Here is a 115,343-nt window from a genome sequence, read left to right as displayed (position 1 = left end):
CGGGCAACAGGACATGACTGGACCTTTGCGCCAACAGTTGCGGTACCCCAAGATGATAGATGGGGGCGCACCTATGAAGGCTTTGGAGAACACCCTGAAATCGTTGCCTCTTACGCCGGTAAAATAGTAGAAGGCATTCAAGGCAATCTCCCACAAACTGGCGGAATTGACTCTTCGCACGTTATATCAACGGCCAAACATTTTCTGGCGGATGGGGGCACGGATATGGGTAAAGACCAAGGCGATGCCTTGGCCCCGATTGAAGAGCTCGTTCGGATTCATAATGCAGGATACCCCCCCGCACTTGATGCAGGCGCCTTGTCCGTCATGGCTTCTTTCTCCAGTTGGAAAGGCCAAAAGGTTCATGGTTCGAAATACCTTCTAACGGACGCACTGAAAGACAGAATGGACTTCCAAGGGTTTATCGTTGGGGATTGGAATGCTCATGGGCAAATTCCGGGATGCACAAATGAAAACTGTCCAGACGCATTAGAAGCAGGACTTGATATGTATATGGCGCCAGATAGCTGGAAAGGCCTATATATAAACCTTCTAGCGCAAGCCAAATCAGGAGAAGTCTCTATGGACCGCCTTGATGATGCTGTTCGCCGCATTTTACGCGCAAAGATACGATATGGCCTATTTGACATGGGCAAGCCTTCTGAACGCCCTCTTGCGGGCGATCGCTCTGTGCTGGGCGCGGCTGCGCATAAAGCCGTGGCTCGTCAAGCCGTACGAGAGTCCTTAGTCCTGTTGAAAAATGAGAACCAAACTCTCCCTCTCGCACCAAGCTTGAATATTCTTGTCACAGGTGAAGGGGCAAATGACATCTCTAAACAAGCTGGCGGATGGACACTCACATGGCAGGGCGGAGGGTTAGACAACGACCTCTTCCCTTCTGGTGAAAGCATTTTTAGCGGCATTAAAAAAGCTGTGACTAAAGGCGGCGGTTCTGCGGTGCTAAGCGAAGATGGAAGCTATTCACAAAAGCCAGACGTAGCCATCGTAGTCTTTGGCGAAGATCCATATGCCGAATTTCAAGGGGACGTTTCTCATGTCGGCTATGATCCTTTTGGCCAAAAGGAGGTTCAGCTTCTTAGAGACCTACAAAGCCAAGGCATCAAAACTGTTTCAGTTTTCCTTTCGGGCCGCCCTCTTTGGGTGAACCCAGAGCTAAATGCCTCTGACGCCTTTGTTGCAGCATGGCTGCCCGGTTCAGAAGGCGCAGGGATAGCCGATGTCCTCTTTAGTGATGAAAACGGTCATATCGCACATGACTTTAAAGGGAAACTCTCATTCTCTTGGCCTAAATCAGCCGGTCAAACGCCTTTAAATTATGGCGATGCAAATTATGACCCGCTCTTCGCTTATGGATTTGGTTTAAATTATGCGGACGCAAAATCCTTGCCGACCCTAGATGAAGCCCCTGGAATCGACCTCTCCGCAGCTGGGTTAAACCTTACCCTATTCAAAGATGGATTGGTCCAGCCTCCTTGGGCTCTTGACGTTACGGGCAATGCTAAAACCTCTGCCGTTGATCATTTGGCCCAAGAGGACGCGCTAAAGATAGAATTCACAGGAGCTGGCACAACCTCTATCAGCACGAGCGACCCGGTTGACCTGTCCCGTGAAACGACGGCAGCGCTTGAACTTTCATTTAACATAAAAAGAAATACAGAGCGACAAGGCATGCTCACGCTCTCAGCTAGCTGTCCAGACGATGATTGCAAAGGCAGTTTGGATATTTCTCAATCCGTAGATGGCCTTGGCACTGATTGGAAATCCGTTCGCATATCGCTTTCATGTTTCCGAAATGCTGGGGCAGATATGTCTTCTATTAAATCTCCCTTTACTCTCTCATCAACGGGGCCAGCCGCTGTTTCTATATCAAACCTTCACATTGCTGAAGATGATAACGGTCTGGCGAGTTGCGCATTTTAAAGGGCTACAACTTGAAAGGATAAGTCATGTCTAAATTTTTCTCAGGCAGTGCCGTGATAACGGCCGCCTTTGCCTTAGTGAGTTGTACAAATTCTTCTCCTGCAGAAAAGACAACCTTATCTCTATCAGAGACCGCACAATCACACAGCAACCAAACGGTCTGGGAAAAATTTGACATGCAACGCTGTGTGAATATGGGCAATTCTTTTGAAGTCCTTCGAAAACAGCGTCAAAATGGTGGCGGCTGGATTGATAAAGAAGACTTTGCTCTGATAAAAAGCAAAGGTTTTGATACTATCCGGCTACCTGTCAAATGGAGTGATTATACGGGGCCAGCGCCTGATTTCACGCTAGACCCCACCTTTTCAAATACCGTGAAGGCCTATGTTGATGAGGCACTCTCTCAAAACTTAAACGTCATCTTGAACATTCATCACTTTGATGAAATTAACGAGACACCAGCGGCCGAAATGGATCGGCTCGTCAGTATCTGGAAACAAGTCGGTGCCTTATTTAAAGGCTATCCAGACGACCTTTGGTTTGAAACACTGAATGAACCCAATAATCAGCTCAAAGGCGACATCATGCGCCAATCTCAAGCGCTCGCAATTGAGGCTATTCGCATACATCATCCGGATCGCATTGTTATTTTAGGGGGCGAGTTTTGGTCAAACTGGCGTCAACTCGATACCAATATGGTCGCCCCGGATTCCAATATTGTTTTCACTTTTCATTACTACGAACCATTTGATTTCACGCATTACAAAGCTGAATGGACCAAACCAGATATGCCAAACACATTACGAAGCTGGGGCAATCATACTGACAAAGCCGAACTGGCAGAAGCCATGTCCGGCATTAAACGCTATAAAGTCAAAACAGGGCAACCTTTATTCCTGGGTGAATTTGGCGTCTACACCTCTATTAAACATGAAGACCGAGTGAAATGGGTGAATGCCGTACGCCGCGAGATGGAAGCCGCGGAGATTCCATGGTGTCTCTGGGCCTATGCGAACACCTTTCCCATCTACAATTATGAAAGCGGTAAATGGGATAAGGATATGCTCGACGCTCTCGGCCTAGAATAAATCCAGCTCTGTACTCAGTGTGTACTGGCCTTCTTTGCGGCTTCTACTGCCGCAATCTTATCGACTTCACCAATGAACACAGGCGTTTTCTCGTGTAGGGTCGTTACGGTCGCTTCAAGGATTGACCTATCGCCATTCGTAGATGCACCGCCCATAGCTTTGATAATAAATGACATCGGTATAGCTTCATAGACCAAACGCAAATGTCCCTGCTCATACCCTTTTCTATTGGCACTTGGATAAGCAAAAATGCCGCCCTGTAAAACAAGGCGCTTTATGTCTGACACCATAGAAGCATACCAACGCATATTATGGGGTTTTACTGTGCCGCCATGCGTATCAAGCAGGCTGGCATAATGGGCTTGTAGCCATGAATCCCAGACAGTTTGATTGGCGCCATTTATCGCCAAAACATCTGCGGATGGAAGACCGCCTTCGATAGGCATGACTAACCATTCAGCTGTGTCTTGATTGAATATCCCCTTATAGACATCTGCGCCATCCGCGAAATAGGCCTCTAAATTCATACCGAAAACAAAGAAGCCGCCGCTGATTATGTTCTTACCTGAAAAATCCTTCGCCACTTCAGCATTTTCAAAAATACCAAAAATTGCGCCTGATGGTATACCCACTAAGGCTGACTTAGATCCATCCAAAGGATCCAAAGCGACGCTATAGGCTCCATCTGAAATCTTATTCAGCCCCGGTCTTTCCTCTGACACGACATAGCGAACATTTTCATCTTTTTTCAATGCGTGAAAGAAGGCTTCATCCGCAATAACGTCAAGTTCAATTTGATCGTCACCTGACTCATTACTCGACGTAGCGAATTTTAAACCCGCCCCTTTTTTCAATTCCGCATAAATAACTTCTGAAGCCGAAAAAAGAGCCGCATAAATACCATCAAGATTGGCAGTTTTGCTTTTGAAAGATAAGGTCATAAATTAGTCAATCTATTGAGAGTTAGAGCGTGATTTAATCTTTGCTGATTTCAAATTCTATATTTTGGCGGTTAATATACCACCACACTACGAATAGACTTCCCCTCATGCATGAGGTCAAAGGCTTTGTTGATATCGTCTAGTTTCAATTGGTGGGTAATCATCGAGTCAATTTCAATTTTCCCATTCATGTACCAATCTACAATCTTGGGCACGTCCGTACGCCCCTTGGCACCGCCAAAGGCTGTGCCCTTCCAAACACGCCCTGTCACCAGTTGAAAGGGTCGCGTAGAAATTTCTTTACCCGCTTCCGCGACACCAATTACGACTGAGACACCCCACCCACGGTGACACGCCTCCAGCGCTTGGCGCATAACAACCGTATTCCCTGTGCAATCAAAAGTGAAGTCAGCGCCGCCGTCGGTTAAGCGCACTAATTCCTCTACCACATCTCCATCTAGCTCACGCGGGTTGACGAAATCTGTCATGCCGAATTTACGGCCCCATTCTTCTTTGTCATTGTTAATATCAACGCCAATAATCTTATTGGCTCCGACCATGCGCGCAGCCTGAAGCACATTAAGCCCAATGCCTCCCAGTCCAAAGACAATAATATTATCACCAGCTTGAACCTTTGCAGTATTCGTCACAGCGCCCACACCCGTCGTCACGCCGCAACCAACATAGCAAGACGTATTGAACGGAGCATCTTCGCGAATTTTAGCGACCGCAATTTCAGGCAAGACTGTAAAATTGGAAAATGTAGAGCAGCCCATATAATGATATATGGGTTGGCCCTTATAAGAAAACCGCGACGTACCGTCCGGCATCACGCCTTTACCTTGTGTTGCGCGTATAGCTGTACACAAATTCGTCTTTCCAGACAGGCATGACTTACATTGGCGACATTCAGGCGTGTAAAGTGGAATCACATGATCACCGGGTTTGACCGACGTAACGCCCTTCCCGACTTCGCGAACCACGCCCGCACCCTCATGCCCAAGAACGGAGGGGAACAACCCTTCACTGTCCAATCCATCCAAAGTGTAAGCATCCGTATGGCAAATACCTGTCGCCATAATCTCAACAAGCACTTCGCCATCTTTAGGACCTTCAAGGTCCAGTTCAACGATCTCAAGTGGTTGTTTAGCTTCAAATGCTACGGCTGCCCGTGTTTTCATTATTCTCTCCGCGAATCTTACACAGTGTAAGTATAGAGAGACGGCCCCTTCTTCAACCGATGTTAGTCCGCGAGTTTAACGGCAAATTGAACGCTCGCCGTTTCTCCGCTTTGCAGCGTTCCAGAGTAAGGGAAGTTAATCAAGCCTCGGCTGCCGCCAGCAGGCAATGAAGGGACACCCGGCGTAAGCGCAGCATTGGTGACATAGGCCGCAGAACTATCAAGATAGGTTGTATAATGGGGAATACTATCCTTTACGATAGGGTCAGAAATATCCCCAAGACCGGGGTTTAACATGGTGATACGATATATCACACACTCTCCCGGCGACGCAGACACTGTTTCACTAAAGGTTCCGGCATCACTTTCGCCGTTACAGTCAGCATCCAATGACATTTGCTTTGTACCTGACAAGGCCCCAAGGCCACTTGCCAATATCCTTGTCGTATCTTGCACAGTCAGGGACGTTTCATTCGTTCCCCCCGGGTCAATGACGAGGGTTACATCGGCGACATCGATGGATCCCTCTAGGGCCCCGCAATCAATTTGCGCGATGACATAGACGAAATAATCCCCTGCCGCGGGTAGCGTCGTCAATGTAGTCAGCCTTTCACTATCCTCTGCTCCGTCACCATCTAGGTCTAGATAGACATCAAAATCCCAACCCAAACTTGAGCTAACGCTCGCTATTGCCGAGAGTCCGACATCATCGGCCGCTATTGATAGGTTATGTTTATATTCAACCCGAGTACACGCTGCGACCACAGAGTTCTGATCAGGCTGAAAGCGGGTTACACCTCTGTCAATTTGCGTCACGACCGTATCGGCTGTCGGAGTTGGCAATTCATCAGAGACGCCCTGCCCCGTATTCGTAATCGAGCCAGCAGCCACATCGGCTTCTGTGACAGTATAAGTTCCGATTAAAGTACAGGTGCGATCGGCAATAACAGAGGCGCAAACCTTACTATTCGGTGTGGTTAAGCTGTCCGTGATAGTCAGATTGTTAAGCGTCGTTTTCCCCGTATTCGTCGCGGTAATCATATAGGTGAGCGTATCCCCTAATGAAATTGTTCCACTTCCATCCTCGTCTGAATTCGTAGGCTGAGATTTTGAAACACTCATGGCCGGATCAGCCCCAGGAGGGACAACAACCGTCTTATTGATAATTGCACTGGCTGTTATAGATGTCGCCGTAGCCTCGTTATAAATTAGGCCCGCACTCTCATCAGCAGCCGTGACCTTATAGGTGCCTTCAAGAACACAAGGGTTAGAAAATATAAGTGTCCCGCAATATGTTGAACTAGGCGTCAGCATGTTATCTTGAACCGTAACCCCGAGGATATTCAAGACCCCGCCATTATTAGCCGTAATTCTATAGGTCAGCGTATCACCGACGGAAACCGTTCCTGAATTATCGGCATCATCATTCGCCGTAAACTCCTTGGTCATATAGAGATAATAGAGCGGCGCAGAAATGATTGAGAGAGTGACGGTCGCCCTGTCCGTCCCCCCTGCGACATTTGAAATTTCATATTCGAAACTATCAGTCCCTGTAAAATTTGTATCTGGCGTGTAAGAAAATGTCCCGTCGGAATTCAAAACAACAGAACCATTACTTGGTGAAGACACCAAGGTTGTGTTGACGATTAAAGGATATCCATTGGGGTCATAATCCGTGCCATTTCCATTATCTATCAATACGTCACCATTTCTGACTCTGTTACGAATACCTTCAACCGTGTCGTCATATGCCACCGGGGCAATCACAGGTGTGATAGAAATAGAATCTTGGTCATCTTCTGACGCGACTTGGTTATTCGGCGTAGAGTCATTATCAATAGCCGGAGAGTAGTAAATTTCGGCGGAATTCGTAATCGTTGCTACGCCGCTGACGATGGCAACAATGTCTAAGGAAACCGAGCTATTCGCAGCAACGCTACCCACATCCCACTCCCCTGATACAGGGTCATAGTTCACAGGCGAGCCCACCGTTCCGCCCGAACTGTCCGAAACGTAAGTCAATCCTTCTGGCAGGACATCCCGCACGATAACCTCTATAGCCGTGTCACCGCCGCTCGCCTCTTCATTTGTTACAGTTATTGTAAATGTAACATCTGACCCAGTTCCCGGCGTCGTTGTATTGGCTGTCTTGCTGAGGGAGAGATCCGCCGTGGGAGGCGGCAATACAGTGAGCGTGACAACGGCCGTTGCGGTTTGGTTCTCTTGATCTGCAACTTCATATGTAAAACTATCGACACCTGAAAAGCCGGGGTTTGGTGTATAAACAAAGCTACCATCTGCATTTAAAACGACGGAGCCACTACCGGGCCCTATGACGGGGCTTGTATTCACCGTTAACGGCGTGCCTTCAGGATCAAAATCGGCCCCTAAACCATTATCATCTAATACATTGCCAATAGAATCCTGATCTTGGAAAGCGCTCATGACATCATTATACGCCACAGGCGGAAAAGTAGGGACGAGCGCCAGCGCACAGGCCATACCGTCATTGCCGCCATTTGGACCAGCATTGCCCGCTAATATTGTTGTCGGCGTCGAAGAGGTTTCCCAATCATCGCTGTAATAGATATTCCCAGAGGCATTATTAAACATGAAAATACGTTCGCCGCTGCCGCCCCAAATAGCGCCAAAGGCCCCTGACTGGCCAACCATATCGCCGATATAGCTTTTATCGTCATAGGTGAGACTATCCAAATCAAGCACACGTATGATGCTGCCTTCAACACCGACAAGACTTCCCTCTAGCCCCGTATCGCGATGTACGAAATCTCCGCCCAATGCGGGGGAGCTTGCCATAACCAAACGCGAAACACCTGTCGTAACATTGACAGCCCAAAGGTTTGAACCTTCCCGATACACCAATTCATTTCGGCGGTTCATATCTCCTCGATAAGATATATGACCAAGATCTTTTAAGAGTTGCTGCGTTCCATCGCTGTTTATACGGACAAGCTGATTAGTCGCCGTTCCTCCTACACCAACGCCATAGATATAATTATCAATAATATTATATCCCGCTGCATTATAGTTGGGTTGTGACGACCCAATCGGGGAATAGCTCGTCGTCACAGGGTCTAGTACATTCAGAGCCCCTGACAGCACTTGATAAAAATTCGTGTTACAAAGAAAAGCTGGCCCTGTTGGCAGAGGGGTCGCGGTTAAGGCAATCGCTGGCGTGATAATGACGGTATCATCATCATCTTCGGGCAGTAAAATTTGAGGGCCATTAGCGGGGGTTGAGTCGGGGTCATCATTATCAGAAGCCCAAACCTCTGCTGTGGTGGTTATAGTAGATATACCCGACCCTGTTGCCGTGACGACAAGCTCTAGGATTTCGGTTGCATTAACCGCAATATTGCCGACATTCCACAACCCCGTGACAGGGTTATAATCAACATATTCTCCTGGTGCGCCTCCAGAACTGTCAGACGCATAAGTATGGTTTGTATCCAGTGGCAGGCTGATGACTACACCCGTTGCGTCATCATCGCCCGAGTTTGTCACTTCGACTGTATAGGTCACTTGCGTACCAGAAAGCGGAACCAAAGTGTCCGCCCATAAAAAGAGAGATAGATCAGATTCAGGGTCTCTAACTGTAATTTGCACTTGCTCCGAAGTCGTCAATTGCTGTCCAGAACTAAAATGTGTATCCGTACCCTCAACCGTGATAGTGCCTGATAAAGTCGTCGTGCCGAGAGGCGTTGACGCATCCCCCGCTGTAAAGGTTCGGACTGCAGACTTCACCGTCTGTGTCCCGCCAAGCTTTTTTGTATAAGCTCCCGAGAGTTCCGTCAGGTCTTGCCCGTGATTATTGACCTCTGACAATAAGGTAAAATTTTGCGTCGCTTCATTTGACGCCACATAACAAACGTGAATTTCGTCTCCGACAAAGAATGTGGCGTTATCTAATTTATCTGTGCAGGTTTCATCAGAACTCACCCACATATCATAGGTCACAGAGGCGAAATCCATATTAACGCAGACTTCCTCTAGAGTCCCGAAGTCTTGATTATAGGCATCGACCATTCTCAAATTCCAAGCCCCGCCCGCAGGGTCGTCGCCTATGAAATTTGATAGCAAATTTGAACTTAACCCCTCTGAATTATAGGTCTTTGCAGTCCCCTGTAGGGCTGGAGAGTCCCCAACGTCTGGAAAATTTGGCAAATATGGACGAGGATAATTTCCTTCTGTCGAACGATTATTTGTACCCACACAATAATTGCCTTGATCTCGGACTGAAAGGTCTGTCCCTGGATCATTATCAGAAAATGAAATGTCAAAATCGGCGCGACTACAATTAGAGGCCCCCTCCCCATAACGGCCATCCCCTAGCCTAAAGAGAATGACTTCAGTATTATCGGGACTAATCATCGAGGCCGCCAAATCACCCGCATATTGGTGTTTTCCTCGAATACTGACATCATCCAAGTTTAACACATTCGTCCACACATCACCGGTTTCAAATGTGAACGGTGTATCCGTGCTACCATTATCATTAATGTCCCAAGCCGTATCACCGGCTGGGTCTTGCGCTTGGCAATATTGATAAGCTGAGGCAGGCGTCGATATAGCAAGGCAGGCAAGTGCTGGATACACAGCCTTATGTAATAGGTTTTTATTTTGAAATATGGGCTTAGCTGCAAAGAAACTCATGAATCGTGTAATTCTTTGAATACAGGATTGAGACACAGGGTAAGACTCCACTAAACGAGGCTGCGCCCAAATATTCGATGCATCCTCTTTTTCATTACAGGGCCTTCGCTCCGCAACTAAATTGGCCACTTTCGGGTCGCCTTAAGGTCTATAAGAATGACCTGCGCTTGTTCAGTAAGCGAGGGGGCGCAAAGCGCAGGTCATATTATAGACCGATCGCGCTCCTTGCTGTGAGACTAATTGAACGCAATCGGTACATTATACATACAGCCAGTGCATCCCTGTCACAATTCACCACATCATCTAGTCGAATGGGGGTACCTCATATAGGTGACAAAAACGCAAGACTTTCAATAAAAAGAAAACCGCCTAAGACTAAACTTAGGCGGCTTATATCAAGCGTCGAAATATGGTTATATTTTAGAGCTTTAGCAAACCATTACTAATGCCATAGAGGCTGGCCGAGGTACGATCCGCCGTATTGGTTTTCAGAAAAATTCGGCGAGTATAAGTGCTGACGGTGTGGGTCGAAATATCCAAACAAATAGCAATTTCATTGTTAGTTTTTCCCAAAGCCATCCATGATAAAATTTCAATTTCGCGGGGGGTTAATTTTGGCATGTCCATGTTGTTTTCAATTAATATCTTGCAGTAGGTTTGATGCGCGCTCTGGCACAGCCACTTGACTTTACGCAGGTCAAAATTTTCGCATTCTGTTTGATGTGAAGGCAAAACTATAGAGAAACACCCATTTCGTCCCCCGGGTCCATGCACAGGCAATGTCACCCCAGAAACGGATTGCGTAGAAATTACTTCGCCTTGGTCACTCAATCGATCGACTGTGCAGCAGTTCTTCCAATGTTGAACTTTTTCCATTGATCGTGCGCTATCGCGAAAGTTTGATGTAAAGTAATCATGTACCAAATCACACAGTTGGCTTGGTGCTTCACCTATGGATTTCTTGACAAAAAACTGATCGTAATAATCGATAGCCCCCGGTGCCGGCAGATGGTGATACACATAAGCTGGGACAGATTGTGCCCCCATATAGTCTGCGACAAAATTCCAAAGACCTGCCGCGTCATGCGTTTCGTTGATTTTATCTAATGCGCCATATAAATTCATTTCCGCCCCATACCGATAAAATTACCAGCTTTCGTTTTACTCACAAAACAATTGGTACTTGAAATTTCAATTAAAAAAAGGGCGCGATTGACGTATATCATGGCATTTTGAGCCAAGTTACCACCCAAGGTTAACGATAACTTTATCAAAATGCTTGACTTTTCAATGAAACCTCAGAAGCCTACAATTCTATTAATCCATTATTAAGACCCGCCAAAGCGACAGTTGTGCGGTCTGAAATTCCCATCTTCAGGAATATTCGTCTCATATAAGTATTTACGGTATGGGGTGAGATTTCTAAAATTTGCGCAATGACACCATTGCTTTTACCGCGGGCAACCCACGTCAGTATTTCGACTTCTCTATCCGTCAATTTCGGTAGACTTCCATTCTTGTCGATCTGAATTTTACAGAATTTTTGGTGGGCATTTTGGCAAGCCCATTCGATAACGCGCAATTCGGGACAATCTTCAGCGGACACACCTGCCCCTAAAACGACAGAGAAACATCCGTTGCGACCACCGGGCCCATGAACAGGGAACGTCACCCCTTGGATAACTTTGCTCGGGAAAGGTAATTTTGCGTCGATCATTTTATCTTCGCCAAGAGCCTTAGCCTCTTGGGGGGTAAGAGACCAGAATTGATGATCATTTAAATCCCGCCCGCCCTTTCTGATATTTTTCTCAAAATATTGGTGCAAAATATCTTCGCGAATATCATCACCTGTCGCATTTAGACTGACAGTGCGTCTGAAGTTTTGAGAGTAATCAACAGCTCCTGGCGGTGGTAAATGATGATAAGCGACAACCGAGACGTTACATAATTTGAGAATTGAATATAATGTAGACCACAAATCCGCATCCGTGGCGGTTTGGTGCAATCCCTCGATAGATTCAATTAATTGTTTTTGAGCAACCACAGCAAAACTCCCTTTATTGAGCTCTGCACCAGATAGTCAAACGCGAGATATCACGATATTATGTGCCATGACGCGCGGTACAGAACCACAAATTCAATACACCCAATAAAGGCGTACACATAAGTCTCACAATTACAGGTTAGTACTGAAAAAGAAACTCTGCAACAAGTTTTTCTTTAAGGAAAGGTTAATGCACTCAATGACTTAGGGAAGAAAACAGAGCCAAAAATTGATTATGAAAGGTCAGAAGATAGACCAGATATATTATCCTGCAGCTTCATTAAAACTGAAAGAGCCGTCTGAATATCAGCTTCTGGTGTAGACTTTAGGGCTTTTGCTAAAAACAATTCTCGCTTTAGCAAAAGCTCAGAATTTAAAGCCTCGCCCTCTTTTGTCAGCTTATAACTGCCCAAAGAAGCGATATTAGAATTCTTCGTTGATTTCAGTAATCCCATTTCAAAAAGAGTATTTACGGCACGCTCAGCCTGTTTAATTGAGAGGTTAGCATAAGCGGAAAGTTCATGCAGAGTCAGTGACTGTTTCGACCAGTTGGCGACTAAAATATAATACGCATCACTCGTTAATTGCGTATCTTTTAATTTCTTTTTCAGAGCAGATTCTAACACAATATTTAAGGAGCGGACATGGTAGGCCAAATAGGCAGAAAAATCTGATGATTTCTGTTCCATTATTTTGCCTTCAACGAGCCAATTATAATTGCGCTCGGTCGTCCTAGATTTGCCACCGTTTAAAAAATGTGCACCAGAGCTCATTTTCTGGACGCGAAGCAAAATATTATAAATTTTCTCAGTGCCAAAACAAATTGTCCTATAATATTTTCAATTTGGCAACCATAAAATGGTTTTCATCGCCAAGCGCCGTATATTTAATAGCGATTATCTTTGATGAATTAATTCATCATATAATGACCGTAAACCCCTTAGCTAGCTTCACCTATTCTGATTACCACGATAACAGCTAGGATGCCGCGGTAAACTTGTATTACCAAACCCTAGCGAATGAATTTTAAAGAAAAACAACCTAACGCTGATAAATGCTTGATATTTTATAACATCTAATCTAAGATGAAATTGATAAGGATCATCAAGGCTGATTCATTTATGGACACGATATTGAGGGCAGAATCTCCAGGACACTTCTCTCACTTTCTGCTGCAAAAATTTAGAGAAACCCCTAGCGTGTTTGAAAAAATCACGCAAAACACGTCTCTTGATTACGCCTTTATCAACACCCCTCCACGCAAAATAACTGTCGCTGAACAGCGACAAGTTTTGCACAATCTTATCGATTTATATGGCCCAGATTGGTTCGTAAAAAATCCCGATTATTTCATGCGAGAGCAAACAGGCCCTCTTATTGATGCCGTCAGTTCAAGCCAGAATGTTAAAGACGCTATGATGACCATAGCAAAATATGTCCACAAACTCGCGGCTTCAATATTTATCGAAATTTTTGAAACCAAAAGCAAACTTTTACTCTCTTTTGAATTTATCAGCCCTCCGACTGCCCCAAACGCCCCCCCTGAAACTATAGAGAGGCTGAAAATTGAACAACGAACTTATGCCGAAGTCTTTGCTTTAATTATGACGCCTTTGGGGCGGAGTTTCATGGGACCATACTCAAACGAAGCTGAGCTTTGGCTGAAACATCCAGAGCCCAGCTATTCTGACGCCTATGCAAAAACGTTCCTATCCAAAGTAAAGTTTGGTCAAGATTATAACGCTTTTGCCATTCCTAATATTCATCTTGACCGACCCTCCCCTACGTCAGATCCAACGCGATACGCTCAGGCCATTATGGAATTGTCATCCGAAGACATTCCTGCCAACGCGTTTCCACAAAATACAAACACGCTCATTGAAAAAGTAGAGCGTTTTCTACGATCTTACCCGAGTGGCAGACCAACAGTAGATGATGTCAGTGAAGCCTTTCATACCTCTCGCCGCAGCTTAACACGAAAACTGAACCTAGCCGGAACCTCTTTCAGAGACCTCTCTGACACAGCCTTGTTTCATAGATCACAAGAACTAACTCAAACGAGCGATTTATCGCGCGCGGCCATTGCGGAAAAATTAGGGTATAATGATATTACGAGCTATAGCCGCGCCATAAGACGGTGGCGAAAAATGGGTCTTGGCTCTTAACATGCCACTCGCCCAATATTTCAATATTAATCCCAATTCAGACGAAAAATTCGTAGGCCTCCCCGTAGGAACAGAACAAAACTCTGTTGAACATTTTGGTTATAAGCACGGGTTAAAAGCCACACAAATTTTCAAGAGTACGACTTCCAAAGACGGACGTATTTGGTGCCTTATGTCTGTGGGTCTTGCTTGTTATGATGGCGTAATTATCGATACATTCGGATTAAATGGCGAGTTAAAGAACCATGTGCTCCACACTATAGGCGTGGATTATAAAAATCGGTTATGGCTCGGTTCAAATCTAGGCATCGAAGTTCTAGATATAAGTGAGAAAAGCCCTCGCTCTCTCTGTTTTGACGAGGTCGGCCGTATTGAATGCCTCACCATAAATGGTGACAGAGCTCTTTTTGGCGGAACAAATGGTCTATTTGAGAAAATTGGAGATAGCCCCACGCGTTTGTTTGACGACCCTCTTTTAAAGAACGAAGCAATAAAATCCGTTATTCAGCTGAGCAATGGTGTAATATGGGCGATTAGTGCCTCTAAGGGGCTTATCGACATTCCGCAAAATTCACCTGCGCGGCAATCCATCACTCTCCCCAAAACTGTCGGCCAGCCACTAAATTTATATCTGACGCAAAACCACAATATTTTAGTAAGCGGCAAAACAGGTTTCACCTTATTAAACGCACAAGGCTTCCCCTTATTTACGGCCTGCACAGGCGATGTCGTGACGGCCTTATGTCAAATTAGTTCTGCGATATGGGTTGGCTGCAATGGACGTTTGTTGAAATACGAACTTTCAAACTCGGAAGGTACGGCCCCAGAACTCATGGTTTCCGACCTTTATGTAAGATGCATAAATCATGATAAAGATGACAATATTTGGCTCTCAACCGATAATGCAGCGCTTTGCCGCATCAGCCGCTTAAGGCATGTTTATAAAACCAACATCGTGCCAGGGGTAAAAGATGGTTATTGCATTACAGAAACCCCAAAAGGCCCCTTAGTCGGCGGGACATTTGGCTTACGTTTACCAGACGGGAACTTTACGCTTGATGGCATTAAAACATGGGACTGCCTGGTTGATAATTTTGGGAAAATTTGGTCAGCAACACAAAGCGGCCTTTACTGTGTAGTAAACCCACAATTCAACATTCCTTATAAACATGAGTCATCCGAAATTTATGCTTCGCCTTGTCGATGTTTAGCACTCAATAATAACACTCTGTATGTTGGTTCTATTCTCGGCCTCGCCAGAAATACGGCCAGTGGAGCCGAAGAAATTCTTCAGCCAAATGGAGAGCGGCTCGGTTATATTTACTCACTATACAACCACCCCGATGGCAGCCTCTTCATCGCGACGCTCGGCAATGGTTTGTGGCAATTAACCGGTGATATACTCCATCAAATTCATGGTGGCAGTCTGTCTAAAAAAGAGAACGTCTATAGTATAACCTCAAATAATGAGGATACGCTCTTTATCGCTCATGATAATTTCATTTCCGCGAAACCTATCAATCAAGATGCAAAAATAATTGTTGAAACAGATGAGATCGTTGCGGCGTGGAGTTTAAATTTACTCGGCTCCAGCCAATTAATCGCGGGCACATCAAATGGCCTAGTTCTTTACGAAGCTGCAACTGGAAAATTTATTAGAAAATTGGTAGGCGCTTCAAGCCAAACGCCATGGGAGTTTTCAACAAGTCGGTCTGTTTTAGTGCTTGATGACAGCAATATTTTATGCGGCACGACAAATGGCGTGAACTCTATCGACACAAGAAGCTTACCGCCGCCGAGTTTCCAACCCACCGCAAAGTGCAAAAACGTAAAGTGGTACAGCGCAACACCCGAACTGAAAGATGACGTTTACTATGTTCCAACTGGAGATTGGCACCTCGTTGTATCCGTTAGCACACATTGGTATGCAGATGAATCAGAATGCCTCATGCGTATCAAGTTAAATGGATATGAGGATGATTGGTCTGTCTTTCGACAAATCTCAGATATATATTATACATCCCTTCCCAAAGGTTTTTACACCTTGGATGTCCAAATTTATTCTCCATTAGCCGGTCTAGGGCCGGAAAAAACATTAGTGTCCTTTCACGTCGTTTAGCGTTCCTTAAAATTAGCTTATATCAGCCTGCAAACACTCTATTGCAGCCAACCAAACCAGCTCTCGTCAAGCGCTACAGTCACATTCCAGTATAGGCCATGAGCATTATATCCCTTTGGATCAAGGTCACGATCATCAAAGCCTGTAAAATTATACCCAAGCTTAACCCGGACATTATCTTCTGGCTTAAACGCAGCAGCAATCCCAGCAGAAGTCTGAGTAACATCGCCCCAGTCCAAAGTTCTTAAGCCAGCATTCGCTTCAAAATCCCATTTTTCTGAGTGATTATATATCAAGCGCGAGCCAAGTAATTGCGTAGATCCCTTCTGCTCTCCGAAGGACTCCCATTTTGAAGCCGCCCGTCCAGACAAAGTCCAACGACTAGAAAACTCGCGATTAGCGTGAGCTGAAATAAGATGCAAATCACGCGAAGTACCGCGGCCATCTTCCGTCAAAAACTGATAAAGCGCGAACCAATCAGTACTGCGGCTTTCCGACGGGCGGCGTGCTAATCCTGCTGTCACTTTTACCCGTGTCAGATCCTCAGCATCCTTGGATTGGTCATAGGCACCATCCACTTTAATTGCGCCGGTTACGTTCTCATTTAACCTCTGAGCCCAAGCCGCCCGAGCGCCATAATATGTGGAATTTGTAGTATCTCGTAATTCCGCGCGAAGGGTTCTTCTGGCTGTCTCGCTTCTACGGTCCGCAATTGCCGCCGATAATGACCAAGATGTATCAACCTCTTCATCCGTCCCTGTATTTTGGGAATATTCAAATTGCGGCGCCACAGTAATACCGTCTGTGATTTCCCAACTCGATCGCAATCCATATCCGACCTCGCCCGTATGGCCGTCTAGACTATCTGCGACTCTCCATTCTCCATAAGCGGTCGTATTCTTCAAAATTGACGTTTCGGCACCTATCACGACGCGCGACTGTCCATTACGATCATTAAACTCGGTCAAACCATCAACAATCGTGCGATCATCAATTTCGTCAACAAGTGCATAGCTTGCATAAATACGGGTATCTTCGCGAACATTCATGTCACCGCCAATTTTTATTCTCGCATTAGACTCATCCAAATTTTGTTCACCCTCAATAAAAGTAGAGGCTTTACGTCCAAAGATATTCAAACCATGTTCGACACGCAAAACAGCACTTGTCTGAGTAGATATCTCCTGCTCCGTTTTTGACCGAACATATTTCGGCCCAGCGCTAATTGTCCAATTATCGAGACGGGTTTGCATTAAAGCCACAGCGGTCGAACGCGCATTTCCTGTTTCCAATGTTTCAGAATGTGTCGCTTTTGCATTCAGGCTAGTCTTCTTGCCAATAGAACGCGTAAAGTCCGTACGCCCTTCAACTCGGCCAGCTAAAATCGGGGCATCTGCATTTTCAAAGTCATCTTCTGCGAATGCACCCTCAGCCTTAAGTTCACCGCCTAAGACACTGGTTTCTATACCAAATCTAGCTGAATTACCGTTTGACTTTGTATCATCAATCAGTGTGGTTTCCATATGACCTACTTCGGCCCAAATACGGGTTTTTTCAGTTCTAACTTCTGCGCCCACAGAGGCTGTCAGGCGATTATCAACGATTTCGCCTTCTTCATCATAATTCAAGCCAGCCCAAACACGGCTAGACTCTGTTTCATGATTTAACCGAACACCCGCCGTCAAAGCCTCTTTACCATCGCCTAGCGTTTCATAACGAGCGCGCAGATAGACAGGGTTTCCAAATTCATCAAATGATGGCAATGGCGCCGTCAAAGACAATCGCCCTGTTTCATCATCAATCCGGTAGTCTTGATACAACCCCAAAACCGTTTCCGAAACAAACAGCCCTGGCACATCCTTGTCTCGGACTTCTATGGTCAAGGTTTCAGAGTGCCGAACAATCGGCGCATCTGGCAATTGATAGTCCAAAGCCGTACCTCGCCCTCGAAGACGGACAACACGAACCTGTTCCGATGTTTCTGCAGCAAAAACCTGTCCAACCCAATTCTCGTCTTTGGCGCGCGCATTAAATCCTGTCAAAGATCGGCGTGTCCGCGTCAATGACTCTTCGTTCTGAATATCTGTACGGAAATCACCCCACATTGCAGAGAGGCCGCCTTTGTTCACCCGCACATAGACTTTCGAGCGCGACTGGGCTTCGAAACCTTTTTCACTCGCATCACCATAAATAGGATAATAGGCCTCTGGGTTAATGTCCCGAAACAAACCTTCATCTTCTCTCTTTTGGCTATCATAAGCAAAGGTAAGCAAAGCATCACCTTTAATACGACCCTTTAAAAACAAAGAAGTCCGCCCATCTACGTCATGCTCTGTTGGGAATTCATCAGCTAATGCAGGTTCAGCAAGACCAGACAGGCTATATTTCTTGCCTGACAACTCAACTAAACCAACAGCCATTAAATCTCGCATAGGTTCAACAAAGGAAAGGGTCTGTTCTGTTTTAAGCTCGCCGCCATTGCTCGCCGTTACGCGATATTCGCCGGCCTTCTTTGGTCCTTTCAACGAAAGCCGTTTTACGCCGTTAACGACGCGCACCTGATGCCCTGGTGTCTTGGGCTGCACATCAGGCTCAAGAATAAGGGATTCCACACGCTCACCAAAAGCATCCATAGACAAAGTAACAAAATGCGTTCCCATTGCGGGCGTACCCTTCGCATCAAGAATATGTACTTCTACAGAGGTCATCGCATCTCCACCAGAAAAGGCCGGTGTGTCAGGCGTTATAATCTCTAATCTCTCAGGTTTTCCTGGTTTAAGCACTGACATTTTCGCCAGTACCCGCGTATTCCCAAAAAAGTCCTTGCCGCGCACTTCGATTTCATGGTGGCCCGCTTCTAAATTCAAACCATACCAAGCCACGAGTTGTGACTTAGCGGACTTATTTTCAATGAGCGTGCCTAAATTGCTTTTATCAACGGCTTCGCCATCAATATACAATGTCGGCGAAATACCCTTTCGCGTGGCAACAATAAACTTACCATCACGGCTAATAACATCATCAAGGCCTTCTTCGGCTTGTGGCCAGAACCACTTACCTGACTTTCCATCCTCTACAGTCAATGTCTTGGCCAGCGCTTCGGGAGTCATCTGCGCAGGTGTTTCAACATCATCAATTGGGGCGCGGGCTGTTTCCGCCTGAGCTTTCGGCGTAGCGCCTCCGATTGGCGCAGAAGCCCGCGCTCCACGGATAAGGCCCGCAGAAATATCCCCATCAACGCCGGCTTGTTCTCCGCGGCGCGAATTACGATTATCAACAGTTTCGCCGATCAAACCTTCATATGATAAGGCTGCATCCAATATAGCGTTTGGGTCAAGGGTTTCCGCACGCTCCGCAACGAGCGCACTCAGAGCTTCGCGTCCTAAACATGTGCTCACGTCTTTACATTCAAGAGCAAAATTTGCGCGATGAAGCTCACCAGCCGTTAGATCAACAATCCGTGACCAACCCTTTGATACATAACGAGAACCATGAGACTTTGGCGTCAAAAATTCAGGAATAGTAACATTGTCTAGACGAGCAATGTGTGTTCGCGGTTTGATGCCATATAGTGAATAATCGCCCCGCATATCGGTCTCGACCCACGTTCCGTCATCAAACCATATCCGTGCATGAGGTATGCCTAACTCTTCAGCCTCTTTCTCGCCATTACCATTTCGGTCAACATAGACAGAGCCGATAATATAAGCTCTATCGGAAAAGAGGCCTTCATCACGTATGGTGATTGTTGCGGTGGCTTGTTCCGAAACAGAGTCCAACAGACCAGAGGTGCGACCGGAAGCAATCGCTCTATTGGTCGACTCGCCGGGCCGCGCTTCTGGACCAACTCTTAGGTTATATTTGACAATGCCAGTCTCGGATATGCTCATTCGCCCTAAATTGAATTGCAGCAATCCGTTTTGACCACTCACAACGTCAAGAGGCTCACCATTTAATGTGGCCGATCCTGCGACATAGGTGAAGCCGCGAGGCATAACGTCATCCACACGGACATCAAAAAGCACGGCATCATTACGGTTTATGACGCGAAGCTCATATTCAACAAAATCCCCAAATACTGCTGTGTTTTGTGACGCTTGCTTTTGAAGTTGCAATTGCCCTTGCTTTAAATTCGGGTCCAGCGGTATATCAAAACTCGGCTCTTGCTTTGTGAATTCACCCGTAAATGTCCCGTCAGTACGGCTCAGATAACCGTTTAATCCATAGGAGCGGTTATCCACCACGCGCCGCGTCGCAAAAATAGACGGCGCAACCTGAGACGGAAAGGTAAAGTCCTGAGGCGGGGTCACAGAAACAGCATATTGTCCATCCTCTAATCGAGGCACTGTAAATAAACCTGTTTCGTTTGTTACTTGTGGCGGCACCGGGGTTCCGCTCAGACCGTCAATAGCGGGAGAGCCATCAACATTGATGAAGTTTACTTCAGCGCCCGAAACACTTGCCATACTAGCAGAATCAAAAACAACGCCTTGAGGATTTACTGAAGCCTTTGCTGTCAAAGTCGCGCGAATACCTTCGTCAAATATTGACGCGCCAATCACATCACCGACAGCGCTTTTAAGGACGCATTGATCCTCAGTTGTGGGGCCGCAGTCTCCGCCAGCCCCTAACTCAGTAAGGGAGAGACGAAATGGCGTTTCAACACGAAAGAGACCGCTATTCGGTTCTGTTTCCAACACACGCGTATATAACGTATCACCTGTTTTACTGGACTCTATTTTAATACGGATAAATTTGTCATCGTCGCGGCGGTCCGCCAAGGATGAAGATTTATTAAAACTGGAAGAACGAACCTGCAAATATACACCGTCACCAACAACCGTATAGTTCGGGTAGTTCTCTAAGCGATACAGACCTGTATTCTCATAATCAGAGTTTACATCATGTTTTGGCCCGAACTGCACTGTTTTTGTTTGAGAATTTGCCTGCGCCACGGCTCTGCGAATAGCTAAATTTGGTTCTAAAAACTCAATCGTTGCTTCTTCGCCCTCTCCGCTAGCCGCTAGCATATTACAGACAGGATTAGACTCAATATCCGTCTGGCCATCATGATCAAAATCCACAGCGACAACATTTGTCACAACCGTTTCAGGTGTAATATTCTCCGAAGGTTTGACCTTGAATGACAGATTACCCGATTGCCCTGACGTCATGGCACTCTCTGGAATAAAGATGCCAATTGATTCAACAAAATCGCTTTCGATAAAGTTCTCATAAGCGCTGAGGCGTCCAGAACTGGCATCTCTTACAACAATGATTGCACTTGATGGCGCGACTTGACTAACGGCATTTTCCAAAAGGACTGTGTTAGCTGGCACCTCATCTTCGATGATGAAACCTCTCTCAACAGCGCCGTCAATTGTGTATTCAATTACGGATGACTGTAATTTGTTAATGTTCAAAAACCGAAGGTTATATTCGATTGTCTCATTTTCCCCTACGGGTGTGGCGCAATTCGGCATCGCTGATTTTAAAACGCGAAAGGCGGCATCAGACGTTATGCGGGCAACATCCATACGGACCTGCACCAGATTAGGGTCTTGCTGAGAAATGGCGCGAATGGAGCCATAATACCCCTGTCCCGCAACGGCCGTTGTTGGCACCTCGCCAGACAATAATATTGAAATTGCGCTGCCTGGCACAAGGCTAGCCGTTTCGCTTATTTGCGGATCTTCTGGATCAACGGCGCCATTTTGGTTTATATCATGAAATAAACGAACCTCTTGAAGCTGTAGGTTCGATGGAATGGGCATAGCGTCAACAAAATAACGATCTGTCTGATTGCCTGTATTTTCAATAATATGAGAGAAAACAACGGTTTCACCAGCATTTGCCTGTAGTTCAACGTCGTTAAGTAAGGCGAAATTTGGTCTAGGCTTTACGCGTACTGAGGCTATTGTCGATAGGACAGAAAATCCTGAATCGAGTTCATTATCAAAATACGTCGCCGTGGCTTGGTTAAGAATAATAGAGCCTGCTGGCGTTGCAGCAAATGCGTTACAACCCAAAAACGTTCCTATAATAACCCATGCGGACAGAATGGCCTTAAAACCAGACATACATCACCTATCACCTAAAGTCGCTTCTCTGTTGGAAACGATCTATTTATTGCCGCAGCGTCTTAATCGCGCTGTCATGCACCAACCTTCATGCCGCAGCGTCTTAATCGCGCCGTCGTGCATATGTTCCCCAATGAAACGGTCTCGTTTCCGGAGAGTGTTGCGGCGAAAAATCCGCCGCAACGTGCATTAAGAGGTTTTTTTCGCTATTCGACGATGCTTGAGAAGCGAACGGTCACACTTTGACCAGATGCGAGTTCACCATTTGTGATGATCTCATTCGCGCCTTGGCCAAGCGTGTAACGGATGTCTTGATTGGCATATGTGCCTTCATCATCCGCTGCCGCGTCCGTTAACTGCGTAAAGGTACAGGCTTCTGTGACGCCCTGCCCAGCATTACCGGCACAGATACGTAAGGTTCCTGCCGCATATGTTGAGTAAGCCGGAATACTATCGGTGATATCAATCGTTGAAATTGTATCTACACCGGTATTCGTCGCAACAACTTGCCAGACAACACAATCTGCAGGCGCTGCTGTACCAGATGCCCCTGTAAAGCCTACATCAGGGCCAAGGTTATCGGTTGCAATATCCGCACAGCTGGCATCAACTGAGGCCGTTTTTGTCATTCTCAACTGAGAGTTCACGACTTCGGAACGGTCAACATTTGTGACGGTATCTGCGCCAAGGTTAAAGTCCGCTGTCACCGTAATAATGTCGAGTTGGCCATTTGGCGCGCTCGTCGGTGCAAAGGCTCGGACGATGAACGGCAAGCTTTCACCTGATTCAAGGGATAAATCACCATTCGCATCAAGTGTTCCGGCTACGAGATTGGATGACGCATCAAGATAGTAAAGCGTGTCACCTGTTGTTAGAGCCGCAAACGGTGTGTCTGGTCCATCAACACCATCAGTATCGATCAAGACATTATTCGACCAACCTGTCGTGCCGCTGACAGCCGCCAAAGAGACCGCTTCCACTGTGTTACCATCGTTACGGACAGTATGCGGATAATCAATTGAACCACCGGGTTGAATCTGACCCGAGTTATCTTGGAACAATGTGATATCTTCACGGGCACTCACATCAACAGCGTCTAGTTTGATGTCCGACGCCCCGGTATTCACAGATGCGACGCGGAAGAAGATCGCATAATCGCCATCACCATCACCATTTGTATCCACTGTGTCATTACCGTTATCATCAATAACAAACTCGCGGTCAGCTAAGGATTGTGTTGGTGTACTTGGAATACTGACAGTCGCTGTAAGCGTAAGTGTGGCTCCAGCTCCAATAGACGGTGTCGTCGTTACAATCGTGCCGCTTGGGTCACGGAATGTGACATTCCAACCCGCAGGTAGGCTTCCCAATGTTCCGCCTATAAAGCTCTGCCCAGCACCCAATTGGAAACTATCCGCAACTTGGCTATCATTCTGAATTACAAGAGTAAAATCAACAGAGTCACCTGGATTTGCAACCTCAGTGGTTACAGCCACTGCATCGTTATTATACACATCTTTGTTCAATAACGCGTTGTTATCGGCTGTGTCATTTGAAAGGTCGACCGTCGGTGCGACAATCTCTAATAGACGGCCCTGTGTAGCGTTAGATGACGGCGTACCTGAAGGATCTTCAGAAGACGTTGCAATCAAATCATAAGTGCTTGTCCCGGCTACGCTGCCGCTGCCTGAAGGCAATTGAACTTTCACAAGGACGGTCAAAGATGAACCAGATGCCATAGGCCCTGTATCAACGCCGTCTCGGCCATTCGTATTTAAGAGCTGAACCGTACCGGTTTCATTCCAAATCGTATAGCTCGTCCCGGCTGGGAAGTTCGTTTGATTGGCAATATCAAGCCCGAACGTATCCGTTCCGTTACCTGTGTTTGTAATAACGTGCTTGAACAAGACGAGTTCACCAGCTTGTGCCGTAGCAACCTCTTGAATATCATTCGCGGCGCCATCATCATCACCGCCATCATTGACTGTATCATCTTCGCCGACTCCCGTATCCGTCGCATCAACCGAATAATCCTGCGGGGAGATTGAAAGGGTCGTGTTAGAAGAGATGAAACCTTCATTGGTGAGGCCATCACCATCAAGATCAGCCGATACATGCGCTGTATTCTTGATTTCCGCCCCTGCGCCAAGCAAAGACTGGTCATATTCAACTGTAAAGCTCAAATTCACGCTGGAGCCAGGCGCCAAAGCGCTGTCAAAACCATAGACACCGTCTTTACCTGTTCCATCAAGAACGCCGTCGCCATCAAGGTCAATACCCAATTGCGCTTCGCTTGTATCAAGCAAATCATTATCGCCATTAATATCGATACCGAGGGCAACTTCGCCTAGCACATCATTATCGGCATCAAGGTCAAGCGGATCAATCGCTGTACCAAAACCAGAATAAAGAACGGAGCCAGCCTTCAAAGTTGTGCCAGCAGGAATACCGTCAAAGATAGAGACATCTGTCGCAGCGATATTACCTGTGTTTGAAACCGTAACCGTATAGGTAATTTCATTATTTTCTTCGTCGTGAACAGAAGACTTAATAACGCTTAGTACGGCATCGCCAGAGATTGTGACGGTATCTTCATTTGTACCATCCAGACCATCAAGGCCTTTACCTGTTGTGATATCCTCAATGGTTCCATTGGCAGAGGTTACCGTCAATGTTGAACCGAATGTCTGACCATCCGTCGCTGTTGGGATAAGACCGGCAACAACAACACTCACCTTCTCACCAGCGGCGAGCGTGACAGTCGACGCAAGGACTTCACCCGCATCAACCACACCATTATCATTAGAGTCTATATAGACATCGAGATTTGAGAAATCGCCGCTATCTGCCGTCGTGTTATCCTGAGCAACGGAGATCGTGAATGTATCAGGCCCGTTACCTGTATTGGTTAACACATGTGGGAAATAAGCCGTTTGATTAGAAGCCGCTACGCGAGTTTGGTCTCCGTCAAGCGTTGCAAAGTAAACTTGCTTTACAACGACTGAGGCCAAATTCGACTGAGCCGTATATGTATTGCCAAGCGAGTCATTATAGGTCGCCACGGCTTGGTTTTGAATTGATTGTCCAGCTTCTGTTAAAGCTGATACGGCTGGAGCGCCAAAGGCAGCAATAGTTGCGACACAGGCTGTAGACACAACGAGTTTCTGTCGCAGATTGCGACTTTGATTCTTAAAATTCATTACGAATTCTCCAAATTCGAAAGCGCCTGTGCTCTTACACTTTCATTGATGAACACCTCATTCATAGAGAAAAAGAATTAATACCGAGTTCAAAAGCAGAGTTAATTAAATTAATAACTTATATTTTTCAATAACTTAAGGTAGTTTCAAAGCAATTGTATCTAGAAACGCCTTTAGGGCCGCACCCTTAAGGTGAAACCCGTTTAATAAATTTTAAAACGTCTCTCGGCGAAGGCTATAAAATCAAAAACCTTCACCTAAGGATTATTCTTCGATAGTCATTTCAATGTTTCACATCGAGACTAACGTATAAGAGGAACCATAATTTAGCCCTGTCCTACTTGACTGTAACGCGGTATTTCATAGTGAATTTCCCGCCAGCAGGCATTTCGTCTTGTGAAATCCAGCGCACAAGGTCGTACTCGGAAATATCGACTTGAACGGGGCCTTCTGCTGTCTCTTTCCAAAGCGGCGGCGTGCCCCAGCTGGCGCCACCATCGGCGCTTACCTCAAAGGAGGCGTTAACCTTTGTGGCATTGCTATTCATTTCAAATTCTGTGGACCCGGGAATTGGCGCACTAACGACGAGGTTTTTAATCGGCTTTTTCCCCGTATTTTTATATTCAACACGGTATTCAATTAAATCACCTGGCGCTGTTTCCTTCACCGGTTTTGAGGCTTCGGAGCCATCGGATTTCAAAGTGATAAGATTGGTCGTCATTTGACCTTTCAACGCCTCATTGGCTTGGGCATTACCGCAAAGTGCGAGAAACAAAACGGAGTAAGTTAGAAATTTGATAGTACGCATAGTGGTTTTCCTTAGTTAATTTGAACAGCGAAGGTGACTTGGGCTGTCTCTCCGCTTCGAAGACAAAAATCCTCTGCGTTCCCGTCTCCATCGGAATCCGCAGAATTCCCGACCGAACACCCAATTTCGATACCAGAAATAGTGCAACCTCCCGTGCCAGGTGACGGCTGAACAAGGCTCGGTGGTGTCGGCGAAAATGACGTGAAATCAGGCGCAGTGTCTTTGATGTTCACATCACACACCATTTGTGATGATGCGTTTTTCAAAGAAATCTGCCAAAGAACACAATGCCCCGGCTCTGCTTGAACCTGTAGATCTGAGTAATTAGCATCCGCAATGAAATCACAATTGCTATCCAATGCCCCTAATTTTTCTAGATCTACACGCGCATCAGAAACCGTAGTTTTATCGGTCAATGTTGAAACAGCATCCCCATCTGACGTAGTGGCAGACAAGGTCAATATATCAACGGCGCCACTCGCCGCAGCACAAGGCGCTGTGATGTGCAATAGGGTTTTAGTCTGTTCTTTAGGTGCCAATGGAATAGCGATGCCGCCAGCTCCGTCCGACACCAACAGTTTTAATTGCCAATCACTACCAGAGAACACGGCAACAGAATCACCCACTGAAAGGCTAGACTGGCTAACATAACTTTCCGCTTCATTATCAATTACTTGAGTCGGAATTCTGATATCGCTTTGGAATAAAGTCTGACTGTCTACGGCCAGAATGATGTGCTCTTCTGTATTCCCTTCATTCCGAATGAAATGGATATTATCCCGAATTCCACAAGCCGAAATCTGTGTCGCTAAATCTGGGCCGATATAGATAGACGCGTCAGGCGTCTCTGCCTCAACGGTTACCGCATCCTGTTTAATATCGCTAAGGTTAGTAAGGGCCGATTCTACCTTAAAAAATATTGACTGCGTAATGTTAGTATCCGACGCCGCAGGTACACTGACATGTGCTTTGAATGAAAAGACGCTATTGGCCTGAATTAAACCTGTTGAAGCAATGGGTTCATCCGATAGCGACGTAAACGAGACCGTCCAGCCTTCAGGCAAGGCTGTACCCGACAAATCCGCCGCCGCGCTGAGTGAATAATTGTCCTGCCCTTCTCCTTCATTCGCCACGAACAAATCGAAAGTTGTCACACTGCCCGCTTGGGCAGAGTTTGTTGTCGTCACGCTGGAACGAGGATCGGCATCAACCGCCCCGCCATCATTGAGTCCAACTGCCCCGATAGTATTTGCGAGATCAACGGCGGGGGAAATCGAGTTTAAAACACGAATGCCTGCATCATCATTTATTGTCGCACGGCCGGCCGATGTCGCCTCTAATGTCAAATCATGCGGCCCTGCCGGGACGCCGTAGGCCATGGTCGCGGCCACAACAAAGGACAATGTTTCATTAGGCGCTAAAATACCGGTATCGGCGATGTTATCGCCATTTGTGTCTAATAATGGCGTAGCAAAATCAACATTAAGATAGCGCAGGCTCGCACTGCTTAACCACCCCGTAGAAGATTGTGGGATAAAATTGAATGTATCTGTGACATTACCTTGGTTCGTTACATCCAAGCGGAAATAGACCGTGTCACCTGGAGCCGCGACATCCACAAGCTGGAGGTCATTGACGGTTTCATCATCATCAGCACCGTCATTCACGCCCGCAGAAGCAACTCCGCCAATATCTGTTAAATTGACGGCATAGAGCGGCGCGGCCTCATCGCGTGTCGTATTTGACGTTAATTCAGGTTCAGCATTTCCATCACCGTCTAAGTCAGCTGTAACTTTTGCTGTATTTTCAATGAGGCGCGACTCACCGTTCAACCCTATAGTCGGGTCAACAGCCACAGAATACCGCAATATCAGGACCTCATCTGGTAATAAAGTCAACGCAGTGGCTGAAATGGTTCCAGATAAATGAGTTGGCCCGGCTGAAAAATCTCCATCATGGGTCCCGAAAGATTGAAATGATACAGTGCTCGCCAAGATGTCTTCGATGACGATGTCATCAGCAGATGTAAGGCCCGTATTTTTAATCGTAACCTGATAATCAATCGTGTCGTCACTCAGGGTTGAGATATCCCCCGCATTATAGGTCGATGCCTTTGAAATTTCTAAGACAGCATCGTCACTAATGGTGACAATATCGCGGTTGGTCCCATCCGTTGCGTCGCTATTTGTACCCGTATCGGTCACAACACCCGTGTTACAGATAGCAGTGCCTTCGGTTGAAGAGACAAGCAAGTCCAATGCATATTGTTCCAATGGAATAGCCGTAGCGGGTACATATCCACGAACGATGAGCTGCATTACCTCCCCGCTCTCCAACGTAATTTGCGTTGGTGTAGGAGCAGAGGCTAGATCCCATAAGAGCGGGTCACCGATAGATACAACGCCATCTCGGTCGATGTCGCGGTAAACCTCTAGATCGGCAAAGTCTCCAGAATCTGTTTCGGCTTGGCTCGCACTAATACAATAATTATCAGATCCATTACCCGTATTCGTTAGGGTATGAACAAATTCTGGCTCGGCATCCGGAATCGAAACTCGGGAAACATCATTCGTAAGTTCCGCAGAGAAGACCTGCTGTACGAACAGAATAACTTCATTTGTCGTTGTTGACTGCTCTGTGCCGTTTTCATCGATATAGACAATCGTGGCTTGATTCACGATTGTCGTACCCGCTCTAGGCGGCGCTGATTGTGCAGTATTTTGCAGTAAAATTGAGAAACACACGGCGCCGAGGCTCGTCCGTAGTGATTTTTTTTCAGAGAAAATTCGACATATGCGTGTCCATCCAATCGAGAGTCGATTGTTGGTATTTGTGACTTTTGTAAAAGCCTGCTTCACGCCAGAGTAGTCCCCTCGTCGAATTGGCAAGGCCAAAACATAAACGTGGTTGACCTCGTAAAATTGCAAAAGAGGAGGATGAGGGTGCCCTAAATGAGCCACAGTATGTGGAGCACCTGCACTCATCAGGGCACCCAATGCAAAACCTCTTTGCACCCTCAACATACAGTTTTGGCTAAGACGCGAAATCACATGGCGTAGCTACTCATATGCTTGTAGCTAAGATAAGTGACAGATTTTTCAGCGTTTTTTAACGTCTAGTTAAGACTTATTTCGAGCGCCTGGATGAAATGAAACGCAAAGTCGGGCCATATTTCATTGTTGTTCAGACGCAATGTGCCTAATAAACCCCATGCCTATTCTCAAACTTACGGCCGAAATTATTCGAAAGCCCCTTGTAAAGCCCTTCGCTATCGCCACAGGCTCAAGGGATTATCAGGATGTGCTGTATGTAACCTTGTCTGACGGGCAATATTTAGGGCGCGGCGCCGCTACCGGTGTGAAATATCTGGGATTAACACCCGACATTTGCCTGCAACAAGTCAAGGAGATACAGCACGCTCTAAAGACCACAATAACACGGCAAGAGCTTCTCACCCTCCTCCCGCCAACAGGCGCACGTTTCGCAATAGACTCCGCGCTTTGGGAGTTAGAAGCGGCGCGGCAAAATACAACTGTGGCCACCCTGCTCGGTATAAATCCAAAACCCGTCAAAACGGCTTTCACGATTGTGTTGGACACGCCAGAAGCTATGGCTGACCAAGCGAGAGCTGAGGCTTGGCGACCCCTTTTGAAAGTAAAACTCGGCGGATCAACTCAGCACGAAATCGAGAGAATACACGCCGTAAGAAATGCGGCTCCCAAAGCCCAATTAGTGATTGATGCAAATGCGGCTTGGACGGGCGAACAGTTCTCTGCCTATGCCCCGACCATAGCCGAGTTAGGCTATGATCTGTTGGAACAACCCTTCGCTATTGGACAGGATAATCAACTCGCCGATTACGCCCATAGTTTGCCGCTTTGTGCAGATGAGAGTTTTCAAGACCTCCACGATTTAGATCGCGCCGCAAAATACTATGATGCGGTGAATATCAAGCTGGATAAATGCGGCGGTTTAACAGCGGCATTGGACATAGAGAAAGCGGCGCGAGAGCGTGGTTTGAAAATATTCATCGGCTGTATGCTCGCCCCAACTCAGGCCATCGCCCCCGCCTTTCTGCTTGCTCAGAAAGCAGACTATGTCGATCTCGACGGCCCCTTTTGGTTTACCGATAAAGACAAACAAGTCCGCCTAACGGACCAAGGTTTATTCGACGTCATCCCGCAGGAGCTTTGGGGAACGGGCCAAAAACTTTGAGAGCTTTTTTTGTCTGTTTTGCCCGTTATAATTTGCGCCTCAGACCCACATGTTAGAGCTTAACTTAACAGGCTCACTCTAGCGCATTGATCGCATTCACTTTTTACAGAAGAATTTTGTACTTTCAGCCAGAAAGGGTTTTAACAGCTCAATCAATAAACTAGGTCTAGCTAACTGAAATCTTCGATGTTTATCAGATGACCTCACCCAAATTCTACCCCGTTTAGAATATACCTATCTAACCCTGCACAACATATTGAAGTTTAAGTATAAATTTAAGCGCCTTCACGCAGTTTAAAAGCAAAGTAGATTTCACTAAGGAAACTTTCCTTAGCACATTGAAATATATATAAATTTTACCAGCACAGGAAAATCAGTCAATATTCGCCCATTCCCGCAATAAATAAGGGCGAAAGCCTATAAAAAATAAGCCTTCCCCTTTTTAAAAGACGCTCAAGAAATTAGATTAAAAAAGACCTCTAAACCCCTGTAAGTAAAGAAACATTTCCTCCAGAAGCCGTCGTATCCACACAAATATGGCGCTCAATGATACAGCGCTCAATCATGTCACTTTTCGTTAAAATAGGAAGGATTGGCCCCTTACGCGCCGCCAAAGCTTTACGAGCCACCCGCATTTGGGCTTCAGTTCCCCATAAAGCTACGCCTTCAAAATTTTGCAATTCTGATAACTGCTCCAAATCAATGACCCCATCAACGGCGTAATCCATCACGGCGCCATGGCAAATAATCAAAGATGAACAGCCTTTTGATCGCGCGATGGATGCCTGTTTCAAAGCCTTTGGTAGGCCCGGCCCCAAGCATAAAATTCGTCCCCGAGGATAGGTAGAAAGCCGATTTGACTCCCCTGTCGGCCCCGGCAAATCAAGGGTCTCTAAAGGCATTCTTGACCTTGGGCTGAGCGTATCAATCGCAACCTGCAAAAGCTCTGTTGAAGGCCGAATTGCATCGGATGGAATTTTCGATTTCTTTTTCCGCTTTATCGGCTTTTGCGTGAAATGTTTCACATAGTGTGGGCCGCCCGCTTTGGGGCCTGTTCCAGACATTCCCTCTCCGCCAAAAGGCTGCGATCCGACAATCGCCCCAATTTGGTTTCGATTGATATACATGTTCCCAACATTCAAATTTTGTGTCAGTTTTTCAACGCGGTCATCAATACGTGTATGCAGGCCAAAAGTGAGCCCAAAACCACTATCGTTTATTTCGTCAATAATCGCATTTAGCTTGTTCGGTTTATATGTCGTCACATGCAAAACGGGTCCAAAAATTTCTTCGCCCATCTCTTTCAAACCCGAAACAGAAATCACTGATGGACCGACAAAATAACCGCCTTCGGGATCCTCTATTGTTTTGAGCAATCGGCCTTCTGATTTTGCCTTTTGGATATGATTAACAATTTTCTGCTTTGCGCCCTCATCAATAATCGGCCCTACATCTGTGCGTAGATCCCACGGCGCCCCCAAACGCAATTCATCCATCGCGCCATAAAGCATCTTTAAAAAGATGGGGGCAATATCTTCTTGGAGATAAAGCAAGCGAAGCGCGGAACAGCGTTGACCCGCCGATTGAAAAGAAGAAGCCACAATGTCTCTTACGGCCTGCTCTGGTAAAGCCGTCGAATCGACAATCATGGCATTTAGCCCGCCCGTTTCAGCAATCAGGGGCGCCTCTGGGTCAAGCCCCTCAGCCATAGCGCGGTTTATATGCTGCGCTGTTGCCGTAGAGCCCGTAAAACAAACACCATTGATACGCGGATCAGACGTAATTTTTGCGCCGACCACGCGCCCCGGCCCCGGCACGAGCTGTAAAGCCGTCTTAGGTACGCCAGCTTGATGAAGCAGCTTAACCGCCAATCCCGCAATCAAAGGCGTAGTTTCAGCGGGTTTGGCAATAACGCCGTTACCCGCAGCGAGCGCCGCCGCTATTTGCCCTGCGAAAATTGCCAGAGGAAAATTCCAAGGCGAGATGCAGGCAAATACACCACGTGGGCCATAATTGCCTTTTCTAATCTCTAGTTTTTCGATGTCCAACGCATAATACCGTAAAAAATCTACGGCCTCGCGCAGCTCTGCAATCGTGTCCGCAGGCGTTTTACCCGCTTCGCGCGTCAATAAGGCAAAAATTTCGCCAAAATTCTCTTCGAATAGATCGGCCGCTTTCATCAAAACATCACGTCGATGCTCTGGCGAACTGTCTATCCAAGGCTTTGCCGCAGACAGCGCCGCCTCTACATCGGCTTCGGTAGCGTCGATAACATGGCCCAGATCATCTGACATATCAGCAGGGTTAATCACGGCAACAGCTTGCGCGCCTTTAAATGTGGACGCCAATATGGGCTCAGCCGTCCATTTATGTGATTTAAATTGACTCCGCGCCGCATCCATTTGCGCAATATCGTGCAAACAATGCAAATCCCAGCCCTGTGAGTTTTTGCGGTTTGGCGCATAGAGGTCAGTCGGCTTTAGAATATGACGTTTCTCAGCCTTGCGATCCGCCATAAGCGTTTCAAATGGATCAGCCGCAATTTCCTCAGGCGTGACAGTTTCATCAACAATTTGATTGACGAAAGAGGAATTGGCTCCATTTTCCAATAAACGCCGTACTAAATAAGCCAATAAGTCACGATGCGCCCCTACGGGTGCATAAATTCGACAATTCGTCCCTTCATTTTCCAAAACAAGACGATGCAGGACTTCCCCCATCCCATGCAGAGCTTGGAACTCAAACAAGGTCTTGTCCTTGGCCATAGAGAGTATGGCAGAAACAGAATGGGCATTATGCGTTGCAAATTGCGGATAAATTCGGTCGGTCAATGACAAGAGCTTCTTGGCGCAACAAATATACGCCACATCCGTTCCTGATTTATCCGTATAAACAGGGAAGTCTTCAACGCCTTCGGCTTGGGCACGTTTAATTTCTGTATCCCAATACGCCCCTTTGACCAGACGAACCATTATTTTACGGCCTAATGACTCTGACAGGGCGTAAAGCCAATCAATAACGGCCGGGGCTCGTTTGCCATAAGCCTGCACAACAACACCGAACCCATCCCAGCCTGATAATCGTTCATCAGATAAAACCGCTTGAATCACATCAAGTGATAAATCCAAACGGTCAGCTTCTTCGGCGTCAATATTTAACCCCATATTAGCTTCGCGCGCCATCAATGCGAGCGTCAAGACGTCAGGAACAAGCTCAGCGAGAACGCGGTCCTTCTTACCAACTTCATAGCGGGGGTGAAGCGCAGAGAGTTTGATAGAAATACCGGGGTTTTGTCGAATATCGTCTGCCGTCGCCTTTTGGCTTAAAAACGTAATGGCCCGCTGATAGGCTGAAAAATATTTATGAGCATCTGCCGAAGTAAGCGCCGCCTCGCCCAACATATCGTATGAATAGGTGAACCCTTTTTTTTGCTTACTTAGCCCGCGTTTATAAGCGGTAACAATCGTCTGGCCCAAAACAAACTGATTGCCCATTTCTTTCATCGCACGTTTTACGGCTAATCGAATTACAGGTTCCCCAAGGCGTTTAATTGTCCCGTGAAGAACTTTGACGATCCCTTTACTCTCATCGTCATCCAGAACTTTACCCGTCAGCATCAGCCCCCAAGTGGACGCATTGACGAGAGGCGAAGACGATTGCCCTAGATGCAATCCCCAAGAAGATGGGGCAATTTTATCCTCAATAAGATCATCCATCGTCTGAGCATCTGGCACACGTAAAAGCGCCTCGGCGAGACACATCAGAGCAACGCCTTCATCCGTCGACAAACCATATTCAGCCAAGAAGACTTCCATCAAACCTGGTTCATCATCATTGCGAATATCTGAAATCAGATTCACAGCACGTTTTGTAAAATCGGCTCTCTCTTCGCGTGAAATTGCGGCATTAGACATGAGTTTGTCCAAAGCCTGACTTTCTTCGGTCAGGTGCGTCTCTCTGATTTTACGACGTAAAGAACTTAAATCGTGCATAGAAAACCCTTTTGGATTCAGTGAATCGTCTCATCCTCTATGTCATTCTTAAACGGTTCTGTCCGAAAAAATTTGCATAAATTTTTCGGCTTTTTTGACGTAAATCACCAAGAAAAAATATTCTCAGAATTCACCTCTTAAAAGGCATTTTATTTCGTGGAGACGTATTTTCCACCGTCTTTAGAATATTCCATTTTAATCGCGCGGCTCTCTCTTGACATAAAGCCGTGAAAGGTCAGCCTTACAAAGAATAAAGACGAGAGAGAAAGAGATTCGTGGCTAAAATATATTTCAGTTTTTCGGCCATGAATGCCGGTAAATCAGCGATTCTCCTGCAATCCGCTTATAATTATCAAGAACGCGGCATGAGCACGCTATTGATGAAGCCTGCTCTCGATACGCGCGACCCTAAGGCCGATCACATCGTCTCGCGCATCGGGTTGAATGCACAGGCCGACCTGTTTACCGCTGAAACAGACCTAGAAGCCCATATTTCTGCGGCCCACGCTAAAAAGCCGATAAACTGCGTACTCTTGGATGAAGCGCAGTTTTTAACCAAAGAACAAGTATGGCAACTCTCTCGAATAGCAGATTATCACCGCATTCCCGTCATGTGTTATGGACTACGCACAGATTTTCGAGGCGAGCTCTTCCCCGGCAGCGCCACTTTATTGGCCATCGCAGATGACATCAGAGAATTACGCACATTATGTTGGTGTGGACGCAAAGCCACAATGACTTTGCGCCTTGATGCCAGCGGCGACGCCGTTACAGAAGGCGAGCAAATTGAAGTCGGCGGCAATGAAAAATATATCAGCCTCTGCCGTAAACATTGGGCAGAAAAAAACCCCAACAACGCTTAGGCTTATTTATATTTGCTAAGTTGTTCGACTAAGAGGTCAAAGAACCCCGCACAATCTACGTCATACGCCCAGAGGCAGTTTTTCGGTAAGTCCGTTCCGTGCCAAAAATCAACGGCAGTATGTCCACGGGTCAAATCCGACTCTGTTTCTACGCGAATATTACAAGACTTCAGCGAAAATAGTTCAGGCCTTAGGATATAAGCCATCGTGCAAGGGTCGTGCAAAGGCGCGCCATCCGTCCCATATTTATCAGCGTCGAAACGACCGTAATATGTCAGCAAATTATAGGCAGCCTGCGCCACGGGGTTATTCAGCGCCTTCATGCGCTCCAGTTCTGTGGCGCTAGACAATACTTTGTGTGTGACGTCCAAACCGAAAATGACCAACGGACATCCACTTTCAAAAACGACTTTGGCGGCATGCGGGTCCACATATATATTGAACTCGGCAGAAGGCGTAATATTGCCGCCCTCTCTCAAAGCTCCGCCCATTAACACAATATCTTGTATTTTGGGCAAAATACGCACGTCCTTTTGAATAGCTGCCGCAATATTCGTCATTGGCCCCGTCACAACCAACCTTATGCTTGCTTCTTCTGCCTCAAGCAGCGTTTCCACGATAAAATCAACCGCATTTTGAGATTGCAACGCCATGGCAGGCTCATGGATATCAACCCCTTCTAAACCTTCACGGCCATGCACTTCTTCGGCTGTGGCCAATGGATAGACGAGCGGCGCGTCACAACCCGCATAAACAGGCATGTCGGCACGGCCCGTAAGTTCACATAAAAGGCGCGTATTCCGCTCTGTCTTATCAAGGCCAACATTACCGGCAACAGCGGTTATGCCTAAAACCTCGTAATCGGCCTTGGCGTCTGGCGCGAGCGCCAAAAACAAATTGATGGCGTCATCCTGTCCCGGGTCGCAATCAATGATCAATTTTTGTGATGTTATTTTCTGTGTCATGCGGCCTTCTAAGCGCCCTGAAAGCAAATGAGAACCGCAAAGTGTAGTCTAATAAGCAAGAATACTTGATTAGACGGTGCGTATAGACTACGCGCCCTCTTCACCCACTTTTGAGAGCGGAGCCGTCTTATGGGAAAACTTGTCAAAAATTCTGGCATCGAAAAATTATTCGTCAGCGCAGAAGACTTGTTAAAAGACTCCTTCGAACTCGGCTTACAGATTTTTGAAAGTGGTTATCGCCCCTCTTTCATTGTGGGTGTTTGGCGCGGCGGCACGCCTGTAGGCATCGCAGTGCAAGAAGTCCTTGAGCTATTAGGCTGTGAGGCAGATCATTTTGCTATTCGTACATCCTCTTATGAGGCAATGGATAAGCAATCCAAAGAGGTCAAAGTGTATGGCCTACAACATATGGTCGACACGATTAATGTCGACGACCAGCTATTGATCATTGATGATATTTTTGACAGCGGGAAGAGCGTCGCAGCGATTATTGAAAAGCTGCAAGAAAAATGCCGCCGAAACACGCCTAGCGACATCCGTGTTGCGACTGTCTATTACAAGCCGAAACGCAATGCGACCGCGCGCATTCCGGACTTCTATTTACATGAAACAGATGAGTGGACAGTGTTCCCTCATGAGCTTGAAGGTTGTTCTCTGGAAGAAATCAAAGCGACAAAGCCTCTGCCGCCGCGTATTTTCGATTTACTCTCTAAAGAATAGTCTCAAAACTACAGAGCGGCGAGCTTAGCCTCGACCTCTTTTCGGCTTGGCGCCGCGCTTTGCGTCCCGATTTTTGTCGTTGTTAACGCGCCGACTGTGCAAGCAAATTCCAAAGCCTTTTGATGACTTTGCCCCTCAAGAAGGGCCAATGTCAGAGCCGCAGCAAAAGCATCCCCCGCCCCTGTTGTATCGACGACGTCTATTTTAGGGGGCGCGGCCTGTGCGATGACATTTCCATTTTGAAGTAATTTTGCCCCTACCCCGCCCAGCGTAATGGCAAGCAAACCTTCATAACCAGATAGCGCGTCTTCATAGGCTCTGTATTCACCTTCATTGACGATAATAAGGTCCGCATAGTCTGTCAGACGGTTCAGTCCTGGCAACACTGGCGAAGCATTAATCGCGACAAAGCCTTTATAAGGTTTCAACGCCGCCAGAATGGTGTCCGTCGGTATCTCAAATTGCGTGAAAATAGCATCAGCCGAAATCGGGTTTAACCGTTCCGCTGTAAAAGCAGCATTTGCACCAGAGGCAACAGCAATTTGATTCTCTCCATCATCTGAAACATTGATAAAGGCGAGCCCCGTATGGGCCTGTTCGATTTTCACCAAATCCGACAAATCTACTTTAGCCTGCTTTAAAAATACCAGCGCCTGCTCTGCGTAGTCATCATCGCCAATAGCTGCTTGTAAGGTGACATCACCGCCGAGCCGTTTAGCCGCCAGAGCAACATTGCCGCCCTTACCGCCCGGCAGGGCCGTAAAATGCCCATTCGTCACAGTTTCACCTGCCTGCGGCAGAACTTTGGTTTGTATAATCAGATCTAAATTTACAGAACCCAATACACAAATTGTCGGTGTGGTCATAATTTCCTACTAGCGTTAGCCTGACATTTCGTCTCGCTTCTATAGAGCAAGTGTAGAGGAGTCCAAAAGGTCGTTTTCAAGTCTTTTCGATTATGGTATCGCCCTTGCCCAACTCTGAAGTGTAGATTTATGATAGAAATTGAACCCATAAGCTTTTCCATTTGGCAAAAAGACAAACAAGCCTTTGCAAAGTTAATCGGCGATTCCTTTCGAGAGACAGGTTTTGCGATTATTTCAGATCACACGATCTCCTCGGATGTCATTGAATCGGCCGACAAAGCGGCTATCGATTACTTTGCACTGCCTGCCGAAGTCAAAAAAAGCTATGCCGATCCCGAAGATGGATATCAACGCGGCCACTCTCCAATGGGCACCGAAAATGCCAAGGGCAAATCAGAAGCAGATTTAAAAGAGTTTTGGCATACAGGCCGCGCCCTGCCCGAAGGATCGCCCTATCGTAAAACTATGAAAGACACACCGCATGTCGCCGAAGTCCCAGGCTTTGACGCGGCCACGCGGGCCTTATACGAATCCCTTGATGCCTTTGGAGTAGAGCTTTTACGCGCCATTGCGCTCTATTTGGATTTAGAAGAAAACTGGTTCGATACACGCGTAGACAATGGCAATTCTATCTTGCGCCTATTGCATTACCCGCCGCAATTAACGCCGCCGCCAGAAGGCACGGAACGTGCAGGTGCTCATGAAGACATCAATTTGATTACCTTGCTATTAGGCGCTGAAGAGGCTGGATTACAAGCCAAACACCGGTCTGGCCAATGGCTTGACGTTAACGCCCCCAATGGCGCTGTTGTCGTCAATTCAGGCGATATGTTGCAACGCTTAACTGGCGGAGTTTTGCCTTCAACGACACATCGCGTTTTAAATCCAGCGCCTGAACGCGCCAAACATCCACGTTATTCAAAGCCCTATTTCTTGCACCCCAATAATGACTTTAAAATTGAGATGCTAGAGAGCTGCAAGGAGAGAGGCGGCGTCGCAGAGACGCCTATCACGGCTTCGGAATTTTTGACCGAGCGCCTGATTGAGATTGGCCTTATCAAAGCCTAGAGTCTTTACCTTATACCTAAGGCGCCAAAGGCTTGATGACTTAAGCTTTTGGGCGCCTAAATTCCGACCAATATTCCAGCCAAGGCCGCACTCATCAAATTGGCGAGTGAGGCCGCAAAAACGGCACGAATACCCATCTTAGCAATATCACCCATGCGGTCCGGAATAAGCGCCCCCAATCCACCGAGCAAAATTGCGATAGAGCTTAGATTAGCAAAACCGCAAAGTGCAAAGGTCAAGATAACCATTGTGCGTTCGGACAATTGACCCTCTACATTCACCAAGCTGATATATGCGATAAATTCGTTCAGAACGACTTTCTCGCCAAAGATAGCGCCGGCTTGCTGGGCTTCGGCCCAAGGGACATTAAGGAAATACATGACGGGGGCAAAAATGAAGCCCAGCACAGTTTGAATGCTAAGGTCTGAATAACCAAACCATCCCCCGAAATACCCCAAAATACCGTTCGATAGGGCAATCAAAGACACGAATGCCAAGAGCATCGCCCCAATTGCGACAGCAAGCTGCACACCATTTTGCGCGCCAACCGCGGCGGCCATAATCACATTCGGGTGTTCGGTAGGCTTTCCAAGTTCAAAGATAGACTTCTTCTGTTTGTCTTCTTCGGTCAATTTCGGATCTGGCATTATGATTTTTGCCATAAGCAATCCACCGGGCGCCGACATAAAACAGGCGGCAATCAGATATTCAGGTTTGATACCTAGCTGAATATAGCCCGCCATGACGGTACCCGCGATAGAGGCCAGACCCGACACCATAATGGTGAAAAGTTCGTGTTTTGAAATATTTGGCAAATAAGGTTTAAGCGTCAATGGCGCCTCAGTTTGGCCAACAAAAATATTCGCGACGACATTCAAAGACTCAATAGGTTTTGTACCCGTCAGAAAATTAATCGCTCGCCCCCCATACTTCACGACCAAAGGCATGATCTTAAGATGATACATGACTTCCATAAGCGCTGCGAAGAAAATAACGACAGGTAGAACACGTACAAGGAAGCTAAACCCGACCTCCTCGCTCGCGAGTCCGCCAAAGATAAAGTCAATACCCGCATTTGCATAGCTTAACAACGTAATGACCTTAGCAGACATCGCCTCCAATGCCGTTTTCCCAAAAGGCACATAAAGCACAAGAATAGCAATGAAGACCTGTAGGGCAAAACAAGACAGAACAATGCGGGGATTGATTCCGCGTTTATTATCCGAAGCAATAAAGGCAGCGAGTAAAATTAGAGCAATACCAATAAGGCCAAAGGCAGGATGATGCATAAATAGAGCTCGTTCTTATCTTGGCTTAGCCAACATGAGCAATCTATGTGCGACGTTTTTACATCCGATGCAAGCTATAGAGGAACGAGTCTTAAGAATGTGGGGATAAGTTGCTAAAGCGCCAATCGCATTTGCGGCGTCGGCTGTTCTAATTCGTCTTTTGGCAGCAATTCTACAACGCGGTCAATCAATCCCGTTAAGTCATTCACATATTCCGATTGATGGATAACCTCATCGGCATATTTAGCAGAGGGCGCGACAAAGCTCTGATGCGCAGGCTCTACATCCTCGTGAAATTGTTTATGCACAAAGTCTTCAGTGCGTCCGCGCTCAGCAACATCACGGGCCAGACGACGCGCAAAACGCTCTTCATAAGAACACTTCATATAAAGGCTATGGTCGAAAAGCGGGCGCACTTCTTCGGCGTTTAATAAAAGCAAACCTTCGACAATGATATATTTGCGCGGTTCTAAGGGCTCGGATGGCAGTCGTCTTTGGTGAGTGACAAAATCATAATTTGGTAAGGCGACGGGCTCTCCGTTTTTCAGAGCCGCAATATCCTCGGCCATCTTTTTAAAATCCAAGGCTTCAGGCACGTCAAAATTAGGCAATTCTGAATTTGTTTCTCTCTCGCGTATATCAAAGTAATAGTCATCCTGACGGATGGCCATACAAGAGTCAGCGCCTAACCGATGTTGAAGATGGCGAGCGAGCGTGGTCTTGCCGGAGCAACTTCCGCCTGCAATGCAGATAACGAATGACATGAACCCTACTCTACTCCTGCAAATTGAGCCTTGGCCCAAAAGTGTTTCGGAAGTTTGACTAAAACGAATCTACCCTTGATGCGAGTCCTAATTCTATATGGATAACAGTATGGCCCTATCGTCTGGCTGCGCCCATTAATTAAGCATTAATGTGTCTTTTAAGTCACACAGCAAAAACTTATTCCCCCATATCCTGCTTTCAGGTGCATTATCCACATGAATATTAACACGCTGTCATAAAAGTGACAAAACTGGGTATTAAGGGGCGGCCAACTTTCAACTGGAACCAACAAAAAGTTATACCATGAAAAATCAAATCTCCTCCCTCGGCTTTCATGCCGTACTAAGCTCTTCGGTCCTTGCCCTTACGATCGGCTTGGCAACCTCAGCTTCAGCTCAGGTAACAACCTCTGAAGTTCAAGGTTATGTGACAACAAACGCAGCCGCACCTATTGCGAACGCGACAATCACACTGAACAACACATCAACGGGTCTTACACGGACAATCACAACAGATAATGGCGGCTTCTTCAACGTCCGCAACCTGCCTGTTACTGGTCTTTATAACGTGACTGTTTCTGCTGACGGTTATTCACCTAAGCAAGTACAAGACATCGCCCTACAAATCGGCGGCGCCTCTGCTCTTAACTTCACACTTGATGGCGGTTCAGTCAGCGACGAAATCATCGTTGTTGGACAGCGCCAAGTTCTTGCTGATGTTGCCATTGGTCCAAACGCAGTTTTCAACCTTGAAACGCTAGAAAATGCTCCGGCTATCAACCGTGACATCAAAGACATCATCCGTATCGACCCACGTGTTTATATCGATGAAACATTCAATGACGGCATTCAGTGTTCAGGTGCGAACCCACGCTTTAACTCTTTCACAATTGACGGATTGAGCTTGAACGATAACTTTGGTTTGAACTCAAATGGTTACCCAACAGAGCGTATCCCTTACTCTTTCGACGCGATTGAGCAAGTTTCTGTAGAGCTTTCACCTATCGACGTAGAATACGGCGCATTTACAGCTTGTAGCGTTAACGCTGTGACTAAGTCTGGTACAAACGAGATTCACGGTAAAGCCTTCTTCGATTATGCCACATCAAGCCTTAAAGGCGACAAAGCTGGCGACCTAGAAGTCAGCAATGACGGCTTCGAAGAAAAGCGTTATGGCTTCTCACTTGGTTTACCTGTCATCAAAGACAAGCTTTTCCTTTTCGGTGCGTATGAAAAACAAGAAGGGTCAAACCTCTTTGGTTCAAACACACCCGCTGGCACAGGTGTTGACCAAGCTGACTTCGATAGAATCATCGATATCGCGACAAACGATTACGGTTATGTTTCAGGCGGCCTTCCAACAGCTATTCCAAACACAGATGAGAAAATCATCGTTAAAGCTGACTGGAACATCAATGACTTCCACCGCCTAACAGGTACATATGTTTACAATGATGGCTTCTCAACATCAGCGTCTGACTCAGGCTTTAACCGCCTTGCAGACGGGAACCACTTCTATGAGCGCGGCGCTAAGCTAAACTCATATGCGGGTTCACTTTACTCTGATTGGACAGAAAACTTCTCAACTGAATTCACTGCTAACTACATCGATCTTGACAACCGTCAGATTCCTGTTGCTGGCGTAGAATTTGGTGAAGTTCAAATCCGCAATATTGGCGAACGTAATACAACTGTTTATCTTGGCGCCGACGATAGCCGTCACGCCAACGAACTAAACTACACAATGCTTTCATTGAAAGCGGCGGCCAACTACACAGCTGGCGACCACACATTCAAAGTTGGTGTAGAGCGCGAAGAATTCGACGTATTCAACCTCTTCGTACAAGAAGTACAAGGCGAGTGGGTATTTGACTCAATCGACGACTTCGAAAATGGCGACTTTAGTGACTTCCGTTACGAAAATGCGGCTGGTTCAAACGACCAAAATGATGCGGCTGCGAATTTCAAATATGAAATCACATCATTCTATGGCCAAGACACTTGGCAAGTAACACCAAACTTCGAATTGATCCTTGGTCTTCGTTATGACGAATACTCATCAGATGACGCACCGCGTCTAAACCAAGGTTTCGTCGATACATTTGGTTTTGCAAACAATGCTAACCTTGACGGAAAAGATTTGCTTCAGCCGCGCGTTGGTTTCAACTACTTGCCTAAAGAAGACTGGTCTATCCGTGGTGGTTTGGGCATCTTCTCTGGTGGTAACCCAAATGTTTGGATTTCAAACAACTACTCAAACGACGGTGTTACACAGTTTGAATATCGTGTTCGCGGCGGTAATGTTGCTGACTTCACATATCCAAACTCTGGAAACGTCTTCTTTGAAGTTCCACAAGAAGGTATTGATACTGTAGCTAGCGCTCAAGGCGGCGGTAATGTTAACGCATTAGACCCTAACTTTAAGATCCCTTCCGTCATGAAGGCCTCTTTGGGTACAACGTTCAACATGGATGCTGGCTTCTTGGGTAATGACTACCTTGTAAACCTAGACTTCCTTTATAGCGTTCTTCAAGATAGCGCTGTGACAGTCGCTTCTGGTCTTACACAGTCAGGCGTAGCGCCAGACGGACGCCCAATCTTCAGTGGTAACCCGTTCACACCATATCTTTTGACGAACTCAGAAGACGATGCAAAAACATATGTATTGTCTGCAAACATCGCAAAAGACTATGATTTCGGTCTAAACTGGAGCCTTGGTTACGCCTATACAGATGCTGATGACGTCAGCCCAATGACATCCTCTACTGCAGGATCAAACTGGGGCAATGTTGCGTCTTCAAACTCTAACGACCTTGGTACAGCCACTTCAAACTACCAAATCAAGCATCGCTTCACGGCTTTTGCTGACTTCGGTAAAGAGTTCATCGATAACTATGAAACAAGCTTCTCTGTTTTCGCTTCATTGAACTCAGGTCGTCCATACAGCTATACATTTGGTGAAAATAGCATCTTTGAGAGCTTCCGTTCGCAGAACCGCTCATTGTTCTATGTTCCAACAGGCGTGAATGACCCACTTGCGGATACTTCAGGTTTGACGGATCAAGCTGCATTCTTCAGCTTCCTAGAATCAAGTGGTCTTAACGAATATGCGGGTCAAATCGCACCACGTAACGCATTCGAAGATGACTGGTGGGCAAAGGTTGACCTTAAGCTTTCACAAGAGCTTCCTGGTTTCCGTTCAAACGATCGTGTTCTTGGCTTCATCACACTTGAAAACGCTTTGAACTTCATCGACAGCGACTGGGGTGTCCTAGAGCAGCACGGTTTCCCAGGAACATCGACTTTGGTTGATGTTGACCTCGTCGGTGGCCAGTATGTCTATAGCGACTTCAACAGCGAAGCTGACCAAGGCTTCGTAAATGCAGGCGCCTCAACTTGGGAAATCCGCGTTGGTGCGTCTTACGAATTCTAAGCTTTGAACATTGTTCTAAGTTAGATTAATATGCGGAGGGCCTCGGCCCTCCGTTTTTTTATCCGTAAAAACAATACACTGAATTGGAGTGCGCTATGATTAAATCTCGTCGTCAAATATTGACTGGCCTAGGCGCCCTCTCCCTCGCAAGCTGCGCCACCGCGCCGAAAACGCTGCAATTTGGACAATCAAAATTTATTCTAGGTGATCTCTTCACCCTTGGGGTTGCATCAGGCGACCCTGTCTCGGATGGTTTCGTGATTTGGACCCGCCTGGCTCCAGACCCCCTTGCGCCTAATGGCGGTATGACAGAGGCAACTCAGGTCACATGGCAAGTCGCCGAAGATGAAAGCTTTTCACGTATTTTGAAAGCGGGCCAAACCATGGCGACACCAGAATGGGCCCATAGCGTTCATGTCGAAGTCCAAGGCCTAGAGCCACTCCGCCCCTATTATTATCGATTTATCGCGAATGGCCTTACCAGCCCAGTCGGGCGCGCAAAAACGGCCCCCGTTTTAGGCGCAGCCGTTGACAGCCTTCGCTTTGGCATCGCCTCTTGCCAGCATTTCGAACAAGGCTTCTTTAATGCCTATAATGACATGGTCGCCAATGACCCCGATCTAATCTTACATATGGGTGACTATATTTATGAGGCTTCATGGGGGCCGCAAGTGCGCCGTCAAGCGGCCACGGACGCCATGACTCTCACGGATTACCGCCGTCTTCATGCCCAATATAAAACAGACAAAGCCCTCCAAGCCGCCCATGCGCATGCCCCATGGCTTATGATTTGGGATGACCACGAAGTCGTGAATGATTATGCGGGCCTAAATGATGAAAATTACATGCCTATAGAGCAAGTGCGCGCCCGCCGCCGCGCGGCCTATAAAGCCTATTATGAACATATGCCTGTGCGCCTACGCAGCCAACCACAGGGCGATCATATGCGCCTTTACGATTATTTTTACTATGGAAATTTGATGACAATGGCCCTCACCGATGGCCGTCAATATCGCGATGACCAAGCCTGCCAGACAGCCACAGATGGCGGCGGCCGTCCTGTATCAAATGCTTCATGCCCTGAATTCCTAGACAAAACGCGCTCTATGTTCGGCAAAGAACAAGAGCGTTGGCTCATGCCGTCTTTTGCGCGCTCTCGAGCCAAATGGGAAGTTCTGGCCCAACCCACGCTTTTCTCTCGTCTCTTCCAAACCGATCGTGATGGCAATGCAGCGTCTTGGAATGATGGGTGGGATGGTTATCCCGCAACGCGCGACATGATTTTGGATGCCGTAGCCCAGCGCAAGCCTGAGAACTTCATCTCTTTGGGCGGAGACATGCATAGCTGGTGGCAGGCCGACCTAAAGGCTGATTATAATAATCCAAACTCTCAAACTCTTGGAACCGAATTCGTCACCACCTCTGTGACAGCCCATAGCTATAGTTATAGCCGTTTCCAGAGCATGCTGGCCGACAATCCCCATATTCATTTCGTTGATGACCGAAAGCGCGGATACTCCCTCGTTAATGTAACGCCAGAGCGCTGGACTATTCAAATGAAGGAGATGAGCACTATATATGAGCCAGAGGCCCCGGCCGTCACGGCAAAGAAATATATTGTCGAAAGCGGCCGCGCCCAAGCTATAGAGGCCTGAACCCACTGATTTTGTTTAACTTTTATAGCTAACTGACAAAATGAAATTGATTTTGTTGACTTCACATTCTGAAATCGTTTAGGACGTGGAAATTTTATCCGTCATTCGGACGGATAAACTGGACCGTAGGAAAGGACATATTATTTTTAATCAATTCGGCAATAAGCCACAATTCTTTGATGCTCTCTCTGTTTGCGAGAACATCCCAACCGTTATCAAAGCGCTCGAGAAACACTATTCCGAAGCGACAGATTTCTTGAATGACGCTTTTTCGACTTTCGCAGAAACAGGTGAGAGAACGGATTCTAAATCCGTCACTTATCCTTATCTCTTGCTCCATTTACGGAGTAAAAAAGCAGATGGCATAAACCCTTCTGGCTTTGTGAGCATACGTGGCCCAGGTTGGTATGGAACATCCATCACACACCCTGAAATATTCAAAGACTATCTAATTGACCAGCTCGGCCTTATTGAGCGTGGCTATGAGGTTGAATATTACGTCGGGGCCAGTGATGAAATCATTCCCGTTGCCTTTGCCATCGACCCTTCTACCTTTGAGATGAAGGATGGTAGCGCCAAAACTATTGGGGACTATTTCGCCCTGCCCGATCTGAAACGTATTCACGATAATTTGGCCGATGGCGCAATTGAGCAGTCCAATGACGAACCCCTGCCTTTGAGCCTTTTCCCGGCCCTTCGGACAGATTACTCTTTGCAGCGACTAAAACATTATACAGGCACGTCGCCGGCCCATTTCCAGAAATTTGTAATTTTTACCAATTACCAACGCTATGTTGATGAATTTATCGAACATGCCAAAGATGTTTTGGGCGATGGCGTCCATACGGGCTTTTCCAGCCCGGGCGTAGGCTTGATTAAATCTGCAGAAGATTACAAACCTGCGATGGATTATAAATTGCCGCAAATGCCCGCCTATCACCTGATGTGTGATAATAATGAAGGCATCACCCTAATAAATATTGGTGTTGGCCCATCAAATGCGAAAACGATTACCGACCACGTCGCGGTTCTTCGATCACATTGTTGGTTGATGCTCGGCCATTGTGGAGGTCTACGCAACACGCAAACTTTAGGCGATTTTGTACTTGCCCATGCTTATTTACGCGATGACCAGATATTGGATGAGATGCTACCGCCGACCATTCCTTTACCGACCATTGCGGAAGTTCAAATTGCTCTGACAAATGCCATTTCAAATGTCATGAAGCTGAGCGGTAAAGAAATGAAGCAACATGTGCGAACGGGAACTGTGGTGACTACAGACGATCGAAATTGGGAAATGCGTTATGCAAGTCTCCGCACACGTCTCAACCAATCACGCGCCATTGCGATTGATATGGAAAGCGCGACGATTGCCGCCAATGGTTATCGATATCGTGTGCCCTATGGTACATTGCTTTGTGTTTCGGACAGGCCGCTTCACGGTGAAATCAAACTTCCCGGCTCTGCAGAAGCCTTTTACCGAAGCCGCGTTGCACAGCATTTGAATATCGGACTAGAAGCCGTTTCCATCATGAAAGATGCGGCACAGTCAGGGACATTGCATTCTCGGAAACTTCGTAGTCTGGACGACCCGGTCTTTAGATAGATAGGCTCTGACCGATGGGTCGAGGCGCGTTCTCAACCCATGTCTCATGAAACCAACATCTGGTGAACAATCTCAGACTCTACCCAATAAAAAAGGGAGCCTCAAATCAATGAGGCTCCCTTTCTCAATTCAAGTTCGGTCTGTTTTAAGACTCAGCCTTTGCCGCCATAGCAATAGACAACGCCTTTGCTGCAATCTCTGTGATTGCGTCATAATCACCTGCTGCAATTTTATCCTTTGGTGTTAACCAGCTACCACCACAGGCTTTCACATGAGGCAAGGCAAGGTAATCAGGCAAGTTCTCTTCTGAAATCCCCCCCGTCGGCATAAAGCTGATTCCGCCAAAGACAGAACCCAGAGCCTTAAGCATGGGGACACCGCCAGAGAGTTTCGCCGGGAAGAATTTTACAGCCCGTAATCCCATATTCCATGCATTTTGAACTTCAGAAGCCGTCATAATACCCGGAATGATTGGAATGTTTTTGTCCTGACAGGCTTTCACCACATCCGCGTTCAATCCCGGTGACACGACAAATTTCGCGCCGCGCGACACGACGTTATCGACGTCTTCGGGCGTTAAGACCGTGCCGGCGCCAACAACAACGCCATCAACATTTTTTACGATAGCTTCTAAACAATCCAAGGCGCGTTCTGTCCGCAGAACCACCTCGATAAACCGTAATCCACCCGCCGCTAGGGCTTGAGTGGTTTTGACCGCTTCATCAGGATCATTTGACCCAATCAAAGGAATGACGGGGGCTTGGCTTAGATCTTCAAATTTCATCTCTCTCACGCTTTCTCAATCGAGTTTCTGTTCCCTTGCGAAACATATAAATGTTCGAATTGGAACTCTACTATATTCAGATTCAAAAACTTCAAGTGTTTCTTAGGCAATACTCACAGTCTTTAAGTTACAAAAAGCCCGAATCCCTTCTGCGGCCAGCTCTCGGCCAAATCCAGAGCGTTTAATCCCTCCAAAGGGCAAACGCGGATCAGATGACGTTTTGGAGTTCACAAATGTTGCGCCGGCTTCGATATAGCGAATTGCATAATCTTGTTCGGCTTTATCTTGTGTCCAAATCGCAGACCCCAGACCAAATGGAGATTCATTGGTAATATCAACAGCCTCTTTCAAACTCTCAACTTTGAACAAGAGCATGACGGGGCCAAAAATTTCTTCGTGATAGGCCTTTGAAGACTTTGGAATATCTTCCAAAATTCCGGGTTTGAAATAATATCCTTGCCCCGAGATTGCGTGACCGCCCGTTACGCGCTGCGCCCCGTCTTTGACGGCATTATCGACCTGTTTCACAATTTCATCTAATCCGTCTTGATTGACCAAAGGCCCAATATCCGTTTCACGAGACATCGGATCACCCACGATGAGAGCCTCGACAGCTTGTTTAAATCGGGCCTTCACCTCATCATATATGTCGGCATGGATGAAAAAGCGTTTGGCCGCGATACAGCTTTGCCCATTATTTTGATTTCTCGCCTCGACGCCCACTTTCACTGCCGCGTCTAAATCAGCCGATGGCATAATGATAAAAGCATCCGAGCCGCCAAGCTCCAAAACTGTGGGCTTGATTTCTGACCCGCAAATAGAGGCCACGGACGCGCCTGCGGGCTCTGACCCGGTGAGAGTGGCCGCCCGAACGCGGTCATCGCGTAATATACGTTCAACCTTGCTTCCGCGTATAAGTAGCGAACGGAAAGCCCCCTCAGGAAACCCAGCCCGTTTAATAATGTCTTCAATCGCCAAAGCGCATTGCGGCACATTTGACGCATGTTTTAACAAGCCCGTATTCCCCGCCATAAGGGCGGGCGCAGCAAAACGGAAAACCTGCCATAAGGGGTAGTTCCAAGGCATAACAGCCAAAACAGGCCCAAGGGGGAGATAGGCCCGATAGGCTTCACTCGCTTCCGTTTTGACATATTCATTGGCCAAATGACCCTCGGCTTCATCAGCATAATATCGACACACCAAGGCACATTTTTTGACCTCAGCTATGGCTGCTTGATGCGTTTTGCCCATCTCTAGGGTCATTATGGCGCCAAGGCTCTCGGCTTCATCCTCTAATATCTCGGCGGTCTTGTGCATTGCCTTTGCGCGCTTTTCGAAACTCCAATCCCTGATTTCATGAAAAGCCGCAACCGAAGCAGCAATAGCAGCATCGACGTCCGCGTCTGAATGCGCCTCAAAAGTTTTAATCACCTCACCCGTTGCAGGATTTTGTGTCTGTATGCTCATAAAAGGGCCTATACTCTCTGTAAATCGTCTCACTCTATCTCGGCCAGAACCTGTTTCTTTTTGGGGGCAAAATCAAACAATTACCTGAGCTTGTGATATCACAAATCGTCACATTCTTACCGCTATCCCCTCGGAATAGGCGGTATATGCGTAAATATATTGACATGTGACAACTATGTGATAGTTATATGACATTATGAAGACAGAATTATTACATACAAAAACATTTCGTTCTCCAAACAAGTCATCAAACCGACCGGCTGATAACCCCTCGACGCCACAACTCGTAGCCCTCGCTTTGGGTTCCGCGACAATAGCAATTCTTGCTGCCATCGTCATGGATCAGTTTGTGTCACAATTTGTGATTCATATTCCATAAGAGAGAAACGAAATCAGAGCGCCGCCGCTATCGCGGAACGGATGCGATTATCTAAAAATATCGCTTATCTAAAAATATATAAGACACGGCAAAACACGGCCGTGTCTTATATTTCTGTCAAAAGCCAAGCATAAAGACTATTACGGTGTATAGATTTTACACTCAACGAGCCACGTTCCATGCCCTCATGATGCAATTTTCAGGGCGAAAAATACACACTCCCATAAAATTAGAGGTCTGCGGAGCAAGACCCGTGGTCTGCGATGCAAGACTAAGAGTAAAAACAGAGCTTTAGCGCTTTGGAGGCGGTTGGCCTTAACCGAAGGTCTGGACCAAATAATCGGTTCGGGGAACCGATTATAGACGGAAAAGGCCACGGCAGTGGCGGGGTGGGTTTGTGTAATTTTTGCCTGCAAAAAATGCACGAAATGGCACGCTTCGCTTTATCTTGCTCTACATCCAAAATTAGCCGATTCTGCTCATTTCCTAAGCTGATGACTGCTAACCTGCCGATTATCAACTTCACCAAAAAAAGATATCATCCCTTGCTGATGGTCAAAATAAGAATGGCATTCAAAGGCATTTGTTGGGAATAGTTCCGAAGGAATATTTCTTTCATCAGGGTAAAAATTAACAGTAGGAACACTCGATTCTTTGCAGTCCCATTGAGAGACTTCTAGCCCCCGTGTATCTTGTTGATATAACGACACTGCGCAAACTCCTCTGTCATATGCCAGTTCTTGCTTTACTAACCAGTCACCCCCTTTTTGCTTGCCTGTCATCTCTTCTATTATGCCAATCGTTTCCAAGTATTCTGGATAATCAGTCCAAAGGATAAGGTTGTCAGCGTACACGCTTCCAGACTTGCCTTTGTCTTTACAACTATCAGCGAGCGGCTTTAAAAATTTGATATGCGCAGTTCGTTCATATAGAGAATTTGGTTCTTTGTCAGATGGCAGCGGCTTATCTTCATAAGCAGTCTGGCAAGCGGCTAGAACAAATAATAATGTTATCGAGATTGATGGCGTTCGCCGCATTTTAGCCTCCTCCACAAGTTCGTGTGTAGCACCCGCGAGATGGAGCACCTAAACTTTTTCTTACATCATTTTCTCGCTTTATTGGCCCAATTTCGTGCTTGGGGGTAAGTCCGCTCGGCGGCACAATTCCATCTGGCCCTACCATGTCATTAATATCTTGAAACTCGAAAGTTCCAGAGTCAAATTCTTCAGCATGTCCAAGTTCGTGGCCCAATCCTGCTTCAGGTGGCCGTGTGTCCCCATGTCGAGTTTGATTGTTATTCGGGTCATAATATATGGTGCTGCCTGAACCTTCCCCGGAAGTTGATGCTCCTTCTTGGTTTGTTGGGGAAGCACCATTTACACCATCATTTCCCGTAGCGGGTTGCATAGTGTGAACGTGGTCTGAACCTTCCAATCCGCCTACCATAGCAGCGTTTTCGGGAGAACTATTCCTTACTGTTTCCAGATCGGCGGCAGCCTGCTTATTGTAGTCTTCATTCCCGTTAAATTTGACTACCCGTCCCGTAGGGTCAGTTGTATTAATGGGGTCGTTCCAAGTGTAAGCGTAACGGTTAAATTGACCGGGTTCTGGTTGGTCCATAAACGTCACAGGGTCAATGCTCAAGAACCGCCCCGCTACTGGGTCGTAATGTCTGGCCTGCATATAGGTCAGGGCTGTGATCTCATGCTTGGGGTGCCCTGTAAAGCCTGTCACGTAGAGGTTAGACGCCGCCATAACCGCGAGAGTGCAGACCGTTTTTCACCATACGGCTTGCAAGATGTCATTACGTTTTCACAAGCAAAAAGTCGGAAAAGTCGGACAAGGTTTTCCCCTTCGGGGAGAATGTTAATGATTTCAGTGCGATAATGGTGGGCGGTAACGGGTTCGAACCGCTGACCCTCTCGGTGTAAACGAGATGCTCTACCAGCTGAGCTAACCGCCCCCAATTGTCGAGGGGATATGCCTCAAGACGGACAAGACTGCAACCCCGAACTTGCAATCTTTCTGATGAAAATTATTCTGTAAAAAACTACATATTTCTTACAAAATCGCGTTGACCTATGGGTAAGCCTTGGCTAAAGCCCCTCTCACATCTTAGCGGGTGTAGCTCAGTTGGTTAGAGCGCCGGCCTGTCACGCCGGAGGCCGCGGGTTCGAGTCCCGTCACTCGCGCCATTTCCTCGGAAATGGTATCAAGAAAAAAGCCCAGCCTTATGGTTGGGCTTTTTCGTTTCAAATACTCACTTATTGAGCGCCCCTCACCCCAATATCAACTTCGCCGCTATCGACCACATTATCACAGCGATGAACCCATCCAGAATTCGCCACGTAAAAGGCTTGGAAAAATAGGGCGCCAGAAACCTCGCACCATAGCCTAGGGTGAAGAAAAATGAGAATGAAGCCGTAATCGCGCCTATTCCAAACAATATTTTATTATCAGATTGCGCCGCAATAGATCCTAATAAGATAACTGTATCAAGATAGACATGAGGGTTTAGCCATGTCAGCGCCAAGGTTGTCATTATTGCCACTTTGACGGTCTGCCTATCAGTCTCACCCGCCACCAAGGCTTGCCCCCCAGTCCAGGCTGAGAAGGCGCTACGCGCCCCATAAAAGAATAAAAAGGCCGCGCCCGCATATGTAAAACTGGGTTCCAGCCAAGAAGCGCGCTCCATAAGATAGCCAAATCCCGAGACCCCCGCGATAATAAGAATCGTATCGGAAATAGCGCAGACCAGAACGACAGCCAAAACATGTTGTCGGCGTAACCCCTGCCTCAGAACAAAGGCATTTTGGGCACCTATGGCAAAAATCAGAACCAAGGTTAATGCAAATCCAGAGAAGATAGTCGTCATAAGACCCCCTTTTTTCGGGGGCTGATTGCACTTCGTAGTTAATTAAGGCAAATTCATAAATCTAATCTATCATTAGGAAATCTTAATTTATGCCGCCTTTATCCGCCATCGAAGCCGTCGCCGCCGTTATCACCACAGGGAGTTTCGAGGCCGCCGCAATAAGGCTCGGAATCACCAGCTCTGCCGTTTCTCAGCGCGTTAAAAGTGCAGAGGATTTGCTCGGCGTAACATTGATAATCAGAGAACGCCCCTGCAAAGGCACCTCGGCGGGGCACCGTTTGGCGCGTTTCATGAGCGAGGTAAAGTTACTGCGTCAGGACCTAGAAAGGGATTTCGACATCCCACAAAATGAACGTCCGACGCTCTCTATTGCAGTCAATGCTGACAGCCTTGCTACATGGTTCCTCAAGGCTCTGGCCGATTTAGACGATATTCTATTTGATGTTTCATTGGTCAGCGAAAAACGGTCTTCCGACTTACTCCGTTCTGGGAAAGTGTTGTGTTGTCTGGGTGTATCGGGGCCAGAAATTTCTGGATGCGAGCAAATCGAACTTGGTAAGTTTCGATATACAGCGATTGCCAACCCTTATTTCGTTGAAAAATGGTTTCCTCATGGCGTCACGGCCCAAGCCTTGGGCACAGCCCCTAGCCTACTCTTCAATCAAGATGACCGCCTCCAAGAAGAATGGGTGCAACAGACGATAGGTCAGTATGTTGCGCTCCCTCATCACACAATACCATCATCTCAAGGTTTCACAGATTCGTGCCTGCATGGCTTAGGATGGGCCATGGCCCCACTACAATCTGTGCAAGGCCATATTCAAAATGGCGCGCTTATACAGCTTAGCAAAACCTCCTTTATAGACATCCCCATGAGCTGGCGATGGTCACGCGCGGCCACGAACAGCCTGCGTGACTTAAATGCCAATGTCAGGCGTTTCTCTAAAAAAACACTACTCCAAACGGATTCAAACGGAGAGCAATAGAGACCACAGCCAAGGCATGCCGCCTAGAAACCATGCCGCCTAGAAAAAAAGGCATGCCGAGCAGAAACGTCATGCCGCGCAGAAACAAAGGCATGACATAAATACAAGCCTCAAAATCAGGCATAAAAAAACGAGGGCAAAGCCCTCGTTCAATTCACTTACTGGGTTTTTACATTATCCCCAATAGATTGGACTACCGTAGTAATTATAAATCTCACGGCCATAGACTGGATCTGTTAAACGGTTGAGCTCTTGCTTTTCAATCGTCGGCCCGCCTGCGAGCTGATCCTTCGTCAGATTGACGACATATCCGTCGTCATCTTCATTATAGTTCAGCTGATCCCATGGGAGAGGATGATATTTTTCACCCATGCCAAGAAATCCCCCGAAAGACATGACAGCATAGGCAACATTCCCCTCTCGCTTGTTAATCATAAGCGAGTCAATGCTGCCAAGCTTTTCACCGCTTGCATTATACACCTTAGTGTCTTCCACTTTATCGGAAGAAATGAGGCTATGTGTTTCGTTATCAATCTGCATAATAATCTCCTAAGAGTTAGTGTTGATACCAAACCAACGGAAGGAACGGATGACCGTTCCAAAAAATAAGAGATATGAAGAGCTTGTAATCTCGCCTTATGAAACTAACGAAAACCGCGTAATTTTTACGCTCTCTATTTCATGTCTGTTTCAAGGCTCATGGCATGGTCTTGCTCGGCCTTTAACGCAGCCAGTATCTTGGACAGGGCCTGAACATCTTTTACGACATAATCTGGGCGCTCTACATTCGGATAGAGATAAGCCCCAGGGCGCGTAATAAAGGCGGTCTGTAACCCTTGCGCCTTTGCGCCTGCGACATCCCAAGCATGTGCCGCCACCATCAGGGCTTCTTCTGGCTTTACGCCTAATTCCCGTAACGCCCAAATATATGTGACGGGTGCCGGTTTAAACGCTCGGACATCTTCTACGCTTAGACGTTTTTCGAAATATTGCGTCAGGCCCGCATTTTCAAATTGCTTGGCAACACCGGCATTAGAAGAATTCGTCAAGCTTACGATTCGATAGCCCTCTTTTTGAATGGCCTGCAAACCCTGCTCTACATCTGGATGAGCGGGGAGCGATGTAATGGGCCCAGTAATCGCGGCTTTGGCCTCCTCAAAGGTTAGAGCGATATTTTCGCGTTCAGCCACCATCATCAAAGCGCCGGCGCCGACATCAGCAAAATCTCTGTAATCACTATTCAGCGTATCCACCAAAGAATAGTGAAGCATCGTAGAGAACCAATAAGGCAATAAATCCTCACGTCCGCCGAGAACCTCGCCGACGGAATCTCGCATGGCTTCTAAATCCAAGAGAGTTTCATTCACATCAAATATCACGACTTTCGGAACAGGTTTCGCCGCTTTCATCATTTCGGCTGAATCGGCTGTCTGGGCCATTGCACTCGTTGCGAAGGCCGCAACAGAAAAACTGGCTAAAGCTATAATTGATTTAATCATTTTATCTCACTCTATCCCCATTGGGCGGGGTAATCTAAATTGGAATGGCCCGTTTAAAGCGCCCATAAGGGCGGTAACAGACACGACTTCGTGAGGTCTGCATTCTTAAGGCAAAGGCACAAAGAGAAGGCATATCAAGTCAATTTTGAATCTAAGTTTTAGGCGTTTCGTCTTTTTTTCCCGCGTGCCCATAGTTTGCGACAGGATAGATATGCCCAAATTTTGGGCACCCCAAAATAGGCCGTCCCGAAATAGTATTGCCCCGAAATGGTATTGCCCAAAAAAAAAGCCCGCTTCCTCAGAAACGAGCTTTATAATTTAATAGGATGCGGTCTTTAATGTGCGGATGTGCCGCCGCCAAAGGCAGGGTCTGCACTTTGCCCCCCCATCAAAACGCCGGCCAATGCGGCCTCATCACTGGCGGTCCATTCGATTTTCTTGACCTTTTGGGTCAGGGCCTTAGCCAAAACATCCTCAACATTAGAGACAGGGATAATTTCTAGCGCGGCTTTCACATTATCAGGAATATCGGCGAGGTCTTTTTCATTATCCTGCGGAATAAGAACTGTCTTTACACCGCCGCGTAGCGCCGCGAGGAGCTTTTCTTTCAGGCCACCAATCGGCAAGACCCGGCCGCGTAATGTCACCTCACCTGTCATTGCAATATCATTCCGAACAGGAATTTGTGTCAACACACTTACCATCGCTGTCACCATGCCAATACCCGCCGATGGGCCATCTTTTGGCGTAGCGGCTTCGGGTACATGGATATGAATATCCGTCGTACGGAAAATTCGCGGACTAATACCGAGCTCTGGCGCACGCGCCTGAACATAGGAATTCGCCGCCGAAATGGATTCTTTCATCACGTCCTTAAGATTACCCGTGATTTTCACGCCACCTTTACCGGGCATAGACAGGGCTTCGATAGTCAATATATCTCCGCCCACTTCGGTCCAAGCGAGGCCTGTTACCACGCCAATTTGATCCGCATCGTCTGTGCGTCCAAAACGGAATTTTTTAACGCCCAGATAGTCACCAATATTATCAGAGGTCACTTCAACAGTTTCCTCTTCTTTGGAGACAATACGCTTAAGCGCTTTTCGGGCCAGACGCGCAATCTCGCGTTTCAGGCTACGCACGCCGGCTTCGCGGGTATAATATCTCACAATATCCCGAAGGGCTTCTTCTTTGACAGAAAACTCTTCTGGCTTCAGCCCATGCTCTTTGATTTGATCAGGGAGCAAATGACGCTGTGCAATTTCGATTTTTTCGTCTTCTGTGTACCCTGGAATACGAATAATTTCCATACGGTCCAAAAGCGGTTGCGGCATATTCAGGCTGTTCGCGGTTGTAATAAACATGACGTCAGACAAGTCATAATCCACGTCCAAATAATGGTCGTTAAATGTATCATTCTGTTCGGGATCAAGAACCTCTAAGAGCGCCGCAGATGGGTCGCCGCGATGATCCATTCCCATCTTATCAACTTCGTCAAAAAGGAAGAGCGGATTATTATACTTCGCCTTTTTCATAGATTGAATCACGCGTCCGGGCATTGAGCCGATATAAGTCCGGCGATGGCCACGAATTTCAGATTCGTCCCGTACACCGCCCAGAGAAACACGAACAAATTCACGTCCTGTTGCCCGCGCCACAGATTTACCCAGCGATGTCTTACCCACGCCAGGAGGCCCTACCAGACAGAGAATGGGGCCTTTCACAGTTTTCGTACGTGTTTGTACGGCTAAATGTTCGATAATGCGCTCTTTCACCTTATCGAGACCATAATGATCCGCATCGAGAATCTCTTGGGCTTTGGCGAGGTCGCGTTGCACTCGTTTTTTCTTGCCCCATGGGACAGAAAGCATCCAATCAATATAGTTTCGAGAGACATTCGCCTCGGCGCTCATTTGGCTCATTTGTTTGAGCTTTTTAATTTCGGCCGTTACCTTTTCGAGCGCTTCTTTTGTCAGTTTCGTTTTGGCAACTTTCTCTTGAATCTCAGCCATTTCATCAGGGGCGTCGCCGCCGCCAAGTTCAGACTGAATCGCCTTCATTTGCTCGTTCAAATAATATTCACGCTGGGTCTTTTCCATTTGGCGCTTTACGCGGCCGCGGATTTTTTTCTCAACCTTTAGCACACTCGCTTCGGCGTCAATTAAATCACTAATCGCCGTCAGACGTTTAGATACATTGGTCTGATCCAAAAGCGCCTGTTTGCTCTCAATGTCAGCGTTCAAATGAACAGCAATAATATCCGATAGCTTTGATGGGTCAGATGTTTCCGTCACAGAGGTCACGACCTCTTCTGCGATTTTCTTATTCAACCCACCATAAGTCTCGAATTGTTCACGGACTTGCTTGGCCACGGCCTTGGTTTTGATTTTGCTTTTCACAACATCAGGGGTTGGCGTGACATGGGCCTCCATGAACGCGTCTGTATCTGTAAAACTATTCACAGCGGCGCGCTCTTGCCCCTCGACGAGGACGCGAACAGTGCCATCAGGTAATTTTAAAAGTTGTAGGATTTTCGCAATACAGCCTTGCTCGAAAACATCGTCTTGTTTCGGCGCGTCATTTTCGGCGTCTTTTTGCGTCACTAACATGATACGCTTTTCTTGGCTCATGACTTCTTCGAGGGCCGCTATCGACTTCTCGCGGCCAACAAATAGCGGCACAACCATATGTGGGAATACCACAATATCGCGAAGCGGTAAGACAGGTAAAAGGTGTGTCTCAGTCATTATCAGTCCTTAATCAGCGCGTTTGTCGCGCTTTTCTCATTCTCACAAAATAGGGATCTCTCCCCCTTTTTAAAATGGGGGTTTGGCGAGGGCATGCAAGGGCTTGCCCTGCAATTCACTGTAATCCTTTAACAAAAAAACCGCCTGAAAGGCGGCTTTCTATATGAGGATTAAGACGCCTTATCTTGCGATTTCTTTTTATCAGAATGCACGATTAGAGGCTTTGCTGTGCCGTTCACAACCTCACCATTAATCACGACTTCGCCAACACCTTCATAGGCCGGCAAATCATACATAGTATCGAGCAAAATGCCTTCCATGATAGAGCGAAGTCCGCGAGCGCCTGTTTTACGGGCCAAGGCTTTTTTCGCAATCGCTTTGAGCGCATCTGTCGAGAATGTCAGCTTCACATTTTCCATGTCAAACAAGGTTTGATATTGCTTTACCAAGGCATTGCGCGGCTCAGTCAAAATCGTAATCAAAGCATCTTCATCCAAATCGGTCAGTGTCGCAATAACGGGCAAACGGCCAACAAATTCTGGGATCAGGCCAAACCGAGTTAAATCATCGGGTTCGACACCTTGCAAAATTTCGCCTACACGGCGCTCATCGATTTCTTTGATGTCTCCACCAAAACCGATGGATTTCTTGTCACCGCGATTTGAAATCACTTTATCAAGCCCAGCAAAGGCCCCGCCAACGACGAACAGAATATTCGTTGTATCGACTTGCAAGAATTCTTGTTGCGGATGCTTACGTCCGCCCTGCGGAGGAACAGAGGCCACTGTCCCTTCCATAATTTTCAATAAGGCCTGCTGCACGCCCTCACCCGAGACATCCCGCGTGATAGAAGGATTATCGGATTTACGAGAGATTTTGTCGACTTCGTCAATATAAACAATGCCGCGCTGAGCGCGTTCAACATTATAATCCGCACTTTGCAATAATTTCAGAATGATGTTTTCAACGTCTTCACCGACATAACCCGCTTCGGTCAGGGTCGTGGCATCTGCCATTGTAAAAGGCACATCCAAAATGCGTGCCAATGTCTGCGCCAGCAATGTCTTACCGCAACCGGTTGGCCCAACCAAAAGGATATTGGATTTAGCTAACTCAACATCGGGATTAGATGTCGCATGATTTAGGCGTTTATAATGGTTGTGAACAGCCACGGACAAAACGCGTTTCGCGTGGGCTTGTCCAATAACGTAATCATCCAAAGTTTCGCAAATTTCTTGCGGGGTTGGCACGCCCTCAGATGTCTTGGCGATGGAGCCTTTACCTTCTTCTTTGATGATATCCATACAAAGTTCGACACATTCATCACAGATGAAAACCGTCGGCCCGGCGATGAGCTTACGCACCTCATGCTGGCTCTTGCCGCAGAAAGAACAATAGAGCGTGTTTTTTGAATCACCGCTTGTGGTTTTGCTCATAATCGTCTCATTCCCATCAAAGCCTCAGAACTGCCCCAAAACTTTGCAATTTCAATGCCTAAAGTGACATGTAACAGTCACTATACGGACGTTTCCTTAATCGCCTCTTACAAGAGAGGTGATTTTTTTGATACTGGACACTTAAAAACCGAAATTTTCAAGTCAAAAGGCAGGCCGATAACAGTGATGATATCGCCCTGTCTGATTTTTGTTCACGCCTTTCCTTCAAAGGAAATGGCGTTATTTGTCGCCTCGCGATGTGTAAACATGGTCGACAATACCGAATTCTTTTGATTCTTCTGCCGTCATGAAATGATCGCGATCGAGAGTTTTCTCAATCAGGGCGTATTTCTTACCTGTATGTTTGACATAAATCTCGTTCAAGCGCTTTTTCATGGCAAGGATATCTTGTGCGTGACGTTCAATATCCGAAGCCTGTCCGCGGAAACCGCCTGACGGTTGATGCACCATAACGCGAGCATTTGGCAGTGCGATACGCATATCCGCTTCGCCAGCCGCCAAAAGGAGCGAGCCCATTGAACAGGCTTGGCCCATACAGACGGTCGAGACAGGGGATTTGATATATTGCATTGTATCATAAATCGCCATGCCAGACGTTACGACGCCGCCCGGAGAGTTGATATACATTGAGATTTCTTTTTTCGGGTTTTCGCTCTCTAGGAACAAAAGCTGCGCCGTAATAGAGGCCGCCATGCCGTCTTCGACGGGGCCAGACAAAAAGATAATACGGTCACGCAAAAGACGAGAGTAAATATCAAAGGCACGCTCACCACGGCTCGATTGTTCTACAACAGTAGGGATAAGATAGTTAGTTAACTGGTCAACGGGGTCAAACATAAGGTTTCCTGAGTAATTGATTCGGCTCTGACGCAGACTGCATCACAAACATTACCTTTATATTGATACGCTAGAACGCCTTATCAAGAGGGTCAATCCGCAGTTCCTGCATAGGACGGAATGGCGAAAAGAAAAATGCGGATATTAACGATTACCCAACCATAGAGAATAGCAAGGATTGGATAATCCCGATTTGGAAGCCGCGCCTATATGGGGAGATATTTCTAAGAACAAACCTCAGATAACAAGCCAATATTTCCATGTGACATGCGCCGCCTCGCCCGTTACGGAAGATTTATGAACAGCTTGCTTTCCCCTGATAAATTTAAAAACCCGCATATTACCGCAAAAGGGGAAAACCGGGCGCAGGTGCATTTCAAGCAACTTAGTACCGTTTGGTTTAATACGGGGTCACAATGTAATATCGAATGTGTGAACTGCTATATTAAGAGCAGCCCCACAGCAGACCATTTTGTCTATCTGACCCCCAAAGATATGGCGCCTTATCTGCAAGAGGTTGCGGCCCTATGCCCTGCCCCCATTGAAATCGGCTTTACGGGCGGGGAGCCATTCCTCAATCCGCATATTATACGGCTTATGGAAATGGCCTTAGAGGACGGCCATCAGCTCTTGATTCTCACCAACGCGATGAAGCCGATGATGCGGCCGCGTGTGAAAGCGGGATTGCTCGATCTTTTAGAGCGGTTCCCTCAGCACATAACGCTTCGTATCAGTCTTGATCACTTCACAGCCAAAGAACATGACACTGAACGCGGCGCGGGTAGTTTTAACAAAGCCATAGAGGGCATGAATTGGCTCTCAGAACAGGGTTTCTCACTCCACATCGCAGGACGGTCAATGTTCTCGGAAAATGAGGCAAACGCCAGACAGGGTTATAAGGCGCTGATTGAACACTATAATTGGCCGATCGATTCTGATAACCCCGCCCATTTGCTCTTATTCCCGGAAATGGATGAAACAATAGACGTTCCAGAAATCACAGAGGCGTGTTGGCAGATTCTCGATGTGAGTCCCAATGCAATGATGTGCGCCGAATCGCGAATGATTGTTCGCCGCAAAGGTGAAGACCGCCCCGCCGTTTTGGCATGCACATTATTATGGGATGATATGCAGTTTGAAACGGGAAAGACATTGAAAGACAGCCTCGGCCCTGTCGCTCTGAATCACCCACATTGTGCGAAATTTTGCGTTCTTGGCGGAGCGAGCTGTTCAGCCTAATATATCCCCTTATTACGAGATTAGAGCGCAGAGTAAAATCATTTGAATACAATGACTTAACTATTATTTCTTATAATCACATTCCCGTCTGCACAGATTGACCTAGATTACACATGTTCTTCTCTCATGGGCCTAAGCGTACGTTGGTTTAGGAGAGAAGATGACATGCGTCGTTGAACGCTTTGGGTTGTAACGCGCCCAAAGTTATGAGGCGGCCTGATGCGTGCTATCAACGCCTTGTAATGAGGGGTCTTTTGGCCATCAGTAATCTGGATGAAACATGTCACCGTGTGGCCGAAAGGTTACAAAAATAATTTTCTCTAGCCAGGGTTCCCCAGCCCGTAACCCAATGACCACACGGACGCCCACTTTCATCCCTCATCGAAAAGAAAGAAAGAAAGTAAGTAAGTAAGTAAGTAAGTAAGTAAGTAAGTAAGAGAGGCCTTCCCCACACAATCTTAGTCAAAACAATTGACCCCTTTGAGTCATATCAGTCGCCAATAAAAAAACCCGCCTTAACAGACGGGTTTTTGAAAACATATGGAATGATTTTAAGGCTCCAGCACGCCCTTAAACAGGGCGACGCTAAAGCGTTTAGATCATGTCGTCTTCTTTGAAGAGTTCTTCTTTATCGACCTTTTTGTCTTTCACTGTAGACTTTTCGATAATCAGGTCGACGACCTTTTCTTCATAGATAGGCGCACGGAGCTGAGCGATAGCTTGTGGGTTCTTCTGATAGAATTCAATCACTTGCTGCTCTTGTCCTGGGTAACGACGGGCTTCGGCAATCATCGCTTGCTGAAGTTCTTCGTTTGAAATCTGAATTTCTGACTTCTGACCCATTTCAGCCAAGACCAGACCAAGACGTACGCGGCGCTCGGCGATTTTACGGTAATCTTTTTCTAGCTGTTTATCAGTTTTCTTGGCGTCATCTTCGTCAAGTTGACCCGCTTCTTTCTCAGCTTGAACTTGCGCCCAGATATTATCAAATTCTGCAGCGACCATGCCCGCAGGAAGGTCGAAACTATGCTTCTTGTCCAACTCGTCCAAGATAGCGCGCTTAAGCTTCATGCGAGACTGCATTTCAAGCTCGCCTTCATACTGACCTTTGATAGCCTCTTTAAGAGCGGCCAAATCGTCCAAGCCAAAGTTTTTCGCGAAATCATCATCGATTTCGGCATCTTTCGCGCCTTGAACTTCGTGAACTTTCGTTGCGAAGACAGCCTCTTTACCTGCCAAATCAGCCGCTTGGTAATTTTCAGGGAAAGTAACCTTAACGTCCAATTCGTCGCCAGCTTTGGCACCGATAAGTTGATCTTCGAAACCAGGGATGAAAGTACCAGACCCGATAACAAGCTGGTGGCCTTCCATTGCGCCGCCTTCAAATTCTGTTCCGTCGATTGTACCGACGAAATCAATAAGAACAGCATCATCTTTCTTGGCTTTGGCCGTTTTGGCTTTCTTCTTATATGTCTTTTGACCTTGGCCCAATTCTGTCAAACGCTCATCAATATCGGCGTCTGTCGCTTCATACTTCAAACGTGTGAATTTCAATGTTTCAATATCGACAGGCTCAAACTCAGGAATAGACTCGACTGTCATTTCATATTCAAGGTCGGCTTTACCCGTTGTGACATCTTCGCCATTGGCGCGCAGGTCAATTTTCGGCTGTCCAGCTGGACGGAGTTTGTTGTCATTGATCGCTTTTTGCGAACTTTCATTCACAGTCTCTTCAACCACGTCTTTCATGATGGACTGACCAAACATCTTTTTGATGTGAGAAACAGGCACTTTACCAGGGCGGAAGCCTTTGAGAGAGACTTGAGGCTGCATCTCTTTAATTTTGGCGTCCAATTTTGCGGACAAATCTTCTTTGGGGACAGTCACCGCATAAGTGTAGCTGAGGCCTTCGGATTTAAGTTCTTTAATTTGCATGACGGGCGTCCATCGTGTGTCAATTATAGGGGCGAACAAGGCATAAGGCTTTATTGCCCCAAATTAGGGGTTAAAATTTCGCGCCTTATGTCATGACGCGCCGCTCTACGCAATGGGCACTAACGCTTGAATCTTAGTAAATTTCAGCCATAGAAGGCTGTACTGACCTTGCCAGCGATGGCTTTCACCACGAAGATGCCGAAAATATGGATCCCAACTGGCTATTATATCTTGGAATCGCTCTTGGGCCCTTTGTCCAAGAAGACGCTGCCGTTATCACAGCCGCCACCTTATCGGCCTCTAACCCTGCACATTTTCCGAATGTATTCATTGTTATCCTCATAGGATTATTTTTCTCAGACATTTGGAAATATTGGATTGGCTGGGCTGCCTTGAAACATAAACGCGCCAGAAGCTTTGCTGAAAAGAAACATGTCGCAGACTTACAAGAGAAAGTCCAAAAACACCTGTTTTTCACATTACTCGGCGCGCGCTTTCTTCCCCTCGCCCGTATTCCGGCCTATGTCGCTTGCGGCTATTTCAAAGTCTCTTACCCCAAATTTTGTGGAATCATTGCGATAACCGCTTTTCTCTATGCCTTAGTGATTTTCGGGATTTGTCATTATCTCGGCGAGATGGTGGGCGACCAAATCGAATTCATGCTACCGCTTATTGCGATAGGCTTGATTATATTTTTCGGCAGTATTTTTTGGTGGAAGGCCAGACGAGAAAGACAACTATCCACTGCGGCCCAGCCGCCCGTTAACGCCGCCCCCTTAGAGTCAGAGTCGGAGGCAACGAGGGAGAGCGAAGCATAGTTCAGGCCGCCCTATGATTTTAATTTATGCGCAGGTTGCTTTTCCAGCCAATCTGCCACGTCAGCCAAAGCCTCAACATTGGCTTTAGATATGGCGTCAACAATAGCAGAGACCGAAGCCGCCGAGGCGCGATATTCTTTGCGAACATCATATGTGCCCAAGAGGTTTCTATTGGAGGCATTAGCAAATGTTACAGAGAAAGCCACAACAGCGAGAGGCGCTTTGTTTTCGCCTTGGTCGAATTGGGCTTCGAAATTTTTAATACTGAGCTGCACCCGCGTATCTGTACGCGCACCAGAAATAGGCATAACGCCAATGAGTTTGGTATTCGACGCCAAGACATCAATGAAGGCCGTTTGCACTAATATCGGCATGGCTTCGGCCCATCTTGCCTGCGCCGCAGTGGCCAATCTTTGCCCATCCGGAGACACCACAACATCGCGCGTTTGGAATATCATCGGAGCGCTCGGGCGGTCCACGCGAATAACATGCGCGTCAGAATCAGCTGTCACCGCCATAGGGATAGAGCCAAGGCGATAAATTGTATCCGCGGGGGCAGGATCTGGGAGTATATTACAATGTGCCAAGAATGGCGCTGAAAGTAGGAAGGCTCCTAAACGTATGGATTTCATCATTGCGGCAACTCCACCGTTTCGCGTTCTGTCCCTACGATGAACTGCGCAGGGTTTTGCTCAAGACTATCAGCAATGCGGCTAAAGGTACTGACAAGACGGCGGATAGTATCCACCGTTTCTTCTAAATCGGTGAGGCCTGAATTCGATAGGCGGTTAATGGCGTCGCGTGCGTCGGTGACAAGCTCGTCACCATTACCGGCCAAAGTATCAAATGACGCTACTGCTCCATCAATGGTTCTCAGACTGCCTTCTGCTTTGGTCAGCAATGCGCGCACATCATTATTTGCAATAGTGTTTATTGTGTCACTCGTCTGCGTCAGGCTATCTGCCGTTAGGGCCAGAGCATCGGCTGCTTTACGAATAGAGATAATCATCATGTTAAACTCACCAATATCGAGCTTAGAGCTATCAATATTGGCTGTGATAAATTCGATGTTTTTAAGAATACCGTGGAAATCCGCAACAGCGTCAGGAGACAATACAGCATTTACGCGGTTCAGAGCATTGGCCGCACTTTCGATAACAGATCCCCCATCATCCAAAAATGTTTCTATTTGGCTCATTTGCCCTTCAATTCTTTTGGGGCCACGACCGGGCAAATCTTTCAATAAAGGAAACCCCTCACCACCAGAAAAGATTTGAATATAGCTCAGCCCCGTCAGCCCCAAAGGTTCTAGGCGGGCATAGGATTTGGTATCAACGGGAGTTTGTTCGTCAACTTGGATACTCGCAATAACATTATTAGCATCTTCAGGATCAAGGCCGAGCTTGGCTACCTCACCGACTTTCAATCCATTAAAACGCACTTCGCTGCCTTGGGACAGACCGCGGACTGGCCCTGTAAAGCTGACTTCATATTCATCAAATTGTTGATCGAGCTGGGCATTCGACAACCAAAGAATAAAGGCGATGACTGCCAAAAATGACATCAGGACAAAAAATCCAATCAAGGCATAATGGGCTTTGTTTTCCATGGTTCTATCAGCCGATTTCGTTACTTACGTTTTTTTGTCTTGTTTACTGTTCACTCGGGCCGACATTGCCGCCCGCGATCGCGGGCCTCCAAAATATTCTTTCACCCAAGGGTGATCGTAATTTTGCACGGCTTCTAGCTTATCGGCGATTGCAATGCGTTTATCAACTAAAACCGCAACGCGGTCACAAATCGCATATAAACTGTCTAAATCATGTGTCACCATCAAGACGGTCAGGTTCATGGCGTCTTTCAAACCCAAGATTAATTGATCAAAGGCGTGCGCACCAATGGGGTCAAGCCCTGCGGTTGGTTCATCCAAGAACAGCAATGTGGGGTCGAGCGCCAAAGAACGGGCTAGCCCTGCTCGCTTCTTCATCCCGCCAGACAAATCGGACGGGTAAAGCGTTGCGGCTTCTGGCGGTAGCCCCACCATATGTACCTTCATATCCGCCAATTCTTGCATCAAAGCTTCGGACATATCCGTATGCTCGCGCAAGGGCACCATGATGTTTTGCCGGACCGTCATCGAAGAGAACAAGGCCCCGCCCTGAAATAGGACTCCGATTTCATTATTGATAGATTTGCGTTCGGACACACTCAAGGCATCTCTTTGTTTTCCGAAATACCGAACACTGCCGCCTTCGGGTTCTTTTAACCCCAAGAGCGTGTTCATCAGAACAGACTTCCCAGCCCCAGAGCCGCCAACAAGACCGACAATTTCTCGTCTATTCATCCGAAAGTCTAAATTCTCATGAATAACCTTTGTCCCAAACTGAGTGAGAATACCGCGCGCCTCGATCGGGGGTTCATCGCTTTTCGTGAAATCAACCATTAGATCCCCAATTGGAAGAAGAGGATAGCAAAGAGCGCGTCCAATGCGATAACGGCAAAAATGGCCTGCACAACGCTGGTCGTTGTACGCTCTCCAAGAGAATCAACACTCCCCGTGACGGCCAAACCCTGTCGGCAACCAATAATCGCGATGATAAGACCAAAGAAAGGTGTCTTCGCCAACCCGACCCAAAGCTGTGTCGTGTCTATCGCCTCTCTGAAACGGTTAAGAAAGAGCGATGGAGAAATATCCGCGCCGCCGCCCCAAGCCACAAGCATACCGCCAAACACACCACTCATCATCGCAAGGAAGGTCAGAATGGGCGTAGAAACAATACAAGCCAAGGCGCGAGGCACAACAAGCGTTTCATATGTATCCAGTCCAATGACTGTCATTGCATCAATTTCTTGTCGCATTTTCATGGCGCCAATTTGTGCGGTGAAAGCAGAATCAGAGCGCCCCGCCAAAAGGATGGCCGTAATAATAGGGGCCAATTCTCTCAGGACGGAAAAGCCGACCAAATCAACCATAAAGACACTCGCCCCGAAAGACGCCAAGAGATTGGCGCCCATATAGGCAATCACAGCCCCAATGAAGAAGCTTAGAACCATCACAATCGGCGCGGCATCTAGCCCGACCTTTTCAATGAGAGCAACAACGGCTTTCCAACGAATTTTATGGGGTGTCAGACATAATCGCCCAAACACAGCAAAGAAATGACCGATAAAGACGAGAGTCTCATAGACTTCTATTCCAAATCTCTCAGTAGCACGCCCCAGGCGATAGAGCGCATCATACCAAGGCCGCGTTGTTTTTGGGGGATCCCCCAGTGTTGCATCACAGGCCGCCCGCATCAGGGTCAACTGCCCTTCAGTGCCCGAGACCACCTCCCATTTTCGCAACAACAAGCCCTGCCCTTCAAATTGAGGGCCGCGCTTCTCCATCAACCGCCCAAGAATATAGGCCCCAGATGTATCTAATGATTCTAACTCAGAGAAATTATACTCAACATGCGAGGCCTCTAGCCCCACTTCGTCTTTTCTCAACTGTTCAAAGAGCTTATTGGCATTATTCATTGTCCATTGCCCATAGGCATGAACGCGTAGCGTATCTCCGCTAGTCTCTAGTGTATAATGTGCAGTGTCAGCCATTTGGGTAATGGTGCAAACAGTTCAACGCTTCGTCAAGCTAAGGTTTCGATTGTCTTACAATAAAGTGAGGGTAACGCCCAGATGTCAGTCGATGTTTAGGCGTTTGAGGCTTTTTCTGCCTCTATAAGTTCAGCGCGAACACGTTGTCCGAATGCATCGGTAATCGTCCTAAGTTCGTCCACACTTGTTGTGTAGCTTTCAAGCAAGGCAGGACGTGTAGGAGATGTATAAAGCGCTTCGGCTTCAGAGAAGCTTTGCTTTGCTTCATTGGCTGCTAATAATGACTTTTCGAGGCTCATGAGTTCTTTGCGCAAGGACTTATTGCCTGGGGCCATAGCGAGGTAAATTTCAGCGGCTTGACGCGTTTGATCCACATGCCCCTGCGCCATGATAACATCCGCTTGGAGGGCGTCCCATGACCCAACATTATGGGCATAATCATCTTCATGACTTAAGGGGGTTTTTTGAAGACCTTTCAACAAGGTCATCGCAGCAGAATGCATTTTATTACGAGAGGTTTTGGCTACAAATCCCTTATTCGTAAAGGCGGCATATAGCTTTGATGCCGCTCGCTCTACAACATTTACATCCACGACTTGGCTAATGGGGTTAGAAGAGGTTTTCGCCATATCCGTCATATCAACCGTGGCACAAGCCGAGCTGAACAGGCAGCCACATAAGGCCGCAACATGCAAAAATTTCAGGCTATTGCCCATAGAGTAATCCCTAACCCGGCGTTCGCTTATTCACCCGATGAACAAGCAATAACGACCCTTCGTCTTTAGAAGAAAGATGCTGAACCCACCTTGAACGTCTATCCCCAATAATTGGTTAAAATCATAACCAGAAGAACACAAGAATGAATCAGCAGTGAGCCCCATTAAGAATTGGAAAGCTCACGGCGCGATACAAATACAGTCACCCTTAGGATAAAAGCGGTGCAACCCATTTAGAATAGGTTCCCCATACAAGCACAATACCCATAAATATAGGTGCGACATACTTCGTGAGAACAACGATAAACTCACCAATTTTCTGGCCGTCTCCTGCAATCTCATTTGCAAGAATTGCGCGGTCTAATCGCCAACCCACAAACAGAGAAATTAAGAGCGCTGACAATGGTGCGAGAATGGGGCCCGCTAGGCCTGTGTCGATGAAATCGAAGAATTTAGGGCTATATAAAGAGCCCAAACCAAGGAGCATAATAGCGCCCCCCGTCAGCCAAGCCGCTCGGCTCTTCGCAATCTTAAACTTCTCCGCAACATAGGCGACTGAAGGCTCAAGCAAGGATACAGACGAAGTGATCGCAGCAAAGAACGCCAAGAAAAAGAACGCCGCACCAACAATATTACCAATTGTTGTCCCACCAAGCGCGGTTGGTAGCGTTTGGAAGAAAATTCCCGCACCCGCGCTGAAGTCCAAATTATGAGAGAACACGATTGGGAAAATAGCTAGACCAGCAATAATCGCGACAAGCGTATCCACAAACGAAACCGTCACAGCCGCTTTAGGAATACTGACATCACGAGGCAGATAGGACCCATAAGTAATCATGATCGCATTACCGATACTAATAGAGAAACAGGCTTGCCCCAAAGCTGACGTTGCCACTTGCGGCGTAATTTTTGAAAAATCTGGTGTAAACATGAAACCAAATGCTTCGGCCGTTCCGCCAGACGCGATTCCTGTAATAATTGAATATAAAGCCAATCCCGCCAAAAGAAGGAAAAATATCGGCATCAAAACTTTGGCCGCTACTTCGATACCTTTGTTTACCCCGCGTGAAACTAACCATGTCGTCAACAGGCCAAAGGCAATGAACCAAGGCAAAACACTCATTGGATTTTCAAGCATTGACCCAAATTGGCCTGCCACCGCATCCGGTGTTTGCCCATTAAAACCGCCGAATAGGAACTTTGGAATATAAGCCAATACCCAAGCCGCAACGACACAATAGAAACTCACAACAAGGAAGGACGCAGACATACCAAACCAAGCGCCAGATGCCCAAAAGCCTGAGACTTTACTCCGGCGCGTTAGGTCATTCACAGATTCAATCGCGGATGAGGCCTGCCCTGCTCGTCCAATAATATACTCACCCATTAGAACGGGCACACCAACAAGGATGATACATGCAATATAGACAATCAGGAACGCGGCCCCACCATTTGTGCCCAGCTCTGCCGAGAAACGCCACAGATTACCCAGCCCAACGGATGAGCCAACTGCTGCCATGATAAATGCAAAACGCGACGACCATTGCGCCGTGCCCGGCCCAGATTGAATAGCCATATATGATCCCTTTAATATTTCGTCAAAATCGCTTTCTGTGAGCGAATTTTTAAAGTCTGATTACGACATATTAACGCGGGGTCAAGTGAACAGGCGCAATCTGTTACTCACTTATTGAGGTTTGAACTTTAAAATCCGCTACGCGGCAATTCTACGTTACGGTGTAAATGCGCTGATAGAATAAGACCAAAGCCAAACATCACCGCCAAGATAACTGTGCCGCCATAAGAGATTAACGGTAATGGTACACCCACAACTGGCATAAGCCCCATAACCATCCCTAAATTAATGAAAATATAGAGCGTAAATGTCGTTGTTAGCCCAAGAATTAATAGCTTTGAAAACATCGCTTTGCACTGTGTCACTAAATATAAACACAGACCTATGACCGCGATATACAAACTAATTGTCAGCAAGCTGCCCACTAACCCGAACTCCTCCCCAATGACTGTAAAGATAAAGTCCGTGCGATTTTCAGGGACATAATCCCCTTGCCTTTGTGTGCCTTTCATGAAGCCTTTGCCAGACACACCGCCGCTACCCAGCGCGATTTTCGACTGCGTGATATGATAGCTCGCACCGCCAGGATCTCTCGAAGGGTTTAAGAATGTCAAGATACGCCCTCGTTGATAATCCGCTAACCCATAAGTTAAGAACAGAGGCACCCCAATGGCTGAGAAAATAGCGGCCAGAGAAATAATACGCCAATTCACTCCAGCTAAAAACACGATAGCTACTCCAGTCGCCCCCAAAAGAAGCGTCGTGCCGAGATCAGGTTGCCGTAATATAAGAATCATTGGCATGCCGATAATCGCCAATGCCCCGGCTAATCCGCTTACATGGGAAACGCGCCACCTCTCTAGGTCATGATAATATCGCGCCAAGGTCAGGACGATGGATAGCTTCATGAGCTCTGAGGGTTGAACACGCGTCACCCCTAAATCAATCCAGCGCTGCGATCCATTCACAGAGACACCGAAAAACTCGACCCCTAACAACAGGAATAATGAGCCTATGAAGGCTGGGTAAGCCAAGACATACCAAACACGTATATCTATTAAGGCCACCCCCAACATAATCAGTCCAGCAACTCCAATACGGATTGCATGTTGCGCCGCACCGCGTGACCATACACCATCCGTTGCGGCGTAAATCATGACGACACCAATCAAGCCGATGACACCAATCAACACAGGTAACAGCCAATTCACCTCATATAGCTTTTCCCGCATAGGTAAGCCGGGCGTTGCAAATGGTGATAATCCAACCATTATAACGCCTGCGTTTTGGTCACTGTTTCACTACGCGGCCCTAATCCATCCCTACGCAAAGTCTCTGACAAGACAGAGCGTGTGATATTAGCCGCGCGGCCCGCTCCCGAACCACCATGTTCAACAATTGTCGCCACCGCAAATCGCGGATTGTCATAAGGTGCAAAACCAACGAAAATGGAATGGTCTCTGAGTTCCCAAGGCGTGTTGTTATTGGACCGAACGCCCTGTTCGCGTTCGCTTTTTGAAATACCTCTAACTTGTCCCGTTCCTGTTTTCCCGGCCATTTTCAGCCCGCCTAGTTTTAGGCTATCTACACGATAAGCGGTGCCACCCGGTTCTTCGCAAACAGAGTACATGGCATCTTGCACAAAAGCGAGATGCTCTAAATTTATGCCTAAATTGTTAAATTGCGGAATATCATGACCAATTATAAGAGACGGCGTAACAGCTTGCCGTTTATTCGCAATCCGAGCGGTCATGACGGCCAGTTGCAGAGGTGTGGCCAATACAAATCCCTGACCAATTGATGCATTTAGCGTATCCCCCATTCGCCAAGAAGACCCTAGCCGTTTCTTCTTCCACGCCTCATCAGGGACGATACCCGAACGCTCTCCCCCAATTCCGATATCATAGCTTTGCCCAAAACCGAGGCGGCGCGCCATATCAGCAATGCGTTCAATCCCAATAATTTGAGCGATTTCATAATAATAACAATCGCAAGAATGCTGTAGAGACTCTCGCAAATTCACAGGGCCGTGCCCTTTGCGTAACCAACAATGGAAATCACGATTACCCAATCGGATTTTTCCTGAACAAAAGACTGATCTTTTGGGGTCAATCATCCCGCTTTCCAAGGCGGCAAGCATAACAGCCATTTTATAGGTCGACGCTGGAGGATACCCGCCGCCAATCACTTTATTGAACTGGGGGCGTTTCGGGTCTGAATTGAGGCGATTCATTTCAGCTTGCGTTAAGCCTTTCACAAATAAATTTGCGTCAAAGCTCGGCATGGATAAGAGCGTTCTGAGCTCTCCTGTTAAGACGTCGATAACGGCTATACCGCCACTATCTTCCCCAAATTCCTGAGCCGCATAGCGTTGTAATTCCGCATCCAATGTCAGAAAGACGTCCTCCCCTGCATTGGCGGCGTCTTTTGGGTCTGGCCACTCCCGCACGATGCGGCCCATCGCATTCACTTCAACTTTCAAGCGTCCAGAACTGCCGCGCAACTGCTTCTCTGCGCTCGCTTCTACGCCTGTTTTCCCTATCCTAAATGTTGGCTGCCGCAAGAGTGGGTCATCGTCCTTGGCAATATCATCGGCACTTGCGCGGCCGATAAACCCAAGCGTATGCGCGAACACACCTCCATTCGGATAAGCACGGCCTTCCGCGACTTCTGGTATGATTCCAGGCAGATCTGGCATCTGCATGTTTAAAGTCGCAAAGGCTTCCCACTCCACATTATCTTGAACGGTAATGGGTATAAATCCTGGGTTAGATTTAATGTCATGACGGATTCGCTTCAAACTATCCGCGTTAATATCAATCACCTCGCTTACTGACTGCAAAGTTTGTTCGATATTTGGCGCACGTTCAGGAATAAGAACTACACGGTAATTCGGCGTGTTGACGGCTAAAGCTTCGCCATTTCTATCCAGAATACGGCCTCGGCTTGGTAGAATGATATTAAAGTTAAAGCGGTTATTCTCAGAAAGCGCGATGTAGTTCTCTGCATTGGTAATCTGAAGATTATAAAGCCTCGCCCCCAAGACACCAAACATGGTCAAGCCGCCACCGCCCATTATAATCATACGACGTGTTAGAGTCGCTTCGGCTTGCGCCTGCTCTTGGGCTGAATTGTTTATTTTAAGCTTAGACCGCCGCATTAAGCGTTCATTTCTCTATTATGAATGAAAATCTGTATGCCCCGACGAATATACCATATTAACGGGAAAAACAGACTCGCTATGCCAGCCATTCGGAACAAAACCACCCAATTTGGCCAATCAGAATAAATTACGCGTCCCGTAAAGGCGATTGTGACTAAGGCGACAGTCATGGCGATGCACCACACAACCAATCCACCGCCAAAGTTTAATGTCTTTATGCGTTCGAAAGGCCGGATGAAAGCATAGGTCAATAGGTAAATAAGCGCCCATTGCCCTGGCACGCCAAAGCTAACCCAATCTTGGAATACACCCAAGATCAAAAGAGCGATGATAGAGTAAATAGGATAGGCTCCTCGAGGCCAAAGCGCCACAGCTACAAGCGGCAACCACTGTAATGAGAGATTCCATCCAAACGCCGATATATTGATGACACCAAGAACAGTTAAGACAAAAACGAGCATGACTGCCTGTCTAAGATGCCCCGCACGTCTGGACGGCAATACAGAAGTAAATCCCGCCATTACTCAGTGCCCCCTTCTATCGCGAGTGTAGCATCGTCATCATTATTTGTGGCGTCTGAATTGTTTGTTGTGTCTGAATGCGTTGGAGCCGTCGATAACTCCGCCTCAGAAATATTTTCACTTAGACTTGTTTCAGAAATTGCTTCAGGCTCAGCTATGGGGTCGAAAATTGCGACCCAAACCCAATCTAAAGGTTTCTGAAAGCTGCTGACTGACACACGCACTTCATCATTAACAACGGAATCTATGGTCCCAATATGAAGACCCCGTGGCAGACGTCCATCGTCTCCAGAGGTCACAATTATGTCCCCTTCTTGCCAATCCGCGTCAATTTCACTGAATATAAGTTTTGGCTTTCGGCTATTATCCCCTGCCAAAATTGCGACAGAACCAGCTCGTTCGTTGATAACTGGTATGCGGCTGTTCAAATCATCTAAACGCAGAATACGCGAAGAATTTGACCCCGCGAGAATAACATGCCCGACTAGGCCATCAGACGTCATAACCGCCTGACCCAATTTTATACCTTTGTCCTTACCAGCATCAATCAACAAGGCCCGTACAAATGGCCCCGTCAAATCATTTACCGTCCGTGCAGCTACTCTTTTGAGGGGGACATTCGTCTCAATCGTTACGCTTAACATGTCCTCATATCGCGCGATTTCTTCTTGGCTGACACGCAATCGAGAATTTTCTTCTCTTAATTGTTGAAGCTCTGCTCTTAGGACAAGGTTTTCCTCATAGGCCCGACGCCGATCTGACATTGACCCAAAGAGACCTTCAGAAGCACGAATGGGCCGTGTAATTAATGTGATTAAAGGAGAGACGATAGAATCAGATTGCACTTGCACAGATTTGCGCAGGCGCGCCTCGCCGCTTTGCGTTACGATTAGAGCCGCGGAAATTAAAATAGCGATAACTAAAACGAGGAAAACAGGGCCGTTATCATCTCTTGAACGTGCGGAATAGGATGATCGAGGCATGGCTCTACTCCTTTCCTAATTGCATTGTCCCTTGGCGCGGTTGTGTCCGGTCGTTGATTTTCATCTGTGACTAGACACCGCTAGACAATACGCTCTTCCACTTTTTCAAATTCTCGACAACGGTTCCTGAACCTCTGACCACACAAGACAATGGATCATCAGCAATTGAGACAGGCAATCCCGTCCGTGATCTTAGCTCAGTATCCAAATTACGGAGCAAGGCACCACCACCTGTAAGCATGATACCTTTATCCACGATATCTGCTGCCAATTCTGGCGGTGTGGCTTCTAGAGCAATTTTAACGGCGTCTACGATTTGCTCGACAGGTTCAGCGAGGCTCTCAGCAATCATCGCTTCTGTCACGCGGATTTCGCGCGGCACGCCATTCATCAAATCACGTCCCTTTATTTGAACGGTCATACCTTCATTGTCAGGCGGCATTGTCGCAGACCCAATCTCTTTTTTCACGCGTTCCGCGCTCATCTCGCCTAAAAGAAGATTTGTCGTACGGCGTACATATTGGATAATCGCATCATCCATTTTATCACCGCCCACGCGTACAGAACGAGAATAAACAATACCATCAAGAGACAGAACAGCTACTTCAGTCGTACCGCCGCCAATATCAACGACCATAGAACCCGATGGCTCATGAATAGGGAGGCCAGCTCCCAAAGCTGCCGCCATTGGCTCTTCAATAAGATAGACACGTTTCGCGCCCGCCTGCTCTGCCGATTGGTGAATAGCGCGACGTTCTACAGCCGTTGCGCCAGAGGGCACACAAATGACAACATTTGGGCGACGACGAATAATTCCGCCCTTATTGACTTTTTTAATGAAGTGCTCGATCATTTTCTCAGCAACTTCAAAATCTGCAATCACACCATCTTTCATCGGGCGAATAGCTTCGATGTGACCTGGCGTTCGCCCTAGCATATTTCGGGCGTCTTCCCCGACGGCGTGAACGACCTTTCGTCCGTTTTTCACTGAAAACGCAACGACGGAGGGTTCATTCAATACAACATCTCTGCCTTTGGCATAAATAAGAGTGTTAGCAGTCCCCAAATCGATAGCGATATCAGATGTGAGGGAGCCGAGAAATGACGTAAACATTTTTTACCTTTGGTGTGCAACTCGTGTTCGCCGACTTCAGAGCTTTGCCCTTTTTCGAAATCATTCAAGGTGAGCCCGAGCGGATTCGTTCCCTATTTTCTTTCTAATGGTCAGTCATACAATTAATTGCAAGTGATTAGCACCGCTGAGTGCATAAATTGATGATTTTCTGACGCCTATATGAGCAGAAGTTAAAGATTTAGTAAGTCGATAAATAACCCGCAGCCGTGAATAATTTTCTATGCTCAGCCAAAGCAAAGTTATCAGTCATGCTCGCGATATAGTCACATATGACCCGTGCCGTTGTTTCAGTCCTTGCCCCATCGCATTGACGACGAAGTTCAGTAGGAAGAATATCAGGGTCTTCGATAAAGAGTTCAAACAATTCACTGACAACTCGGCTGGCCTGCCCCATCATGCGGTTGACCTTATAATGACGGTACATATTGTCATATAAGAAGGTTCTCAGGGCCTTTTCTTTCGTACGAAACCCTTCTGAGAAGGCAACGACAGAACGATCCAATTCACGAATATCTTGCGCTGATTGTGGGTTATGAAATTTCAACCGCGCTCGGGTTTCTTCCAGTACATCAGACACCATATAGCCAATCAAATCCCGAACAGCCTCGTGTATCATACGATCTTCTGAGATATCAGGATAACGGCGGCGAACATCAGCGAAAGCCTCTCCTACGATAGGGACTTCAGCAACCTCGGCTACGGTGAACAAACCCGCTCTCAAACCATCGTCAATGTCATGATTATTATAGGCTATATCATCAGCTAAGGCGGCCACTTGCGCCTCTGGCCCCGCAAAAGTTTCAAGTTCAAGTGCTTTCCAATTTTGCAGATTTTTCAAAGCCCAAGGCAGTTTATCCTCATCGCCTTTTTCCAAGATCAATGGCCCATTATGCTTTGCAATACCTTCAAGCGTTTCCCAGGTTAAATTCAGACCGTCAAATTCAGCGTATCGCCTTTCTAATGTTTCGACGATACGCAGGGTCTGAGCATTGTGATCAAAGCCGCCATAAGGCGCCATGCAGGCGGCCAGAGCGTATTCTCCTGAATGACCGAAAGGGGGGTGCCCCATATCATGTGCCAAGGCCAAACATTCAGCTAAGTCTTCATCAAGGCCCAAGACGCGCGCAATAGAGCGCGCTATTTGTGAAACTTCCAAACTATGGGTAAGGCGCGTCCGATAATAATCCCCTTCATGCGCCACAAAGACCTGTGTTTTGCCTTTTAGGCGACGAAAAGCAGAGGAATGAATAATCCGGTCTTTATCACGTTGAAAAGGACTACGTTCAGATTTTGAGGGTTGTGCAATAAGACGCCCTCTCGCAGTTTCTGGATCTGATGCATAAATAGCGCGCGTACGGCGATAAGGTGAAAAATGCAATTCTGGCGTTTCGTTCGGGGATTGGGCGGACACAAATTTCTCTTCTGTCTGTTTCGCGGGTCTAGGCAGACTCACTCTTTATGCCTATATAAAAGCCATGAACGAAAACACCACCACCGAAACACTGCCTGTTTCCATGTCAGCCTCTGCGGCCATGCAAATTAATGCTATCATGAAAAAGCAAGGCAAGGATCAATATTTACGCGTCGCCGTCGAAGGCGGTGGATGTTCTGGATTTCAATATAAGTTTGATTTTGCAGACAGCCCTAATGACGATGATATTGTTTTGGAGCGAGATGGCGCAAAAATTTTAATCGATGAGATGAGTGTCGAGTTTTTAACTGGCTCTGAAATTGATTATGCCCGAGAGCTTATTGGCTCGGCTTTTAAAATTCACAATCCGAACGCTGTTGCTGCATGTGGCTGCGGAACAAGTTTCTCAGTTTAAAGTCCATTGCTTTAAGGCATAAAAAAACCCGCGCCCAAAGCGCGGGTTCTCACTAAAATTTAGGCTCTTAGAAGCGCTTGGTTATTTCCGCGCCATAAATGGTCGGTTCATTGATGAAACCCGTGAAGTTGTTAAAATCAACGGCGCCCTCAAGCTCTGTTTCGTTAAACAGATTGCGAACAAATCCAGCGATTTCCAATCCACCATCATGGTTGATATATCCACCACGCAAACCAACTTCTGTCAGTGAATCGCTTCTGAACTCACTACTTTCATATAAGAAGAAGTTTACTTTGCTGCGATGCGCGACATCGCCATAGACAAATAATTCGCTGCCTTCTGAAATTGGGACACCATAACGGGCCGTCATATTAGCTACGAGTCTTGGAGCCTGTGGTAATGAGTTTCCATCAATCAAAGCATTGCCAGTTGCTGCATTAATTGGATCAAGAACAGTACAAGGCGCGCCGCAAATACCGACCTCTAAATCTTCATCATCAATGCTTGTGTGATTGTAGCTCATTCCCGCGGTTAAATCGAAACCTTTGACAGGCGAAACGGCGGCATCAATTTCAAAACCATAACCATCCACCGCATCAGCGTTTAAAAGCTGGTTAAAGTTCCCGGCCCCACCCACAGCAGTCAATTGCTGATCTTTTGTACGGAAATAGAAGGCAGAGACGTTAAATGTCGCGCGGCCATCGGCGGTTTTCGTTTTGACACCTGTTTCAACAGAATCGATCGTTTCTGTATCCGCAACCGTAATAAAGTCACCAAAAACTAGGCGTCCTTGGACGTTCGGCGCGCGGAAACCACGGGCATAGCGAGCATATACATTGACGTTATCATTGACTTTGTAATCAACAGCCAAATCACCCGTCAGGACGGTTGATTTTAAGTCTTCGGTTAGAGGTCCCAAAGCCGGAGCCCCAAACGGGCCAATAAGGCGTGAGGCTTCAAACTTTTTATTTTCATATGAAAGCCGTACACCACCCGTGACGGTAATATCGTCAGTGGCTTTATATTCTGTAGACCCAAACAAAGCTAACGCTACAGTTTCTTGATCCTGAACAGCGAGGCCATTCAGTGTCGAGTCTGAGAGTGTGTCATAGCTTATATTTTCAAGCTCTAAGTTTTCATAAAAGGCAAAGCCGCCAAAAGTAACATTGAGCTTGTCCGAAGAATCCCAGTTATAGCGAATCTCTTGGGTCGCCTGCATGTGGTCCGTAATATTATCAGCACTTTCAGCAGAGAATGGAATAAAACCCGGGCCTGATGGCGGCGCGAAAACGGCGCCCTGTCCGCCGTCGACATCACCACGAGCGTCAAGACTAACCGTCTCATAGGCTGAAATCGTCGTCAGTGTCCCTGGGCCAATATCGGTATTGACCGTCAGTGTCACACCTAAGTTATCAACATTTAGGTTTTGCGGCGCATCTTGTGTCGCAACAAATCGATCAAAGCTATCAACAAAACCGCCGACACCAGGCTCGATAACATTGGCGCGGAAAACGCGCGAACCACCATCCAAGCTACGGCCATGGATATTCAACAAGGCAGAAGAACGATCATCAGGCGTCCAAAGGAGCTGCAAGCGCCCTGCTAGCTCTTCGTATTCTTCAAAGCCGCTCTCGCTTGCGCCTTCAACTGTATTGTCCACATAATCATCGCGCGTTTGAAAGAGCGCTGAAACCCGTGCTGATAAATTCTCAGTCAAACCGCCGCTAATTGCGCCTTCGGCATCGACAGAATTGAAACGTCCATAAGAGACACGGCCATAACCTTCTGTTTCTTGAGTGGGCTTGGCACTTTCAAATTTGATTACACCCGCTGGTGTATTACGGCCAAACAATGTGCCTTGAGGGCCGCGAAGAATCTCAATGCGCTCTAAATCAAAAACTGGGAAGCCTTTCAGACCAGGCGTTTCCAACACGACATTATCATACACAAAGCTAACGGGTTGGTTGGCATTCAAATCGAAATCTGTATTGCCCAGACCGCGAATATAGAACCGCGGGAAAGCGCGGCCAAATGATGTTTCGGCATAAAGACTCGGCACGCGAGCGTTCAAAAATAAAATGTCTTCCCCGCCAGAACTAAGAACATCTAGCTTTTCATTTTGCATGACGGCGACTGAGAGAGGAACGTCTTGAAGGCTTTGCTCTCTTTTCTGCGCAGTGACGATGACTTCATCAACTTGCGCAAACGCAGGGGTCAGCGCAGAGGACATCATGAGTAGACTCAGCCCTAAAATGGTTCCAGCCTTAAAATTGGATGTGTTGGATAGCACGAATATCTCCTTTGGTGTGCGGTTGGCACGTGTGATTTGGTGGGCGCCTCTCACACAATTTTAATTGAAATAACAAGGAAAAATCACGTTATAAGCCCGTTCTCACAGCATTGTGAAAACAGTGTTGCAAATTTGCGACGAAATAATTGAGCAAGATTAAGTTTTAATCAAGCCGCCCCTTATTAGGGCGTTACCACCTGCGACAACCCCAGCGTGAAAACTGATTAAACGAGTCGGCTTTGATCTAACGCAGCTTTGACGAACCCTTTGAATAGTGGATGCGGGTCAAATGGCCGGCTTTTGAGTTCTGGATGGTATTGCACACCAACAAACCAAGGATGATCTGGAATTTCTACGATTTCGGGTAAAATGCCATCTGGAGACACCCCTGAGAAATGCAACCCTGCGGCCTCAAGCTGTTCTTTATAATCAACATTCACCTCATAACGGTGACGGTGACGTTCCTCAATTTGTGTCGTTCCATATGCTTCAGCGACACGTGAATTCGGAGAGAGAAGCGCAGGGTAAGCGCCCAAACGCATCGTCCCGCCCAGATCCGTGTCTTTTGTACGTTCTAGGCGCTCATTCCCGCGCACCCATTCCGTCATCAGACCGACAATATTTGTTCCATCTTCACCGAATTCAGACGACGAAGCGTCTTCAATTCCTGCCATGTTACGCGCCGCTTCGACAACAGCCATCTGCATTCCGAGGCAAATTCCAAAATATGGAACCTTCTTGGTACGGGCAAACGTGACAGCTTTGATTTTCCCTTCCGCCCCGCGTTCTCCAAATCCGCCAGGCACAAGAATAGCATGCGCGTCTTTTAACACATGAGGATCGTCAGATTTTTCAAACTCTTCTGCTTCAATCCATGTCACATTGACCTTCACCCGATTGGCAATACCGCCATGAACCAAGGCTTCGGAAATAGATTTATAGGCATCAGGTAAAACCGTATATTTACCGACGACAGCAATATTCACCTCTCCGGCATCAGGATTGGCAAGCGTTTTGGAAATATCCCACCAACGCGTCAAATCTGCATCAGGCGGATTTATAACACCGAAATGATTCAGGACTTCTTTATCAAGCCCTTCTGCATGATACGCTAAGGGTACATCATAGATTGAGGGCGCATCGAGACCTTGAATAACCGCACTTTCTCTGACGTTACAAAAGCGTGCAATTTTTTTCCTGTCGCCATCTTGGACCGGACGATCCGCACGACACAAAAGAATATCAGGCTGAATACCAATCGAACGAAGCTCTTTAACGCTATGCTGTGTAGGTTTGGTTTTCATCTCTCCTGCAGCACCAATATAGGGCAATAGTGTCACATGCAGAAAACATGTTTGGCCGCGCGGTAATTCTTGGCTGAGTTGGCGAAGCGCTTCGAAAAATGGCAAGCCCTCAATGTCACCGACTGTCCCGCCCACTTCGCAAAGGACGAAGTCTACATCGCCTGCATCAGATAAAACGAAATTCTTAATTTCATTTGTCACATGAGGGATAACCTGAACGGTCGCGCCTAGATAGTCCCCGCGCCTTTCAGCCGCCAATATATTTGAATAGATTCGGCCTGTCGTAACATTGTCAGACTGAGCCGCGCTAACGCCCGTAAAGCGTTCATAATGCCCCAAATCTAGATCAGTCTCAGCGCCATCATCGGTGACATAGACTTCACCATGCTGATATGGGCTCATTGTCCCCGGATCGACATTCAAATAAGGGTCGAGCTTGCGTAAACGGACTTTATAGCCTCGTGACTGAAGCAATGACCCCAAGGCCGCAGAGGCGAGCCCCTTCCCCAAGGAAGAAACCACACCGCCTGTAATGAAAATATATCGTGGCATAGCCCGCTTTCTTACATGACCGCGGGCAATAAAGAGCGGTTATTCGCCCTCTTTTGGTTCCTCGGTCTCGGACGCCTCTTCTTCAACCGGCTCTGTCACGGGGGTTTCCGTTGTCGATTCGGGTGTCGTAATTACGTCCTCCAACGGGGGGGTCGTATCTCTTGAATCGACGGGTGCCGTCAAGGGGGCTTGGGCATTACTATCGTCAGTAATTGAATTATCTCTGTTTTCCATGCCAAAAACTATGGATAACGCCAAAGAGTTCACAACGAATAACGCGCCAATGATGCCCGTCATCCGCGCAATAGATGTTGTCGCAGAACGACCAGACATTAATCCGCCGCCTCCGCCGCCGCCAATACCCAAAGCTCCGCCTTCAGAGCGTTGAATCAGGATAAGGCCTGTCAGGATAAGGCTTATTATCAATTGTATGATGAGCAGAACTGTAGACATTACTTTTTCTCGGATTCGGATATTACTTGCACATAACGCGCGGTTCATATTGCCGCGCCGATTAGACTATTCACATCGGAATGACCAGAGCGAATTACAAGTGCCGAAAACTCTGACTCAAACTCAGCCCGAATCTAAGGGGCTTGCAGTGGCCTAATTATCATCTTCATAGCAAGAATTACTGTTCGCAAGCCCCTTAAGGAAGGCCCGCCGCGCGACGCCTTTACGGTAGGCCCGTTCTATATCTTTGTCATAGCTTGCTGCGCCTGTAGCCGTGCGAACTAACCCTCTAAAAGGAATGACGCTGCCAACAACAGATGACGCGGCCGTATAAGCTTTGATCTTTGAAGAGCGTTTGGCCTGTTCGTCCGCATCAAAATCAGGGCCTAATAACCCATCATACTCTAATATTTCTTTGTATAGACCAAAACAGCTAGAGTCCTCGGGTTGAAAATATGGACTGTCCATTGTGAGCAATATAGGCGGAATTTCATCTTTTCGGACATTTATGTCTTCAAGGGGGGTGAGAACGACATCCGCGAAACTATGACTATCATCCAGTCCTTCTACGCTTTTGGGCGCCTCACCTGTTCTTACCTCTGAGGCCGTCTTAGATGCACCGCCGCCGACGCGTTTAAAGGTATCAATCGGGGATGAAGCGCAGGCTGACAATGTGAACACAAGGCTCGTCGCAAGAATAGGCTTTAATAAATATGTGAAAGGCATGATTTGAACTCCTCTTTGCCTATCAAATTCCCAATTGTGGCATTTTCAAGTCACATTCATAAAATTTGCCCCAGAAGCCAAGAAAGCCTGCTTAAAACGCGCTCCTAAATCAGCCCTGCAAGCGGTGAGCTTGGATCGGCATACATTTTTTTGGGCATCCGTCCCGCCAGATAAGCTTCCCGTCCGGCAATAACGGCGTGTTTCATGGCTTTCGCCATACGAATCGGATCTTTGGCTTCGGCAATCGCTGTGTTCATTAAAACGCCATCACATCCCAGTTCCATAGCTGCCGTCGCGTCTGACGCTGTCCCCACACCTGCATCAACGATAACAGGCACTTTTGTTTGTTCAACAATGAGGCGGATATTCACTGGATTTTGAATCCCGAGACCCGATCCAATTGGCGCGCCTAATGGCATGATGGCACAGCAACCCATTTCTTCTAGTTTTTTAGCAAAAACAGGATCGTCTGAACAATAGACCATGACTTCGAAACCATCCTTCAACAAGAGTTCTGCCGCCCGTAGAGTTTCTTCCATATCCGGGTAGAGATGTTTGGGGTCAGATAAAACTTCTAGCTTAACAAGGTCCCAGCCGCCTGCTTCTCGGGCCAAACGTAATGTGCGCACAGCGTCTTCACCTGTAAAACAGCCCGCTGTATTCGGAAGATATGTTGTCTTTTTAGGGTCTATGTAATCCGCAAGCATAGGCGCTTTGGGGTCTGACAAATTAACGCGGCGCACAGCAACCGTCACCATATCGGCTCCAGACGCCTCTAGGGCCGCTGCATTTTCAGCGTAATCTTTATACTTCCCCGTTCCAATAATAAGCCGCGAATCAAATTCGCGTCCCGCAACGATAAGCTTGTCTTTTTGCGCCGACATTAGCCGCCTCCGATAAAATGAATAATTTCGAGCTTGTCGCCCTCTTGTAAAACGACATCTTCATAAGCCGATTTTGGAACGACCTCTAAATTCCGTTCTACCGCAATCTTTTTCAGGGGTAAGTCCAGTTTTACGAGCATTTGTGCAATCGTCAGACCTTCATCAAAGGAATGAAAATCACCATTGACCATAATTTCCACAATCACACCTTTTGTCTTTTGCGTTGCAGGGCGCGTTACCATGCCATAAACAGCGTCTCAATGACCAAACCCATTTATATACTCAACGGGCCCAATTTAAACCGGCTCGGCACGCGTGAACCCGAAATCTATGGGTCAAAGACACTGGCCGATATCGAAGCCGAGTGCCGTGCGGCGACAAAATTGGATATCGTCTTCAAGCAAAGCAATATTGAAGGCGAAATTGTCGATCATATTCAAGAGGCAGCGGATAAGGCATCAGCCGTTCTAATCAATCCTGCCGCCTACACACATACATCTGTCGCCATATATGATGCGCTGAAACTCTTGGACGTACCGATTGTAGAGATTCACCTCTCACAGCCGGCAAAACGCGAAAGTTTCCGGCGCCGATCCTATGTCGCAGAGGCCGCGACAGGCACAATTAGCGGTTTTGGAGCAAATTCTTATCAATTAGGCCTGCAAGCCGTCTTAAATCTACTAAAGACTTCTGCATAAAGCCCGCCTATACAAGCCGCCAATAAAAAGACGTTGAATCAACATCCCTTGCGGATGAACACACATTTGCCAATCAAGTAAGAGAGAGACTTTATGGCCGATACAAAAAAATCCACCAATAGCCCAAAACCCAATGACATTGATTTGGTCAGAGAGCTCGCGGATATTTTACACGATACAGACCTTAATGAAATTGAGATGAAAAAAGGCGATCTGAAAATTCGGGTCTCCAAAGGGGGCGGACAAGTCATCCAAGCCATGGCGGCCCCATCAGCCATAGCGCCAGCAGCGGCGCCTACCCCGGCCGCGCAAAACACAGCGCCTGTCAGCGCAGAACCTGCGACTCACAAAGATGCAACGACCTCACCGATGGTCGGAACCGCTTATGTACGCCCCTCGCCCGATGCCGACCCCTTTGTTAAAGTTGGCGATAGCGTCAGCGAAGGCGATACAATTTTACTCGTCGAAGCTATGAAAACGTTCAACCCGATTACGGCACCAAAATCAGGTAAGGTTGAAGCCATCTATGTTGATGATGCCCAGCCTGTCGAATTCGGTGAACCGCTATTCGTGATTGTCTAAGCGATGACGGCCAAATCTGTAGAAAAACGAGAGTTTAAAAAGGTACTTATCGCCAATCGCGGCGAGATTGCCTTACGAATTCACCGCGCCTGTAAAGAAATGGGCATAAACACGGTGGCTGTTCATTCCGAAGCAGACCGCAATGCTATGCATGTCCGCCTCGCGGATGAGAGCGTCTGTATTGGGCCAAATAGTGCCACGGATAGCTATCTGAATATTCCGTCAATCATCGCCGCTTGTGAAATTACTGGCGCTGATGCGGTTCATCCCGGGTATGGTTTTTTATCTGAAAATGCTAAGTTTGCAGATATTGTCGAAGCCCACGGCATGGCCTTTATTGGCCCAACGGCAGAGCATATTCGCATTATGGGCGACAAAATCACGGCCAAGCAAACCGTTATGGATGCCGGGATTCCTTGTGTCCCTGGATCTGATGGCAGTGTGGATAGTTACGAAGAGGCTGTAGAGGTAGCCAAAGCCGTTGGTTTTCCACTCCTCGTTAAGGCAGCCGCAGGGGGTGGTGGTCGTGGCATGCGTCTAGCGGCAACACCTGATAAACTTAAAGAAGCCCTCTCTGCAGCGCAGCAAGAAGCGATTGCGGCTTTTGGTAATGGCGCTGTATATCTTGAACGCTATTTGACAGGGCCGCGTCATATTGAAATTCAAGTCCTTGCCGATCAACATGGCAATGTTGTGCATTTGGGCGAGCGGGATTGTTCACTTCAACGCCGCAATCAAAAAGTACTCGAAGAAGCCCCTTCTCCGACACTAACGGCCAAAGAACGTGAAGACATAGGCACCATCGTTGCCAATGCGATTCGCAAAATCGGCTATCGCGGAGCTGGCACAATTGAATTCCTTTATGAAAAAGGCGAATTTTTCTTTATCGAAATGAACACCCGCCTTCAGGTAGAACATCCTGTAACGGAGGAAATCACGGGCATTGATTTAGTGCGTGAACAAATTCGCGTCGCCCAAGGCCTTCCGCTGAATTACAAGCAATCTGATGTTAAGTTTCATGGGCATTCTATTGAGTGTCGTATTAACGCGGAAAACCCGAAAACTTTCGCCCCTTCACCGGGTAAAGTCGTCGATTTCCATGCACCAGGTGGCATGAATACTCGCCTCGATAGCGCGCTTTATGCAGGATATTCAATTCCGCCTTATTATGACAGCTTGATTGGCAAGCTCATCGTTTGGGGCAATACGCGTGAAGGCGCAATTTTGCGGCTACGGCGTGCTCTTGGCGAAATGGTCATATCAGGCGTGCAAACGACAATTCCACTTCACGAAGCTTTACTTGATGACCCCGACTTTCAGAAGGGTGACTACAATATCCATTGGTTAGAGAAGTGGTTAGCAGAGCAAGACTAAATGCTAAATTTGCTCCTTGATTGGCTACCGCTTGTTATCGGCTTATTGCTAGCCTTGTTGAGAATTAATCGACTATGGTTAGCCATACCGTTATTCATATTAGGGTATTTTTTAACCCTTATTCTTAGCGCCACAAGACCTGCGCTTATTGACATGACGGCGAGCGGCGCTGCTGACCCTGAACAAATTGCGGGGGCAATGTCTGAGTATCTCGTAACGGGCATAATGCGAGCTATAATTGACATCCCGATTATAATTGCTTTTTGGTTTTATAGAAAAAAGCGGCGATTGGGGCCTTAACATCGGCCCTATAATTAATGGCTGTTATGGCCGTTTATAGAGCCCTTCTCTGAGCGTCACCGGTACAGAGTTTCGGCCCGCCGCAGGAATAATTGCTCCAACTGCAAGACTCAGTTTTCGCCCCCTAGAGGCGCCAACTCGCTTTTCCCATGCTTCTGAGCCACCAGACCTTAGCTTTTCGCCAATTTCGCGATATACAGACAAAGCTGCGCTAATCGCCCATGCGCAGCGAAAGTTCAGCGCTTTAATGCCGACTTTGGCGCTTTCGTAATACTGCTCGGCGATATCCAGTTGTTCACACGCCGCAGCATGGGCGGCGGGCCAATGTTCACGCCTCGCCAACGCCTCTGCATTGAACGGCGCGGCATGTTTTAATAGCAAGTCTTGAGGCAAGAATACGCGGCCAGCCTGCGCATCCTCAATCACATCCCGCGCAATATTTGTAAGCTGAAAAGCAAGCCCCAAATCACTCGCGCGATCGAGCGTAGCCTCATCTCTTACGCCCATGATATTCGCCATCATAACGCCGACGACACCCGCCACATGATAGGAGTAGTCCAGAATATCATCGACACGCTTATAAATTCGGTCTTCTGTGTCCATTTCAAAGCCACGAAGCAATTCAAAAGGGTGACGGTGATCTATCTCATGCGTTTGGACAACACGCGCTAAACCAGCAAAAACAGGATTATCCGTAGGTTTCCCCGCAAGCGCATGAGAGGTATCTTCACGTAGCCGGTTAAGTCTGTCCCTTTGCCCTATTTTATAATCCGCAATTTGCCCGTGACCCATTTCTTGGCCATCAATCACATCATCGCAATAACGACACCATGCATAAAGCATAGAGGCGTCGTCTCTTAACTCTGGCGGTAAAACCCGACTCGCCAATGCAAAGGACTTAGAGCCCTTCTTAATCGAGGCGTGTCCAAATTGTGTAACTGCGTCCAAGACAGAGGCTTTTACTGACCACCAAAATAATCAAATTTACCAAGAGGCACTCCGTTATGGCGCAAAATATTATAAGCGGTCGTGGTGTGGAAATGGATTTGAGAAATGCTGAAGCCTGAAAAATATGAAATACCTGTAAAGTCGATTTCCCGTGGCCCTATTTTCAATTTGAAGACACGGCCTTCTTTTCCTTGGAGTTCCTCTGCCGAAACACCCGCGATATCTGACTTCGATTTTGCAATCAAAGCATAGAGCGCTTCGAAACTATCAGTGGGTTCATCATATTCTGGGGCGTCGCGCCCGACGATACGGTAAGGGGCAATACCAGCAAAACGGGCGACGGTTTGTACTTGTTTCCATAACGGCCACATATCAGGTGCAAGGCGAGCATTTAAGAATACGCTAGGGTCAATACCACGTTCCTCGGCATTGCCTTCTGCTTTGCGAAGAATATGCTCTAGATTATCAAGCATCCGAGGGAGCGCGCCAATAGCATTCGCCATAGAGAGTTCAGACATATTACTTTCCTTTTAGGACCTGATTAAAATCATTTTCGATGACACCTGCTGTGGCTTTCGCTGCACCAACGACGCCCGGAACGCCCGCACCAGGGTGCGTTCCGGCGCCGACAATATACATATTTTTTATAACGTCATCACGGTTATGTGGACGGAACCACGCCGATTGAGTCAAAATAGGCTCTATCGAAAACGCACTCCCTAGGTGACCATTTAATTCATCGCGAAAGCCGAACGGCGTCAGGGTTTTCAGCACCGTTAAATCCCTATTGAGATTGGGAATAGCATGGGCCTCTATATAGTCTAAAATCTTTTGTGTATATTGCGGCCCAACAACATCCCAATCAACATCAGCATGACCCAAATGCGGAACCGGTGATAACACGTAATAAGACGAGCACCCCTCTGGAGCCATGCTCTTATCCGTGACGCAAGGCGCATGCAGATAAAGGGAGAAATCATCAGGCAGTTTTTTGCCTTTACCAAATATCTCTGCAATCAAATTCTTATAGCGTTTTCCTAATAAAATGATGTGGTGTTTCAAATTGGGGTGGGTTGTTTTCAGCCCAAAATATATCACAAACAGTGACATAGAATGAGACGCTTTTTTCAATTTATTCCCATAGCGTTTTCCGCGTGGTGTATCACGTAAGAGCTGCGAATATGTATGAACGACATCAGCATTAGACGCGATTAACGCTGCTTTAGCTGTCCAGCCATCTGCTGCGGTTATGCTATGCACCTTATCGCCGTCAGCATGAATATCTGTGACATCTGTATTTAAACGAAGTTCTCCGCCTAAGTCACTGAAAAGCCTAACCATACCCTCCACTAACGCGCCTGTCCCGCCTTTGGCAAACCAGACGCCGCCCTTGCGTTCTAACGCATGAATGAGAGCGTAAATAGACGAGGTTTTAAATGGATTGCCGCCGACCAAAAGCGATTGAAACGAGAGAAGTTGTCGTATTTTTTCATCTTTGACGAATTTTGACACCATAGCATAAACGGACTTATCGGCGCGAAGGCGAATTAATTGCGGGGCCGCTTTGAACATTTGGCCCATTTTCAAAAAAGCTGTCGTACCTAGCTTCTCATAACCTTCTCGGTATAAGTCTTTGGAATACCTCAAAAACTTATGGTACCCTGCAACATCATCAGGGTTTCTTTTTGCAATTTGTTCTTCCAAATAGGCATCATCATTATTGTAGTCGAAGACGTCACCGTCTTCCCATTGCAAACGATAAAAAGGATCTACAGGGAGGAGCGTGACATAATCCTCTATATTTTTCCCAGCTAATTCAAATAGCTCTTTAAGACAATCTGGGTCAGTAATAACCGTCGGGCCACCGTCAAATTTATAACCATCTTGCTCATATACATAAGCACGTCCCCCGGGCTTATCCCGCTTATCAACAAGCGTTGTTTGAAACCCCATAATTTGAAGACGTATCGCGAGTGCAATACCGCCAAACCCTGCCCCAATTACGATGGCGGTAGGCTTGCTAGGTCTCATATTCGGTGGGTCGGTAGGAAACATTATTATAGAGAATCTCTCTGTCGACGTTCACGTTCACGTTCAATAAAGGCTTTCTCGCTGAAATTATATAGGGCTTTATGAATTGGCACAGGTGGTTTTCCAATCAGGATTCGAGCTTTGTCAGTAAGGGTTAATTTGCCCGCATAAAACCGTTTAATCAAACCCTCAGAAAGACCATAAAATCGCTGCAAAACTTTATAGCGTTTTTCAGGTTCGCAGGCCCGAAACAACATACGGTTTAAGAGGCGAAGGAATGACTCTTTCGGGAATTTACTCCATCTCAAAAAATGTGGAGCCCCATCGATGGCTAGGGATGAAGAAGTTTCCCTATCTCCTTGAATATCCCATGACAGATAGTCTGCAAGTTTTACCGCGTCAGGAAAACTATATCCTGTCACTGCATGATAAAATCCGCCTCGTATACCAATTGTCACGTCACAATTATTTAGCTCGGCTTTATCAATTCCTAAGGTAATGGGTAAGACACCCTTCTCTTGGCGCACGACTTCATATTCCTCCCACCCCTGCGCCTGAATATAACCATCAACGCGCCCTGCAATTTCACTCTCAGACAATTCTGGCCCATCTGTATAATAAGTATCCTCAACCAATACCTCATGGTCGCTGAAAGGCAGACAATAGACGAATCGATAACCGCCCAATTGCTTCACGGTGGCATCCATAATGATTGGATTTATGAGGCCATGCGGTTTTTGCGTGCGTATGGTTTTCCCAACAAATTTTTGATAGCCAAGGAAGACGTTTTTGTTTGGCTGAAACCCCCGTGCATCCAACACGCAATGCGCCTTCAATACATCGCCATTTTCGAGCGTCACAGAAAAAGCCGTTAAAGCCGTCACTTTCGTTCCTAACATCACCTTCAGACGCCCGTTTTCAATATATGGAGCTACGCAGGTGCGAAGTGAATCACTATTCCCTGTGCAATAAGGGATTTCCAACGTGCGTTCCCGTTTGGGAAACTTCACGTCATATCGCGGCCATTGATAGACGATAAAAGGCTTTAGCCAGTCATGCAGGTAATCAGGCACATCGCTGAGGTTAAAAGACCATGTATGATCGCCAGCGATTTTATCCGATGCCTCTATCATTAAAATAGACAACTCAGGATTTACGTCCAAACATCGCCAAGCCATCAGCAAGCCTGAAAGCCCTGCACCAGCAATGATTATATCCGGATTTTGCACCATAATTTGGGCTTAAAGGAGAACTGCAAGGGTGCAAGCCGAAGGCGTGATTCTTTGCAGGCTTCATTCCATTTTTTTAGTAAACTCTCACGTGTGATAACGGCCACATCAACCCAGCGTCATCACTTTAAAATTGAGTGTCCACTTCATTGCACGATAAAAACCTAATTATTTCAATGATGTTAACAGTGAATCACTCCCCCCAAGGCAGATTATGTTCTATAGATGCCTCGTCCTTCCTTTGTGTTGGACAGCGGGCGGCCAGGTTGCCCCACATCGGCTTTGTCGTCCGCGTTTCCTTTCACAACGCCCCTATTCTTAGTGGTGATACGTTGTGATTTGCAGATACACAGTGATTTATAGAGAATACTAAGACTTCTCGTCTTGGTACTTTATTTTCGGCTGATAATTCTCATCATGCTTCGCCAGAACCTCATTGGCGATAAAAACACCCGCCTCATTCATACGGCCCGACACGACGACCCCCTGCCCCTCTTTGAATAAGTCAGGCAAACTCCCGTCATGCATGACAAGGATTGGCGCTTCCATTTCGCGTTCAAAATCCGCAACAGAAAATTCGGTGAGTACCCCCCCCTTACGGTTCACAGACCCCGTAACGACCATCCCTCCCATTCGATAGATGTCTGACCCAGGTACAAACCCTTCCGAGGCAATATCGCTAGGGTTATAAAAAAACTCTGTATTTTGACCCAAGGCTGAAAAAATCAGGCCTAGGCCCGCGACAGTTAATACCCCAAAACCCAAAATAGCAGCAAGCCGCTTATTTCGGTTTGGCGGTACAATACGATTAGGCTTGCTGTCTGACATAGGTACTTTTAGCGCTGCTAGGTCTAAGGCGCAATGCAGGGCGACATAAAGTAAGGGTGACAGGGCGCGTCATTTTAGCCATATAGCCCGCGATGACCGCGATTGAGCCAATATCTAGCGAGACGACTTTTTATGTCGAGATGCGAAACCTCACCCTAGCTCGGGGTGAACGTGTCCTGATTGACAATCTGTCGCTGACTCTATCCTCTGGCAGCCTAGTATACGTCACAGGAGAAAATGGAATTGGGAAGTCGACCCTTCTCTTGTCTCTGGCAGGATTATTAAAGCCTGAGATAGGACAAATTGACTATGCGGGTGATGCACACCCTTTTAATTGCGCCGCTTTGCTTTCCCAGCCCGACGGTTCTAGCCGCGGCTTTACAGCCGCTGAGGACTTGAAATTCTTTCTCAACCTTCAATCACTATCGATTGACATTGATGATTTACTTCGACGCACAGGATTAAGCGCGGCGGCCTCTGTAATGGTCGAAGGACTCTCTTTGGGGCAGAAAAAACGGCTCGGCCTTGCAAAAATCATGGCATCACAACGCCCCCTCTGGCTTTTGGATGAACCCTTTTCTGCTCTCGATGTGCAAGGGCGCGCATTTGTAACTCAGACACTCTCAGATCACATAAAGGCAGGGGGCATTGCGGTCGTGGCTACACATTCGCCCATTCCCCTTCAGGGTGTGCAAACCAAAACCCTACATTTATCCTCAGAGATGACATGAAAGCGTTCCTCTCCCTATTTCTGAGAGATATAACTCTTGCATGGCGCTCTGGCGGTGGGTGGATTATGGGCGCCGTATTTATGAGCGCCTTTTTGGCTCTCTGTAGTATCGCTTTGGGCGGGCAGATATCCGAGCTAAGGCGGCTCGGGACGGCTCTAATTTGGCTTAGTGTTCTATTCTCGATGCTCTTATCCTTTAACACGATTTTCCAAAGTGACTTTCGCCAAGGCACGCTTTCACAAATCCTACTTAGTGGTATATCGCCTCTAACCCTTTGCTTGGCGAAATGGGCAAGCTTTCTGGTGACAGGATTTTTGCCACTTTTTATAACCATACCCTTTGCCTCTTTACTGTTTGGATTAGAAGGAAGATTGATTGCGGCGATCTTATTCGCACTGGCTTTGACGGCTCCTGCTTTGGCAGCTTATGTAACACTAGCTGGCGCCATATTATGCGGTCGTGTAGGGGCAGGATTTTTGGCTATATTACTGGTCATGCCATTCCTCATCCCGCTTTTAATATTTGGAATAGCCGCCACAGAGAGTTTTGTGACGGATGGTTGGGCCGCATCTGAGATTCGTATTCTGAGCGGTTTAAGTTTACTCTCAATTGCCGTAGGAATACCAGCGAGCAGCGCCGCATTACGCTTGAATTTGGAGCCGTCATGATAAGCTATATGGCTAACCCAGCCCGTTTTGCGCGGGTCTCAAAATGGCTAACGCCGCTTTTAGGTGGACTCGCAGCCCTTTGCATAACCATCGCAACCTATCTAGGCCTGTTTAGCTCACCTGCCGCAGAACTTCATGGAGAGGGTGTGCGCATGATGTATGTTCACGTACCTGCTGCTTGGTGCGCCCTCTTTGCCTATACTGCCCTCGCCGTGGCAAGCCTTGTTAGTTTCGTTTGGCGTCACAGCTTGGCAGATAGCGCCGCAAAAAGCTTCGCCGTTCCCGGCCTCGTTTTCACAATCCTTGCCCTTATCACCGGCAGTCTTTGGGGGCGTCCAGCTTGGGGAACTTGGTGGCAATGGGACGGACGTATGACGTCTGTACTGATCTTAGCCTTTATCTATACTGGCTATCTTTTATTATGGGCGACGATAGAAGATCGCCGCCGCGCAGCGAGATTAGCCTCAATTGTCGCCATGGTAGGCTTTATCAATATTCCTATCATAAAATTCTCTGTCGAATGGTGGAATACACTACATCAACCGGCCTCAGTGTCACAGCCAGGCGCCCCGGGCATGGCGCAAGAGTTCCTTATACCTCTCTTAGTAATGTCCATCGGATATATGGCCCTGTTGGGTTGGTGTGCTCTACGCGGCATAGAAGGCGATTTAGCAAAGTTGAAGAACAAACGCCGCCCTGTTTCACAAGCCGCAACAATAACGATAAAAGAGTCCTAAAATGTTTGATTATGGCTCTAATACCCCTTTCATTCTCGCGGCCTATGGCATTAGCTTTTTAGGGTTACTGACTCTTATTATCTGGACGCTCAGAAAACCTAAACTCTAACACCGCATATACCCCCAACGATGATAAGGCCTGACGTGAAATCTCATGAGGTAAAAGCCCCGCAGAATAGTCTCCTTTCCGGGGAAACACCTTATGCTCGGTTAAAAAATCTTATGACCCGACTGCGCAATGAATGCCCATGGGATAGCCAGCAGAGTTTTGAAACTATCGCGCCTTACACCATTGAAGAGGCCTATGAAGTTGACGATGCCATACAACGAAAAGATATGGGCGAATTACGCGAAGAATTGGGCGATCTTTTGTTTCAAGTGGTCTTTCACTCCAAGCTTGCAGAAGAAGAAAATGCTTTTGACTTAGACGATGTGACGAATGGGCTCGTCGAGAAAATGGTGCGTCGCCATCCTCATATATTCGCAGAGGATAGCTTGCCTGATGCCGAAGATATAAACTGGGAAAAAATGAAAGCGGCGGAACGCAGCGCGAAAGGGCAAACCAGCCGCTTAGAAGGGGTTGCCTTAAGTCTCCCCGCTTTGATGCGAGCCCAAAAGCTTCAGAAACGCGCCGCGAAAACAGGGTTTGATTGGCCGTCGGCAGCCCCTGTTTGGGATAAGATTGATGAAGAAATTGCCGAGGTCAAAGAGGCTATAGACAGTCGAGACAAAGACGAGATTGAAAATGAAATCGGGGATTTATTATTTACCGTCGTAAACCTCTCTAGAAAACTCGGCGTCGACTCAGAAATCGCCCTTCGCAAAGCAAATGCGAAGTTCACTTCACGTTTTCAAAATATAGAACATCAGATTGAAACATCAGCTAATCAGAAACCCATAGAAGCCTACAGCCTTGATGAACTTGAAGCGCTCTGGATCAAGGCAAAAAGCTGAACCAGAGAGCTTCAATTTAACTCGCCACTCATATTGGTCTATAAGGCTTATTTCTCTATTTCGACGACATGGGGATAAGGAATTGAGATCCCGCCTTTATCGAAAGCTTCTTTTACAGCTTTCAACAGGTCAAACTTTACATCCCAATAATCTTCGGGTTTGCACCAAACCCGCATTTGGATATCAACCGAGCTATCATTCAGACAAGACACCCGCGCCCAAGGTGCGTCAGGCTCGCTAAGTACGCGCTTGTCTTTAGCCGCCGTCGTCGTGATGATTTTGATCGCCTTATCCATATCATCATCATAATCAATTCCGAAATCCACATCGACACGCCGAATAGGCTGGGCTGTATAGTTCTTTATTGTATTCCCTCTGACCTCACTATTAGACAAAATAACCTTGATATTATCTAATGTTATCAATGTCGTGGTGAATATATTTAAATCATCAACCACGCCTTCTTCTCCGCCAACTTCGACATAGTCACCAATTTTATAGGGGCGGAATAATACAAGCAGTAATCCCGCAGCAACATTAGCCATAGAGCCTTGCAGCGCCAAACCAATCGCCAATGTCGCAGCCGATAGGATAACAAACACTTTGGCAACAGGGATACCGACGGCCGCAATGGCGCCTAAGAGTGTTGCAATTATTACAGCGTATTTTAAGGCGCCCGCCGCGAAATTGCCAATGGTCGTGTCGACATGGGCACTCTCTTTGGTTCGCTTTAAAAACGCATTATATAGACGCCCTGCAATAGAAAACCCTATCCAGAGAATAAGTATGGCGAGCAGAATTTTGGGAACAAAGAAGACGGATTTTTCAATAACGACATCCAAATAATATTGAGCGAAGCCACTTGGGTTTTCCAACAATTTCGGCGTGGCGTCTTGCGCCCCCTCACTCACCTGCACTTGCAACAAGTCAGAAAAGAAAGCTTTGTGATTTAAAATATTCATGACGTAATCCCCTGACTAAGCCGATTTTCTGACAATTGTATTATGCTCATACGGAATTTCGATTCCGGCTTTGTCGAGCGCTTTTTTAATGGGTTGACTAATATCCATCTTAACTTTGCGGTGATCCTCAGCATCCGTCCAAACACGTAGCTGTATGACAACAGCTGAATCTCCGAGAGAAACGACTTTTGCCCAAGGCGCAGGATCTGAATAAATACGGGCATCGCCTTTCACGGCGGATAAGATTGCTTTGATAGCTTTATTTAGGTCAGCATCATAACTGACACCTATATCCGTATCCAATCGCAGCTTCCCATCGTGGAAATAATTTTTGATTGTCCCGCCAAACACAGCACCATTGGCCACATTGATAATAACATTATCCCGCGTCACGAGACGAGTGCTAAACAAGCCCGTTTCAATGACAACGCCTGTTTCACCCGCAACTTCAACCTGATCATCGACTTTAAAGGGGCGAAATAAGGCCAGCATGATTCCAGATGCAAAATCCCCCAGAGAATCCTGCAAAGCAAAGCCCAAAGCCAATACTAGAGCCGCAACAATGGTCGCTAAAAACGCAAGATTAATCTTCATGGCCGACAAGGCCAAAACAATCACGGCGCCCATGCCTATAAAGAGAACAAGAGACCCAAAGAAGCGTGCAAGCGTAGAGTCAATATTCGGGATTTTTTCAGTCGCTTTCACCGTTCCCGTAGAGGCTTTTCTGACGATTAAACGGCCACCAATAAAAATGATAAAGCCCAATAACACGCTTGGTGCGAACAGCACGATATAGTCTGGGATCTTCTTAATTTGCTCTAATACGATATCCACAATAGGGCTCCCTCCAACATCAATCACAACAGGCTAATTCACCTAAAATGTGTTTTCAACAAAATGCGTCGGGGGAAACGCTTATTACTTTATAGATTACAACCTTACAAGGCGTGCATATTTCGCTCTAAACTTACCATTATCCGATTCTGATAAGCGAACTGTCATATCGACATTTCCAGATTTGCGCATATCCTCTTCTAGAACATGTCCATGAGAATGAAGCCACGCTCTGGCTGAAAAATTTGCAGGATCAATTGTCACTGAAATCGTGTGGTCATTGGCGCTTAGCGCCTCTTCCACACCTAAAAGTAAATCCGACAACCCTTCCCCGCTAAGACAGCTAATCAGGAAAGCATTCATCATGTCATCAAAATCAAGAGTGGCAGCGGCGCGTTCTTTCAAGGCCTCTCGTTCAGGCCCAACGATTAAGTCGCCTTTATTCCAGACCTCTATAACCGTTTGGCCGTGTTCTGGCCCAGCTTCGATTTGGTCAAGAACTTCCAATACTTCATCGCGACGACGTTCTGTGAGAGGGTCAGAAATATCACGTACATGGAGCAATAAGTCTGCATCCTTGACCTCTTCCAATGTCGCCCGAAAGGCTGTGATAAGGTCAGTAGGCAAATCGGAAATAAATCCAACTGTGTCTGATAGAATAGCGGTTTGACCAGAAGGAAGCGGCAAAATCCGATGCGTCGTATCCAATGTCGCAAAGAGCATGTCTTTCGCCATGACACCGCCCGCCGTTAAGGCATTAAATAATGTGGATTTCCCCGCATTCGTATAACCAACGAGCGCTACAACGCGCTCTGGCGCTCGCTCGCGTTTTTTCCGTTGTAGGCCACGCGTACGACGCACATCATCCAAATCTCGTCGAAGCTTGGTGATTTTATCGTTGAGAATCCGGCGGTCACTTTCAATTTGGGTTTCCCCTGGGCCTGCCAAAAACCCACCGCCGCCGCGTTGTCGTTCCAAATGAGTCCATGTCCGAACAAGGCGAGAGCGCTCATAACCCAAACGGGCCAATTCAACTTGTAAACGCCCTTCTTTCGTCGCGGCACGGAGACCAAAAATCTCTAATATAAGACCGGTGCGGTCAATGACCTTACACTTCCAAAACTTTTCAAGGTTACGCTGCTGAACTGGTGATAAAGAGGCATTCACGATAGCCAGAGTGGCCTCATGCGCTTTGATAACAGTCTTGATGTCTTCTATTTGCCCCGAACCAAATAAGTTAGAGACTTTCACCTCACGGATGGGGATAATTCGCGCTTCAACGCACTCTGCATCAAGGGCCTCGGTCAGACCAACGGCTTCTTCGAGGTCATAATCCGCATCATCTGCGCGGTTATTGGCAAAACGAGGATGCAGGACAATAGCCCGCTCTCGCGGTATATCACGCTCCAGCATGAGCACCGCCTAATGGAATAGAAGGGAAGAAAATAAGACGAAATGTCTTCAATCGATTTTTAATCTTCAAGCTCTGGATCAAACAGTTGAACCTGACCAGATGGCATAATCGTAGAAATTGCATGTTTGTAAACCAGCTGAACCTGTCCGTCTCGGCGCAATAAAACACAAAAATTGTCGAACCAAGTAACGACACCTTGTAATTTCACACCATTGACCAAAAAAATTGTCAGACTGGTCTTGGACTTACGGACGGAGTTAAGAAATGTATCTTGTAAGTTTTGTTTTCGGTCAGAAGACATTGGGAATTCCCTCTTTTATATTTTTAACGACTAATTTCAAAACGACGTGACCACCGTAATCCATGATTGTGGCTTACGCGGCGTCGCCCATGAGTGGCAAGACTTTTTTGCTTTCCAATGGACATAAAATCATTGTCGCCAAAATGAAGGCGTAATCAAGACCAAAACCGCCAAGACTTCAACCCGCCCAACTAACATTAATGCAGAACTCAAAGCCATTTGTGCTGCTGTCATTTCATGCCAGCTTAGTCCTGAATCTGGAATCGTGGCAGGTAATAACGGGCCAATATTGGCCAAGGCTGCCGCGCTCACCGTTGTAGCATCTGCAAAATCTAGACCTATAACGCCAAAACCAACTATGCCTGCTCCAAGCACCAATGTGTAACCGAAAAAGTACATCCAAATTGACAAAAAGGCCTGATCGGGAATAATCCGCCTCTTAAAGCTAACAGGCAAAACCCGTGAAGGATGCGAAAGCCGGCTTATATCAGTACTCAGATGTTTGAATAAAAGGATGATACGAATCATCTTTAATCCGCCCGCTGTTGATAACGCTGACCCACCAACCAAGGCGATAGCTATAAGAACCACGCTAGGTATTTGCTCTATACTTATGGGGTCATAAATAAACCCAGCTGTACTAATGAAGAAAATCGCCTCTATAAAAATAGGGAAAATGTTTTGTAATCCAGCGTAAAAAAGCCCTAAAAATGTGATGATTATCGTCAAAGATATCAAAGTGCGATGCTCAACACTAAGGTAAAGACGTCTCAAATTCCGCCAATTCCGAACGCGAAACACATCCCAGATGATGGAAATGTTCATGGCTCCCAAAGCGCAGCTGACCGCCAACACGAAAGCCGCAAAACGCGGGATATATATAAATAAATCCTCTGACCGCGGCGGGATTCCTCCAGTCGAGACCCCGGCTAATGACAGGCATATTGATTCAAACAGAGGCGCTCCGCCTAATATCATCAACACACAACACACACTCGCAATTAGGGCATATATTCCTGCCACTATACGGCCTATTCCTACCAGTCTTGGGAAAAGTTCCCCTTTTTTCAAAGCAAAAAGGTTAGACCGATGTATCCCTGTTCCCGTTAAATTCAACGCCGCAAGAATCACGACGGCAAAAGTTGCAACGCTTACCCCGCCAAAAAACTGAAGTATGGACTGCCAAAACACCAAGGATTGCGGCAAATCATCAATCACATAACCGCTTGCCCCTGTGCTCGTCATGGCACTGACAGCATGAAAATAGCTCCTGAGCCATGTCCCCTCAGGGGCGTTAAGCCAAAATGGCGTGGCCGCTAAAACAGGTGAAAGACACCAGAATAAAAGTAGAAAGACTAAAGCGTCACTATTCGTCTCACGCGAAGGTGTCTTGGACATAATCAAAACAAATATGGCGCCAAACATGAAAGTGAATAAGCCTGATACGCTCATTAAAACGGCCATGTGAAAATCGAGCAATAGCAAGGCCGCAAAGGCAGAGGCGCCCATCAGCGCTGCGAGAAAGACCGCTGAATAGCCGAGCCAAAGAATGATACGTGTAACGGCCATAGACGTTAGAAATAATCCGTACTGACCCTGAACATGGCTTCAATGGATTTCATGGCTGAGCGTTCAGCCAAAAGAATCACTTTATCGCCCTGACGTACGATTAAATCAGGTCGAGGGAACTCGACCACGCCCTTATGGATAATAGCCCCAATTGTAATGTTATTTGGCAGCTCTGCGTCGCGCAGAGCTTTACCCGCCAGCGGCGATGTCTCTAAAACCTCCCCTTCCATGACCTCAGCGCCGCCTTGATCAAGAGAATACACATCCAAAATACGGCCACGCCTAACATGTCTTAAAATGGAAGAAATTGTGCTGGAGCGCGGGTCGATGACCATATCTACACCAAGCTCAGCCTGCATATTTTGCATTGAAATATCATTGACCAAACTGATTGTGTTCTTAGCTCCGAGCTTTTTAGCAAGAACGGCAGAGAGTAAGTTGATTTTATCGTCATTGGTTAGCGAAATCACGACTTCTGAACTACCGACACCCGCTTCTTCTTGTATATCAGCATCCATCGCATCCCCGTTTAAGATAACGGTGCGGCTTAATTCTTCAGCCGCTCTCTCGGCGCAGTCTTTATTGTGTTCAATCATCCGAACACGGACGCCAGGCACGCTTTCAAGCTCCCTAGCGACATAACGGCCGACATTACCGGCACCAATCAAGACGACCTGCCGCGCTTTTTGCTGATAGGCTCCTATGATTTCAAGCAATCGAGAGGCGTGTTCCCGCTTGGTAATGAAATAGGCGTCATCCCCCACATTCAACGGGTCATCAGGCGTTGGCGCAAAAACGGTTTCATCCCGCTTTATCCCGACAATAGCCGCGTGTAGCCCTTCGAATAAGTCAGGAATTTGACGAATAGGTGTGTTTGTAATCGGACAATCTTCGGTGATTTTAACACCAAGTAAAAGCACTTGCCCCTTGCCAAAGGGGACAACATTGAACGCACCGGGCGTATTAAGACGCCTCAAAATAGCTTTACCAATTTCAATTTCCGGAGAAATAATAATATCGATAGGCATGTTTTCACGGCTGTAGAGGTCGTTCCACCGAGTATCGAGATAGCTTTGCGCGCGAACACGTGCAATTTTAGTCGGCACGTCAAAAAGTGAATGCGCGACTTGGCAGGCAATCATGTTCACTTCATCAGCATAGGTGACAGCGATAATCATGTCAGCGTTCCGCACGCCTGCACGATCCAAGACATCGGGGTGTGCCCCACTACCGACCACGCCTCTAACATCTAAATCCGTCGTGATTTGACGAATAAGCTCTGATGACAAATCAATGACTGTCACCGTGTTGTTTTCAACAGCCAAGCGTTGAGCGAGGCCATAGCCAACTCGTCCAGCACCGCAAATAATGACCCGCATTCGCTCTTACCTTTTGCAACGCCCTCGCGCAGTGCCAAAGTAGAGACCTACGCAGAATAGATTTACGAGGCGTCTTCGCGCCCATTTGCCCCCAAACCTAACGACTTTAATTTTCGGTGCAAGGCTGAACGTTCCATCCCCACAAAACTGGCTGTGCGTGAAATATTTCCGTCAAATCTGTCAATTTGCGCTTGTAAATATTCGCGTTCAAAATGCTCACGCGCATCACGAAGCGGCATAGCAATCATACGTTCAGATTCGGATGCCCCACCTGAGGGCCGAACAACAGAGACCTCTGGCGGCAGGGTTTCAAGCGTAATGGGTTGGCTTGGCTCACCTGTGGCAAGTATAAGCAGTCTTTCGACATTATTGCGGAGTTGCCGAACATTTCCCGGCCAATCATGCGCCTGCAGTGCCGCCATAGCATCTGGGCCGATTTCACGAGCAGGTAGCCCCGTTGAGGTCGCTAATTGTTGAATAAAATGCTCAACAAGTAACGGAATATCTTCTCTACGCTCTCCTAGCGTCGGGGCTTCCAAAGGCATCACATTAAGACGGTGGAATAAGTCTTCACGAAAACGGCCTTTTTCCACGTCTTGCGCCAGATCATGCGAACTTGAGGTGATGACTCTGACATCGACCTGTACATCCGCCTTCCCCCCTAATCGACGAAAACGCTGTTCGACCAAAAGGCGCAATAATTTCCCTTGAGTTTCAGCAGGCATATCTGAAATTTCATCCAGATAAAGCGTTCCATTATGGGCCGTTTCCAGCAAACCGCTTTTGACCACATGGCCATCTTCGGCCTCAATACCAAACAACTCTTCCTCTACGCGTTCAGGCACCATCGATGCCGCATTTACAGCTTTGAAAGGCCCACTTGCCCGCTTTGATTGCGCGTGCAAGAGGCGCGCGATAAGTTCCTTGCCACTCCCAGACGGCCCCGTAATTAAAACCCGAGAATTTGTCCCAGCGATTCGATCAATTTTGGCTCTTAATTGCTGAATGATTCCCGATGTGCCGATTAAAGTCGTATCGCTTTGTGTTCGCCCCTTCAGTTCTTCGTTCTCTTGACGCAAGCGAGCGCTTTCCAAAGCTCGTGACACTGTGACTATCAATTTTTCTGATTTGAAGGGTTTGACGATGTAATCATATGCCCCCTTTCGAATAGCCGAGACCGCCGTTTCCACAGTGCCATGACCACTGATGACGATGACAGGTAAAGTTGGATAATAAGACTTCAGAGCATCAAGCACCTCGATGCCGTCCATCTCGCTCCCTTTCAACCATACATCCAAGACAACAAGATTGGGTTGCCGCTTTCGTACCGCCTCAAGAGCGGCTTGGCTTGTTCCAGCCTGCCGTGTCTTATGTCCCTCATCCTCTAAAATACCCGCAATCATTTCGCGAATATCAACTTCATCTTCGACAATTAAAATATCATAGGTCATTAGCGTGCATGCTCCAGAGGCAAATCTTTACTGCGTTTGGGCAAACGTAATTCCACGCAGGCCCCTTTTTCTCCCGCAGACGGGTCAGTTAAAGAAAGTGTTCCGCCGTGGTCTTCGGCAATTCGTTTTACAATAGCGAGACCTAGCCCCGTCCCGCTTTCTCTTGTCGTCACATAAGGCTCTAACAATCGAGATCTGTCTGTAACAGGCCAGCCGGGCCCATTATCCCTTATACGAATGAGTATCTGCCCATCATCTTCTTGAATTTCAGCCCTTATAACGCCTTGGAAATTCTCATCACCACTTGCCTCGGCAATGCGGGAAACGGCTTCGCCTGCATTTTTAAACACATTGGTCAATGCTTGAGTAATCAGACGTTCATCGGCCCATACGGTTAATTCCGTCTTTGGTTTATCTTTTTGATAAATTTTAATTTGTGGAAAGGCCACGCCCTGCTCAAACAACACGGCTTCGAGTAGCATTTGTATATTCACATTATCCATTTCGGGTGCTGGCATCCTCGCAAACGCCGAAAATTCATTCACCATTTGCTCAAGGCTACCGACCTGACGAATAATGGTTTGTGTGCAATTTTCAAAGGTTTGCGGGTCGCTTTTAATTTCCTTGCTGTATTTTCTTTGCAAGCGTTCAGCCGATAATTGGATGGGCGTAAGAGGATTCTTGATCTCATGCGCAATTCGCCGCGCCACTTCTCTCCAAGCGGAATGCCGCTGAGCAGCAACGAGGCGCGTCATATCATCAAACGTTAGCACCCAGCCTGTATCTTCTCTTGGGCCTTGGTAAGCGGAAACACGCAAATCGAAGTTACGAATTTGACCATCAATTTCAAAGCTCACTTGGTCTTCTGCTGTTGCCAAAATACTTTCTCGGCCCTTTTTGAAAGCCGCTGCAAATGGCGAGAGAACTTCGTCAATTGGTGCATCCAGCAAGGCGCTCCCATCCACGCCTAATAACTGCTCAGCCGAGTTATTCACCAGTGTAATACGCCCCGTTTGCGCCAACCCGATAACCCCGGCTCTTACGCCCGATAAAACAGCTTCGGAGAATTGGCGTCTTTGTTCTGAAATATCATGCTCTTTCACCAAAGCGTGACGCTGAAAATCCAATTGTTGCGTCATCCGGTTAAACGCGCCGCCAAGATCAGAAATCTCGCCCCAGTCGCCGCCAACATCAACACGCACACTCATGTCACCTGCACGCACGCGCTCAGCCGCGGTAATCAAACGTCCAAGAGGTTCGATAATGCGGTTACCCAAAAGCAATCCCAACCAAATTGAGGCCATGACAATCAGAAATGCCGTTTCGATTAATGTCAGAAGAAATATAGTTCTCATTTTTGATTGCTTGCGATTGAAGTTTTGCAAAGACAAAGTCGCAGCCTCAATCCCAGAAATACTGGATAAAACCTGACTTTCTGAACGCAGCCCTCGGCCGACATAAAGATATGCATTCGCAAACCCCGGCAGTGGTGTCAGAGCAATTAAGTAATCCAAGTCATCCCGTTTTTGGTAAGCCACACCACCATTGACAACGCTTTGCAGTACACCATTAGTCGGCACGCGAAAGGCAGGTGCATAGGGGCTTTCAACGCGCGCTAATACATCACCTTGATCACTTAGAATATAGACAGAGTCTAAATCACGAACACGGGCTTGAATTTGCAACTCTGCCGTCAATGAAATGCGATTCAGGATATCACGCGGCTGTGCGTTCAACGCAGAGGACAAATCAGAAATATCTTCGCCCAAGTCAGACAGCTCTTGATCGACATAATCCTCCAAGATGGCGCTAGCTTGGCTCATATTATCACGCACATCATTACCAAAAATATCATTCAAATTTTGGCTAATGAATGAGAAGGAAAAACTGCCCACGATAATTGCAGGTAAAAGAGCGGCGAGACTGAAAATAAAGACGAACCGTCGATGTAACAACGGCGCTGTTCGGCGCCTTTCAGCCGCAAAAAGCGTGCCCCATACGCGATACCCTAAATATATAGCGAGGAGTAAAATAAGAACCAAATTGGCCCTCAATAACTCATATGATTGGTCAATTTGCGGCTCTACATCAGAAAAAGAGAGTATGGCCCCAAGGGCCGTAACAAACATCGCGCTTACAAAAGCGACACCAAATAGGGCAGAGCGCGCAATACGAGGGGCGCGTTTTATAAAGGGTTCTGTGTTTGGAGTGATCCCGACAGTCGAGAGCCCCGTACTGGGAATTTCAGAGGCAAGTAAGGCCGTGTCATCAATCGCCATTTCGCCAGACGCTAAGCGCCCAGCAATTTGCGTGTCTAATGTTGATTGTGCCTTAATGCCGCTCACACAGTCCCTCATACGATTCCGCAGAACCGAAAACTAACTGTTACCGCATTACATCACTGTTGCATAAAATCAACAGTAATGCGCACTCAGGATATATCTAAAGATTTCAAGCGCGTCCGAAGCGTGTTGCGGTGAATACCTAAGCGCTCAGCGGCTTTTGCCCGATTACCGCCAGTTAATCGCAAGGCCTCAACGATTAAAGGTTTTTCAACCCAACCTAATGCTGTTTGATAAAGTGAATCCTCAAACTTTGCTTCTTCATCATTTAACAAACTGCGGCAGGCCTCTTCTAGGCGTTTATCCAGTTTAACTTGGCTTTCATTGGTGTCGCCATGCGGCCGAATATCTTTAGAAAATTCCTGCAACACCATTTCTGCTGTTATAATTTCATCGGAATAAAGCACAGCCAGACGCCGAACTAAATTCTCTAACTCACGAACATTTCCGGCCCACTCATGACGATGTAAGATATCAAGCGCATCCGATTCAAACCGACGAGTCTGGCCCTGAGAGGCTTGAACAAGAAAGCTTTCTGCCAGCTCATAAGTATCATTATCGCGATTTGATAAAGGCGGAATACGAATTTCAGCCACATTAATACGGAACATAAGGTCATCTCGAAACGCACTTTTTTCCACTAATTTTCTAAGGTCTTTCCGCGTAGCCGAAATGATACGCGGGCGAACTGTGGGGCTAATTTTCTCAGCTTCTGTCATCAAAGCCAGAAGACGGTCTTGTTGACTGAGAGTCAATTCGGCAATTTCATCAACATAAATATCGCCGCCATTGACCTTTTGCAGCGTTAAAGACGTGTTATCAAAATCATTGGTGCGCAGAAACGGCCTATCACGGCGCATTCCGCCGTCATGGAGTAAGCGGGCCACCAAGTCTTTGCCTGTTCCAACCGCGCCTTGAATGAGTATAGGCAGGTCACTATCCGAAAATCTGGAAACCGCACGATAGACAGGCTGCATAGCCGCACTTCGTCCAATCATGGGCAAGCCTTTACTTTTCGATGACTGACGACTTCGGCGTGGATTAACCGATTGCCCCGCGCGCGCTACGGCATTGGTGACGTCTTCTAGATCAAAAGGCTTGGGAACATATTCGAACACTTTATGCCGACCTGCTTTCAACGCAGTGTTTACGGTATTATTCGCGCTAATGACGACGATTGGCATTTTGGGGCGAGCATCACCAATATCTGGCAAAGTTTCGAAAACTTCTCGCCCCCCCATCATGACGTCAGTCACGATAATATCACCTTGACCGGCCTGGGCCCATTTTAAAAGCGTTTGCGCGTTATCTGTGGCTTTTACGGTATGCCCTGCCCGAGTTAGCGCTTTTGATAATACAAGGCGTACACTGTCATCATCATCAGCAAGAAGAACTTCGTATTTCATGATGCTTCCTTCATTAATTGAAAAACTCTACGCATCTTCAGGCACCGGTAGGAGCAATGAAAATTTGGTTTTTCCTGGGTGAGATCTGACCTCGACGACGCCCCCATGCGCCGATGCCACTTTTGAAACGAGCGCCAAGCCTAAGCCTTGGCCATCCTTTTTCGTTGACATAAAGGGTTGGAAGACCTGATCCACTAAATCGGGAGGTATCCCCGGCCCATTATCAATCACTTGAATTTCTATCGGCAGGCTAACTTTTCCGCCTTCAACAGTAGCGGATACACCGCTACGAAATTTCGTTTTAAGAGTAATATGTGTCCCAGCTTCTGAGGCATTCTTTATTAAATTCAACAAGGCCTGCATAAGCGTATCTGGATCCCCAGCAGCATGAGGCAAGGATGGATCATAACTTTCCGTGAATTGAAGCGCGCCATCTGCAGATTGAATAATTTTGCGCGCGCGGCGTAAAATTTCATGTATATTTACGCGCTCCCCAACTTCAGGATCTCTATCACCAAGCGTTTCCATTCGGTCTGCTAGACGGCGGATACGGTCAATTTCTGAAGAAATTAGATTGATGAGCGCCTGTCCTTCTTCGCTCGTCACATCATCACTTAATAATTGCGCCGCGCCCTTGATACCCGCGAGAGGGTTTTTAAGTTCATGAGCAATAAGCCGCCCCATACCTGACACAACCTGCCCGCCCATTTTAAGGCTTCGCGGCTGGGCTTTTGCAAAACGGAAAGACAACCCGATATGCCCTTGTGTGGCAAAAGCGCTGATGTGACACACTCGTGTTTCGCCATCCCCTTCACTCGGTAAAGTCACTTCGGAATCACGAACAGTGACGGCCGCACCTTGATTATAAGCTTTCAAAATTGAAGATTTAGACTCTTCATCAATCCCTAAGAGACTCCAAACGGGTTTGGCCCCCATACGGCGTAGAGAAAGCCCAACCCAATTTTGCGCCATATCATTGGCCCAAACGATAGTTTCCTCGGCGGGATGCACTAAAAAGCAAGGGAATGGCGCATCCTCGGTAAATAAGGCCCCAAGCGGTAAGTCTGGATTGAAACTATTCATGCTACAATGTCTTCCGCTGCTCGCTGCACGGCTTCATTATTAGAGGGCGCTTTAAAGGCTGATTTCAGATATGAGATTACAATCTCTGGGTCTTTAGATGACAAAGCCTCTCGCCTGTCTTTATCTGAGGTTCTATTTGGCGCGTGCTCTAAATATCCTGCCACATGTTTACGCGCGACGCGAAGCCCCTTTCCTATACCATAGAAAGCAAGAATATCGCGGTAATGGTCAAGGGCGACCTGTCCCTTTTCAGCTACGGTCAAGTTTGGAAGAGGCAGGCCGTCTACGGCCGTAATAATTTCGCTCAAAAGCCAAGGGCGGCCCGTTAAGGCTCGCCCAAGCATGACCCCATCGGCCCCAGATTGAGACATGGCCGTCAATGCCTGCTCGCCGCTTTCAATATCGCCGTTAACGATAACAGGTATAGATACCGCGTCTTTGACAGTTTTGACAGCAGCCCAATCCGCTTTTCCCTCATAGAACTGACAGCGTGTCCGTCCATGCACAACGACCATTTGAATACCAGCCGCTTCAGCGCGCTGCGCCAACTCCGCTGCATTCAAACTATCATCATCCCACCCTAACCGCATTTTTAATGTGACTGGTAATGTGGTGGAGGCAAGTGTTGTTTCTATCATTGCCATGGCGTGATCAAGATCGCGCATTAAGGCCGAACCTGATTGCCCCCCAACGACCTTTCGCGCAGGGCAGCCCATATTGATATCAATGATGTGCGCGCCGGCATCTTCACATAATTTGGCACCAACCCCCATCCAATCAGGGTCGTGCCCCACGAGTTGAATAGCAAGTGGATAGATATCGTTCGACCCTGCGGCCCGCGCCAATGATTCCTTATCCCCTTTGGCGAGCCTATCGCCAGCGACCATTTCTGACACGACTAAGCCAGGTTGAAACCTCGCTAGTACTTTCCGGAAAGGTAAATCGGTAACGCCCGACATAGGGGCGACAAGTACGCGCGAACAGAGTTCGAGCTTGCCGATATGAATAGGATTTGCCATGTAGTCAGTCTTTAATCGCGTTCACAAGGGCGCACAATAATTCACCGCATGTTTTGAGTCTTTATGCTACGTTCTGCCTTAATATTAGTCGCCGCAGGTAAAGGTGAGCGTGTGGGCGGTAACATTCCAAAACAGTTTCAACCCTTATCAGGAAAGCCGCTGATTGAACACACAATCTCGAACCTTAAAAAATCGTTTGATTTCAATGTCATTTCGATTGTCGTTGCGAAAAATTGCCGATTCATCGGTGATTTATCAGAAAAACCCTCCTCCGCCTTAAAAATAGTCACTGGCGGAAGCACTCGCACAGAATCTGTGCGATGCGGGTTAAATTCTCTGAAAGGAAAAGACATAGACCATGTCTATATTCACGATGCGGCTCGGCCATTTGTCACAGAGGCCCTGATAAAAGCCTTGGGGCAAGCGTTAGAAACGCACTCCGCAGCCGTACCCGCACTGAAAATTGTCGACGCTTGTAAATCGCCCGAAGGCGCTGCTGTTAATCGGGACGAGATATTAAGAGTGCAAACACCGCAAGCCTTTCATTATGACAAAATACTCTCTGCCTTCGACGAATATGCGGCAAACGATGCCTTTGCAGATGATATCGCCGTCGCTCATAAGGCTGGATTAAGCCTTACCTTTACCCAAGGGGATGAACGCAATTTCAAACTGACCTATGCAGAAGACTTTGCTAAAGCAGAGGCTATGCTCCAGACGCCTACCTATATCGCCACCGGCAGTGGCTTTGACGTTCACCAATTTGAAGATGGAGGAACATTATGGTTATGCGGCGTACCTATCGAATGCGGATATTCTTTGAAAGGTCACTCCGATGCAGATGCGGGACTACATGCACTGACGGACGCTATCCTTGGCGCTCTGGCCTTTGGTGATATTGGCGATCACTTTCCGCCATCCGATGAAAAATGGAAAGGGGCAAGCTCTGATAAATTTCTACTTTTCGCCCTCGAGGAAATGCAAAAGCGCAGGGGGAAACTGCAACATGTGGATGTTACATTGATTTGTGAGAAACCAAAAATTAAGCCGCACCGCGAGGCCATGCGTTCGCGCATTTCTGAACTCTGTCAACTCCCCATGCATCGTGTTAGCCTTAAAGCAACGACAACTGAAAAACTTGGCTTTACTGGGCGCGGCGAAGGACTAGCGGCCCAAGCAAGCGCGACGATAGTGTTACCCGAATGAGCCCCCCTACCCTGAAAGATATTTTCAAACTTGCCGCCGACGTAAATTTTTTGGCGGCTGAAAAGCATTTACATATTGCCACCGCTGAGAGCTGTACGGGCGGACTAATCGGCGCGGCCTTAACCGCCATTGCTGGATCGTCCGCCTCATTTAAGGGCGGCATAATTGCCTATGACAACACAGTAAAAGTCGAGCAACTAGGTGTCTCAGAACAAGATCTGTCAAGCTATGGCGCCGTTAGCCAAAATGTAGCCGAGCAAATGGCGCAGGGCGCGTTGCAACGATTAAACGTGGATTTAGCGATTGCCGTAACGGGCATTGCGGGCCCAGGCGGTGGAACCGAAGAAAAACCTGTGGGTACGGTCTGGATTGCAGCCGCGTCAAAAACACACTCTCCGCAATCTGCTTTGCATAATTTTGGCGATGTTGGCCGAAATAAGGTAAGAGATTTGACCTGTTACGAAGCTTTAAAGGCTCTCAAATCGCATTTAATCAATCTAAGCTAAACAAGGCCTAAATTTAATTTTTCTTGAACCAAATCTAAATTTGGATCGGCTTTAACAGGTGGACAGACTTCTTTGGCGCGTTTTTCAAACATCGCCATAATGTCTTTACTCGCCTTTGCGAATTTATCTTTAATAAGAATATTCAACGGAAAGGCCGATAAGGTCACATCAACATAAAAATCGACCAAGGTCGTCCCATCAGGCAATTCATGAAATGTCCAACGATTGTCTAAAATTTTGATTGCACCGCCGCGCTCCGCTTTTTTCACACGAATACTGCGTTTCTCAGGATCAATTTTTATCGATGACTTAAAGGTCTGACGAATGGCTTTATAGGCAACGATTGCTTCAGCCTCAAAATCCGTCTCGCTTATTTTTTTTGTAATGCGTAAATTAGAGACCAAGTCGATAAATAAAGGGTATTCTTCGACATCAGAAACGAGTTTTAACAAGTCATCTGGCGCATGAGGAATATGCTTTGTGAAAGTTGTTGATGGCATTATGCGTGGCGTGCTTTTCGGGCCATTTGCAATTTCGCAAAATCACTATCCGCATGATAGCTTGAACGGGTCAATGGGCTAGCCGAGACCAATAAAAACCCTTTCGCCTTTGCAATGGTTTCATAGGCTTTGAATTCTTCTGGAGTCACAAAGCGTTTCACCGCCGCATGTTTGCGGGTCGGCTGAAGATATTGCCCGATAGTCAGAAAATCGATACCCGCGCTACGCATGTCATCCATAACCTGCATGACTTCTTCTTTGGTCTCACCAAGACCCACCATCAAGCCTGACTTTGTGAATTGTGAAGGGTCGCGTTCTTTCACGCGTTCCAACAAACGCATAGAATGATAATATCGCGCCCCTGGACGGATGGACAAATACAGGCGCGGAACCGTTTCCAAATTGTGATTAAACACATCTGGGCGGGCATCAATAACCGTTTCGACAGCCCCCTCTTTGCGAAGGAAATCGGGTGTCAAAATTTCAATTGTTGTCTTTGGCGAAGATGACCTGATTGCGTTAATCACGTCTACAAAATGCTGAGCACCGCCATCTTTCAAATCATCGCGATCCACAGAAGTGATGACGACATGTTGCAAGCCCATTTCTTTTACAGCTTCAGCGATTTTTGTTGGCTCATAGGCATCAACATTTTGCGGCAGGCCAGTTGCAACATTGCAAAAAGCACAAGCCCGCGTGCAGATCTCACCAAGTATCATGAATGTGGCATGAGATTTTTCCCAGCACTCACCAATATTTGGACAGCCTGCCTCTTCGCAAACAGTCACAAGCCCTTTATCTTTTACAATTTTACGCGTTTCAGCGTAACCTTTTGAAGTCGGCGCCTTTACGCGTATCCAAGCCGGTTTGCGCAATATTTCCGTATCAGGGCGGTTCGCCTTTTCCGGATGTCGCAGCGCAGGTTTGGGGCGCAAATTCTTATTGGTATCAATTAGGGTAGCCATGAAAGTTAAATGGGGGTTTTGAGCCGCAGGAGCAAGCCAATTTTCTCTTCTTAACTGCAAAGCTATGCCCCAAATATGGGTAAATGTATGCCTCGCTTACTCTATGGAGAATATGGCGCACTTTTTGCTTATATTAACTTCAAACGCTTATCAGCGTTCCGAAAATAGAAACATGACCCATAAAACTGACATATCACATCTAAAGCCCCAGACTATATGGCAGCGTTTTGTAACACCTGTCCAAATTCGAGACGGGCATGATAATTTCTTTACGCCCTTAAGATTGCTTATGGCCTTCTTGGTGGTAATTGGTCATGCAAGTGTTATCGCTAATCGTGACCTGAATGCAGAACCTCATCTCTTTTTTGATTACGGCTTTAGTTACCTAGCCGTGAATGTGTTTTTCATTGCCTCTGGTTTTTTGGTGACAAAAAGCATGACCTATCGCGGTGATATTGAGGATTATAGCTCAGCCAGACTATTGAGAATTTACCCGGCCTTGATAGCGCATTTGTTATTTGTGATGTTTGTCATCGGCCCATTGAGTACATCCTTGCCAATTTGGGAATATTTGACCCATTCTGATGTTTGGAAACAACCATTATTGGTTTTAACATTTTTAAATACTGACGTAATCTTACCGGGTGTTTTCACTGGAAATGAAGAGCAATTTGCATCGGCGCCCCTTTGGACTTTGAGATATGAGCTTATCGCCTATGTCTTAACTGCTTTCGTTTTCGCTTTAGGTCTCATGCGGCGCAAATGGATGATTTTAGCGCAATTTATTCTTCCCTCTATCGCTTGGTTAGTCACCAAAGAACTCGGCATATTTGAAACCCTCTCTGGGACAGTCCAAAACTGCCTCCGTTTTGGCGTGGCCTATGGTCTGGGAGCGACGTTTTTTGCTTATAAAGACCGAATAAAGTTCCACTTATTGGGCTTCATAATTGTTACCCTATTGGCTTTTTTGTTAGGGAATACGCCTAGCGTTGAAATCTCAACTAACTTATTTTTGGGTTATGGGCTCATGCTTCTCGCCTATATGAAAGCCCCAAAGTTTTCCGCCCTTCAAAAGATTCCGGATATTTCATACGGCGTTTATATTTATCACTGGTGTCTGTTACAGCTTTTCTTCCAATGGTTTCCCGCACTATCAATGTGGGCGCTATTAGCCATTGCAGTCCCCGTTACCATCGCCATTTCAACACTATCTTGGTATTGGGTTGAAAAGCCCTGCCTCAGAGCCAAAATCAAATTGGCTCAAGGCCTGCGCTTCGGAAAGACCCGCAAGCCCTTTAATAGAGGGCGTATTTTACTCGACTAAGGCATCAAATGCTAAAAGTGAATAGTCCGGCCATAGGCATCCAAGACTGCTTCATGCATCATTTCAGAAAGCGTAGGATGGGGGAAGACTGTTTCCATTAGCTCATGTTCCGTCGTCTCTAATTTTTGTGCAATCGTGTAGCCCTGAATCAATTCAGTAACTTCAGCACCAATCATATGCGCGCCGAGGAGCTCCCCTGTTTTGGCATCAAATACCGTTTTGATAAGCCCTTCTGGTTCGCCCAAGGCTATCGCCTTACCATTTCCGATAAAGGGAAAACGTCCAACTTTCACATCATACCCAGCCTCTTTGGCTTGAGCTTCTGTATAGCCAACTGAAGCGATCTGCGGATGACAATAAGTACAACCCGGTATCGCATTCGCATTTAGCGGATGCGGGGATTGACCCGCGATTTTTTCGATACAGATAATACCTTCATGTGAGGCTTTATGCGCTAGCCAAGGCGGTGTTGTGACATCACCAATTGCGTAAAGACCTTTCACACCTGTAAACGAATACTCATCCACGGTAATATGGGTACGGTCAATTTTTACACCCAAGTCTTCAAGGCCCATATCTTCGACATTGCCAACAATACCCACCGCGAGAATTACGCGGTCAAATTCTGCGGTTTCAGACTTTCCATCTTTGGTTAAGGTCGCCGTTACTCCGTTAGAGCCCGTTTTCACACTAGCCTGCGTTTCTGTTTTAATCGTCACACCACGCTTTTCGAAAGCTTTACGCGCCATTTTCGAAATTTCTTCATCCTCAGCCGGCAAGATGCGGTCGACCATCTCAACAACGGTTACGTCAGCGCCAAAAGCATCAAAGAAGCTAGCAAACTCCATGCCGATAGCCCCAGACCCAACAACCAATAATTTGTTAGGTATTGTGTCAGGCACCATAGCTTCGCGGGCCGTCCAAATATATTTTCCATCCGGTTCCAGACCCGCTTGCGGTATCGTACGCGCCCGAGCACCAGAGGCAAGAATAACGTGTTTGGCAGAATAATCCGTTCCATCAACCACCACAGTTGGCGCCTCTTTCCCATTTTTCAGGGTAGCAAATCCACTGATCACATTGACCTTATTTTTCTTCATTAAATGTTTGATACCGCCAGAAAGTTGCCCGGCAATTTTCCGCGAGCGCTCCACGATTTTAGCCAAATCAAAACTGGGCTCAGCAGACAAACCATAATTCGAAGCATGCTGCATGTTATGATAAACTTCTGCAGACCGTAAAAGCGCTTTCGTAGGGATACATCCCCAATTCAAACAAACGCCACCTAAATCATCTTTCTCGACAATGGCTGTTTTAAAGCCTAATTGCGCCGAACGGATCGCGGTGACATAGCCCCCTGGGCCAGAACCAATTACAATAACATCGAAAGCTGTATCAGCCATAAACTTGCCTTTTAAGTGGGAGTTTAATCCCAAACCTTATGGCAGATAAATGTTCGAATTAGAACCTCTATTTGAGAATAACAGCTTCCCAAAGCAATTAATTATAGAGAATCCACTATTGCGCTGTTGATGTTTTTATAGCCTCTGTGACCTGCAAGCGCAGAACGTCAGAGA

91 protein-coding genes and 2 tRNA genes (2 of these 93 cut by a window edge) are annotated in these 115,343 nt (G+C 47.1%); 28 read left to right on the top strand and 65 right to left on the bottom strand.

Annotation, left to right across the window (positions count from 1 at the left end; all coding sequences use genetic code 11):
• Positions 1-1,941, top strand: partial view of a glycoside hydrolase family 3 protein gene (locus tag DES40_RS02320; protein WP_121098957.1) — the 3' portion only. It extends 543 nt beyond the left edge of the window; only the last 1,941 of its 2,484 coding nucleotides appear in the window; the start codon falls outside the window, past its left edge; it ends in the stop codon at positions 1,939-1,941.
• Between the two features lie 26 nt (positions 1,942-1,967).
• Positions 1,968-3,029, top strand: coding sequence for a glycoside hydrolase family 5 protein (locus DES40_RS02315; RefSeq protein WP_121098956.1), 1,062 nt, complete (start codon positions 1,968-1,970; stop codon positions 3,027-3,029).
• Positions 3,030-3,043: 14 nt separating this feature from the next.
• Here the strand turns inward: DES40_RS02315 and DES40_RS02310 are convergent, their stop codons facing one another.
• The 6 genes from DES40_RS02310 to DES40_RS02285 form a co-directional block, all read right to left on the bottom strand.
• Complete coding sequence (locus tag DES40_RS02310) at positions 3,044-3,970, bottom strand: class 1 fructose-bisphosphatase (protein WP_121098955.1); 927 nt, start codon at positions 3,968-3,970, stop codon at positions 3,044-3,046.
• Positions 3,971-4,041: 71 nt separating this feature from the next.
• Positions 4,042-5,151, bottom strand: a complete 1,110-nt coding sequence (locus DES40_RS02305) for an S-(hydroxymethyl)glutathione dehydrogenase/class III alcohol dehydrogenase (RefSeq protein ID WP_121098954.1) — start codon at positions 5,149-5,151, stop codon at positions 4,042-4,044.
• 62 nt (positions 5,152-5,213) lie between these two features.
• On the bottom strand, positions 5,214-9,824 hold the full coding sequence (locus tag DES40_RS02300; protein WP_147405834.1) for an Ig-like domain-containing protein: 4,611 nt from the start codon (positions 9,822-9,824) through the stop codon (positions 5,214-5,216).
• Between the two features lie 420 nt (positions 9,825-10,244).
• A complete protein-coding gene (locus DES40_RS02295) occupies positions 10,245-10,949 on the bottom strand; it encodes a helix-turn-helix transcriptional regulator (protein ID WP_121098952.1) in 705 nt (234 codons plus the stop codon).
• A 181-nt stretch (positions 10,950-11,130) separates the two neighbouring features.
• The gene (locus tag DES40_RS13465; protein ID WP_121098951.1) at positions 11,131-11,868 is read right to left on the bottom strand and encodes a helix-turn-helix transcriptional regulator; all 738 of its coding nucleotides are present in this window, start codon (positions 11,866-11,868) and stop codon (positions 11,131-11,133) included.
• 233 nt (positions 11,869-12,101) lie between these two features.
• Positions 12,102-12,557 carry a MarR family winged helix-turn-helix transcriptional regulator gene (locus tag DES40_RS02285; RefSeq protein ID WP_147405833.1) on the bottom strand — a complete coding sequence of 152 codons (456 nt, stop codon included), beginning with the start codon at positions 12,555-12,557 and terminating at the stop codon, positions 12,102-12,104.
• Positions 12,558-13,067: 510 nt separating this feature from the next.
• On the opposite strand from DES40_RS02285, the gene DES40_RS02280 reads away from it, so the two are divergent.
• Together DES40_RS02280 and DES40_RS02275 are read left to right on the top strand one after the other, a co-directional pair.
• Positions 13,068-14,033, top strand: coding sequence for an AraC family transcriptional regulator (locus DES40_RS02280; protein WP_170144843.1), 966 nt, complete (start codon positions 13,068-13,070; stop codon positions 14,031-14,033).
• A 1-nt stretch (position 14,034) separates the two neighbouring features.
• Entirely contained in the window at positions 14,035-16,152 is a 2,118-nt protein-coding gene (locus DES40_RS02275) for a hypothetical protein (protein ID WP_121098948.1), read from the top strand.
• A gap of 38 nt (positions 16,153-16,190) precedes the next feature.
• Here DES40_RS02275 and DES40_RS02270 read toward each other — a convergent pair whose 3' ends face one another.
• The 4 genes from DES40_RS02270 to DES40_RS02255 all read right to left on the bottom strand — a co-directional run bounded on the left by DES40_RS02270 (position 16,191) and on the right by DES40_RS02255 (position 29,224).
• Positions 16,191-22,232 (bottom strand): DUF11 domain-containing protein, encoded by a 6,042-nt coding sequence (locus tag DES40_RS02270; RefSeq protein ID WP_121098947.1) that lies wholly within the window; start codon positions 22,230-22,232, stop codon positions 16,191-16,193.
• Between the two features lie 206 nt (positions 22,233-22,438).
• Positions 22,439-25,432 carry a beta strand repeat-containing protein gene (locus tag DES40_RS02265; RefSeq protein WP_121098946.1) on the bottom strand — a complete coding sequence of 998 codons (2,994 nt, stop codon included), beginning with the start codon at positions 25,430-25,432 and terminating at the stop codon, positions 22,439-22,441.
• A gap of 337 nt (positions 25,433-25,769) precedes the next feature.
• Complete coding sequence (locus tag DES40_RS02260) at positions 25,770-26,240, bottom strand: hypothetical protein (protein WP_121098945.1); 471 nt, start codon at positions 26,238-26,240, stop codon at positions 25,770-25,772.
• Positions 26,241-26,251: 11 nt separating this feature from the next.
• Complete coding sequence (locus DES40_RS02255; protein WP_170144842.1) at positions 26,252-29,224, bottom strand: DUF11 domain-containing protein; 2,973 nt, start codon at positions 29,222-29,224, stop codon at positions 26,252-26,254.
• Between the two features lie 226 nt (positions 29,225-29,450).
• Between DES40_RS02255 and DES40_RS02250 the strand changes: the two genes are divergently transcribed.
• Positions 29,451-30,455: a dipeptide epimerase gene (locus tag DES40_RS02250; RefSeq protein ID WP_170144841.1), complete on the top strand. Its 1,005-nt coding sequence runs from the start codon at positions 29,451-29,453 to the stop codon at positions 30,453-30,455.
• Positions 30,456-30,934: 479 nt separating this feature from the next.
• Here the strand turns inward: DES40_RS02250 and putA are convergent, their stop codons facing one another.
• Positions 30,935-34,447 carry a bifunctional proline dehydrogenase/L-glutamate gamma-semialdehyde dehydrogenase PutA gene (gene putA, locus DES40_RS02245; protein ID WP_121098942.1) on the bottom strand — a complete coding sequence of 1,171 codons (3,513 nt, stop codon included), beginning with the start codon at positions 34,445-34,447 and terminating at the stop codon, positions 30,935-30,937.
• 275 nt (positions 34,448-34,722) lie between these two features.
• Here putA and DES40_RS02240 point away from each other — a divergent pair, with 275 nt between their 5' ends.
• Entirely contained in the window at positions 34,723-35,310 is a 588-nt protein-coding gene (locus DES40_RS02240; protein ID WP_121098941.1) for a thymidine kinase, read from the top strand.
• 2 nt (positions 35,311-35,312) lie between these two features.
• Here DES40_RS02240 and DES40_RS02235 read toward each other — a convergent pair whose 3' ends face one another.
• Positions 35,313-36,275, bottom strand: a complete 963-nt coding sequence (locus DES40_RS02235; protein WP_121098940.1) for a nucleoside hydrolase — start codon at positions 36,273-36,275, stop codon at positions 35,313-35,315.
• A gap of 129 nt (positions 36,276-36,404) precedes the next feature.
• Between DES40_RS02235 and DES40_RS02230 the strand changes: the two genes are divergently transcribed.
• Positions 36,405-36,995, top strand: coding sequence for a phosphoribosyltransferase (locus DES40_RS02230; protein ID WP_121098939.1), 591 nt, complete (start codon positions 36,405-36,407; stop codon positions 36,993-36,995).
• Positions 36,996-37,003: 8 nt separating this feature from the next.
• Here the strand turns inward: DES40_RS02230 and DES40_RS02225 are convergent, their stop codons facing one another.
• On the bottom strand, positions 37,004-37,861 hold the full coding sequence (locus tag DES40_RS02225) for a ribokinase (RefSeq protein ID WP_121098938.1): 858 nt from the start codon (positions 37,859-37,861) through the stop codon (positions 37,004-37,006).
• A gap of 129 nt (positions 37,862-37,990) precedes the next feature.
• Here DES40_RS02225 and DES40_RS02220 point away from each other — a divergent pair, with 129 nt between their 5' ends.
• Positions 37,991-38,929, top strand: coding sequence for an isopenicillin N synthase family dioxygenase (locus DES40_RS02220; protein ID WP_121098937.1), 939 nt, complete (start codon positions 37,991-37,993; stop codon positions 38,927-38,929).
• A 56-nt stretch (positions 38,930-38,985) separates the two neighbouring features.
• Here the strand turns inward: DES40_RS02220 and DES40_RS02215 are convergent, their stop codons facing one another.
• Both DES40_RS02215 and udk read right to left on the bottom strand, forming a co-directional pair.
• Positions 38,986-40,218, bottom strand: a complete 1,233-nt coding sequence (locus DES40_RS02215; RefSeq protein WP_121098936.1) for a NupC/NupG family nucleoside CNT transporter — start codon at positions 40,216-40,218, stop codon at positions 38,986-38,988.
• Positions 40,219-40,331: 113 nt separating this feature from the next.
• Entirely contained in the window at positions 40,332-40,982 is a 651-nt protein-coding gene (udk, locus tag DES40_RS02210) for a uridine kinase (protein ID WP_121098935.1), read from the bottom strand.
• Between the two features lie 304 nt (positions 40,983-41,286).
• Between udk and DES40_RS02205 the strand changes: the two genes are divergently transcribed.
• The 3 genes from DES40_RS02205 to DES40_RS02195 all read left to right on the top strand — a co-directional run bounded on the left by DES40_RS02205 (position 41,287) and on the right by DES40_RS02195 (position 47,679).
• Positions 41,287-44,415, top strand: a complete 3,129-nt coding sequence (locus DES40_RS02205; RefSeq protein WP_121098934.1) for a TonB-dependent receptor — start codon at positions 41,287-41,289, stop codon at positions 44,413-44,415.
• 95 nt (positions 44,416-44,510) lie between these two features.
• Positions 44,511-46,070 carry an alkaline phosphatase D family protein gene (locus tag DES40_RS02200; RefSeq protein WP_121098933.1) on the top strand — a complete coding sequence of 520 codons (1,560 nt, stop codon included), beginning with the start codon at positions 44,511-44,513 and terminating at the stop codon, positions 46,068-46,070.
• Positions 46,071-46,209: 139 nt separating this feature from the next.
• Positions 46,210-47,679 carry an AMP nucleosidase gene (locus DES40_RS02195; RefSeq protein WP_407656779.1) on the top strand — a complete coding sequence of 490 codons (1,470 nt, stop codon included), beginning with the start codon at positions 46,210-46,212 and terminating at the stop codon, positions 47,677-47,679.
• Between the two features lie 145 nt (positions 47,680-47,824).
• Here DES40_RS02195 and eda read toward each other — a convergent pair whose 3' ends face one another.
• The 5 genes from eda to DES40_RS02165 form a co-directional block, all read right to left on the bottom strand.
• Complete coding sequence (gene eda / locus DES40_RS02190; RefSeq protein ID WP_121098932.1) at positions 47,825-48,463, bottom strand: bifunctional 4-hydroxy-2-oxoglutarate aldolase/2-dehydro-3-deoxy-phosphogluconate aldolase; 639 nt, start codon at positions 48,461-48,463, stop codon at positions 47,825-47,827.
• A 102-nt stretch (positions 48,464-48,565) separates the two neighbouring features.
• Positions 48,566-49,930 carry an NAD-dependent succinate-semialdehyde dehydrogenase gene (locus tag DES40_RS02185; protein ID WP_121098931.1) on the bottom strand — a complete coding sequence of 455 codons (1,365 nt, stop codon included), beginning with the start codon at positions 49,928-49,930 and terminating at the stop codon, positions 48,566-48,568.
• Positions 49,931-50,788: 858 nt separating this feature from the next.
• Positions 50,789-51,346, bottom strand: a complete 558-nt coding sequence (locus DES40_RS02175; protein WP_121098929.1) for a hypothetical protein — start codon at positions 51,344-51,346, stop codon at positions 50,789-50,791.
• 1 nt (position 51,347) lies between these two features.
• Complete coding sequence (locus DES40_RS13125) at positions 51,348-52,064, bottom strand: RHS repeat-associated core domain-containing protein (RefSeq protein ID WP_170144840.1); 717 nt, start codon at positions 52,062-52,064, stop codon at positions 51,348-51,350.
• Positions 52,065-52,196: 132 nt separating this feature from the next.
• Positions 52,197-52,272: transfer RNA gene (locus tag DES40_RS02165), tRNA-Val, on the bottom strand.
• Positions 52,273-52,427: 155 nt separating this feature from the next.
• Here DES40_RS02165 and DES40_RS02160 point away from each other — a divergent pair.
• Positions 52,428-52,504, top strand: a tRNA-Asp gene (locus tag DES40_RS02160).
• Between the two features lie 83 nt (positions 52,505-52,587).
• On the opposite strand, the gene DES40_RS02155 is transcribed toward DES40_RS02160, so the two are convergent.
• On the bottom strand, positions 52,588-53,184 hold the full coding sequence (locus DES40_RS02155) for a LysE/ArgO family amino acid transporter (protein WP_121098928.1): 597 nt from the start codon (positions 53,182-53,184) through the stop codon (positions 52,588-52,590).
• 89 nt (positions 53,185-53,273) lie between these two features.
• Between DES40_RS02155 and DES40_RS02150 the strand changes: the two genes are divergently transcribed.
• The gene (locus DES40_RS02150; protein ID WP_121098927.1) at positions 53,274-54,170 is read left to right on the top strand and encodes an ArgP/LysG family DNA-binding transcriptional regulator; all 897 of its coding nucleotides are present in this window, start codon (positions 53,274-53,276) and stop codon (positions 54,168-54,170) included.
• Positions 54,171-54,344: 174 nt separating this feature from the next.
• On the opposite strand, the gene DES40_RS02145 is transcribed toward DES40_RS02150, so the two are convergent.
• From DES40_RS02145 to DES40_RS02125, 5 genes are all read right to left on the bottom strand, one after another.
• Positions 54,345-54,710: a PRC-barrel domain-containing protein gene (locus tag DES40_RS02145; protein ID WP_121098926.1), complete on the bottom strand. Its 366-nt coding sequence runs from the start codon at positions 54,708-54,710 to the stop codon at positions 54,345-54,347.
• Between the two features lie 134 nt (positions 54,711-54,844).
• Positions 54,845-55,669, bottom strand: a complete 825-nt coding sequence (locus DES40_RS02140; protein WP_233345355.1) for a haloacid dehalogenase type II — start codon at positions 55,667-55,669, stop codon at positions 54,845-54,847.
• Positions 55,670-56,004: 335 nt separating this feature from the next.
• A complete protein-coding gene (gene lon, locus DES40_RS02135) occupies positions 56,005-58,416 on the bottom strand; it encodes an endopeptidase La (protein ID WP_121098925.1) in 2,412 nt (803 codons plus the stop codon).
• A 170-nt stretch (positions 58,417-58,586) separates the two neighbouring features.
• Complete coding sequence (gene clpX / locus DES40_RS02130) at positions 58,587-59,852, bottom strand: ATP-dependent Clp protease ATP-binding subunit ClpX (RefSeq protein WP_121098924.1); 1,266 nt, start codon at positions 59,850-59,852, stop codon at positions 58,587-58,589.
• 240 nt (positions 59,853-60,092) lie between these two features.
• Positions 60,093-60,710, bottom strand: coding sequence for an ATP-dependent Clp protease proteolytic subunit (locus DES40_RS02125; RefSeq protein WP_121098923.1), 618 nt, complete (start codon positions 60,708-60,710; stop codon positions 60,093-60,095).
• Positions 60,711-61,007: 297 nt separating this feature from the next.
• On the opposite strand from DES40_RS02125, the gene DES40_RS02120 reads away from it, so the two are divergent.
• Positions 61,008-61,949: a radical SAM protein gene (locus tag DES40_RS02120; protein WP_121098922.1), complete on the top strand. Its 942-nt coding sequence runs from the start codon at positions 61,008-61,010 to the stop codon at positions 61,947-61,949.
• 594 nt (positions 61,950-62,543) lie between these two features.
• Here the strand turns inward: DES40_RS02120 and tig are convergent.
• Positions 62,544-63,884 (bottom strand): trigger factor, encoded by a 1,341-nt coding sequence (tig, locus tag DES40_RS02115; protein WP_121098921.1) that lies wholly within the window; start codon positions 63,882-63,884, stop codon positions 62,544-62,546.
• 206 nt (positions 63,885-64,090) lie between these two features.
• Here tig and DES40_RS02110 point away from each other — a divergent pair, with 206 nt between their 5' ends.
• On the top strand, positions 64,091-64,702 hold the full coding sequence (locus DES40_RS02110) for a DedA family protein (RefSeq protein ID WP_121098920.1): 612 nt from the start codon (positions 64,091-64,093) through the stop codon (positions 64,700-64,702).
• Between the two features lie 11 nt (positions 64,703-64,713).
• Here DES40_RS02110 and DES40_RS02105 read toward each other — a convergent pair whose 3' ends face one another.
• The 12 genes from DES40_RS02105 to DES40_RS02050 form a co-directional block, all read right to left on the bottom strand.
• Entirely contained in the window at positions 64,714-65,337 is a 624-nt protein-coding gene (locus DES40_RS02105) for an ABC-type transport auxiliary lipoprotein family protein (protein ID WP_121098919.1), read from the bottom strand.
• Complete coding sequence (locus DES40_RS02100; protein ID WP_121098918.1) at positions 65,334-66,311, bottom strand: MlaD family protein; 978 nt, start codon at positions 66,309-66,311, stop codon at positions 65,334-65,336. The genes DES40_RS02105 and DES40_RS02100 overlap by 4 nt, the downstream gene beginning before the upstream one ends.
• Before the next feature lie 24 nt (positions 66,312-66,335).
• Entirely contained in the window at positions 66,336-67,145 is an 810-nt protein-coding gene (locus DES40_RS02095; RefSeq protein WP_121098917.1) for an ABC transporter ATP-binding protein, read from the bottom strand.
• Positions 67,145-68,296, bottom strand: coding sequence for an MlaE family ABC transporter permease (locus tag DES40_RS02090; protein WP_121098916.1), 1,152 nt, complete (start codon positions 68,294-68,296; stop codon positions 67,145-67,147). Before DES40_RS02090 ends, DES40_RS02095 begins: the two co-directional genes overlap by 1 nt.
• Positions 68,297-68,391: 95 nt before the next feature.
• Entirely contained in the window at positions 68,392-69,012 is a 621-nt protein-coding gene (locus tag DES40_RS02085) for a hypothetical protein (protein ID WP_121098915.1), read from the bottom strand.
• Positions 69,013-69,220: 208 nt separating this feature from the next.
• A complete protein-coding gene (locus tag DES40_RS02080) occupies positions 69,221-70,588 on the bottom strand; it encodes a sodium-dependent transporter (protein ID WP_121098914.1) in 1,368 nt (455 codons plus the stop codon).
• Positions 70,589-70,716: 128 nt separating this feature from the next.
• Complete coding sequence (gene rodA, locus DES40_RS02075; protein ID WP_121098913.1) at positions 70,717-71,859, bottom strand: rod shape-determining protein RodA; 1,143 nt, start codon at positions 71,857-71,859, stop codon at positions 70,717-70,719.
• Positions 71,859-73,748, bottom strand: a complete 1,890-nt coding sequence (gene mrdA, locus DES40_RS02070) for a penicillin-binding protein 2 (protein WP_121098912.1) — start codon at positions 73,746-73,748, stop codon at positions 71,859-71,861. Before mrdA ends, rodA begins: the two co-directional genes overlap by 1 nt.
• Positions 73,748-74,272 (bottom strand): hypothetical protein, encoded by a 525-nt coding sequence (locus tag DES40_RS02065; protein WP_147405831.1) that lies wholly within the window; start codon positions 74,270-74,272, stop codon positions 73,748-73,750. The genes mrdA and DES40_RS02065 overlap by 1 nt, the downstream gene beginning before the upstream one ends.
• Positions 74,272-75,255: a rod shape-determining protein MreC gene (mreC, locus tag DES40_RS02060; RefSeq protein ID WP_121098910.1), complete on the bottom strand. Its 984-nt coding sequence runs from the start codon at positions 75,253-75,255 to the stop codon at positions 74,272-74,274. Before mreC ends, DES40_RS02065 begins: the two co-directional genes overlap by 1 nt.
• Before the next feature lie 70 nt (positions 75,256-75,325).
• Positions 75,326-76,369 carry a rod shape-determining protein gene (locus DES40_RS02055; protein WP_121098909.1) on the bottom strand — a complete coding sequence of 348 codons (1,044 nt, stop codon included), beginning with the start codon at positions 76,367-76,369 and terminating at the stop codon, positions 75,326-75,328.
• A 199-nt stretch (positions 76,370-76,568) separates the two neighbouring features.
• On the bottom strand, positions 76,569-77,801 hold the full coding sequence (locus tag DES40_RS02050) for a deoxyguanosinetriphosphate triphosphohydrolase (RefSeq protein ID WP_233345354.1): 1,233 nt from the start codon (positions 77,799-77,801) through the stop codon (positions 76,569-76,571).
• A 64-nt stretch (positions 77,802-77,865) separates the two neighbouring features.
• Here DES40_RS02050 and erpA point away from each other — a divergent pair, with 64 nt between their 5' ends.
• On the top strand, positions 77,866-78,216 hold the full coding sequence (gene erpA / locus DES40_RS02045) for an iron-sulfur cluster insertion protein ErpA (RefSeq protein WP_121098908.1): 351 nt from the start codon (positions 77,866-77,868) through the stop codon (positions 78,214-78,216).
• Between the two features lie 67 nt (positions 78,217-78,283).
• On the opposite strand, the gene DES40_RS02040 is transcribed toward erpA, so the two are convergent.
• The 6 genes from DES40_RS02040 to thiS form a co-directional block, all read right to left on the bottom strand.
• Positions 78,284-80,506 carry a TonB-dependent receptor gene (locus tag DES40_RS02040; protein WP_147405829.1) on the bottom strand — a complete coding sequence of 741 codons (2,223 nt, stop codon included), beginning with the start codon at positions 80,504-80,506 and terminating at the stop codon, positions 78,284-78,286.
• A 224-nt stretch (positions 80,507-80,730) separates the two neighbouring features.
• A complete protein-coding gene (locus DES40_RS02035) occupies positions 80,731-82,362 on the bottom strand; it encodes a CTP synthase (protein ID WP_121098906.1) in 1,632 nt (543 codons plus the stop codon).
• 39 nt (positions 82,363-82,401) lie between these two features.
• Positions 82,402-82,815, bottom strand: a complete 414-nt coding sequence (gene secG / locus DES40_RS02030; RefSeq protein WP_121098905.1) for a preprotein translocase subunit SecG — start codon at positions 82,813-82,815, stop codon at positions 82,402-82,404.
• 153 nt (positions 82,816-82,968) lie between these two features.
• A complete protein-coding gene (locus tag DES40_RS02025; RefSeq protein WP_121098904.1) occupies positions 82,969-83,541 on the bottom strand; it encodes a hypothetical protein in 573 nt (190 codons plus the stop codon).
• 104 nt (positions 83,542-83,645) lie between these two features.
• Positions 83,646-84,425 carry a thiazole synthase gene (locus tag DES40_RS02020; protein WP_121098903.1) on the bottom strand — a complete coding sequence of 260 codons (780 nt, stop codon included), beginning with the start codon at positions 84,423-84,425 and terminating at the stop codon, positions 83,646-83,648.
• Entirely contained in the window at positions 84,425-84,667 is a 243-nt protein-coding gene (gene thiS, locus DES40_RS02015) for a sulfur carrier protein ThiS (protein ID WP_121098902.1), read from the bottom strand. Before thiS ends, DES40_RS02020 begins: the two co-directional genes overlap by 1 nt.
• Before the next feature lie 18 nt (positions 84,668-84,685).
• On the opposite strand from thiS, the gene aroQ reads away from it, so the two are divergent.
• From aroQ to DES40_RS01995, 4 genes are all read left to right on the top strand, one after another.
• The gene (gene aroQ / locus DES40_RS02010) at positions 84,686-85,123 is read left to right on the top strand and encodes a type II 3-dehydroquinate dehydratase (RefSeq protein ID WP_121098901.1); all 438 of its coding nucleotides are present in this window, start codon (positions 84,686-84,688) and stop codon (positions 85,121-85,123) included.
• 93 nt (positions 85,124-85,216) lie between these two features.
• Complete coding sequence (gene accB / locus DES40_RS02005; protein ID WP_121098900.1) at positions 85,217-85,705, top strand: acetyl-CoA carboxylase biotin carboxyl carrier protein; 489 nt, start codon at positions 85,217-85,219, stop codon at positions 85,703-85,705.
• Between the two features lie 3 nt (positions 85,706-85,708).
• Positions 85,709-87,079, top strand: coding sequence for an acetyl-CoA carboxylase biotin carboxylase subunit (gene accC, locus DES40_RS02000; protein WP_121098899.1), 1,371 nt, complete (start codon positions 85,709-85,711; stop codon positions 87,077-87,079).
• Positions 87,080-87,379, top strand: coding sequence for a hypothetical protein (locus DES40_RS01995; RefSeq protein WP_121098898.1), 300 nt, complete (start codon positions 87,080-87,082; stop codon positions 87,377-87,379). It abuts the gene before it with no gap.
• A gap of 24 nt (positions 87,380-87,403) precedes the next feature.
• Here DES40_RS01995 and DES40_RS01990 read toward each other — a convergent pair whose 3' ends face one another.
• The 5 genes from DES40_RS01990 to DES40_RS01970 all read right to left on the bottom strand — a co-directional run bounded on the left by DES40_RS01990 (position 87,404) and on the right by DES40_RS01970 (position 92,415).
• On the bottom strand, positions 87,404-88,327 hold the full coding sequence (locus DES40_RS01990; RefSeq protein WP_121098897.1) for a phytoene/squalene synthase family protein: 924 nt from the start codon (positions 88,325-88,327) through the stop codon (positions 87,404-87,406).
• 11 nt (positions 88,328-88,338) lie between these two features.
• Entirely contained in the window at positions 88,339-88,845 is a 507-nt protein-coding gene (locus DES40_RS01985; RefSeq protein WP_233345352.1) for a DUF1993 domain-containing protein, read from the bottom strand.
• Between the two features lies 1 nt (position 88,846).
• Positions 88,847-90,358, bottom strand: a complete 1,512-nt coding sequence (locus DES40_RS01980; protein ID WP_121100340.1) for a phytoene desaturase — start codon at positions 90,356-90,358, stop codon at positions 88,847-88,849.
• Between the two features lie 26 nt (positions 90,359-90,384).
• Positions 90,385-91,590 carry a lycopene beta-cyclase CrtY gene (gene crtY, locus DES40_RS01975; RefSeq protein ID WP_121098896.1) on the bottom strand — a complete coding sequence of 402 codons (1,206 nt, stop codon included), beginning with the start codon at positions 91,588-91,590 and terminating at the stop codon, positions 90,385-90,387.
• 366 nt (positions 91,591-91,956) lie between these two features.
• Positions 91,957-92,415: a cytochrome c maturation protein CcmE gene (locus tag DES40_RS01970; RefSeq protein ID WP_121098895.1), complete on the bottom strand. Its 459-nt coding sequence runs from the start codon at positions 92,413-92,415 to the stop codon at positions 91,957-91,959.
• A 92-nt stretch (positions 92,416-92,507) separates the two neighbouring features.
• Here DES40_RS01970 and ccmA point away from each other — a divergent pair, with 92 nt between their 5' ends.
• The 5 genes from ccmA to mazG are packed head-to-tail and all read left to right on the top strand — an operon-like array spanning position 92,508 to position 95,505.
• Positions 92,508-93,146 carry a heme ABC exporter ATP-binding protein CcmA gene (ccmA, locus tag DES40_RS01965; protein WP_121098894.1) on the top strand — a complete coding sequence of 213 codons (639 nt, stop codon included), beginning with the start codon at positions 92,508-92,510 and terminating at the stop codon, positions 93,144-93,146.
• Entirely contained in the window at positions 93,143-93,814 is a 672-nt protein-coding gene (locus DES40_RS01960) for a heme exporter protein CcmB (protein WP_121098893.1), read from the top strand. Before ccmA ends, DES40_RS01960 begins: the two co-directional genes overlap by 4 nt.
• Complete coding sequence (gene ccmC, locus DES40_RS01955; protein WP_121098892.1) at positions 93,811-94,551, top strand: heme ABC transporter permease CcmC; 741 nt, start codon at positions 93,811-93,813, stop codon at positions 94,549-94,551. The genes DES40_RS01960 and ccmC overlap by 4 nt, the downstream gene beginning before the upstream one ends.
• Before the next feature lies 1 nt (position 94,552).
• The gene (gene ccmD / locus DES40_RS13485) at positions 94,553-94,660 is read left to right on the top strand and encodes a heme exporter protein CcmD (RefSeq protein ID WP_121098891.1); all 108 of its coding nucleotides are present in this window, start codon (positions 94,553-94,555) and stop codon (positions 94,658-94,660) included.
• Between the two features lie 20 nt (positions 94,661-94,680).
• Positions 94,681-95,505, top strand: coding sequence for a nucleoside triphosphate pyrophosphohydrolase (mazG, locus tag DES40_RS01945; protein WP_121098890.1), 825 nt, complete (start codon positions 94,681-94,683; stop codon positions 95,503-95,505).
• A 47-nt stretch (positions 95,506-95,552) separates the two neighbouring features.
• On the opposite strand, the gene DES40_RS01940 is transcribed toward mazG, so the two are convergent.
• From DES40_RS01940 to dusB, 11 genes are all read right to left on the bottom strand, one after another.
• A complete protein-coding gene (locus tag DES40_RS01940; protein ID WP_121098889.1) occupies positions 95,553-96,467 on the bottom strand; it encodes a mechanosensitive ion channel family protein in 915 nt (304 codons plus the stop codon).
• 15 nt (positions 96,468-96,482) lie between these two features.
• Positions 96,483-97,301 (bottom strand): mechanosensitive ion channel family protein, encoded by an 819-nt coding sequence (locus tag DES40_RS01935; protein ID WP_147405827.1) that lies wholly within the window; start codon positions 97,299-97,301, stop codon positions 96,483-96,485.
• Between the two features lie 96 nt (positions 97,302-97,397).
• Positions 97,398-98,714 carry a GTPase HflX gene (gene hflX, locus DES40_RS01930; RefSeq protein ID WP_121098887.1) on the bottom strand — a complete coding sequence of 439 codons (1,317 nt, stop codon included), beginning with the start codon at positions 98,712-98,714 and terminating at the stop codon, positions 97,398-97,400.
• Positions 98,715-98,773: 59 nt separating this feature from the next.
• Complete coding sequence (gene hfq / locus DES40_RS01925; RefSeq protein WP_121098886.1) at positions 98,774-99,016, bottom strand: RNA chaperone Hfq; 243 nt, start codon at positions 99,014-99,016, stop codon at positions 98,774-98,776.
• Positions 99,017-99,145: 129 nt separating this feature from the next.
• Positions 99,146-100,585 (bottom strand): TrkH family potassium uptake protein, encoded by a 1,440-nt coding sequence (locus DES40_RS01920; protein WP_121098885.1) that lies wholly within the window; start codon positions 100,583-100,585, stop codon positions 99,146-99,148.
• Between the two features lie 5 nt (positions 100,586-100,590).
• Positions 100,591-101,964, bottom strand: coding sequence for a Trk system potassium transporter TrkA (trkA, locus tag DES40_RS01915; RefSeq protein ID WP_121098884.1), 1,374 nt, complete (start codon positions 101,962-101,964; stop codon positions 100,591-100,593).
• 62 nt (positions 101,965-102,026) lie between these two features.
• Complete coding sequence (gene ntrX, locus DES40_RS01910; RefSeq protein WP_121098883.1) at positions 102,027-103,415, bottom strand: nitrogen assimilation response regulator NtrX; 1,389 nt, start codon at positions 103,413-103,415, stop codon at positions 102,027-102,029.
• Complete coding sequence (locus DES40_RS01905; RefSeq protein ID WP_170144839.1) at positions 103,415-105,760, bottom strand: sensor histidine kinase; 2,346 nt, start codon at positions 105,758-105,760, stop codon at positions 103,415-103,417. Before DES40_RS01905 ends, ntrX begins: the two co-directional genes overlap by 1 nt.
• A gap of 86 nt (positions 105,761-105,846) precedes the next feature.
• Positions 105,847-107,163, bottom strand: coding sequence for a sigma 54-interacting transcriptional regulator (locus DES40_RS01900; protein ID WP_121098881.1), 1,317 nt, complete (start codon positions 107,161-107,163; stop codon positions 105,847-105,849).
• 27 nt (positions 107,164-107,190) lie between these two features.
• A complete protein-coding gene (locus tag DES40_RS01895) occupies positions 107,191-108,246 on the bottom strand; it encodes a two-component system sensor histidine kinase NtrB (protein ID WP_121098880.1) in 1,056 nt (351 codons plus the stop codon).
• The gene (gene dusB / locus DES40_RS01890) at positions 108,243-109,265 is read right to left on the bottom strand and encodes a tRNA dihydrouridine synthase DusB (RefSeq protein WP_121098879.1); all 1,023 of its coding nucleotides are present in this window, start codon (positions 109,263-109,265) and stop codon (positions 108,243-108,245) included. Before dusB ends, DES40_RS01895 begins: the two co-directional genes overlap by 4 nt.
• A 63-nt stretch (positions 109,266-109,328) precedes the next feature.
• On the opposite strand from dusB, the gene DES40_RS01885 reads away from it, so the two are divergent.
• Together DES40_RS01885 and DES40_RS01880 are read left to right on the top strand one after the other, a co-directional pair.
• Positions 109,329-110,471, top strand: a complete 1,143-nt coding sequence (locus DES40_RS01885) for a bifunctional 2-C-methyl-D-erythritol 4-phosphate cytidylyltransferase/2-C-methyl-D-erythritol 2,4-cyclodiphosphate synthase (protein WP_121098878.1) — start codon at positions 109,329-109,331, stop codon at positions 110,469-110,471.
• Positions 110,468-110,977, top strand: coding sequence for a CinA family protein (locus DES40_RS01880; RefSeq protein WP_121098877.1), 510 nt, complete (start codon positions 110,468-110,470; stop codon positions 110,975-110,977). Before DES40_RS01885 ends, DES40_RS01880 begins: the two co-directional genes overlap by 4 nt.
• Here the strand turns inward: DES40_RS01880 and DES40_RS01875 are convergent.
• Together DES40_RS01875 and lipA are read right to left on the bottom strand one after the other, a co-directional pair.
• Entirely contained in the window at positions 110,974-111,477 is a 504-nt protein-coding gene (locus tag DES40_RS01875) for a type II toxin-antitoxin system RatA family toxin (protein ID WP_121098876.1), read from the bottom strand. The two genes, DES40_RS01880 and DES40_RS01875, sit on opposite strands and share 4 nt — an antisense overlap.
• Complete coding sequence (gene lipA, locus DES40_RS01870; protein ID WP_121100338.1) at positions 111,477-112,442, bottom strand: lipoyl synthase; 966 nt, start codon at positions 112,440-112,442, stop codon at positions 111,477-111,479. The genes DES40_RS01875 and lipA overlap by 1 nt, the downstream gene beginning before the upstream one ends.
• A gap of 172 nt (positions 112,443-112,614) precedes the next feature.
• Here lipA and DES40_RS01865 point away from each other — a divergent pair, with 172 nt between their 5' ends.
• Positions 112,615-113,766 carry an acyltransferase family protein gene (locus DES40_RS01865; RefSeq protein ID WP_170144838.1) on the top strand — a complete coding sequence of 384 codons (1,152 nt, stop codon included), beginning with the start codon at positions 112,615-112,617 and terminating at the stop codon, positions 113,764-113,766.
• An 11-nt stretch (positions 113,767-113,777) separates the two neighbouring features.
• Here the strand turns inward: DES40_RS01865 and lpdA are convergent, their stop codons facing one another.
• Together lpdA and DES40_RS01855 are read right to left on the bottom strand one after the other, a co-directional pair.
• Positions 113,778-115,169, bottom strand: coding sequence for a dihydrolipoyl dehydrogenase (gene lpdA, locus DES40_RS01860; protein ID WP_121098874.1), 1,392 nt, complete (start codon positions 115,167-115,169; stop codon positions 113,778-113,780).
• Positions 115,170-115,284: 115 nt separating this feature from the next.
• On the bottom strand, positions 115,285-115,343 hold the final stretch of the coding sequence (locus tag DES40_RS01855) for a hypothetical protein (RefSeq protein WP_121098873.1). It continues 691 nt past the right edge of the window; the window shows 59 of its 750 coding nt (coding positions 692-750); its start codon lies beyond the right edge, outside the window — the gene reads right to left on this strand; the stop codon is at positions 115,285-115,287.

It is taken from the genome of Litorimonas taeanensis, assembly GCF_003634015.1.
GTDB classification, from domain to species: Bacteria; Pseudomonadota; Alphaproteobacteria; order Caulobacterales; family Maricaulaceae; genus Litorimonas; species Litorimonas taeanensis.
The sequence above is the reverse complement of the archived record's forward strand: the minus strand, read 5'-3'. Positions and strand labels throughout refer to the sequence as shown.

Bases quoted from the DNA above. Each gene is read 5' to 3' on its own strand.
- tig (WP_121098921.1), bottom strand. From the start codon at position 63,884: ATGCAAATTAAAGAACTTAAATCCGAAGGCCTCAGCTACACTTATGCG.
- DES40_RS02105 (WP_121098919.1), bottom strand. From the start codon at position 65,337: ATGATGAAATCCATACGTTTAGGAGCCTTCCTACTTTCAGCGCCATTC.
- mazG (WP_121098890.1), top strand. From the start codon at position 94,681: ATGATAAGGCCTGACGTGAAATCTCATGAGGTAAAAGCCCCGCAGAAT.
- DES40_RS13125 (WP_170144840.1), bottom strand. From the start codon at position 52,064: ATGGCGGCGTCTAACCTCTACGTGACAGGCTTTACAGGGCACCCCAAG.
- mreC (WP_121098910.1), bottom strand. From the start codon at position 75,255: ATGCCTCGATCATCCTATTCCGCACGTTCAAGAGATGATAACGGCCCT.
- crtY (WP_121098896.1), bottom strand. From the start codon at position 91,590: ATGGTGCAAAATCCGGATATAATCATTGCTGGTGCAGGGCTTTCAGGC.
- hfq (WP_121098886.1), bottom strand. From the start codon at position 99,016: ATGTCTTCTGACCGAAAACAAAACTTACAAGATACATTTCTTAACTCC.
- DES40_RS02205 (WP_121098934.1), top strand. From the start codon at position 41,287: ATGAAAAATCAAATCTCCTCCCTCGGCTTTCATGCCGTACTAAGCTCT.
- accC (WP_121098899.1), top strand. From the start codon at position 85,709: ATGACGGCCAAATCTGTAGAAAAACGAGAGTTTAAAAAGGTACTTATC.
- DES40_RS01985 (WP_233345352.1), bottom strand. From the start codon at position 88,845: ATGTCTGAACTCTCTATGGCGAATGCTATTGGCGCGCTCCCTCGGATG.
- hflX (WP_121098887.1), bottom strand. From the start codon at position 98,714: ATGCTGGAGCGTGATATACCGCGAGAGCGGGCTATTGTCCTGCATCCT.
- lpdA (WP_121098874.1), bottom strand. From the start codon at position 115,169: ATGGCTGATACAGCTTTCGATGTTATTGTAATTGGTTCTGGCCCAGGG.
- DES40_RS02175 (WP_121098929.1), bottom strand. From the start codon at position 51,346: ATGCGGCGAACGCCATCAATCTCGATAACATTATTATTTGTTCTAGCC.
- DES40_RS02215 (WP_121098936.1), bottom strand. From the start codon at position 40,218: ATGCATCATCCTGCCTTTGGCCTTATTGGTATTGCTCTAATTTTACTC.
- DES40_RS02035 (WP_121098906.1), bottom strand. From the start codon at position 82,362: ATGCCACGATATATTTTCATTACAGGCGGTGTGGTTTCTTCCTTGGGG.
- DES40_RS02080 (WP_121098914.1), bottom strand. From the start codon at position 70,588: ATGGCTATTCAATCTGGGCCGGGCACGGCGCAATGGTCGTCGCGTTTT.
- DES40_RS02255 (WP_170144842.1), bottom strand. From the start codon at position 29,224: ATGAGTGCAGGTGCTCCACATACTGTGGCTCATTTAGGGCACCCTCAT.
- DES40_RS02260 (WP_121098945.1), bottom strand. From the start codon at position 26,240: ATGCGTACTATCAAATTTCTAACTTACTCCGTTTTGTTTCTCGCACTT.
- DES40_RS02185 (WP_121098931.1), bottom strand. From the start codon at position 49,930: ATGAGCATACAGACACAAAATCCTGCAACGGGTGAGGTGATTAAAACT.
- DES40_RS02270 (WP_121098947.1), bottom strand. From the start codon at position 22,232: ATGTCTGGTTTTAAGGCCATTCTGTCCGCATGGGTTATTATAGGAACG.
- ccmD (WP_121098891.1), top strand. From the start codon at position 94,553: ATGTTTGATTATGGCTCTAATACCCCTTTCATTCTCGCGGCCTATGGC.
- DES40_RS02300 (WP_147405834.1), bottom strand. From the start codon at position 9,824: ATGAGTTTCTTTGCAGCTAAGCCCATATTTCAAAATAAAAACCTATTA.
- DES40_RS01940 (WP_121098889.1), bottom strand. From the start codon at position 96,467: ATGAATATTTTAAATCACAAAGCTTTCTTTTCTGACTTGTTGCAAGTG.
- DES40_RS02225 (WP_121098938.1), bottom strand. From the start codon at position 37,861: ATGACCACACCGACAATTTGTGTATTGGGTTCTGTAAATTTAGATCTG.
- eda (WP_121098932.1), bottom strand. From the start codon at position 48,463: ATGAAATTTGAAGATCTAAGCCAAGCCCCCGTCATTCCTTTGATTGGG.
- secG (WP_121098905.1), bottom strand. From the start codon at position 82,815: ATGTCTACAGTTCTGCTCATCATACAATTGATAATAAGCCTTATCCTG.
- DES40_RS02055 (WP_121098909.1), bottom strand. From the start codon at position 76,369: ATGTTTACGTCATTTCTCGGCTCCCTCACATCTGATATCGCTATCGAT.
- DES40_RS02100 (WP_121098918.1), bottom strand. From the start codon at position 66,311: ATGGAAAACAAAGCCCATTATGCCTTGATTGGATTTTTTGTCCTGATG.
- DES40_RS02145 (WP_121098926.1), bottom strand. From the start codon at position 54,710: ATGCAGATTGATAACGAAACACATAGCCTCATTTCTTCCGATAAAGTG.
- accB (WP_121098900.1), top strand. From the start codon at position 85,217: ATGGCCGATACAAAAAAATCCACCAATAGCCCAAAACCCAATGACATT.
- ccmA (WP_121098894.1), top strand. From the start codon at position 92,508: ATGACCGCGATTGAGCCAATATCTAGCGAGACGACTTTTTATGTCGAG.
- DES40_RS02125 (WP_121098923.1), bottom strand. From the start codon at position 60,710: ATGTTTGACCCCGTTGACCAGTTAACTAACTATCTTATCCCTACTGTT.
- DES40_RS02020 (WP_121098903.1), bottom strand. From the start codon at position 84,425: ATGTCGGCGCAAAAAGACAAGCTTATCGTTGCGGGACGCGAATTTGAT.
- DES40_RS02310 (WP_121098955.1), bottom strand. From the start codon at position 3,970: ATGACCTTATCTTTCAAAAGCAAAACTGCCAATCTTGATGGTATTTAT.
- DES40_RS01920 (WP_121098885.1), bottom strand. From the start codon at position 100,585: ATGGCCGTTACACGTATCATTCTTTGGCTCGGCTATTCAGCGGTCTTT.
- rodA (WP_121098913.1), bottom strand. From the start codon at position 71,859: ATGGTTGGATTATCACCATTTGCAACGCCCGGCTTACCTATGCGGGAA.
- mrdA (WP_121098912.1), bottom strand. From the start codon at position 73,748: ATGCGGCGGTCTAAGCTTAAAATAAACAATTCAGCCCAAGAGCAGGCG.
- lipA (WP_121100338.1), bottom strand. From the start codon at position 112,442: ATGGCTACCCTAATTGATACCAATAAGAATTTGCGCCCCAAACCTGCG.
- DES40_RS01960 (WP_121098893.1), top strand. From the start codon at position 93,143: ATGAAAGCGTTCCTCTCCCTATTTCTGAGAGATATAACTCTTGCATGG.
- DES40_RS02200 (WP_121098933.1), top strand. From the start codon at position 44,511: ATGATTAAATCTCGTCGTCAAATATTGACTGGCCTAGGCGCCCTCTCC.
- DES40_RS02150 (WP_121098927.1), top strand. From the start codon at position 53,274: ATGCCGCCTTTATCCGCCATCGAAGCCGTCGCCGCCGTTATCACCACA.
- DES40_RS01900 (WP_121098881.1), bottom strand. From the start codon at position 107,163: ATGAAATACGAAGTTCTTCTTGCTGATGATGATGACAGTGTACGCCTT.
- DES40_RS01865 (WP_170144838.1), top strand. From the start codon at position 112,615: ATGACCCATAAAACTGACATATCACATCTAAAGCCCCAGACTATATGG.
- DES40_RS02250 (WP_170144841.1), top strand. From the start codon at position 29,451: ATGCCTATTCTCAAACTTACGGCCGAAATTATTCGAAAGCCCCTTGTA.
- dusB (WP_121098879.1), bottom strand. From the start codon at position 109,265: ATGGCAAATCCTATTCATATCGGCAAGCTCGAACTCTGTTCGCGCGTA.
- DES40_RS01970 (WP_121098895.1), bottom strand. From the start codon at position 92,415: ATGTCAGACAGCAAGCCTAATCGTATTGTACCGCCAAACCGAAATAAG.
- DES40_RS02155 (WP_121098928.1), bottom strand. From the start codon at position 53,184: ATGACGACTATCTTCTCTGGATTTGCATTAACCTTGGTTCTGATTTTT.
- DES40_RS02235 (WP_121098940.1), bottom strand. From the start codon at position 36,275: ATGACACAGAAAATAACATCACAAAAATTGATCATTGATTGCGACCCG.
- ccmC (WP_121098892.1), top strand. From the start codon at position 93,811: ATGATAAGCTATATGGCTAACCCAGCCCGTTTTGCGCGGGTCTCAAAA.
- DES40_RS01995 (WP_121098898.1), top strand. From the start codon at position 87,080: ATGCTAAATTTGCTCCTTGATTGGCTACCGCTTGTTATCGGCTTATTG.
- clpX (WP_121098924.1), bottom strand. From the start codon at position 59,852: ATGAGCAAAACCACAAGCGGTGATTCAAAAAACACGCTCTATTGTTCT.
- DES40_RS02065 (WP_147405831.1), bottom strand. From the start codon at position 74,272: ATGGCGGGATTTACTTCTGTATTGCCGTCCAGACGTGCGGGGCATCTT.
- erpA (WP_121098908.1), top strand. From the start codon at position 77,866: ATGAACGAAAACACCACCACCGAAACACTGCCTGTTTCCATGTCAGCC.
- DES40_RS01875 (WP_121098876.1), bottom strand. From the start codon at position 111,477: ATGCCATCAACAACTTTCACAAAGCATATTCCTCATGCGCCAGATGAC.
- DES40_RS02090 (WP_121098916.1), bottom strand. From the start codon at position 68,296: ATGGCTGACACTGCACATTATACACTAGAGACTAGCGGAGATACGCTA.
- thiS (WP_121098902.1), bottom strand. From the start codon at position 84,667: ATGGTAACGCGCCCTGCAACGCAAAAGACAAAAGGTGTGATTGTGGAA.
- aroQ (WP_121098901.1), top strand. From the start codon at position 84,686: ATGACCAAACCCATTTATATACTCAACGGGCCCAATTTAAACCGGCTC.
- DES40_RS01880 (WP_121098877.1), top strand. From the start codon at position 110,468: ATGAGCCCCCCTACCCTGAAAGATATTTTCAAACTTGCCGCCGACGTA.
- trkA (WP_121098884.1), bottom strand. From the start codon at position 101,964: ATGCGGGTCATTATTTGCGGTGCTGGACGAGTTGGCTATGGCCTCGCT.
- ntrX (WP_121098883.1), bottom strand. From the start codon at position 103,415: ATGACCTATGATATTTTAATTGTCGAAGATGAAGTTGATATTCGCGAA.
- DES40_RS02120 (WP_121098922.1), top strand. From the start codon at position 61,008: ATGAACAGCTTGCTTTCCCCTGATAAATTTAAAAACCCGCATATTACC.
- putA (WP_121098942.1), bottom strand. From the start codon at position 34,447: ATGCACGATTTAAGTTCTTTACGTCGTAAAATCAGAGAGACGCACCTG.
- DES40_RS02230 (WP_121098939.1), top strand. From the start codon at position 36,405: ATGGGAAAACTTGTCAAAAATTCTGGCATCGAAAAATTATTCGTCAGC.
- DES40_RS02315 (WP_121098956.1), top strand. From the start codon at position 1,968: ATGTCTAAATTTTTCTCAGGCAGTGCCGTGATAACGGCCGCCTTTGCC.
- DES40_RS02265 (WP_121098946.1), bottom strand. From the start codon at position 25,432: ATGAATTTTAAGAATCAAAGTCGCAATCTGCGACAGAAACTCGTTGTG.
- DES40_RS01895 (WP_121098880.1), bottom strand. From the start codon at position 108,246: ATGAATAGTTTCAATCCAGACTTACCGCTTGGGGCCTTATTTACCGAG.
- DES40_RS02220 (WP_121098937.1), top strand. From the start codon at position 37,991: ATGATAGAAATTGAACCCATAAGCTTTTCCATTTGGCAAAAAGACAAA.
- DES40_RS02140 (WP_233345355.1), bottom strand. From the start codon at position 55,669: ATGATTAAATCAATTATAGCTTTAGCCAGTTTTTCTGTTGCGGCCTTC.
- DES40_RS02295 (WP_121098952.1), bottom strand. From the start codon at position 10,949: ATGAATTTATATGGCGCATTAGATAAAATCAACGAAACGCATGACGCG.
- DES40_RS02285 (WP_147405833.1), bottom strand. From the start codon at position 12,557: ATGGAACAGAAATCATCAGATTTTTCTGCCTATTTGGCCTACCATGTC.
- DES40_RS02085 (WP_121098915.1), bottom strand. From the start codon at position 69,012: ATGGGCAATAGCCTGAAATTTTTGCATGTTGCGGCCTTATGTGGCTGC.
- udk (WP_121098935.1), bottom strand. From the start codon at position 40,982: ATGTCATTCGTTATCTGCATTGCAGGCGGAAGTTGCTCCGGCAAGACC.
- DES40_RS02110 (WP_121098920.1), top strand. From the start codon at position 64,091: ATGGATCCCAACTGGCTATTATATCTTGGAATCGCTCTTGGGCCCTTT.
- DES40_RS01980 (WP_121100340.1), bottom strand. From the start codon at position 90,358: ATGAGACCTAGCAAGCCTACCGCCATCGTAATTGGGGCAGGGTTTGGC.
- lon (WP_121098925.1), bottom strand. From the start codon at position 58,416: ATGACTGAGACACACCTTTTACCTGTCTTACCGCTTCGCGATATTGTG.
- DES40_RS02275 (WP_121098948.1), top strand. From the start codon at position 14,035: ATGCCACTCGCCCAATATTTCAATATTAATCCCAATTCAGACGAAAAA.
- DES40_RS02025 (WP_121098904.1), bottom strand. From the start codon at position 83,541: ATGCCTTTCACATATTTATTAAAGCCTATTCTTGCGACGAGCCTTGTG.
- DES40_RS01885 (WP_121098878.1), top strand. From the start codon at position 109,329: ATGCTACGTTCTGCCTTAATATTAGTCGCCGCAGGTAAAGGTGAGCGT.
- DES40_RS02305 (WP_121098954.1), bottom strand. From the start codon at position 5,151: ATGAAAACACGGGCAGCCGTAGCATTTGAAGCTAAACAACCACTTGAG.
- DES40_RS02095 (WP_121098917.1), bottom strand. From the start codon at position 67,145: ATGGTTGATTTCACGAAAAGCGATGAACCCCCGATCGAGGCGCGCGGT.